110 protein-coding genes and 1 tRNA gene (1 of these 111 running past the window's edge) are annotated in these 115,343 nt (G+C 42.0%); 77 read left to right on the top strand and 34 right to left on the bottom strand.

From position 1 onward, the window contains the following. The 3 genes from ACYQ2C_RS10110 to ACYQ2C_RS10100 form a co-directional block, all read right to left on the bottom strand. A protein-coding gene (locus ACYQ2C_RS10110) for a PD-(D/E)XK nuclease family protein (RefSeq protein WP_460102080.1) crosses the window boundary here: on the bottom strand, positions 1–1,647 show its 5' portion. 1,137 nt of this gene lie to the left of the window's left edge; only the first 1,647 of its 2,784 coding nucleotides appear in the window; its start codon is at positions 1,645–1,647; the stop codon falls past the left edge of the window. A gap of 115 nt (positions 1,648–1,762) precedes the next feature. Next, a complete protein-coding gene (gene murI, locus ACYQ2C_RS10105; RefSeq protein ID WP_460102078.1) occupies positions 1,763–2,683 on the bottom strand; it encodes a glutamate racemase in 921 nt (306 codons plus the stop codon). Positions 2,684–2,700: 17 nt separating this feature from the next. Further along, entirely contained in the window at positions 2,701–3,132 is a 432-nt protein-coding gene (locus ACYQ2C_RS10100; RefSeq protein ID WP_460102076.1) for a tetratricopeptide repeat protein, read from the bottom strand. Between the two features lie 231 nt (positions 3,133–3,363). Here ACYQ2C_RS10100 and ACYQ2C_RS10095 point away from each other — a divergent pair, with 231 nt between their 5' ends. Next, positions 3,364–3,816: a DUF2489 domain-containing protein gene (locus ACYQ2C_RS10095; protein WP_460102073.1), complete on the top strand. Its 453-nt coding sequence runs from the start codon at positions 3,364–3,366 to the stop codon at positions 3,814–3,816. 185 nt (positions 3,817–4,001) lie between these two features. Here the strand turns inward: ACYQ2C_RS10095 and trmA are convergent, their stop codons facing one another. Continuing rightward, positions 4,002–5,126, bottom strand: a complete 1,125-nt coding sequence (gene trmA, locus ACYQ2C_RS10090) for a tRNA (uridine(54)-C5)-methyltransferase TrmA (protein ID WP_460102071.1) — start codon at positions 5,124–5,126, stop codon at positions 4,002–4,004. Between the two features lie 184 nt (positions 5,127–5,310). Continuing rightward, a complete protein-coding gene (locus tag ACYQ2C_RS10085; RefSeq protein WP_460102069.1) occupies positions 5,311–5,568 on the bottom strand; it encodes an HNH endonuclease in 258 nt (85 codons plus the stop codon). Between the two features lie 402 nt (positions 5,569–5,970). On the opposite strand from ACYQ2C_RS10085, the gene ACYQ2C_RS10080 reads away from it, so the two are divergent. From ACYQ2C_RS10080 to ACYQ2C_RS10035, 10 genes are all read left to right on the top strand, one after another. Next, the gene (locus ACYQ2C_RS10080) at positions 5,971–7,221 is read left to right on the top strand and encodes an OprO/OprP family phosphate-selective porin (RefSeq protein ID WP_460102067.1); all 1,251 of its coding nucleotides are present in this window, start codon (positions 5,971–5,973) and stop codon (positions 7,219–7,221) included. Between the two features lie 225 nt (positions 7,222–7,446). After that, positions 7,447–8,439 carry a Bug family tripartite tricarboxylate transporter substrate binding protein gene (locus ACYQ2C_RS10075; RefSeq protein ID WP_460102064.1) on the top strand — a complete coding sequence of 331 codons (993 nt, stop codon included), beginning with the start codon at positions 7,447–7,449 and terminating at the stop codon, positions 8,437–8,439. Then, positions 8,436–8,876 (top strand): tripartite tricarboxylate transporter TctB family protein, encoded by a 441-nt coding sequence (locus ACYQ2C_RS10070; RefSeq protein ID WP_460102062.1) that lies wholly within the window; start codon positions 8,436–8,438, stop codon positions 8,874–8,876. Before ACYQ2C_RS10075 ends, ACYQ2C_RS10070 begins: the two co-directional genes overlap by 4 nt. Before the next feature lie 2 nt (positions 8,877–8,878). Then, positions 8,879–10,408, top strand: a complete 1,530-nt coding sequence (locus ACYQ2C_RS10065) for a tripartite tricarboxylate transporter permease (protein ID WP_460047822.1) — start codon at positions 8,879–8,881, stop codon at positions 10,406–10,408. A gap of 139 nt (positions 10,409–10,547) precedes the next feature. Then, positions 10,548–11,033, top strand: a complete 486-nt coding sequence (locus ACYQ2C_RS10060) for an acyl-CoA thioesterase (protein ID WP_460047824.1) — start codon at positions 10,548–10,550, stop codon at positions 11,031–11,033. A gap of 510 nt (positions 11,034–11,543) precedes the next feature. Next, entirely contained in the window at positions 11,544–13,148 is a 1,605-nt protein-coding gene (locus ACYQ2C_RS10055; protein WP_460115676.1) for a sensor histidine kinase, read from the top strand. Continuing rightward, complete coding sequence (locus tag ACYQ2C_RS10050; protein ID WP_460102056.1) at positions 13,145–13,834, top strand: response regulator; 690 nt, start codon at positions 13,145–13,147, stop codon at positions 13,832–13,834. The genes ACYQ2C_RS10055 and ACYQ2C_RS10050 overlap by 4 nt, the downstream gene beginning before the upstream one ends. Positions 13,835–14,646: 812 nt before the next feature. Further along, on the top strand, positions 14,647–16,137 hold the full coding sequence (locus ACYQ2C_RS10045; protein WP_460102054.1) for a hypothetical protein: 1,491 nt from the start codon (positions 14,647–14,649) through the stop codon (positions 16,135–16,137). A gap of 24 nt (positions 16,138–16,161) precedes the next feature. Next, on the top strand, positions 16,162–16,923 hold the full coding sequence (locus tag ACYQ2C_RS10040) for a hypothetical protein (RefSeq protein ID WP_460102052.1): 762 nt from the start codon (positions 16,162–16,164) through the stop codon (positions 16,921–16,923). A 23-nt stretch (positions 16,924–16,946) separates the two neighbouring features. After that, positions 16,947–17,705 carry an SH3 domain-containing protein gene (locus ACYQ2C_RS10035; RefSeq protein ID WP_460102050.1) on the top strand — a complete coding sequence of 253 codons (759 nt, stop codon included), beginning with the start codon at positions 16,947–16,949 and terminating at the stop codon, positions 17,703–17,705. A gap of 51 nt (positions 17,706–17,756) precedes the next feature. On the opposite strand, the gene ACYQ2C_RS10030 is transcribed toward ACYQ2C_RS10035, so the two are convergent. Continuing rightward, a complete protein-coding gene (locus ACYQ2C_RS10030) occupies positions 17,757–18,323 on the bottom strand; it encodes a hypothetical protein (protein ID WP_460102048.1) in 567 nt (188 codons plus the stop codon). Between the two features lie 941 nt (positions 18,324–19,264). Continuing rightward, a complete protein-coding gene (locus tag ACYQ2C_RS10025) occupies positions 19,265–19,867 on the bottom strand; it encodes a HupE/UreJ family protein (RefSeq protein ID WP_460102094.1) in 603 nt (200 codons plus the stop codon). 360 nt (positions 19,868–20,227) lie between these two features. Here ACYQ2C_RS10025 and ACYQ2C_RS10020 point away from each other — a divergent pair, with 360 nt between their 5' ends. From ACYQ2C_RS10020 to ACYQ2C_RS09915, 22 genes are all read left to right on the top strand, one after another. Next, positions 20,228–21,592, top strand: coding sequence for a PAS domain-containing sensor histidine kinase (locus ACYQ2C_RS10020; RefSeq protein WP_460102046.1), 1,365 nt, complete (start codon positions 20,228–20,230; stop codon positions 21,590–21,592). Between the two features lie 91 nt (positions 21,593–21,683). Then, the gene (locus tag ACYQ2C_RS10015; protein ID WP_460102044.1) at positions 21,684–22,682 is read left to right on the top strand and encodes an NADH-quinone oxidoreductase subunit B family protein; all 999 of its coding nucleotides are present in this window, start codon (positions 21,684–21,686) and stop codon (positions 22,680–22,682) included. Next, on the top strand, positions 22,679–24,142 hold the full coding sequence (locus ACYQ2C_RS10010) for a nickel-dependent hydrogenase large subunit (RefSeq protein ID WP_460102042.1): 1,464 nt from the start codon (positions 22,679–22,681) through the stop codon (positions 24,140–24,142). Before ACYQ2C_RS10015 ends, ACYQ2C_RS10010 begins: the two co-directional genes overlap by 4 nt. Before the next feature lie 684 nt (positions 24,143–24,826). After that, positions 24,827–25,927, top strand: a complete 1,101-nt coding sequence (locus ACYQ2C_RS10005) for a hydrogenase small subunit (protein ID WP_460047840.1) — start codon at positions 24,827–24,829, stop codon at positions 25,925–25,927. Beyond that, positions 25,927–27,735, top strand: a complete 1,809-nt coding sequence (locus tag ACYQ2C_RS10000; RefSeq protein WP_460047841.1) for a nickel-dependent hydrogenase large subunit — start codon at positions 25,927–25,929, stop codon at positions 27,733–27,735. Before ACYQ2C_RS10005 ends, ACYQ2C_RS10000 begins: the two co-directional genes overlap by 1 nt. Before the next feature lie 54 nt (positions 27,736–27,789). Then, positions 27,790–28,551, top strand: a complete 762-nt coding sequence (gene cybH, locus ACYQ2C_RS09995; protein ID WP_460047842.1) for a Ni/Fe-hydrogenase, b-type cytochrome subunit — start codon at positions 27,790–27,792, stop codon at positions 28,549–28,551. A gap of 17 nt (positions 28,552–28,568) precedes the next feature. Further along, positions 28,569–28,955: a HigA family addiction module antitoxin gene (locus tag ACYQ2C_RS09990; protein WP_460102038.1), complete on the top strand. Its 387-nt coding sequence runs from the start codon at positions 28,569–28,571 to the stop codon at positions 28,953–28,955. A gap of 379 nt (positions 28,956–29,334) precedes the next feature. Next, on the top strand, positions 29,335–29,958 hold the full coding sequence (locus tag ACYQ2C_RS09985; protein WP_460102036.1) for a HyaD/HybD family hydrogenase maturation endopeptidase: 624 nt from the start codon (positions 29,335–29,337) through the stop codon (positions 29,956–29,958). Positions 29,959–29,960: 2 nt separating this feature from the next. Continuing rightward, complete coding sequence (locus tag ACYQ2C_RS09980; protein ID WP_460102034.1) at positions 29,961–30,287, top strand: HypC/HybG/HupF family hydrogenase formation chaperone; 327 nt, start codon at positions 29,961–29,963, stop codon at positions 30,285–30,287. 77 nt (positions 30,288–30,364) lie between these two features. Then, positions 30,365–30,745, top strand: coding sequence for a hypothetical protein (locus ACYQ2C_RS09975; protein WP_460047847.1), 381 nt, complete (start codon positions 30,365–30,367; stop codon positions 30,743–30,745). 35 nt (positions 30,746–30,780) lie between these two features. Continuing rightward, positions 30,781–31,707: a hydrogenase expression/formation protein gene (locus tag ACYQ2C_RS09970; protein ID WP_460102031.1), complete on the top strand. Its 927-nt coding sequence runs from the start codon at positions 30,781–30,783 to the stop codon at positions 31,705–31,707. A gap of 203 nt (positions 31,708–31,910) precedes the next feature. After that, positions 31,911–32,177: a rubredoxin gene (locus ACYQ2C_RS09965; protein ID WP_460047849.1), complete on the top strand. Its 267-nt coding sequence runs from the start codon at positions 31,911–31,913 to the stop codon at positions 32,175–32,177. 11 nt (positions 32,178–32,188) lie between these two features. Further along, entirely contained in the window at positions 32,189–32,809 is a 621-nt protein-coding gene (gene hybE, locus ACYQ2C_RS09960) for a [NiFe]-hydrogenase assembly chaperone HybE (protein ID WP_460102028.1), read from the top strand. Between the two features lie 54 nt (positions 32,810–32,863). After that, complete coding sequence (locus ACYQ2C_RS09955) at positions 32,864–34,168, top strand: hypothetical protein (RefSeq protein ID WP_460102026.1); 1,305 nt, start codon at positions 32,864–32,866, stop codon at positions 34,166–34,168. Further along, on the top strand, positions 34,161–34,502 hold the full coding sequence (gene hypA / locus ACYQ2C_RS09950) for a hydrogenase maturation nickel metallochaperone HypA (protein WP_460047854.1): 342 nt from the start codon (positions 34,161–34,163) through the stop codon (positions 34,500–34,502). The genes ACYQ2C_RS09955 and hypA overlap by 8 nt, the downstream gene beginning before the upstream one ends. Position 34,503: 1 nt before the next feature. After that, positions 34,504–35,481: a hydrogenase nickel incorporation protein HypB gene (gene hypB / locus ACYQ2C_RS09945; RefSeq protein WP_460102023.1), complete on the top strand. Its 978-nt coding sequence runs from the start codon at positions 34,504–34,506 to the stop codon at positions 35,479–35,481. A 128-nt stretch (positions 35,482–35,609) separates the two neighbouring features. Then, the gene (locus ACYQ2C_RS09940) at positions 35,610–37,112 is read left to right on the top strand and encodes a sigma-54-dependent transcriptional regulator (RefSeq protein WP_460102021.1); all 1,503 of its coding nucleotides are present in this window, start codon (positions 35,610–35,612) and stop codon (positions 37,110–37,112) included. Positions 37,113–37,115: 3 nt separating this feature from the next. After that, positions 37,116–39,776, top strand: coding sequence for a carbamoyltransferase HypF (locus ACYQ2C_RS09935; protein WP_460102019.1), 2,661 nt, complete (start codon positions 37,116–37,118; stop codon positions 39,774–39,776). A gap of 21 nt (positions 39,777–39,797) precedes the next feature. Beyond that, complete coding sequence (locus ACYQ2C_RS09930; RefSeq protein WP_460047860.1) at positions 39,798–40,013, top strand: HypC/HybG/HupF family hydrogenase formation chaperone; 216 nt, start codon at positions 39,798–39,800, stop codon at positions 40,011–40,013. 19 nt (positions 40,014–40,032) lie between these two features. Next, positions 40,033–41,211: a hydrogenase formation protein HypD gene (hypD, locus tag ACYQ2C_RS09925; RefSeq protein ID WP_460102016.1), complete on the top strand. Its 1,179-nt coding sequence runs from the start codon at positions 40,033–40,035 to the stop codon at positions 41,209–41,211. After that, positions 41,208–42,233, top strand: a complete 1,026-nt coding sequence (gene hypE, locus ACYQ2C_RS09920; RefSeq protein ID WP_460102014.1) for a hydrogenase expression/formation protein HypE — start codon at positions 41,208–41,210, stop codon at positions 42,231–42,233. Before hypD ends, hypE begins: the two co-directional genes overlap by 4 nt. A 33-nt stretch (positions 42,234–42,266) precedes the next feature. Further along, on the top strand, positions 42,267–42,698 hold the full coding sequence (locus ACYQ2C_RS09915) for a secondary thiamine-phosphate synthase enzyme YjbQ (protein ID WP_460047864.1): 432 nt from the start codon (positions 42,267–42,269) through the stop codon (positions 42,696–42,698). Positions 42,699–42,705: 7 nt separating this feature from the next. On the opposite strand, the gene ACYQ2C_RS09910 is transcribed toward ACYQ2C_RS09915, so the two are convergent. From ACYQ2C_RS09910 to ACYQ2C_RS09880, 7 genes are all read right to left on the bottom strand, one after another. Next, positions 42,706–43,044: a TusE/DsrC/DsvC family sulfur relay protein gene (locus ACYQ2C_RS09910; RefSeq protein WP_460047866.1), complete on the bottom strand. Its 339-nt coding sequence runs from the start codon at positions 43,042–43,044 to the stop codon at positions 42,706–42,708. Positions 43,045–43,067: 23 nt separating this feature from the next. Continuing rightward, entirely contained in the window at positions 43,068–43,346 is a 279-nt protein-coding gene (gene tusB / locus ACYQ2C_RS09905) for a sulfurtransferase complex subunit TusB (protein WP_460102011.1), read from the bottom strand. Between the two features lies 1 nt (position 43,347). After that, complete coding sequence (tusC, locus tag ACYQ2C_RS09900) at positions 43,348–43,710, bottom strand: sulfurtransferase complex subunit TusC (RefSeq protein WP_460102009.1); 363 nt, start codon at positions 43,708–43,710, stop codon at positions 43,348–43,350. A gap of 3 nt (positions 43,711–43,713) precedes the next feature. Next, the gene (tusD, locus tag ACYQ2C_RS09895; RefSeq protein WP_460102008.1) at positions 43,714–44,100 is read right to left on the bottom strand and encodes a sulfurtransferase complex subunit TusD; all 387 of its coding nucleotides are present in this window, start codon (positions 44,098–44,100) and stop codon (positions 43,714–43,716) included. A gap of 129 nt (positions 44,101–44,229) precedes the next feature. After that, positions 44,230–44,910: a Bax inhibitor-1/YccA family protein gene (locus tag ACYQ2C_RS09890; RefSeq protein ID WP_460047873.1), complete on the bottom strand. Its 681-nt coding sequence runs from the start codon at positions 44,908–44,910 to the stop codon at positions 44,230–44,232. Between the two features lie 478 nt (positions 44,911–45,388). Further along, positions 45,389–45,476: transfer RNA gene (locus ACYQ2C_RS09885), tRNA-Ser, on the bottom strand. A gap of 202 nt (positions 45,477–45,678) precedes the next feature. Next, complete coding sequence (locus ACYQ2C_RS09880; protein ID WP_460102005.1) at positions 45,679–48,432, bottom strand: Rne/Rng family ribonuclease; 2,754 nt, start codon at positions 48,430–48,432, stop codon at positions 45,679–45,681. A gap of 1,657 nt (positions 48,433–50,089) precedes the next feature. On the opposite strand from ACYQ2C_RS09880, the gene ACYQ2C_RS09875 reads away from it, so the two are divergent. The 3 genes from ACYQ2C_RS09875 to ACYQ2C_RS09865 all read left to right on the top strand — a co-directional run bounded on the left by ACYQ2C_RS09875 (position 50,090) and on the right by ACYQ2C_RS09865 (position 52,866). Continuing rightward, on the top strand, positions 50,090–51,061 hold the full coding sequence (locus tag ACYQ2C_RS09875; protein WP_460102003.1) for an RluA family pseudouridine synthase: 972 nt from the start codon (positions 50,090–50,092) through the stop codon (positions 51,059–51,061). Positions 51,062–51,100: 39 nt separating this feature from the next. Further along, a complete protein-coding gene (locus tag ACYQ2C_RS09870; protein ID WP_460102001.1) occupies positions 51,101–51,736 on the top strand; it encodes an HAD-IA family hydrolase in 636 nt (211 codons plus the stop codon). Between the two features lie 158 nt (positions 51,737–51,894). After that, positions 51,895–52,866: a S49 family peptidase gene (locus tag ACYQ2C_RS09865; protein ID WP_460101999.1), complete on the top strand. Its 972-nt coding sequence runs from the start codon at positions 51,895–51,897 to the stop codon at positions 52,864–52,866. Positions 52,867–52,968: 102 nt separating this feature from the next. On the opposite strand, the gene ACYQ2C_RS09860 is transcribed toward ACYQ2C_RS09865, so the two are convergent. Further along, positions 52,969–53,574 (bottom strand): Maf family protein, encoded by a 606-nt coding sequence (locus tag ACYQ2C_RS09860; RefSeq protein ID WP_460101997.1) that lies wholly within the window; start codon positions 53,572–53,574, stop codon positions 52,969–52,971. Positions 53,575–53,673: 99 nt separating this feature from the next. Between ACYQ2C_RS09860 and ACYQ2C_RS09855 the strand changes: the two genes are divergently transcribed. The 10 genes from ACYQ2C_RS09855 to ACYQ2C_RS09810 all read left to right on the top strand — a co-directional run bounded on the left by ACYQ2C_RS09855 (position 53,674) and on the right by ACYQ2C_RS09810 (position 61,303). Further along, positions 53,674–54,213 carry a YceD family protein gene (locus ACYQ2C_RS09855; RefSeq protein WP_460101995.1) on the top strand — a complete coding sequence of 180 codons (540 nt, stop codon included), beginning with the start codon at positions 53,674–53,676 and terminating at the stop codon, positions 54,211–54,213. A 53-nt stretch (positions 54,214–54,266) separates the two neighbouring features. Continuing rightward, on the top strand, positions 54,267–54,449 hold the full coding sequence (rpmF, locus tag ACYQ2C_RS09850) for a 50S ribosomal protein L32 (protein WP_460101993.1): 183 nt from the start codon (positions 54,267–54,269) through the stop codon (positions 54,447–54,449). Then, positions 54,450–55,439 (top strand): phosphate acyltransferase PlsX, encoded by a 990-nt coding sequence (plsX, locus tag ACYQ2C_RS09845; RefSeq protein WP_460101991.1) that lies wholly within the window; start codon positions 54,450–54,452, stop codon positions 55,437–55,439. Between the two features lie 74 nt (positions 55,440–55,513). Next, complete coding sequence (fabD, locus tag ACYQ2C_RS09840) at positions 55,514–56,458, top strand: ACP S-malonyltransferase (protein WP_460101989.1); 945 nt, start codon at positions 55,514–55,516, stop codon at positions 56,456–56,458. Between the two features lie 61 nt (positions 56,459–56,519). Continuing rightward, a complete protein-coding gene (fabG, locus tag ACYQ2C_RS09835) occupies positions 56,520–57,263 on the top strand; it encodes a 3-oxoacyl-ACP reductase FabG (RefSeq protein ID WP_460101987.1) in 744 nt (247 codons plus the stop codon). A gap of 181 nt (positions 57,264–57,444) precedes the next feature. Next, a complete protein-coding gene (gene acpP / locus ACYQ2C_RS09830) occupies positions 57,445–57,681 on the top strand; it encodes an acyl carrier protein (protein ID WP_233090530.1) in 237 nt (78 codons plus the stop codon). Positions 57,682–57,855: 174 nt separating this feature from the next. Next, entirely contained in the window at positions 57,856–59,097 is a 1,242-nt protein-coding gene (gene fabF / locus ACYQ2C_RS09825) for a beta-ketoacyl-ACP synthase II (protein WP_460101985.1), read from the top strand. A gap of 95 nt (positions 59,098–59,192) precedes the next feature. Continuing rightward, positions 59,193–60,227 (top strand): endolytic transglycosylase MltG, encoded by a 1,035-nt coding sequence (mltG, locus tag ACYQ2C_RS09820; RefSeq protein WP_460047890.1) that lies wholly within the window; start codon positions 59,193–59,195, stop codon positions 60,225–60,227. Positions 60,228–60,239: 12 nt separating this feature from the next. Next, entirely contained in the window at positions 60,240–60,911 is a 672-nt protein-coding gene (gene tmk / locus ACYQ2C_RS09815; RefSeq protein ID WP_460101983.1) for a dTMP kinase, read from the top strand. Positions 60,912–60,925: 14 nt separating this feature from the next. Continuing rightward, a complete protein-coding gene (locus ACYQ2C_RS09810; RefSeq protein WP_460101981.1) occupies positions 60,926–61,303 on the top strand; it encodes a VanZ family protein in 378 nt (125 codons plus the stop codon). A gap of 105 nt (positions 61,304–61,408) precedes the next feature. On the opposite strand, the gene ACYQ2C_RS09805 is transcribed toward ACYQ2C_RS09810, so the two are convergent. Continuing rightward, positions 61,409–62,038: a pseudouridine synthase gene (locus ACYQ2C_RS09805; RefSeq protein WP_460047894.1), complete on the bottom strand. Its 630-nt coding sequence runs from the start codon at positions 62,036–62,038 to the stop codon at positions 61,409–61,411. Here ACYQ2C_RS09805 and holB point away from each other — a divergent pair. The 3 genes from holB to ACYQ2C_RS09790 all read left to right on the top strand — a co-directional run bounded on the left by holB (position 62,012) and on the right by ACYQ2C_RS09790 (position 64,602). Next, positions 62,012–63,139 (top strand): DNA polymerase III subunit delta', encoded by a 1,128-nt coding sequence (gene holB, locus ACYQ2C_RS09800; protein WP_460115674.1) that lies wholly within the window; start codon positions 62,012–62,014, stop codon positions 63,137–63,139. The two genes, ACYQ2C_RS09805 and holB, sit on opposite strands and share 27 nt — an antisense overlap. Positions 63,140–63,318: 179 nt before the next feature. After that, the gene (locus tag ACYQ2C_RS09795; RefSeq protein ID WP_460047896.1) at positions 63,319–63,663 is read left to right on the top strand and encodes a PilZ domain-containing protein; all 345 of its coding nucleotides are present in this window, start codon (positions 63,319–63,321) and stop codon (positions 63,661–63,663) included. 162 nt (positions 63,664–63,825) lie between these two features. Next, positions 63,826–64,602 (top strand): TatD family hydrolase, encoded by a 777-nt coding sequence (locus ACYQ2C_RS09790; protein WP_460101976.1) that lies wholly within the window; start codon positions 63,826–63,828, stop codon positions 64,600–64,602. 61 nt (positions 64,603–64,663) lie between these two features. Here ACYQ2C_RS09790 and ACYQ2C_RS09785 read toward each other — a convergent pair whose 3' ends face one another. Both ACYQ2C_RS09785 and ACYQ2C_RS09780 read right to left on the bottom strand, forming a co-directional pair. Further along, positions 64,664–65,740, bottom strand: coding sequence for an MJ1255/VC2487 family glycosyltransferase (locus ACYQ2C_RS09785; protein WP_460101974.1), 1,077 nt, complete (start codon positions 65,738–65,740; stop codon positions 64,664–64,666). Positions 65,741–65,867: 127 nt separating this feature from the next. Continuing rightward, positions 65,868–66,380 (bottom strand): phosphatase PAP2 family protein, encoded by a 513-nt coding sequence (locus tag ACYQ2C_RS09780; RefSeq protein ID WP_460047899.1) that lies wholly within the window; start codon positions 66,378–66,380, stop codon positions 65,868–65,870. Positions 66,381–66,598: 218 nt separating this feature from the next. On the opposite strand from ACYQ2C_RS09780, the gene ACYQ2C_RS09775 reads away from it, so the two are divergent. From ACYQ2C_RS09775 to ACYQ2C_RS09750, 6 genes are all read left to right on the top strand, one after another. Continuing rightward, positions 66,599–67,237, top strand: coding sequence for a dUTP diphosphatase (locus ACYQ2C_RS09775; protein WP_460047901.1), 639 nt, complete (start codon positions 66,599–66,601; stop codon positions 67,235–67,237). Positions 67,238–67,432: 195 nt separating this feature from the next. Then, the gene (locus ACYQ2C_RS09770) at positions 67,433–68,413 is read left to right on the top strand and encodes a malate dehydrogenase (protein WP_460101971.1); all 981 of its coding nucleotides are present in this window, start codon (positions 67,433–67,435) and stop codon (positions 68,411–68,413) included. 102 nt (positions 68,414–68,515) lie between these two features. Beyond that, positions 68,516–68,989 carry a thioredoxin-dependent thiol peroxidase gene (gene bcp, locus ACYQ2C_RS09765; protein WP_460101969.1) on the top strand — a complete coding sequence of 158 codons (474 nt, stop codon included), beginning with the start codon at positions 68,516–68,518 and terminating at the stop codon, positions 68,987–68,989. Between the two features lie 691 nt (positions 68,990–69,680). Continuing rightward, positions 69,681–70,649 carry a helix-turn-helix domain-containing protein gene (locus tag ACYQ2C_RS09760; protein ID WP_460047905.1) on the top strand — a complete coding sequence of 323 codons (969 nt, stop codon included), beginning with the start codon at positions 69,681–69,683 and terminating at the stop codon, positions 70,647–70,649. A 193-nt stretch (positions 70,650–70,842) separates the two neighbouring features. After that, positions 70,843–71,181 carry a preprotein translocase subunit YajC gene (gene yajC, locus ACYQ2C_RS09755; RefSeq protein ID WP_460047907.1) on the top strand — a complete coding sequence of 113 codons (339 nt, stop codon included), beginning with the start codon at positions 70,843–70,845 and terminating at the stop codon, positions 71,179–71,181. A gap of 92 nt (positions 71,182–71,273) precedes the next feature. Further along, the gene (locus ACYQ2C_RS09750; protein WP_460047909.1) at positions 71,274–72,269 is read left to right on the top strand and encodes a D-cysteine desulfhydrase family protein; all 996 of its coding nucleotides are present in this window, start codon (positions 71,274–71,276) and stop codon (positions 72,267–72,269) included. 327 nt (positions 72,270–72,596) lie between these two features. On the opposite strand, the gene ACYQ2C_RS09745 is transcribed toward ACYQ2C_RS09750, so the two are convergent. Further along, positions 72,597–73,379 carry a sulfite exporter TauE/SafE family protein gene (locus tag ACYQ2C_RS09745; RefSeq protein WP_460047911.1) on the bottom strand — a complete coding sequence of 261 codons (783 nt, stop codon included), beginning with the start codon at positions 73,377–73,379 and terminating at the stop codon, positions 72,597–72,599. A gap of 155 nt (positions 73,380–73,534) precedes the next feature. Here ACYQ2C_RS09745 and cysB point away from each other — a divergent pair, with 155 nt between their 5' ends. After that, on the top strand, positions 73,535–74,509 hold the full coding sequence (cysB, locus tag ACYQ2C_RS09740; protein WP_460047912.1) for an HTH-type transcriptional regulator CysB: 975 nt from the start codon (positions 73,535–73,537) through the stop codon (positions 74,507–74,509). Positions 74,510–74,668: 159 nt separating this feature from the next. On the opposite strand, the gene ACYQ2C_RS09735 is transcribed toward cysB, so the two are convergent. Then, complete coding sequence (locus tag ACYQ2C_RS09735; protein ID WP_460101965.1) at positions 74,669–74,950, bottom strand: hypothetical protein; 282 nt, start codon at positions 74,948–74,950, stop codon at positions 74,669–74,671. A 40-nt stretch (positions 74,951–74,990) separates the two neighbouring features. Then, entirely contained in the window at positions 74,991–76,385 is a 1,395-nt protein-coding gene (locus ACYQ2C_RS09730; protein ID WP_460101963.1) for an anthranilate synthase component I family protein, read from the bottom strand. Between the two features lie 161 nt (positions 76,386–76,546). Between ACYQ2C_RS09730 and ACYQ2C_RS09725 the strand changes: the two genes are divergently transcribed. After that, a complete protein-coding gene (locus tag ACYQ2C_RS09725) occupies positions 76,547–76,861 on the top strand; it encodes a Rieske (2Fe-2S) protein (RefSeq protein ID WP_460047916.1) in 315 nt (104 codons plus the stop codon). A gap of 3 nt (positions 76,862–76,864) precedes the next feature. On the opposite strand, the gene ACYQ2C_RS09720 is transcribed toward ACYQ2C_RS09725, so the two are convergent. The 8 genes from ACYQ2C_RS09720 to cspD all read right to left on the bottom strand — a co-directional run bounded on the left by ACYQ2C_RS09720 (position 76,865) and on the right by cspD (position 84,156). Beyond that, a complete protein-coding gene (locus ACYQ2C_RS09720) occupies positions 76,865–77,854 on the bottom strand; it encodes a GNAT family N-acetyltransferase (RefSeq protein WP_460101960.1) in 990 nt (329 codons plus the stop codon). A 56-nt stretch (positions 77,855–77,910) separates the two neighbouring features. Further along, the gene (locus tag ACYQ2C_RS09715) at positions 77,911–79,125 is read right to left on the bottom strand and encodes a JmjC domain-containing protein (RefSeq protein ID WP_460101958.1); all 1,215 of its coding nucleotides are present in this window, start codon (positions 79,123–79,125) and stop codon (positions 77,911–77,913) included. Between the two features lie 33 nt (positions 79,126–79,158). After that, positions 79,159–80,523 (bottom strand): adenylosuccinate lyase, encoded by a 1,365-nt coding sequence (gene purB / locus ACYQ2C_RS09710; RefSeq protein ID WP_460101956.1) that lies wholly within the window; start codon positions 80,521–80,523, stop codon positions 79,159–79,161. Between the two features lie 127 nt (positions 80,524–80,650). Then, the gene (gene hflD / locus ACYQ2C_RS09705; RefSeq protein WP_460101954.1) at positions 80,651–81,283 is read right to left on the bottom strand and encodes a high frequency lysogenization protein HflD; all 633 of its coding nucleotides are present in this window, start codon (positions 81,281–81,283) and stop codon (positions 80,651–80,653) included. A 96-nt stretch (positions 81,284–81,379) separates the two neighbouring features. Next, the gene (gene mnmA / locus ACYQ2C_RS09700; RefSeq protein ID WP_460047923.1) at positions 81,380–82,516 is read right to left on the bottom strand and encodes a tRNA 2-thiouridine(34) synthase MnmA; all 1,137 of its coding nucleotides are present in this window, start codon (positions 82,514–82,516) and stop codon (positions 81,380–81,382) included. A 29-nt stretch (positions 82,517–82,545) separates the two neighbouring features. Next, positions 82,546–83,004 carry an NUDIX hydrolase gene (locus ACYQ2C_RS09695; protein ID WP_460101952.1) on the bottom strand — a complete coding sequence of 153 codons (459 nt, stop codon included), beginning with the start codon at positions 83,002–83,004 and terminating at the stop codon, positions 82,546–82,548. A 41-nt stretch (positions 83,005–83,045) separates the two neighbouring features. Further along, the gene (locus tag ACYQ2C_RS09690) at positions 83,046–83,600 is read right to left on the bottom strand and encodes a pseudouridine synthase (protein ID WP_460101950.1); all 555 of its coding nucleotides are present in this window, start codon (positions 83,598–83,600) and stop codon (positions 83,046–83,048) included. Between the two features lie 298 nt (positions 83,601–83,898). Continuing rightward, entirely contained in the window at positions 83,899–84,156 is a 258-nt protein-coding gene (gene cspD, locus ACYQ2C_RS09685; protein ID WP_460047928.1) for a cold shock domain-containing protein CspD, read from the bottom strand. A gap of 274 nt (positions 84,157–84,430) precedes the next feature. Between cspD and clpS the strand changes: the two genes are divergently transcribed. Then, complete coding sequence (gene clpS / locus ACYQ2C_RS09680; protein ID WP_460048119.1) at positions 84,431–84,796, top strand: ATP-dependent Clp protease adapter ClpS; 366 nt, start codon at positions 84,431–84,433, stop codon at positions 84,794–84,796. 30 nt (positions 84,797–84,826) lie between these two features. Then, entirely contained in the window at positions 84,827–87,100 is a 2,274-nt protein-coding gene (clpA, locus tag ACYQ2C_RS09675) for an ATP-dependent Clp protease ATP-binding subunit ClpA (protein ID WP_460047929.1), read from the top strand. A 129-nt stretch (positions 87,101–87,229) separates the two neighbouring features. Here the strand turns inward: clpA and infA are convergent, their stop codons facing one another. The 4 genes from infA to trxB form a co-directional block, all read right to left on the bottom strand. Next, positions 87,230–87,448: a translation initiation factor IF-1 gene (gene infA / locus ACYQ2C_RS09670; RefSeq protein ID WP_460047931.1), complete on the bottom strand. Its 219-nt coding sequence runs from the start codon at positions 87,446–87,448 to the stop codon at positions 87,230–87,232. Between the two features lie 341 nt (positions 87,449–87,789). Continuing rightward, positions 87,790–88,497, bottom strand: coding sequence for an arginyltransferase (locus ACYQ2C_RS09665; RefSeq protein WP_460047932.1), 708 nt, complete (start codon positions 88,495–88,497; stop codon positions 87,790–87,792). A 46-nt stretch (positions 88,498–88,543) separates the two neighbouring features. Beyond that, a complete protein-coding gene (aat, locus tag ACYQ2C_RS09660; RefSeq protein ID WP_460047933.1) occupies positions 88,544–89,233 on the bottom strand; it encodes a leucyl/phenylalanyl-tRNA--protein transferase in 690 nt (229 codons plus the stop codon). A 428-nt stretch (positions 89,234–89,661) separates the two neighbouring features. Further along, positions 89,662–90,609 carry a thioredoxin-disulfide reductase gene (gene trxB, locus ACYQ2C_RS09655; protein ID WP_460047935.1) on the bottom strand — a complete coding sequence of 316 codons (948 nt, stop codon included), beginning with the start codon at positions 90,607–90,609 and terminating at the stop codon, positions 89,662–89,664. 819 nt (positions 90,610–91,428) lie between these two features. Between trxB and ACYQ2C_RS09650 the strand changes: the two genes are divergently transcribed. The 13 genes from ACYQ2C_RS09650 to ACYQ2C_RS09590 all read left to right on the top strand — a co-directional run bounded on the left by ACYQ2C_RS09650 (position 91,429) and on the right by ACYQ2C_RS09590 (position 107,381). After that, positions 91,429–93,747 (top strand): DNA translocase FtsK, encoded by a 2,319-nt coding sequence (locus ACYQ2C_RS09650; protein ID WP_460101945.1) that lies wholly within the window; start codon positions 91,429–91,431, stop codon positions 93,745–93,747. A 92-nt stretch (positions 93,748–93,839) separates the two neighbouring features. Continuing rightward, complete coding sequence (gene lolA, locus ACYQ2C_RS09645) at positions 93,840–94,562, top strand: outer membrane lipoprotein chaperone LolA (protein ID WP_460101943.1); 723 nt, start codon at positions 93,840–93,842, stop codon at positions 94,560–94,562. 19 nt (positions 94,563–94,581) lie between these two features. After that, a complete protein-coding gene (locus tag ACYQ2C_RS09640; RefSeq protein ID WP_460101941.1) occupies positions 94,582–95,922 on the top strand; it encodes a replication-associated recombination protein A in 1,341 nt (446 codons plus the stop codon). A gap of 42 nt (positions 95,923–95,964) precedes the next feature. Beyond that, complete coding sequence (gene crcB, locus ACYQ2C_RS09635; protein WP_460047942.1) at positions 95,965–96,345, top strand: fluoride efflux transporter CrcB; 381 nt, start codon at positions 95,965–95,967, stop codon at positions 96,343–96,345. A 111-nt stretch (positions 96,346–96,456) separates the two neighbouring features. Then, on the top strand, positions 96,457–97,734 hold the full coding sequence (gene serS, locus ACYQ2C_RS09630) for a serine--tRNA ligase (RefSeq protein ID WP_460101939.1): 1,278 nt from the start codon (positions 96,457–96,459) through the stop codon (positions 97,732–97,734). A gap of 215 nt (positions 97,735–97,949) precedes the next feature. Further along, the gene (gene cobA, locus ACYQ2C_RS09625) at positions 97,950–98,759 is read left to right on the top strand and encodes a uroporphyrinogen-III C-methyltransferase (RefSeq protein ID WP_460101937.1); all 810 of its coding nucleotides are present in this window, start codon (positions 97,950–97,952) and stop codon (positions 98,757–98,759) included. Positions 98,760–99,008: 249 nt separating this feature from the next. Continuing rightward, positions 99,009–99,248, top strand: a complete 240-nt coding sequence (locus ACYQ2C_RS09620) for a hypothetical protein (protein ID WP_460047948.1) — start codon at positions 99,009–99,011, stop codon at positions 99,246–99,248. Positions 99,249–99,972: 724 nt separating this feature from the next. Beyond that, on the top strand, positions 99,973–101,004 hold the full coding sequence (locus ACYQ2C_RS09615; protein WP_460101935.1) for a glycosyltransferase family 2 protein: 1,032 nt from the start codon (positions 99,973–99,975) through the stop codon (positions 101,002–101,004). After that, positions 100,997–102,520, top strand: a complete 1,524-nt coding sequence (locus ACYQ2C_RS09610; protein WP_460101933.1) for an ArnT family glycosyltransferase — start codon at positions 100,997–100,999, stop codon at positions 102,518–102,520. The genes ACYQ2C_RS09615 and ACYQ2C_RS09610 overlap by 8 nt, the downstream gene beginning before the upstream one ends. Positions 102,521–102,523: 3 nt before the next feature. Further along, the gene (locus ACYQ2C_RS09605; protein ID WP_460047951.1) at positions 102,524–103,225 is read left to right on the top strand and encodes a response regulator transcription factor; all 702 of its coding nucleotides are present in this window, start codon (positions 102,524–102,526) and stop codon (positions 103,223–103,225) included. A gap of 2 nt (positions 103,226–103,227) precedes the next feature. Beyond that, the gene (locus ACYQ2C_RS09600) at positions 103,228–104,475 is read left to right on the top strand and encodes a sensor histidine kinase (RefSeq protein ID WP_460101930.1); all 1,248 of its coding nucleotides are present in this window, start codon (positions 103,228–103,230) and stop codon (positions 104,473–104,475) included. Positions 104,476–104,843: 368 nt separating this feature from the next. Continuing rightward, complete coding sequence (gene gorA, locus ACYQ2C_RS09595) at positions 104,844–106,211, top strand: glutathione-disulfide reductase (protein WP_460047953.1); 1,368 nt, start codon at positions 104,844–104,846, stop codon at positions 106,209–106,211. 270 nt (positions 106,212–106,481) lie between these two features. After that, positions 106,482–107,381 carry a sterol desaturase family protein gene (locus ACYQ2C_RS09590; protein ID WP_460101927.1) on the top strand — a complete coding sequence of 300 codons (900 nt, stop codon included), beginning with the start codon at positions 106,482–106,484 and terminating at the stop codon, positions 107,379–107,381. Between the two features lie 90 nt (positions 107,382–107,471). Here ACYQ2C_RS09590 and ACYQ2C_RS09585 read toward each other — a convergent pair whose 3' ends face one another. Continuing rightward, positions 107,472–108,548: a hypothetical protein gene (locus ACYQ2C_RS09585; RefSeq protein ID WP_460101925.1), complete on the bottom strand. Its 1,077-nt coding sequence runs from the start codon at positions 108,546–108,548 to the stop codon at positions 107,472–107,474. A gap of 122 nt (positions 108,549–108,670) precedes the next feature. On the opposite strand from ACYQ2C_RS09585, the gene ACYQ2C_RS09580 reads away from it, so the two are divergent. The 5 genes from ACYQ2C_RS09580 to ACYQ2C_RS09560 all read left to right on the top strand — a co-directional run bounded on the left by ACYQ2C_RS09580 (position 108,671) and on the right by ACYQ2C_RS09560 (position 115,014). Further along, positions 108,671–111,778 (top strand): choice-of-anchor I family protein, encoded by a 3,108-nt coding sequence (locus ACYQ2C_RS09580; protein ID WP_460101923.1) that lies wholly within the window; start codon positions 108,671–108,673, stop codon positions 111,776–111,778. Next, entirely contained in the window at positions 111,778–112,404 is a 627-nt protein-coding gene (locus ACYQ2C_RS09575; RefSeq protein ID WP_460102092.1) for an MBL fold metallo-hydrolase, read from the top strand. The genes ACYQ2C_RS09580 and ACYQ2C_RS09575 overlap by 1 nt, the downstream gene beginning before the upstream one ends. A 159-nt stretch (positions 112,405–112,563) precedes the next feature. Then, a complete protein-coding gene (locus tag ACYQ2C_RS09570; RefSeq protein WP_460101921.1) occupies positions 112,564–112,689 on the top strand; it encodes a hypothetical protein in 126 nt (41 codons plus the stop codon). 351 nt (positions 112,690–113,040) lie between these two features. Beyond that, positions 113,041–114,078, top strand: a complete 1,038-nt coding sequence (locus ACYQ2C_RS09565; RefSeq protein ID WP_460101919.1) for a hypothetical protein — start codon at positions 113,041–113,043, stop codon at positions 114,076–114,078. Positions 114,079–114,099: 21 nt separating this feature from the next. Next, positions 114,100–115,014 (top strand): hypothetical protein, encoded by a 915-nt coding sequence (locus ACYQ2C_RS09560; RefSeq protein ID WP_460115672.1) that lies wholly within the window; start codon positions 114,100–114,102, stop codon positions 115,012–115,014. The last annotated feature ends 329 nt before the right edge of the window (positions 115,015–115,343 follow it).

The following is a 115,343-nucleotide window of genomic DNA, read 5'->3' as shown; positions in this document are numbered from 1 at the left end:
TTCGCAGTCACCATCCCACTGGGCAGAGCTGATGACAACCGAGTTGGCACAGGCTAAATACCGATGGGTTAATGATTTTGCGTATGCGTGTTCCCGTTCAGCGGTAGCGTTCGGCAGTTGATACTGCCGTTGTAGATCCATCGGTAGCAGCGGATTGGGGTTGGGCGCTGCGGGCCAGGTTTGATCATCCAGTGATAATACCCAGCAATAATCAAAGTTGAGTCCGGCGGCTTCTAGGGCACCCAAAATTTGAATGGGTGTATCTTTGCCTTGAGCTTGGAAGGGCGTGGTTAATAACAGCTGCGATAATTGCGTTAAAAATTGCGAGAAGGTAAAGGTTTCTTCGAGCAAATCCCACTGACGACACGATTGCAGAACTTCCTGAAATTGATCGACCTGTTGATATTCCATGGAATCTAAACGACGTTCACCCGGCCAGCCTAATAAACTCAGTTGTTCAACAATAAATTCAACCCAGCGTTTGGCGGTGAGTTTATTGTCGGCGCGCCTAAATAATTGATCGGCATCGATTAATAATTGCGTAATTGAGTGCGTATCGTCTGAAAAATAATAACGTACATCGTTGGCCGATAATTCTGTTACACAGGCTTTATGAATTTTTTCTTGAGTTACTAAAGCGAGCCCCGGAAATTTGTTTATTTGCCAAAAAGGTGAATTTAAAAGATTTAACATATCGGCGGCGGGTTGTTTGCCGATATTCAAACGCAGCAATCGCAGAGCGTCGTAAATTGCCGGAGTCGAGCCTAATGGTGTTCCCGCTGAAAAGTTAAAGGGTAGAGCGTAGCGGGGTTCGGTAATGTTAAATGCGTGGCTTTCAAATACTTCGGTAAAAATACGTTCTACCTGAGTTTTGGTTTGCCCAAGCTTTGGTGAAATTATGCCAATTTTAGTATCAAGATTATTTTCTAGAAGGTTTTTTGCCCAAAGCGCCGCAGCAATAATTTCGTCTTCGCGGCTGTTAAATTCGTGGCGATTAATTATCCCGGTAGTATTGTTCGTGGGTTGATGATCAATAAGCTCTGCACAGGCGGATTGCAACATGCTTAGCGTTAAGGGTGCGATATCATCAAAACCAATTAAATGTATTTTTGCCGATGATTTAATTAAACCGTCTTTAAAGGCGCGACGAATGTGCTCTTGCAGGTTTTCGGCGCTTAACCAATTGTTTTCTTCAAGCGTTTTTTCAAACTCGTTAAACCAAGTCCAAAACGGAAACTGCTGAGCGTTGCGATTAAACTCTGGTAATTTTTCGTCGTCAATTTCCCACAATTTAAGGCTGCGGTAGGCAGAATCTGCCTGAGAACTTAAGTGTTCCGGCTTTGCCATTGGCATGGTATCAATGTGCTTAGCAATAATTTTTCGCCACAAGAGTTCGCGTTGCAGTTTTGAGATCACAATCTTTGTGGAGAAATTGTCGTCCAGCATTTGCAATTGTGAATGAGTACGATTGATCCACTGCGGCAAGCTAAAAATAGTCGCGCTGATGGCAACTTTTTGGCCGTTTTGGCGAAGTTCATCTGCATAGGCTTGGCGCATAGCTTCGCTGATACGAGCGTTTACGGTAATAAATACTTCTGCGTTTACAATTGCTTTTAAATAAGGTTGTATCTTAAAAAGATTCGCCAAAATGGATTCCGTCGCAGGTTAAAAATGAGTGAAATATTCCGTTAAAATGTTTGAATAATGGAAAACTCATCAATGAGTTTTAGGTGTTTTGTTAACCGCGGTATCATCAGGACGGTTATTGATTAACAACAGACCAGCTCTCGCCAAACCAATCGCTAAGGTAATTCAATAAGCTGGGTAAATTCTGCGGTTGAGCACTAAATAGGCTTCGATAATTGGGTTTGGTTTGTAATTCTGTAGGCGCTTGCAGGTTAAATTCGTGATGCAGTAAATACTCAACACGTCTTGCAATGGCCTTGGATGAATCTACCCAGTGTTTAACCTCGGGCAATAGTATTTGCAGTTCGGCTTTCACCAGCGGGAAGTGTGTACATGCCAGAACCACGGTATCCATCCCTGTATTTTGCGCGGTAATTAAGGGTTGCAACTCGTCAATCAGATGCGTTGGCAATTGGCTCATCGTTGTTGAGCCGTCGTCATTGGTAGAGGCCAAAAGCCCCTGTATTTTTTGCTCGGCGAACTCTACCAAACCTCGGCTGCCGCACTTGATTACCGTGCAGTCGTGGGCGAATTCCTGAATCAATGCGTCGGTATAGTCGCGGCTGATGGTGCCCGGTGTTGCTAAAAGGCCAATGGTTTTGCTGTGACTTAAGCTCGCTGCCGGTTTGATGGCGGGAACAACACCAACAATGGGTTGATGAAAACGTTGACGCACGCTCGGCAGCGCAATGGTGCTGGCGGTATTGCAAGCAACCACAATCAGATCCGCCGAACAAGCTTTTTGAAAGGCGTGCAAAATATAGTCAATGCGCTGTACTAATTCGCTTTCGGTTTTGGTTCCGTAGGGGAATTCCTGATTATCTGCGGCGTAGACAATATCAACGTAGGGTAAATGCTCCACCAAAGCCTGTGCGATGCTTAAACCACCTACGCCGGAGTCAAATACCAACACCGTGGGAGAGCGCGCCGGTGCTGGAGCTTTTCCCTCAGGGGATAGCTTTTTGCAAGAGGCATCAAATTCAAACGGAGTTTCCATAGACGTTCGCTACTTGGCTATCCAATCAAATCCCGAATCGATGCGAGGTATCTGCTGGGCTCCTTCTCAAACAGCTTGGTACCGCCGTGTTGATAGGCTTTAAGCAGCAGTTTACGGGCTTTGCTTAGTTGTTCGGTATCCAATAACGATTGGCCCAAGCGCAGGTAGATAAACGGATTGTCGTCAATGCCGCGGCAATGTAATGCCGATTCTAGGGCGTTGATGGCTTGTTCATGCTTGCCAGATTTAAAGTAGGCATCACCAATTGCCGTTAGCACCCAACCGGATTCGACGCGATCGGTTTGTGGGCTCGGCAGAGTGATCCACGCCTGATAGAACAGACGTAACGCATTGTCGAAATCGCCTTGGTCGAAATATTCGTAACCGTGGCCACAAAGTACTTTGACCTTGTCGGAAATTTCATCATTGCTGTGGAACTCGCCACTCATGGGATAATCCTGTCAGATGCTGAAGATTGTGCGTTGACCAATTCGATGCTTAAAGCACCAGTTTTTCACGCTGTTACAACGCTTGGGAATCTTAACAAAAGCCTTGCAACTGAGCTATTCATCCATGCGCTGTGTTATGCTTTGTGGGTCTATTCACTGTGACGAAAATCTCGCCAAACACAGCGGCTTTTGGTTTTTCGTTGAATATTTGAGTAATAAGGTTAGTTGTTTATGTTGTATTTGCTGATTTTGGGCATTGTCATTATCGCGGTTTTGGCGGGTGTTGCCGGTTATTACCTGTGGCAGCTAAAGAAACAAAAAGAATACCTCGCTCAGGTTGAGGCCGAACAGCAAAAAACCTACGAAGATCAGCGTAAACGCATGAACAATTCTATTCAGCGCATTGCTCAAGGTTTGCTCGCCGATCAACTCACTCTAACCGAGGCTGCTCTTAGAATTCGGGCCATGATGAATGGCCTGGGTGTTTCGGAAGAAGACAAAACCGAGTTTAAAGCCTTCTTTTTATTGGCAGAAAAAACCGAACACATCCCCATTTTAGAAGAATGGAAAGAACTCGAAAAAACCAAAAAGCGTGAATACGAAAAACAACGTTTGGCCCACGAAAAAGAGTTTGGCGATTTTGTGCGCGACGCCGCCGAAAAAATTATGGGTAAAAACTTCTAGGAACCTCTGATTAACTTATCCATGATTTAATCAGAGGACAGAAATTGAAAATGCGATTTCCAATTTCTTCACAATTTCAATCACTTACCGTTCTTGAAATTGGCGACACATCCTTGTGTCGCGAGGAACTTTAGGTTAATCAGAGTTTCCTCTAGGTTAATCAGAGGTTTTTTTGTTTATTCTGATTAATTAGAGTTTTCTTTCCGTTTTAGATAAACGCCCGACTCAATATGATCGGTGTAAGGGAATTGATCGAACAGCGCAAACTTTTCAATATTATGAGTTTGCGTGAGCGTTTTTAAATTTTCGCTCAGTGTTTCTGGGTTACATGAAATATACAAAATATGTTCGAACTGACTGCAAAATTGCTCGGTGGCTGAATCCAATCCTGCACGCGGTGGATCAACAAAAATACAGCCAAAATTATACTCGTTTAAATCAATTTCTCTTAAGCGTCTAAATTCTCTCTCGCCCGATAACGCTTGCACTAATTCTTCCGCCGATAATCTGGCAATGGTAATGTTGTTAACTTTATTGATCTCAATATTGTGATGGGCTGCCGCAACGGAAGTTTTGGCAATTTCGGTAGCCAAAACCTTGTTAAAGTTTTGCGCCAAGGGCAGGGTGAAATTACCGTTACCGCAATAAAGCTCTAATAAATCGCTATTACCCGTAAAATTCGCACTGGTTTTTACCGCCCAGGCGAGCATTTTTTCGCAAATTTTGGCGTTGGGTTGCGTAAAACCACCTTCTAGTTGTTGATAGCGATAGGATTTATCGTTGACGGTTAATTGTTCGTAGACAAAATCGCGATCTAAATTTAATTTTTGGCCACGGCTGCGACCAATAAAATCCAGTTTTTCGGTGACAAGCCCACGTAAGCGTTCGCGCAGAGCAAGTGCCTCTTGCTGCCAGTCGCTCTCTAAACGCTTGTGGTAAATTAATGTAATCAACAACTCATCGATTTGCGTTGATAAAAACTCCACCTGAAAGAGCCTTCTGCGCAGCATATCGTTATTATTAATTTCGGCTAATAAAAGCGGCATCGCTTTGTTGATCAAAGCGCTCGCAACCGGAAAATTGTCTATCGTGAAGGCAGAATTCTTTTCGCCGGGCTTGTGCATGGCGTAATAACTTTGGTCGCTTTCGTGCCAAATTTTGAACTCACAACGCATGCGGTAATGACTTTTTTCAGACTCAAATATCTGCGGCTCAGGCATGTCAAAATCGGTAAACAACGCTTGAGTTGTTTGAATTTTGGTATTGAGTAATGACTCATATTGATCAGGGAAAACGAATTCTGTTGTCATGTCTGGCCGAGGTCTGCTTGTCCAAATCAGCCATTTTAACAGAAGCGGCGTGTTTTGGGATCACATAAGAGGGCGATTAAGAATTCAACGATTTACATCATTGAGACGTTTAATCGTTTTGGCAGTTTGAGCCAGATTGAAAGTGCTTTCATTGTATTGCTAAGCCTCAAGGCTTGTTGCTCTGTTATTCTCGCGGGCACTTAAAATTGTTTCGATATCTGATCACTAGCTCTAATTTTTCTTTTGGCGATTTATCGCCAAAGTATTGATTAATGATTCGGCAACAAATGACGATATTTCCATCGCCGTCTTCACCGCCTTTTGATTTGGGGATTACGTGATCTTGAGTGGCATCTTCAATTTTTAAGGGTTTGTTGCAATAAAAACAAAGGCCGCCTTGTAAAAATAATCGGCGATGGATAGCCGAAGGTTTATTTGCCATAAAGGAAACTCTGTTTGACCTATAGTTTCTCGCGATACAAGGATGTGTCGCCAATTTCAAGAACGGTAAGTGATTGAAATTGTGAAGAAATTGGAAATCGCATTTTCAATTTCTGTACTCTGATTAAATCATGGATGAGTTAATCAGAGGTTCCTAAAGTATCTTTCCTTTGTTAAGAATAACGCTGAGGTTTGTTTGATAATTCAGAAACTTTTTTTGTTGCTATTGATCCCAAGGTTTTAGCGCCAGACTTGGAGTTTTGCTCATATTGTTCATGAACAGTATAGACAAAATTACCAAAAGGGCTTAAATGCACATTAGAGCCACAAAATAGTATTCAATTTCGATCATTTGTACTCTTGCTCTCACGATAAGAATAAACATAAAACCGAGAGTTATCCGATGAAAACATTTCATACCTGTTTGGGGATGTTGCTAGCATCTTCCGCTTCTATGACTTCTTTTGCGCAAGTTGATCTTTCAAATTTAGAGGCAAGAATCGAGCAGCTCGAAAAAGAGTTGTCTGCACAAAAAGAAACTAAGAAAAAAGAACAAGAACTGCTCACCATTGGTGGTCGATTACAGCTCGATTACAACCGTTTTGATGGCGCTTACAATGCTATTAACGACGGTGAATACGGTTCGGATATTTTTCCTCGTCGTGTGCGTTTGTCTGCCGAAGGCGAGCGTGACGATTTAGATTTCACCTTAATCATGGATTTTTCTGAGGGTGACGCCGAAATTCTATTAATGCGTTTTCGCTACAACGGATTCGAAAATGGGCCAAAAATTAAATTTGGTCGAATCCGTGAAGACATTTCTTTAGACGCACTAACCAGCAGTAAAGACCTTGCATTAATTGAACGCTCTGCCTACGCAAATACCCTGTCTCCGTATTTCCGTTACGGCGTTTCTGCCTATCAAAATTTTGATTCTGGCCTGCGTTACGCGGTAGGTGTTTATAAAAACGACGCCTTCGGCTCAGACGGTAAAGATGAAACCAGCGATTTAAGCTTAGCAATTAGCTCACGTTTGACGTGGTCGAATGTATACGGCGATGGCCACGTTTTGCATTTGGGTGGCTGGCACTCTCTTCGACAAATGGATGGCGATATCTTAGGTTCGTCCTTTGCCCGTGGTGAAGTTCGTGAAACCGAAGTGCGTTTATTAAATTACTCCGCCGGTGGTGAAACCGTCGCTGTAGATCAAATTAATCAGTACGGCGTTGAATTTGGCTGGCAACGTGACGCGTTATTAATTCAAGCCGAATACGGCGAGCGTGAAATCGAAACCTTAGATTCTAGTTCACCCTTAGATGGTGAAACCTACGAAGGTTATTACGTTCAAGCCAGCTATTTTTTAACGGGCGAATCCCGTAGGTTTTCAAAAGGCAGTGCTAAATGGGGTTCACCCAAGGGTGTAAGCAAAGCTTGGGAAGTTGCCGCTCGATTCACTTCGTTTGATGCCAGCAGCGATACCCAAGGTACCGAGCTAGGTACCTTTAGTCTAGGTGCTTCTTATTATCTTAATTCTGATGTTCGATTCATGCTGAACTACGTTCACAGTGAAGTCTCCGGGCCGGGAGCTTCAGCGTTAGTGGGTAGTGAAGACGAAGGCGATGCAATTACCGCTCGCATTCATTACGAATTTTAAACCTTGGCGACTTTTGATTAACTCAAATTTGAGTTAATCAGAAAACAGAAATTGAAAATACAATTTCCAATGCTTTCTTTTAAAGAGTCCTGGGTGCCTGTTAATCGTTTTTACATCCTTTAATTAAATCAGGCATCGTCCCGCTGATTGCAGTTTTTGAACTGCATAGGTTTATCGCAGCTATTAGCCATTAAAGCTGGCTAATAAGAAATATAAGGATAATAAATGATGAAGAAATTCACTCTTAAACGCGCATTACTTGCAGCGGTTATTTCCGGTTTGTGTTCGCAATCAGTTTTTGCTTTTGAACAAAGTCGTTCGGTGGATTGTATCGCACCGGCGGCGCCCGGTGGTGGTTGGGATTTTACCTGTCGTACCATTGGCAAAGTAATTACCGATTTAAAATTAATTGACGGTGCCGTACAAACTAACAACATGCCAGGTGCTGGGGGCGGTGTTGCTTTTGCCCATGTGGTTGGTAAGCGTAAAAAAGACGATGCCTTAATGGTGGCATCCAGTACGGCAACGGTTACACGTTTAGCGCAACGTCAATTTGCCGGTATGGACCCAGAACGTGTGCGTTGGGCCGGTGCCGTTGGTGCCGATTTTGGTGTCATTGCGGTGGGTAAAAATTCGCCGTTTAATACGCTTGAAGATTTAATTGCTGCCATGAAAGCCGACGCTAATTCTGTAAAATTTGCGGGTGGTAGTGCTGCTGGCGGTTGGGATCATTTAAAAGTATTGATGGCGGCAAAATCTGGCGGTGTTACCGATTTAAAACACATTTCTTATTTGGCATTTGCCGGCGGTGCTGAGGCGTTAACGCAAGTGGTTGGCGGTCATATCTCAGCGTTTACCGGTGATGTTTCCGAAGTAATCGGCTTTTTGGAATCCGGTGATTTAAAAGTGTTAGCCGTGTTATCGGACGAACGTCTGCCTGCGCCTTTAGATCATCTACCAACGGCAAAAGAACAAAATATTGCTGCGGTTGCACCTAATTGGCGTGGTTTTTATGTACCTAAAGATATTTCTGATGAGGCTTATCAATGGTGGGTAACCAGTCTTGATCAGGTATACGCCAGTGAACAATGGCGAGAAGTTATGCGCAAAAGCGGATTAATGCCGTTTCATAAAACCGGCGAAGAATTTAAAACCTTTGTTGGTGAACAAGTACAAGAAATTCGCGCGATTTCAACCGAAGTAGGATTAATTCGATGAAGGGCGATCGCATTCTTGGCGTAGTCTTATTGATTATTGCATTTGTGTACGGCTGGGAAGCCGTACATTTTCCCGAGCCTTTTGGCGGTGCCGAAACCGTTGGCCCGGAAACCTTTCCAATTATGTTATCGATTATTCTCGGCATTAGCAGTATTTATTTATTAATAAAACCCGATGCCGATAGCGACTGGCCGGGTGTTGCAATGTTGTTGCAATTGCTGTTCGTAATTATTGCCTTAGCAATATTTACCGCGTTGCTTGAACCGGTTGGTTTTATTCCAGCAACAATATTTGTGGTGAGTTTTTTGTGCTGGCGAATGGGTTCTAAACCCGTGCCTGCTTTAACAACCGGTGTTTGTTGCGCGTTATCGGTGTTTTTACTGTTTAACTTTGTGCTGGACTTACATCTGCCTGCAGGAATTTTGGAGTTTGGCTGATTATGGAAACACTCGATTTTTTACTTCAAGGTTTTGCCGTTGCCTTAACGTTTGAAAACCTCATGTTTGCCGCACTCGGTGCGCTGTTGGGCACACTGGTAGGAGCACTACCGGGCCTTGGCCCTGCTAACGGTGTAGCGATATTAATTCCCTTGGCCTTTGGTATGGGGCTTTCGGCAGAGGCTTCGTTAATTTTATTAACCTCTGTTTATGCCGGTGCAATGTACGGTGGTCGCATCTCCAGTATTTTATTAAATATTCCCGGTGACGAACCGGCCATGATGACCTGCTTAGATGGGCATCCTTTAGCGCTTAAAGGTAAGGCAGCAGAATCTCTAGCAATTTCAGCCATTGCTTCTTTTATAGGCAGTTTTTTGGCCACCATAGGTTTGGTAATTTTAGCACCGTGGTTAGCACGCTTTGCACTTAAATTTGGGCCAGCGGAATATTTCGCGTTATTTACTCTTGCCTTTGCAACCTTGGGCGGTATTACCGGTAAAAACCAATTCAAAACCGTTATTGCAGCGTGCATTGGTTTAATGATCGCCACTGTTGGTATCGATTTAAGTACGGGTAACCAACGTTATACCTACGATATTTTAGAATTGTACGAAGGAATCGATTTTATTATCGCTATTGTTGGTTTATTCGCTATTAGTGAACTGCTGGTGTTTATCGAGAAACACTCCAGTGAAGGTTTAAAACGAGTTGTTCTTAATAAGCTTAAATTAACCGCTGCCGATATTATTGGCATATTGCCCACCAGTATTCGTGGTTCGGTACTGGGATTTATTGCTGGTGTATTGCCGGGTGCTGGTGCGTCTTTGGGCAGCTTTATCAGCTACACTCTAGAAAAGCGAATTATTGGTGACAAAGGTCATTTTGGTGAGGGCGACCCACGCGGTATTGCTGCACCAGAAGCGGGTAATAACGCAGCTGCCAACGGTGCCTTGGTGCCTATGTTGACCTTGGGTGTGCCGGGTAGTGGTACCACTGCGGTTTTGTTAGCCATGTTAGTTTCATTGAACATACAACCCGGCCCAATGTTGTTTACCCAAAATGCCGATCTGGTGTGGGGTGTTATCGCTGCATTATTCGTTGGTAACTTAATTTTATTATTAATGAACATTCCAATGGTGGGTGTGTTTGTTAAGTTGTTGAGCGTACCACCAAAATATTTAATGCCGATTGTGACTCTTATTGCATCGGTAGGGATTTACGCAATCAGTAACAGCGCTGTAGATCTATTCTTTATGATTGGATTTGGTGTTTTAGGTTACATTTTGCGCAAGCTAGAGATCCCATTAGTACCCATTATTCTAGGAATGCTTCTGGGACCCGAAATGGAAAAAAGCCTTCGCCATGCGCTAACACTGTCTAACGGTGATTGGAGTGTGCTTTGGTCGAGCAGTCTTGCGGTTGGAATTTGGACACTGGCCGTGGTTGGTTTAATTACGCCTTATATTCTTGGGCCAATTCTACGTCGCAAAATGACAAAAGAAGCGGAAAAAGTACAAATTACCGAAAGCTAGAGTGCTTTTAAGTAGTATGTTTAGACAGGTTTTTAACAAAATTCTGAAAATATTCGTTTGGCTATTCAATTTTGGTACAACGATTGTAGGATTTGTCGTATAAGTTTTCATGACTGCGTGTTCAATTGGAGAAGTAGCTATGGCAGGAAAAGAAAGACAAGTCACCCTACGTTTTTTGGCCGAACCGACGGATGTGAATTTTGGCGGAAAAGTGCACGGTGGTGCAGTGATGAAATGGATCGACCTTGCGGCCTATGCTTGTGCTGCTGGTTGGAGCGGTCGTTATTGCATTACCGTATACGCTGGTGGTATTCGCTTTGTGCGTCCTATTATGGTGGGCAGCCTTGTGGAGGTAGACGCAAAAGTGATTTACACCGGTAGAACCTCTATGCACATTGCATTAGCGGTAAGCGCGGGTGATCCAACTACCGATAAAAAAAGCCTAACCACGCATTGTATTGTGATTATGGTAGCCGTTGATAAAAATGGCGATCCAACACCGGTACCTGAGTGGATTCCACAAACGGAAGACGATATTTTCTTACGCGATTCGGCAATTTCATTAATGGACATGCGTAAAAAAATCAGCGTAGAAATGGAAGCACACGTAGCTGTATTAAAATAACGCATACTAAAATTACTTAAAGGTAAAAGTCAGTTGAATAATCAATTTCAACCGAATTTGAAAATCAACTGGCTCTAACAAATAATTAAGGGAACTCTGATTAACCCCCAGGTTCCTCAAGTATTTTATTTCTCTAGAAATGGAATTCACAGAATTATCAGCTGCGTCTGTTGTATAATCGTCTAATAATAATGGTTACTCTTGCTGATTTTAATGAACAAGTTGTTGTTCTAAAGATGGTTATTTAAAAGGCTGTTAATCAAAAAATGGTTGTTAATCCAAAAGTCGGTCTATAAAGATCTTCCGGTTAAATTATCTAACGATTGACCAGAGAATTTTAAGAATAATAATAAACCAGTAAAAACTCATCAAAAGTTTCTAAGTTTTTAATAATTCAGTTTTAATGATCGTTTTCATTTATTTTTTGTCTCCAACAATTGTCTAGGCCTATGGTACATGCCTATTGTGGGGTTATTTTTAGCCCCTTTTTTTAGAATTTATATTCCTACTATGAAATTATTCAGACGCTTAGAAATTTGGTTGTTGATTTGTATTTCAACCATTTGTTTATTTCAGTTGATTATGTTCGCCTACACCAGCCAGCATTTGGTTTCGACTGTAATAGAACAGCGTACTGGTCGCCAAGCATTAGCCATTGCTCAAGCGGTTGCTTCTGAGCCTAGCGTCGTTTCTGCCATGGAAGTTGGCGAGTTCTCACCACAATTAATTGAACGTTTGGATACACTACAAACCGATGCCGATTTAAGCTTTATTGTTATTGGCGATACCAACCGCATTCGAATTTATCATCCAGACCGAACGCGTATCGGTTTACAAATGCAAGGTGGCGATAGTTTGCGTGCCTTGCAGGGTGAATCTTATATTTCTAAAGCTGTTGGTTCTTTAGGGCCTTCGATTCGCGGCAAGGTGCCTATCTACAGTGCCAATAACGAGGTTATTGGCTTAGTCTCCGTTGGTGTATTACAAGAATCCGTCGAGCTCGCTGCCGGTCGCGAAAAAATACTCATTTTTGCTACCGGTTTCTTTATTTTATTGTTGGCGGTTTTTGCCGCGCAATGGATCGCCATGCGGGTGCGACGCAAATTATTTGGCTTACAGCCTGATGAAATAGGCCGCTTATACGCTGAACAAGAAGCCATGTTAAATACGGTTCGTACCGGTATATTAGCCTTAGACATTGACGGCACGGTACGCAAAATAAACCAGCGTGGCCGAGAAATACTATGCGGCTCACCTAATCTAGAATTTACGCATTTAAAAGATTTGTTGCCGCAACACGCAGAATTTTTATTAACCGACACCAGCCGATTAATTATTGGTTTTGAATTGTTCGCCAACAATCAATGGATTGTCCTTTCGCGCTTGCCTTTGCAGGTACAAGGCCAAACCGATGGTATTTTAATTAGTATGCGACCCGCGGATGAAATTGAACATCTAAGCCAACAATTGGCCAAAGTACAAGCCTTTGTCGAATTGTTACGCGTACAAACTCACGACTATTCGAATAAGCTCAATACCCTAGGCGCGTTGATTCAAATGGAAAAATACGATAAAGCGCTAGAGTTAATTGGCAATGAAAGCCGTGGTTTTCAAGATAAAATTCACGCGTTATTGCAAAATATTGAGCCACCAGTATTGGCAGCCTTAGTGTTTGGTAAATATTTAAAAGCTCGCGAATTAAATATTAATTTAGACATCAACCCAGAAAGCGAACTGAGTAATATTGACGACAAACACAAACTTGAACGCTTGGTATCCATGTTGGGTAATTTAATTGATAACGCCATAGAAGCCGTACAACGATCTGAAAATCCAGAAGGTACTGTAAGACTGAGTTTAGAAGAAGTTGGCTCGAACCTTGTGTTTGAGGTAGAAGACAGCGGTGACGGAATTAAAAACGATCAAATCGAAAAAATATTTGTGCCCACCTTTAGCTCAAAAAGTGGCGCCCAACATGGCGTTGGTATGTATTTAGTCAAAACCTATTTAAATGCCTGTAACGGAAATCTAGAAATCGCTGACTCAGATTTAGGCGGCGCGCGATTTACCTTGTACATTCCCAAAGCGTCACAGGCATTACCGGAACTATCATGAACTACTCTTGCATAATTATTGAAGACCAACCCGAAGTGGCGCAATTTTTAGCGCATTATTTAATATCCAGTGGTCGCTACAGCATCATGGGAATGGCTCACGACATGCAAACGGGTAGGGCGTTACTTGCGAATGTGCAACCCGATTTAATTTTATTGGATGTGTATTTCCCCAACGGCAATGGCTTAGACTTATTGGCAGAACTGCGCACACAAAGTATCAAAAGCGAAATTATGCTATTAACCGCAGCTCGCGAAGTACATGTATTAGAGCGCGCCATGCAATTAGGGATTTGTGATTTTTTAGTCAAACCCATTTTAATACCACGGCTCGAACAAGCGTTGGCAGACTTTGAAGCCAGACAACAACAATTATCCGGCGTTTCTGAATTAACGCAATCGGTAGTAGATACCTTTTTAAAAGCAAAAAACACCAGCGGTACCGCAAAAACCTCCGCACGACTCCCCAAAGGCGTTGATCCGCTTACCCTACAAAAAATTCGCGCTGTATTCCAGGCCGACGCCACCCAAAGCTACACCGCCCAAAAAGTTGGCGACGTCGTCGGCGTCAGCCGATCGACTGCACGCCGATACTTAGAATACCTACTAGAAACCCAAGAACTCCGCGTAGACCACACCTACGGCACCATTGGCAGACCGGAAAGATGTTATCGGTTGGGAAGTTAAAAGCTACTTTAGATGCTATATTTTGAGTTAGGAAATTCTAACTAACTTAGAGCTTTCAGCGATATACTGATGTGTAGCCAATTTCAAGAACTTCAAGTCATTGAAAATTAGAAAATAAATTCTCATATTCTCTACTCTAATTAAATCATAGAAGACTTAATCAACCTCCTGTTATATTAAGATTCTGAAATTGTTAATTTTTTACGAACTCATATTTCAGAATCAATCAGTTACGGTTTTTGGTCTCCATGCGTACATTTTAATAGTTGTGTATTCAGAAACATGATTTTTTACAAAGTCAAAAATATATAGCACCTCAGCCAAGTCGTAGTCCTTATTAGGAAGGAAAAAAGTCTAAAGATAACATTTATAATGTAGCTATCTTGAAAATTCATGCCGCTGTAGTTGGCAGTCGAAATTCTAAAACCAGTATAATTTATCATAAATGAGGATGTGGGAATATCTGGTGGGTACTTTTATTTCTTATTGATATTAAATTTTTATTTGAGATGTTTTTTTTGACAGGTGCCTCTATGAAGATTTCTTGGTTTTCGAGTTGATAGGAAAACAATAGTAGGCACTGTTTAAACTTGAAAAAATCTTATTTATCAATGCTTAATTTATTTATTTGGATTTAGTTCTAGCTTGGTGTGAGCTAGGCCTTAATTTCTATAAAACATTTTGATATGAATGTTCTTTCTTTTTAAGTCTTTAAACACTTAGATATCTCTTCTCTATGTATTATTTCAAATGTAAGCTTACAAGACTTTGTTTTTATTAACACTATGTCGTGCTGGAATTAAGGGATTGTTATGAGTACAGAATTTTGGAAAGCCAAACAGCGAAAAGACGGTAGTTGGTATTGGGAATCGTTTGATATTTATAAATTTGATGAGGATTTAAGCGACGAAATTTCGAAACAAGCAGGTATTTTCGGTAGGAGCTATCTCTCAGTCACTGATGATAAAGAGCTCACAACTCCAGAGAAAAAATTTCTTTCAGACGTAACTGATTATGTTCAAAAGCTGAGAGATTTCTATCTTACCGGCATAAGTGCTATTAATAAGAGATTGACGAAGTTAAAAGATCGAGACACAGCGGAAGATGGTCTGAAAAATATAATTACAAAATTTCGTAGAGATTGTGACGAAAAATTTAATGACTACGATAAAAAACAAAGAAGTTTGTATAAAAAATTATTTGAATGTGAGTGGGATTTAAATTTTTTTAGAAAGGAGAATAAATTATTAAATAGAATAGCTAGCTACCCTGAAAGTATGGCTGTTCATTTGTATCTTATTTATCTTGCTTTAACGATTGAAGCGTTAGCTAATGCCTTTATATTTCAAAGTATTTCCGATAGAGGTTATGTGGGTGGTGTGCTTATTGCGGGTGCAATCTCGACAATCAATGTTTTAATGTCTGTCTTGGCGGGATATTTTGGGTTAAGATATTTATTTCACGTAAATAAATTATTTAAATTTTTAGGTGCTCTATTTGTAGCGGTATGCTTTATATCTCTATCTATGTTGCATCTTTTAACCGCTCATTATCGAGAGCTTATTGAACGTGACGCAAACGCTCAAGTAATTGAAACACTGAGCAGATTCACCTCTCATCCCTTTGAAATATATGCATTCGAATCGTTTTTGTTGATTTTGATAGGCTACATAGTGACCTTTTTGGGGTTTTATAAAGGATATTCTTTAGATGACCGATATCCTGGTTATGGTAAAAGATATAGAACATTCAGATTTTTTGAGAATGAGATTAATGATCATGAAATTGAATATAAATCTAAAATTAATGATTTGAGAAGAGTTGCTGAGGAACAGATTTATAAAGTTAATAAAAATTTTAATATAATGAAATCATCTCTGAATGATTTTGAAGCTGAGATTTTGGCTTTTTATGCTTGTTGTCAAATTTATTTTAATTCCGCTTCCTCAGTTGCTGAAAAAATAATTATTACTTTTAGGAAGTCTCTTCATGAAATATCTGGAGATGCAAGTAAATTTCCAATTACTGAAGGCTTGCAATTTTCTGCTGGAGGGATGGAGAGGTTGGATCCAGAAGAAGAAAAAGAAAAAATATTGAGTGCAGTAAAATTGATTCGTACCTCAATTGATGTAGATGTAGAAAATTTTTCAGAGATGCGCCGACATTACGAAAATGAATTACAAGAATTTTATGATAAGTATACGAGCGCGAAAACATTAAATTTACCTAAAGACAATAGAAGTCGGGGTTCTAGTTCTATCGAAAATTCTGAAGTTTTTGATTCTGATGAATTGCCTGTTTAAGCGTTCGTTGAGGGTTAAAAAATCATGATTAAATTGGGAAATAAAGTATTTTGGATGTATGTTGTAGGAACTATCCCGGTATTATTTATTGGAATCTTATTGTGGTTGGAGAATAGTGTAGTCCAATTGGATGAAAACTACTGTGCTGTTGATAATTCCTATAATCATATTAGTGTAATTGTAGATAAGAGTGATAAGTGGGGTGATTCAAATATTTCCAGTATCAGGAGGCTGCTTTCTGATATTTATACCGATGTTGAAACTGGAGATAGATTTACAATATCCTCAATAACAGGTTTCGAACGGCAAACCACTGTTGTGAATAAGTTATTCGATAAATGTAATCCTGGATCAAAAAAAGATTGCAATGGTTTAATTGAAAATTGTACATATGTTCAGCGTGATTATGAGCAGCTTTTTTCAAGCAAATTGGAGGAGATTATTGAAGAATTAAAACAACCGGGTACATCCTCTTACTCTCCTTTGATAGAGACGTTATCTGAATCGGTGTATGGAACGAAAAGTTCTAATTTAACAATTCATTTTATAAGCGATTTTTTAGAGAACGGAAAAGTTTTACATTTTTACGAAGAAATCCCCCTGTCTGAAAAAATTTCTGAATACTATCCTTTAGATCATCATGGTTCAGTGAATTTTCATGGTTATATCCTAGATAGATATAGACACGAGGCTCCTTTGAGGAAAGTAATAATTGATCGTTGGGGGGAGTATTTACACTCTCAAAATGTGCAATATAACTTCACGCATTTTATTTATAGTGATTAGGTATAAAAGGACGTTCAGGAATTATGAAAATTACTAAATTTATTTGTGTACCAGTGGCTTTACTGATGACAAGCTGTCAAAATTTTGATGCTAATAAACAGTCTGTTGGGACAGGAGCTGGTGCAGTAATTGGCGCATTAATCGGAAACAGAATTAGTGATTCTACTGAAGCTACCCTAATTGGCGCCGCAATAGGTGCATTTATTGGGAATCAAATAGGATCTAAACTTGATGAGCGTGATAGGCTGTCACTACAAAATAAAACTTTAGAGGTATTGAATAAAAATAATGTTAATGAATCTACTATCTGGAAAAGCGATCATTCAGTCTCGACTGCTGTAATCACTCCTGTTAAACAATCCATGCAGGAGAAAGAAATAGCTTTTAAAGTTAAACCCGTAAATTTTGATAAGTATGCCTCTACAGAGCTAAACGTTAGAAAAGGTCCTGGCATAAAGTATCCAGTTATAACGCAATTGAAAAAGGGAGAAATGGTCTCTGTCTCAGGTATTTCCGAAAATAATTGGTATCAAATAGGTACTGATTCTGAAAAGATTGGTTATGCTAGTTCGAAGTATCTGTTGGATGAAAAAAAATTAAATGTATCTGCTGACGAAGAATCCTTTCTGTATGAGACCCAAGAAAGTAGAGAAATTGTTATAAAAGATACAGTCATGGTTGTATGTAAGGATGTGCTAGTTCAAGTTAAAAATACTGATGGTACGACTTCAACCGACACTTTTCAAACATGTCAAGGACCCGATGGCATGTGGGGAGCATAGATGGTTGACGCTTTATTTTAATTCTTCAATTTATTACTTATTATTTCTATCTCAAATTTTGTTCAGATTACTACTATTTAACCATTTCCTAAATTTTAACCGATGATTTTCCCACGGTTGTTTTAGGGGCTGTCTTGGGTCTTCGCTAAGTTCGTAGGCCATGCCTTCTATTAGCCATGTGGGTGTTAATAAACATTTAATTATTCCCATATTTTGGGCTTGTAGTTGGTGAATAAGCTCATGACGTATGTAGTAGTCTTGCCAAGCTCTCGGGCTTATGGCGCTGCCAAAGGTGCCGAGTGTTATGGCCGATCTGTCGCCAAGTCCAAATTTTTTAGCGCATTGCCATGTTGAGCAATAAATAATATTAGGTGTTTTTGTAAAGCTGCTTACTTTTTCTGATAAAAACTGTTGTGCGTCCGCACGTAATTGTTGGGCGAGTTCTAGGTTAAAGTCTTCGGTTTCTGCATCTATGCAAATTTGGTTGTCGTAGCAGGTTAGGCCGACAAGTTCGGGTGCGATTATTCTCACGGGTTTGACAATAAACCAAGCCAATATTGGCGTAACCACCAGCAATAAAAACGTTAATCTTAAAATGGGTTTAATGATTGTTTTCATTTTTTATGTTGTTTTTTAGCCTAAGTATTTGCTGAGTTTTTGTATTTAATTTGGTGATCAAGCCCAATGTAAATTATGGGGTAGGTTGTAATTGCTAAATTCTAGGTGAATAACTCGGCGGTGTTTGGGCGTGGTTGATTTACTTGAGGTGTGAGCTCGAAGAAGTGATTTTTTATTTCGTATTTATTTCTTGTATCTTGCGAAGTGCGATGAGTATTATTTATTGGGAGCAGGATTTTATTTGCTAAGTATGCTCATGATTGTTTTTTGATGAGTTAATTTTCGATTTTTTTTACGGTATTAATTAGCTTGGTCGTTAGGGTTCTCATTTCAGTTAAGTTATGACTTATGCCTTTTTTCTCATAAACGTATCTACTTGATTCGAAATATTTGGAACATTTATTTAATAGGCTGTTTAGATCGTATTCGCAGTTTTCGCTAAAGTTTTTTTCGATTTTATCTTTTAATTCTGAAGGGAGTTGATTAAAAAGTTTATCTAATTGGTGTCCATGCTTCGAAGTAGTTGATGTAAGTCCCAGTATCCCATCTGGGCTCATCTTGGAGGGGGTTGTTTGCGACAGCATAGACTTGAGGGTTAGCTCGCAAGCGAATGCATAGTTCATAATAATTGGATACGCGAAGTTACTCCTCCCACTACCCCATAATACTTCTGCTGCTTGGAAAAATGTTGTAGCTGTAATATATATGTGATTGTTTACTAAGTTGTTCATTTCACGAATTAATCTTAGTTTCTAAATACATTGTTATACAATAAATTCATCTTTGGATTGTAATATTTAGTGTAAATTTACTCTATAAGTAGAGTCGATTCATATGGGAAAAGTTACAGTAGTGAGAATTGGCAGATTGTTGGAATAGATAAATCGCCAACACAAAAAAAGGGCAAGCCTTCGGGCCAGAGGGCTTGCCCACAAAGAATATCAACCTGTAATTATACTAGCTCCAACGATACCAAGACCTGCCAAAGAGACTATTGTCCCAAAGTATTTGTGGGCTGCAGGTAGGCGCACAAATAAAAATTTTCCAACGCTCAAACCTAATTGTTGCAGCACTACGCTTGCGGAGATAAGTCCGATGACAAAGTTGGCCGAAAATCCTGTTGTTACTTCGGTGTGGGCAATACCGTGGAATAACAAAAAGCTAACGGCAAATATAATTGCCAGACTCATCTGAATTAGATTTTTACCTTGGAATCTTAAGCGACTCGCAATTAAAACACCGGCCAATATTAATGAGGCCATAATCCCCATATCGGCCAGTGATACCACTGAATATTCAAACGCTGTGCCAACGATAAATCCAACTAACAAAATGGCTGGTACCAAAAGGCTAATCGTGCGTTGCAGGGGTTTTGTTAAACACGCTGCCCAAACGCCTAAAACCAACATAGAAAGCATGTGATCGAATCCGGTAAATACGTGCGCAAAGCCACCGGTTAGTGTCTGTGCGTGGTCGGGATGAGCAAATGCAAAGGGAGTGAAGAATACGCCAGCGGCCAGAGAGAGTAGGGTTTTACGAGACATCACTGAAAGGTTCCTGTTATTAATTTGAGTGAGCTTATGTAAGAAGTCCATGATTGTTTGTAGGATGGATTCAGCAATTAAAGTGCCACGCACAGGGTTACACGTATTGTTTTTAAGAGGTTTTATTTTTGGCCGCCAAGGCACGGGATGTGCGTTATATTTTTTTCTTTTTAGCTGAAAAGCGGTTTCGAAAATCGGCCGTTTGAGGTGGATCAAACTGATAACTAAGTTTTCACCTGTTATTTTTGCTGGCTGGGTTGTGCCCATTACTTGCTGATTGCAGGTTTAAAGCTTGATTACGCCGAGTGTTTTCAATTAGTTTAAACCTTCGACTATATTAGATTGACCGAGAATTCATTCATGATGGATAACGAGTCCGTTAATTTGCTGGGTGGACAAATGCTTGCCGATGAAGAGGCGTGGCTGAGTGTTATCCGCAAAATGGATGAAGCCTACGCGGATTTGGTGGATTACCAAGTTCAGGTAGAAGAGCAAAACACTAAGCTCGCCGAGGCGCAGAATTTTTTTGATAGCGTTTTATCGGCCATGAGCGATGTGCTGGTGGTGTGTGATCACGAAGGAAAAATTCAGCAGGTTAATCGAGCCTTTGAAGAATTTTGTGGCCGTGACTCTAAGGGGCTAATGGGCACGTGGTTGCCGGAATTGTGCCCCGGTGAACACTTTGCGGTAATGAAAGAATGCTTGCGCAAAGTAAGGCATACGCCGGTTCGCGATCTTGAAATTGTGATTAACGGCGCACGTGGTGAAGTACCTTTAGCGCTTAATTGCTCGCCGCGCTTTAATCCCAGAGGGCGCTTGATTGGCATTGTGGTTGCGGGTCGTCCGTTGGGTGATTTGCAAAAAGCGTTTAAAGAATTGAATCGAACTCATGCGGAACTCAACCAAACCCATGCAGAGTTAAAACTCGCACAAGAGCGGTTGGTGCAATCCGAAAAAATGGCGTCGCTGGGCCGCTTGGTGGCCGGTGTTGCTCACGAATTAAATAATCCCATCAGCTTTGTGTACGGCAATATGCACGCGCTTAAACGCTATACCACGCGTTTGGTTGAATATTTTGATGCTGTACAGGCCGGTACTTCGCGCGATGAACTTAAAAACCTGCGCGCTCAGCTGCGGTTAGATCGGGCGATTTCGGATTTAGATTCGTTAGTAGAAGGTACCCTTGAAGGTGCCGATCGAGTGCGCGAAATCGTTAATGATTTACGGCAATTTTCTTCTACCCAGCGTAGTGAAAAGCTGCCCTTCGATTTGGTTCATGTTGCGCAATCTGCCTTGCACTGGATTTTAAAAGAAAACCCCGAGGTCATCGTTGAGAAGGATTTACCCGAAAAGCTGGGCGGCCGTGGTCATTCCGGGCAAATTCACCAGGTGGTGGTAAATCTTATCCAAAATGCGGTCGATGCGATAAAAGAGTTACCACTTCCCAAGCTTATTATTCGTGCAGGTCAAGATGGAGTGGGTGCGAATGCTATGCTTTGGTTGGAAGTTCAAGATAACGGCCCGGGCATTGCTGTAGATGACCTTCCGAGATTATTCGATCCGTTTTTTACCACCAAACCGCCGGGCAAGGGTACGGGTTTGGGTCTGTCGATCAGTTACGGCATTGTTTCTGAACATGGCGGCGAGTTGTCGGTGGTTAATTTAGAAAAAGGCGGAGCTTTAGCGAGGCTCATGTTGCCTGTATCGCCAAAAAATGACGATTAAATCGAGGCGAAACTAAAACGGTTTGATAATCGCGTAACAGTGTTAACACGCTGTGTATTTTCAATAAATTTTCAATTAAGAAGAGGCGTTAATGGCAAATTTATTGTGGCTTCAATCTGGAGGCTGCGGTGGCTGTACTATGTCGTTGTTAAATGCCGAAAGTCCTGATCTGGTTTCTACCTTAGAAAACGCAGGAATCAATGTTTTGTGGCATCCGTCGTTAAGCGAGCAGACGGGAACAGAAGTCAAAACTCTATTAAATCAAATCTTAAATGATGAGATTGCGCTCGATATTTTTTGCATAGAAGGCGCTTTATTGCGTGGCCCTCACGGTACCGGTCGTTACCACATGTTGGGCGGCACCGGTATCGCCATGATTGAATGGGCAGAGAAGCTCGCTGCAAAAGCCAAATACACCTTGGCGATTGGTACCTGTGCAGCCTTTGGTGGTGTTTCTACAGCCGGAGATAACATTACCGATGCCACCGGTTTGCAGTTTGAAGGTGAATTGCGCGGTGGTTTGCTCGGCAGCGATTATGTTTCGCAAGAAAAGCTGCCGGTTATTAATGTCTCTGGTTGTCCCGTTCATCCCGGTTGGGTGACGGAGACTTTGCTCTCTTTGGTGATCGATAAACCAATCAAAGAAGATTTTGACGACTTTGCTCGGCCGCGTTTGTACACCGATCAGCTGGTGCATCACGGTTGCACTCGCAACGAATACTATGAATACAAAGCCAGTGCTGAGCTGCCCGGCGAACAGGGTTGCATGATGGAACACATGGGTTGCTTGGGTACCCAAGCTCATGCCGATTGCAATACGCGACTGTGGAACGGGCAGGGCAGTTGTACACGTGGCGGCTACGCCTGTATTAATTGTACGGCGCCTGAGTTTGAAGAGCCGCGTCACTCGTTTACCGAAACGCCAAAAATCGCCGGAATTCCCGTAGGACTGCCCACGGATATGCCTAAAGCTTGGTTTGTGGCTTTGGCATCGTTATCGAAAGCAGCAACACCGGAGCGTTTAAAGCATAATGCGCGCTCGGAGCAGTTAATTTATCCGCCGACGTTGCACAAGAAGAACAAGTCATGAGTCGTTTGTTAGTTGGGCCTTTTAACCGAGTCGAAGGCGACTTGGACATTGCCCTTGAAGTTGAAGCACACAAAGTAGTCTCTGCCCGCGTTAACTCCACGTTGTATCGTGGTTTTGAGCAGATTTTAGTGGGCAAGCCCACCTTAGATGCCTTGGTCTATACGCCGCGTATTTGCGGAATTTGTTCAGTAAGCCAATCGATTGCTTGCGCAAGGGCGATTGCCAATGCCAGTGGACTGAGCATGACGCTAAACGGTGAACGTTCGCAAAATTTATTGTTGGCCAACGAATCTTTAACCGATTTGTTAACGCATTTTTATCTGTTTTTTATGCCGGATTTTGCGCGAGATAGTTACGCCCATAAATCTTGGTTTAAACCTATGCGTGACCGTTTTAAGGCGGTTGAAGGTACAGCTGCCAAAGAAATTTTACCGGCGCGAGCTAAGTTTTTGCACGTTATGGGTGTTATGGCAGGCCACTGGCCGCACACCTTGTCGATTCAACCCGGCGGTACAAGTAAACCCGTAACACGCCCAGAGCGGTTACGCTTGTTGGCTATTTTGGCGGATTTCCGGCGATTTTTAGAAACCACTTTGTTTGGCGATAATTTGGATGTGGTTAACTCCTTGGCTTCGGTATCGGATTTAACCAATTGGGCCAATGAGCAGCCTTTTAACGACAGTGACTTTCGTGCCTTTTTGCATCTCGCTCAAGAACTAGACCTGTATTCGCTCGGCCAAAACGACAACCGCTTTTTAAGCTTCGGTAATTTTTCTGAGTCCGGCGATCTTCTTGTTAAGCAAGGCATGTGGACGACCGAGGGTGGATTACAAGATTTACCGCTTGATGCCATTGCCGAAGACATTAGCCATTCTTGGATGGACGGTATCGCCGAGCAGGCATTGCATCCTTCGCAGGGTTTAACCGATGTATCTTTGCAATCCAGCGAAAAGCCGGGCGCTTACAGTTGGTGTAAAGCGCCGCGCTTAAATGGGCAGGTGTTTGAAACCGGAGCCATTGCTCGTGGTGTGATTTCAGGGGTTCCACTGATTCAAGCGTTGGTAACGCAATCGGGCGCTAATGTGGCAACTCGGGTGATTGCTCGCATGTTGGAGCTGGCGCGAACCATTCCTCACATGCAGCGGTGGGTAACCGATCTCGATTCTGAACCCTATTGCCACAACGACGAAATTATCAAAAACGGTACCGGCGTTGGCTTAATGGAGGCCGCCCGAGGTTCGCTGGGGCACTGGATTGAGATTAAAAACCGTCGCATTCAGCGCTACCAAATTATCGCACCCACAACCTGGAATTTCTCACCACGAGACGTTCGTGATCAACCCGGCGCCCTCGAAAAAGCACTGGAAGGCGCACCGGTGATAGAGGGCGAAACCGATCCGGTTTCTGTCCAGCATATCGTTCGCAGTTTTGATCCCTGCATGGTGTGTACGGTGCACTAGCCGTTATTTCAAACTCTACCTATTGCTCGTTGCAGATAGCAGACTGTTATTTGGGTAACTTTTGTTCGGGCGATTGTTGCGCGAGTAATAGGTTCGATTCTCAATGGCTTTCAATAGCTAATCTTTTTAAACCCAGAGCTTTGCTTATGTTTGTCGGTCATTTTGTGCGCTTTGTTTTGGCCGTTGTTTTTGTCGTTAGGTGTGTTCTTGGCTTAATCTTTCTGATTGAAAATCAGTCCATTAAGACTGGGTTGCTTCTTTGAGTAAATTTCTACCATTATGTCGATAAATAAAGCGTGTTTATTCGGTTAATCTTTTTTGATTGAAATATGATCATTTTTCGATATTTGTATACGTGGTTGAATATTTAGGAAGCTTTCTTTACAGAAATGTGAATCGAGGCGACAGGGTGGAAGTTGTCTTTCCAATTTGACCGTTCAATAAACCTGCTGGTGTGAAGACATGCTCACCGGTTGATGGTAATCAAGTTTTCGCTTTTTGAGTTTAGTGGCTAATTGGTGTTGGTTTTAATCAAAAAAATCGTTCTAAGCTATTGATGTCTTTAGAATTTTTAATCTGGTTTGGTTTTTGCTGAACGGCTTATGCCTGATGAGGACCCATAACTACCGCCCAGAGTAGGAATCTCGCGCTGGTGCGGACAGACAGCCAGAGGATTGACCAAGCATGTCACAAATAGAAACCTTTTATGAGGTGATGCGGCGACAGGGGATTACCCGCCGTAGCTTCCTCAAGTATTGCAGCCTAACCGCCGCAGCTTTGGGTTTAGGCCCAACTTTTGTTCCGCAAATTGCCAACGCCATGGAGACGAAACCGCGTACGCCAGTTCTTTGGTTACACGGGTTGGAGTGTACCTGCTGCTCAGAATCATTTATCCGCTCAGCGCATCCACTGGTTAAAGATGTTGTTTTGTCGATGATCTCTTTGGATTACGACGATACCCTTATGGCGTCAGCCGGACATCAAGCCGAAGCTATTCTTGAAGAGACTATTCAGAAGTACAAGGGTGAGTACATTCTTGCGGTAGAGGGGAATCCCCCGCTAAACGAAGACGGTATGTTCTGTATCATTGGCGGTAAGCCGTTCTTGGATCAATTAAAGCACGCTGCCAAAGACGCTAAAGCGATTATTGCTTGGGGTTCTTGTGCGAGCTGGGGTTGTGTGCAAGCGGCGCGTCCAAACCCAACTCAAGCGGTGCCAATTCACAAGGTTATTAAAGACAAGCCAATTATTAAGGTGCCTGGTTGTCCGCCAATTGCCGAGGTTATGACCGGTGTTATTACCTACATGCTTACCTTTGGAAAAGTGCCTGAATTAGACCGCCAGGGTCGACCAAAGATGTTCTACGGACAGCGCATTCACGATAAATGTTATCGCCGCCCGCACTTTGACGCTGGTCAATTTGTTGAGCAATGGGATGACGAAGGTGCTCGCAAAGGTTACTGCTTGTACAAAGTAGGTTGTAAAGGTCCAACTTCATACAACGCCTGTTCAACCGTTCGTTGGAACGAAGGCGTTTCTTTCCCAATTCAAGCCGGTCACGGTTGTATCGGTTGTTCGGAAGACGGCTTCTGGGATAAAGGCTCGTTCTACGATCGCCTAACCAATATTCCACAATTTGGTATCGAGAAAAACGCCGATGAAATCGGTACGGCAGTTGCCGGTGGTGTGGGCGCTGCAATTGCGGCTCATGCTGCGGTAAGTGCGATTAAGCGTATGACAACTTCTGATGACAAGACAGAAGCGAAACAAGAGGAGCACTCGTAATGACCGTCCCGCTAAATGCAAGTGGTTTAGATAACAGCGGCCGTCGTATCGTAGTTGATCCGGTGACGCGCATTGAAGGACATATGCGCTGCGAAGTTAACGTAGACTCAAACAACATTATCCGTAATGCGGTTTCTACCGGAACCATGTGGCGCGGTTTGGAAGTTATTTTAAAAGGTCGTGATCCTCGCGATGCTTGGGCCTTCGTAGAGCGTATTTGCGGTGTATGTACCGGCTGTCACGCGTTGACCTCTGTGCGCGCCGTAGAAGATGCCTTAGGCATCGAAATTCCTTACAACGCGCATCTGATTCGTCATTTGATGGACAAAACGCTCAATATTCACGATCACATCGTGCATTTCTATCATTTGCACGCGCTTGATTGGGTGAACCCAGTTAATGCATTGAAGGCCGATCCAAAGGCAACCTCTGAGCTGCAACAGGCAGTATCGCCTGCGCATCCAAAGTCTAGCCCGGGTTACTTTCGCGATGTGCAAAACCGCTTGAAAAAGTTTGTGGAAAGCGGTCAGTTGGGTATTTTTGCCAACGGTTACTGGGATAACCCTGCGTACAAATTGCCACCAGAAGCCGACTTGATGGCGGTAGCGCATTACCTAGAAGCGTTGGATTTGCAAAAAGAAGTGGTGAAGATTCACACAATCTTTGGTGGTAAAAACCCGCATCCAAATTACTTGGTGGGCGGTGTTGCCTGCGCTATTAACTTGGACGACGTGGGTGCTGCCGGTGCTCCGGTTAATATGACCAGCCTAAACTTTGTGTTGGCGCGTATCCGCGAAGCGCAAGAGTTTACCAAAAACGTCTACATTCCAGACGTGCTCGCCATTGGCGGTATCTACAAAGATTGGTTGTACGGCGGCGGTTTGTCGGCGTCAAACGTATTATCTTACGGTACTCACACGGTAATTCCGGGTGATAAATCGACCGATCTTCTTCCTGCTGGGGCCATTATCAATGGTAACTGGAACGAAATTCTTCCGGTTGATGTTCGTGATCCTAACGAGGTTCAAGAGTTTGTTGATCACTCTTGGTACGAATACGCCGAAGGTAAAAAAGGTCTTCATCCTTGGGATGGCGATACCAGTCCTAAATTTGAGTTAGGCCCTAAAACTAAGGGTACCAAGACCAACATCAAAGAGCTCGACGAAGCGCATAAATACAGCTGGATTAAAGCACCGCGCTGGAAAGGTCATGCGATGGAAGTAGGCCCATTGGCTCGCTATATCATTGCGTACAACTCTGGTCGTGAGTATGTCATTGAGCAGGTTGATCGCTCTTTGTCGGCATTTAATCAAGCAACTGGCTTAGATTTAGGCGTTAAACCGTTCTTAACGTCTACCATTGGTCGAACCTTGGCGCGTGCGTTGGATTGCGAGCTTTGTGTTGATTCGATGGTTGATGACTGGAATGCCTTGATTAACAACATCAAAAACGGTGACAGCTCTACCGCTAACGTAGAGAAGTGGGATCCGAGCACTTGGCCGAAAGAGGCCAAAGGCGTGGGTACCAACGAAGCGCCACGTGGTGCTTTGGGTCACTGGATTAAGATTAAAGACGGCAAGATTGAAAACTACCAAGCGGTTGTACCTACCACTTGGAACGGTTCTCCACGCGATAGCGACGGTAATATCGGAGCGTTTGAAGCGTCGTTGTTGAACACGCCAATGGAGCGCCCAGAAGAGCCTGTAGAAATCTTGCGTACACTCCACAGCTTTGACCCATGTCTTGCGTGTTCAACTCACGTGATGTCAGAAGATGGTCAAGAAATGTCACGAGTGAAAATCCGTTGATTACCCAAATAGAGGTGGTGCTTGCCGCCTCTGTTTGCTCGGATGGAGAAAATCATGTCAGATCAAACTATCGAAACGAGCGCTGATCACGTTCCTGCCAGTGATGTCTCTGCATCTACTGAACATGGTCCTGAGAAGGTTCGACGTCAAACGGCGGTTTATGTCTATGAGGCGCCGTTGCGACTTTGGCACTGGGTAACGGTGCTTTGCATTATTGTGTTGAGCGTCACCGGTTATTTTATTGGTGCGCCATTACCAACGCAGCCGGGTGAGGCCATCGATAATTATTTGATGGGCTACATTCGCTTTGCGCATTTCGCCGCAGGTTACATTGTGGGTATTGCGTTTTTAGGCAGAATTTACTGGGCTATTGTGGGTAATCATCACTCTCGCGAGCTGTTCTTGGTTCCGATTTTCCGCGCATCTTGGTGGGCGGGTGTGATCCATGAATTGCGTTGGTATTTTTTCTTAGAGAAAACGCCGAAAAAATACATCGGCCATAACCCGTTGGGTCAGGCTGCCATGTTCTTCATGTTTGTGCTGGGAATGATCTTTATGATCATCACCGGATTTGCATTGTATGGAGAAGGGACGGGCGCTGGCAGTTGGGCCGATACCGTATTTGGTTGGGTGATTCCGCTCTTTGGTCAAAGCCAAGATGTTCACACTTGGCATCATTTAGGCATGTGGTTGATTATTGTATTTGTAATGACCCATGTATATGTGGCTGTTCGCGAAGACATTATGTCGCGTCAATCGTTGATCTCAACAATGGTTGGTGGCTGGCGAATGTTCAAGGATGACAAGCCCGACTAAATAGACCGTTTATACCTATGAGTGATACAAAACACTCCGCAGTACCAGTTTCGAGCTCTACTTCTAGCATGCTTCCTGCCCACCACGCCTGCTGTAGAGGTGGGGCTCGATTTTATCTTAAAAAGCCAGAACACCCTGGGGAGTTTCTCCAGCGGTGTTATCTGGCTCCGCTTAAAATTAGCCAAAGCGATTTGGCTCGACGCATGGGAATTTCTCGGCGTCGCGTCAACGAAATCGTCAATGGCTCTCGCGCAATCAGTCCCGATACTTCCATTAAGCTTGCCGAGCAGTTCGATACCACGCCAATGTTTTGGCTAGAAAAGCAGCTTTTGTGGGAGCTGTATCATGCGCTTAAAAGTGAAAAGAAACTTTCCACTAATCCTCAAGAAGTTAATTCAAAGTAAATCTTTCAGGTGAGTTTCCTTAACGGGAGGCCAGCCTATCTATCTGCTGATTTGATGCTTTTATTCTTGGTCATCGATAGGTAATGAGCGCTGTTATTTTTACGCTAATTTGCTTAAATTTAATGGTGGAAAGTTTCTTTCCTATTTTTTCGGTTTTTGTATCAAATCTTTATTGTTTTTCGGTTGTAGTTTATCGCGACATTGATGTAACCCTTGGTGTTACGAGCTTTTGGTACCTAATCACGAATTGGCATATCTCTTGTTTTGATCAGTGTCAAATACTCCTGACAGGTGCTTGGGTTGGTTTTTTAGGTTTCGAATCACCAAAGCATTAAGGAACAAGAACGCACGTTCAGTGGCAGACCACGGAAAACAGACAATGCAAAAAAGAGTTTTAATTTTAGGAATTGGCAATTTGCTTTGGGCCGACGAAGGATTTGGCGTGCGTTGCGTAGAGCATATCAATCAACGCTATTCATGGCCCGAAAGCGTTACCGTTTTAGACGGCGGCACCCAAGGTTTGTACTTGGTTCAGTTTGTTCAAGAGTGCGATGTGTTAGTGGTTTTTGATGCCATCGATTACGGCCTAGAACCCGGAACCGTGAAGGTTATTCTCGATGATGATGTTCCTAAATTTATGGGGGCGAAGAAAATGAGCCTGCATCAAACCGGGTTCCAAGAGGTGTTGTCTACGGCGGCGTTCACCGGAAGTTATCCGGCAGAGCTGATTTTGATTGGCTGCCAGCCAGAGGCTCTTGAAGATTTTGGTGGCAGCTTACGCGATGTGGTACGCGCACAAATCGAACCCTGTGTTGAAATTGCTAAAACCTACCTTGCCGAGCGTGATGTTTTCCTAGAGCCAAAATCGGCGGATTTAACGGTTGAAAGTTTGTCTCCAGATCAATTGTCTATGGAGATTTACGAGTCTGGTCGGCCAGCCGAGTCACAAGCCTATCGCTACGGTGATGCGCGCTTTATTCCGGTTGATAACAAGGACGCCTGAGTATGTGTATCGGCATTCCTATGCAGGTGGTTTCGGTCGATGGCAATCGAGTGATGTGCTTACGCTACGGCGAAACCGACGATTCCAGTAAAGAACAGTTGGTGGACGCTTCGTTGGTTGAGTCTCTGCATCCAGGACAGTGGTTGTTGGTATTTTTAAACGCTGCGCGCGAAATTATTTCTCCCGAGCGAGCAGATCAAGTGGGTAAAGCGTTATCGGCGTTAATGATGGTTGATCGTGGCGATAGCTCGGCATTTGATCATCTTTTTGAAGACTTAAACCGCGAACCCCAATTACCTGCGCATTTACAGGCGCTCTTAAAAAAATAACAGCATTTTAAATATCATAAATAACAAGGCAGCTGACTGTGCATTAAAAGTCGGTAGAGAAACTTCAAGGAAAATAAATGACTCATCCATTAATAGAAAGACTCACCAACGAGTTTTCTTATCCAATGCTTACCACCGACACGTTAGAGGCATTTTTGGCTGCCAATGAATACTCGGTGCTATTTTTCACCGAAGATGCCACCAAGCAAAAAGAAACCCCAGACGTTGCCGTAGTGTTACCCGAGCTGGTTGCAACCTTTCCAATGTTAAAAGCCGCCGTAATTAGCCGTGATAGTGAAAAAGAGCTGCAAGAGCGTTTTAATTTTTTACAGTGGCCTGCCTTGGTATTTTGTAAAGGAACCGGTTTTTTAGGCAGCATCGCCCGTATTCGCGATTGGGACGATTACATGGTTTCGGTACCAGAAATTTTATCCAGAACGCCAAAAGTACTTGCGTAAATAAATCAGCCGTGTGAATGAATAGGAGAAAATAAATGAAAGGTGATATTCCACTGGTTGATTTATCCAACCCACAAAGTGAAGCCGAATCCTTAGGTATTAATGTTGGTGGCGGAATTATTGGGCCGGGCTCAAGAGTTGAAGAGCAGGTTTTAAATTATCTAACCATGCCAAAAGAGATGGACTCTTTTGATATGCCAGTACTGCCTGAGCCGGAAGAGATGTCTGATCATCCGGCGGTGCTGGCGGTTTTAGAAAATCTGCAAAAAGCGTTGGATTTAAAGTCTCAACTTAAATTATTGGATGAGTCTTCTTATATTTCTTTAGAAGAATTAAATTCAAAAGAATTATCTCTGTTGTACCAAACCCTTGGTGATGGTGAAGTGGCTGCCATGCTTGCTGCGGATAAAGATCACGAAAAAATTCGCATTCAAGAAACCATTTTAGCGGGTGTTTGGTGGTTGCAAAAAGTTAACGCCAGCAACGAAATCGTCTGTCAATGGTTGGAGGTTGGTGCTATTCCTTCTGATGTACAGATACGTGCAGAAAAAGATCTTGGTGATTTAAATTTTAATTCCGACGAATTGCCTAAAGATACCTTAAATGCTGGCCCGGTTATTTTTGAACTGCTCGATAAAGCCGGTGAGCATCAACAAAATCCACGTTCGCAGCCACATGTTGTTAACTTGTCGTTATTGCCATTTTCGCCAGAAGATCATTTATTTTTATACGAGCGCTTGGGCCACGGTAAGGTCAGTATTTTATCGCGCGGTTACGGCAACTGCCGTATTACCAGCACGCTAGTGGCAGGTGTGTGGCGAGTACAATATTTTAACTCTACCGATCAACTGATTTTGGATACCTTAGAAGTGATTGGTGTGCCGCAAGTTGCCTGCGCGGCAATCGAAGATATTGAAGACTCCGCAGAACGTTTGCGAGAAATTCACGAAGCATTGATTTAACGCGTAGGCAGCTTTTTGGAGCCTCTGACTAACTCATCCATGATTTAACCAGAGGATAGAAATTGACAATGCGATTTCCAGCGTCTTCACAATTTCAATTACTTACTGTTCTTGAAATTGGCGACACATCCTTGTGTCGCAAGAAACTCTAGGTTAATCAGGGTTTCCTTTTATTAATTAGGGCCACAATTAAAGTAATGGTTATGAATAGCGACTCTGAAAATTTACCACCAGCAGATGACGCCGCAAATCCGAGTAAAGGTTTTGAAGGCAGTTATTTGGGCGATGCCAGCCAGTTAAGTGATGCCACCATTTTGGAATGCAAAATCTGTTGGTATCAGTACGATCCAGAATTAGGTGACGAAGTTGCTCAAGTTGCTGCCGGAACACCATTTTCAAAATTGCCTGCACATTGGTGCTGTCCTCAATGTGAAGGCGATAAAGATCAATTTATGATTGTTTCTCCCTAATGGTATTAACAATGACAAATTCTTCTGTAACGGTTTTGGATCACGTGTGTGTTCTAGACAATAACATTCGTAATTGCTACGCATCGGTTGCAGAAAGAATGTCTGATATGCCGTTATACAACGATCAATTATCGGTTGATGTAGTTGCCCTACAGCAAATCGATAGCCGTCATTTAAAGTCGGATCTTCAAACCGTACCGTTATTCATGGCAGTGTTAATTACACCTTGGTGTATGAATGTCGTTGTTATTCCTGTGGCAGAAAATGTGTCGAATTTTTTACCGGCCGTTGGTAGTACTTGGTTGATAGATATCGCAAGCAACGAGTTTGAATTTACGGTTGCGCCAGATATTGGCTTTGGCGCTTTTGCAAGTGCCTCGCTAATTTCTATGATGCATCAGTTTGAAACCATGATTCAAGCCCAAGACTTTGCCAAACAAAGTATAGAATTGCTGTTAACGCCAGAGGCAAACAACACCTCCGAGCAAATAAGTGACGCAAACGCAGTTATATCCAGTGATAAGACTGGAGCAATCGCCACGAATGAGCCGGTAAAGAGAGCCGATACTCTTCGATCGGATCAATTGTCGAGACGACAGTTTTTTAGAAAATTTATTCCGGCGGTTAAATAAATGAAATTACGTATTTTATTAAAGGCTGTATTTATAAACCTTAGGATTTTTTAATTGGACATTGGTAAGTTAAACGTAAGCATCTACGTAGAATCAAATCGAGTTACGGATGTTGTAACGTCTTTGTCTCGGCCTGTCGAGAAGCTTACCGCGCAATTAATTAAGCAAAATCCTAAAGAAGCTTGCTCCGTTTTGCCCATGTTATTTTCGATTTGCGGCAATGCGCACAGTGTGGCTGGAGTCTACGCGTCAAACCTAGACGATGACGAATTTTCACCAACACAAAAACAGGTATTTAGCGCGCGAATTGGATTAGAGAACTTTCGGGAATACGTTTTAAGGTTGCATCAAATTTGGTTGTTTCCTATTAAACAAACCCATTTGCAGAGTTTTTTAAAAAATATTACCGAATTATTGCTGTTGCTAGAAAAGTCAGAAAAAAAATTGCTGTCTGAAAGTGAAAATTCAACCGGCAATTTACACAATCTTAGTGAGAAAATAATTCTTTCGGCAAAAAAATTAGAGCAGTTGTGGTTGACAAAAATCTTAATGCATCCCTATTTGCACGCGGTCAATGATGACGGTCAAACAGAAGTTAATGGTCAAACAGAAGTAAATAGCGAAACAAGCTTGACAAACACCTGCAATTTTTTAGTGTGGCAAGCTAACTTAAAACAAACTTTAGAACAAACCTTTGGCGCAGTAAGCTTTAAACTTGATGAATGCTTAAAAACTCGGTTTTCGTCGCTGGATTATTTAATGTCTACACTGCCAGAAGATGACCTATTATCTAAATCGGCTTTAGAGTCAGGCGTTGTGGTTACTGGTGGTGCAGTTGCTTTAATAAATACTCTAGAACCTCTAGGTGCGCAGGTTTTGGTTAATATTGCGGTGGGTTTATTAGAAAAAAGTACTGCAATCGCAAGCGATTTATTCGAGCGGCTCATTAATAACGAAGCCTCAAAATCAACTGAAAACTACGCTTCTCGCGAGTTGAATAATTTAGTTATTAGCAGAGTTAATCACCCGCACAACGACGAATCTGATAAAACGTTTGTAACGGCTGTTCGTCAGGCTTGGGTATACACCTCTCGCGGATGGTTGTTGCATCAAATTGAGTTTGAAGAAAACAGCAATCCTTTAAATTGGAAAATATGCGCCCCAACAGATTTTAATTTCCCAAACGGTAGCGTTGGTTTATTAAATACCTTGCTAAAAAAGGTATCCTTAAACACAACACAAAACGAGCAAGATATAGATGACGAACGTCGTTATCAGAAAATTAAAGATCTAGCATCATGGTTAATTAAAGCCATTGATCCATGCCTAGGTTATGAAATTCAGGTGATGTATGCATGAAATGTCGGTAGCCGAAGGTGTTATCCAAGTTTTAGAAGAGCAAGCTAAAACGCAGGCATTTACCAAGGTAAAAGCACTTTGGTTAGAGATTGGTCCACTGGCAATGATAGAGAGCGAATCCTTACGATTTTGTTTTGATGCCGTATGCAAATCCACTTTAGCCGAAGGTGCACGCTTAGAAATTATCGAAACCCAAGGGCAGGGTTGGTGCCTTGGGTGCAATCAAACCGTAACGATTAAAGAACGATTTGATGCTTGCCCAAATTGCGGCAGCTATCAAATTCAAGTCACCGGTGGTGACGAACTACGAATAAAAGAACTTGAGGTCGAGTAACATGTGTACAGTTTGCGGATGCAGTGAAGGTGAAATTACCATTGAAAATCCTGTAGAAAATACAGCGCATTCTCACGATCACGACCATCATCACGCGCACAGTCATCACCATGATCACGGATACAATCATGACCATAGTCATAACCACAGCCACGATCATCATCATCATAACCAAGATGCTGAGCACGCATTTTCGCCAAGCGAAACTGCAACGGGTGATCTGCATTATGGTAAAGGGCCTGCGCACGCACATGCACCGGGTTTATCGCAAGCACGTATGGTTCAAATTGAGCAAGATATTTTGGGCAAAAATGATCGCTACGCCCATGTCAATCGTGAGCGTTTTGCTCGACAAAATCTCTTAGTGCTGAATTTAGTTTCAAGCCCAGGTTCTGGTAAAACCACATTATTAACCGAGACCATAAAGCTATTGGATTCAAACAATGTGGCTGTTATTGAAGGTGACCAACAAACCACTAACGACGCTGACAGAATTCGTGAAACCGGTGCCAAAGCTATTCAAGTTAATACCGGGAAAGGCTGTCATTTAGATGCACACATGGTTGGCCATGCTCTTGATCATTTAGGTAATCTTGAAGGCGGTATTTTATTTATTGAAAACGTTGGTAATTTGGTTTGCCCGGCAGCGTTTGATTTAGGCGAAGCGCATAAAGTTGCTATTCTCTCGGTTACAGAAGGCGAAGATAAACCGCTAAAATATCCCGATATGTTTTATGCCTCTGATTTAATGATTTTAAATAAAATTGATTTATTACCCTACTTAGATTTTGATGTTGCTGCTTGCATTGAATATGCTCGACGAGTTAATCCAAATATTGAAATTATTGAATGTTCGGCCAAGTCAAAAGAAGGTATGGCAGCGTGGTTGAATTGGCTAGAATCTAAGCGTAGCGCTGCAATTCAATCTAGAATTGATGCCTTAAAGGCGCAAGTAAACGCTTTAGAGTCGCTGCTTTAAATTAGTATTTCATGGTTATGCTTTTGATAAATTGTTCTTATTCCATTTCGTTCCTCGCAAAAGGTAGATCTAAAGCGGTTAACCTTTTGGCTGCGAGTCAACATATTAATAATTAAAGGTAAATTAAAATGACTCAGCTAGAGCGAATTTCTGCGAATACACTCAATCGCCGACCAACCATATTATGTGTGGACGACGAGCAGCGTTCATTAGAAGCACTTGAGCGAACACTGGACGAAGAGTTTGATGTAATTTGTGCAAGCAGCGCCTACGAAGCGCTCGAAATTTTAGAGCATCAACCTATTTCAGCCGTTGTTTGTGATCAACGTATGCCGGGTATGAGTGGTGTTGAACTTTTAATTCAAGTACGCAAACAATGGCCGCAAACTGCACGTCTTATTTTATCCGGTTATACCGATTCTGAAGATATTATTCGCGGCTTAAACGATGCCGGAATTTATCAATACATTACCAAGCCCTGGCACCCCGACCATTTAATTTTAGCGCTACGTAATTCATGCCGTTTGGTTGAGTTAGAAAACGAAAATGAATTGTTATCAACCGAAATTCGTTTAACTGCTGAACAAGCCGAATCTCGCATTAAAGAGAAAAAAGAAAAGCTCAAAAAGAAATTTGCTTTAAGCGAAATTGTACGTAACGAATTTAGCCCGTTAAATAAAGTGTGCGAGCAGGTACAAAGAATAGCACCTTACGATGTTTCTGTTTTAGTTACCGGCCCATCTGGAACCGGTAAAGAATTATTTGCACGAGCACTGCACTACAACAGTCTTCGAGCAGAGCAACCTTTTATTGTTGAAAACTGCGGTGCAATGCCCGATGACTTATTAGCGTCGGAATTATTTGGTCACCGCAAAGGTGCATTCACTGGCGCCATGAATGATCACGCAGGACTATTTGAACAAGCGAATGGCGGTACCTTATTTTTGGATGAAATTGGCGATATTTCACCAAGTTTTCAGGTTATGTTATTGCGGGTTTTACAAGAAAAAGAAGTTCGCCGAGTAGGAGATGACAAGCGTCGTCCCGTTAATGTTCGCGTAATCGCTGCGACAAACCGTGACCTTGAGTCCGAAGTTGCCGAAGGCCGTTTTCGCGAAGACTTGTATTATCGTTTAGCTGAAATGACCTTAACCTTACCGCCATTGGCGCAGCGAAAAGTCGATGTTCCTGTGTTGGCCGAGCATTTTTTAATTCAATCTAGCAAGAATTTTTCTAAATCGGCAACACGTTTTAGTGAAGAAGCTTTAGAAGCATTATCGGCTTATCATTGGCCCGGTAACGTACGTGAACTTCAAAACGAAGTTCGTAGAATGTTGGTTTTGGCCGATTCTGACGTGTTAGGGGCAGAATTAATGAGTGCTCGTTTGTTGCGAGTTCTACCTGACAATAACGAACCAGAACCGTTGTTGGAAGCGTTACTTCGTCGTCAACAAGGTTGGAGTGAAGGTTGTACGCTTAAAGACAAAACAGAAATGCTAGAGAAACAACTCTTGCGTGAAACCATGATCCGCCACAAATGGAATAAAAGCCGTGCGGCAGATGAATTGGGTTTATCGCGCGTTGGTCTTAGAGCAAAACTGGATCGTTACGGTCTTGAGCCAAAGGCATAAGTTATGTGCTCTGAACTTGTCACCTCTCAACGTGTAGAAAAATACGCGCGTATTATCGTCTGTGGTCAAGTTCAGGGTGTTGGTTTTCGGCCATTCGTTTATGGTTTGGCACAGCAGTTTAATATTCGTGGACGTGTTTTTAATCGTGGCACTGACGTTATTATTGAGATTGCTTGCGAAAGTAACTCGTTTTCTGATTTTATTGATCAGCTTAAAAATAGGGCGCCCAGTCTTTCCAGAATAGATTCGATTTCTATTACTGAAAATCTTGCCGGCAGCGATGCTCTTGCTATAACCGAATTGAAGAGTTTTGAGATAGCGGTTAGCGAGTCTTGTGAGAATTTATCGTTAAATATAGTTGCCGATGCAGCACCGTGTTCTGAGTGTTTAAAAGAATTATTGGATGCTAACAACCGCCGGTATTTATATCCGTTTATTAACTGCACTCAGTGTGGGCCACGTTTTACAATCATTAAAAAATTACCCTATGATCGACCTAATACCACGATGGCGAGTTTCCAGTTGTGCGAGCTTTGTCATCAGGAATATGTCGATCCTAATTCTCGACGTTTTCATGCACAACCGAATGCATGTTCACAGTGTGGACCCAAATTAGTAACGATTAAAAAAACAGAGGGTTTTGAACGTTTTAAAACTCAAGAATCCATTACCCGAGCTTTTAATTTATCAAATAACGTCGACGATTTATCTCAGTTAAAAACGATTGTGAAAAGTATTTTGGCGGGAGAAATTCTGGCCGTTAAATCTGTTGGTGGCTTTCATTTAATCTGTGACGCTAATAATCCAAAAGCCATTGAGACTCTGCGTTTACGAAAAAATCGTCCATCTAAACCCTTGGCGATTATGTGTTTGAACTCTGTATCAGCACGTTATTGGGTAGATGTTGACGCTTCGGATGAGCAGTTTTTAGCGGATAAATCTGCACCGATATTGGTTTTGCCTCTCAATAATACCGACCTTAAAACAGCATCTTTATTGTCTCCGGGCTTAAATCACTTGGGCATTATGTTGCCGCAATCACCGTTACACTGGTTGTTGTTCGCGACCTATTTGCGTTATTTTCAGGGCTTGGCTGAGATCGATAAAAATACCGACGATTATTATTCCGTTGAAAAACTTCAAGAAACAGTCTGTTCTTTAAGTTTGGTCATGACCAGCGCAAACTTAAGCGGTGAGCCTTTAATTACGGATAATCTTGAAGCCATTCAAAAATTAGATGCGATTGCCGATGTTTTTGTGTTGCACAATCGCGATATTCATACCCGTTGCGATGATTCGGTATTTGTCAAAAGAGACAATCAATTTATTCCTATTCGTCTCGCGAGAGGCTTTTCGCCACTTAAGCTCGATGTAAAAAACTCTCATTTATCTTCAAATAAAACAAAAAATACCGAAACAGTACTTGCTCTTGGCAGTTATCTAAAAAATACGGTAGCTATTAATCTCGGTAACGAAATTTGTGTATCTCAACACGTGGGCGATCTTGATCATCCCGATAATTGCAAAGCACTTGTCACGGCTTGCGATCGTTTATTGGACATTATGCAAATTACACCTTCGGTTATTGCTTGTGATTTGCATCCCGAAGGTTTTGGTCGCGCTTACGCCTTAGAATTAGCTCAAAAATATCAAGTGCCTGTTGTCGAGGTGCCGCATCATGTAGCTCATGTTCACGCGGTGTTTTCAGAATTTTCTGAAAACAACCCAGTATTGGGTTTAGCTTTGGATGGCTATGGATTTGGTTGGGACGAAACTTCACGCGGTGGTGAATTATTACTGATTGATGGCAACCATTTTTATCCGCAAGCCGAACTTGAGCGTATTGCCCAGCCGGGCGGCGATAAGGCATCTAAGGAACCTTGGCGAATGACGTTAGCATGGTGCTATCAAACTGGTTTAAGTATCGATACGGCTCATTCTCTGCTTCAAGCCTATGATGTTGGTCAGAGCCCACGACCAAGCGCTAGTGCTGTTGATTTAGTGTGGAAAATGCTTTCAGGCAATATTAATTGTGCACCTACTACCAGTGCCGGGCGTTGGTTTGACGCTGTTGCCGGATTATTAGGTTTGTGTAGCGCCCAATCTTACGAAGGCGAGGCTGCTATGCTGTTAGAGGCCCGAGCTTTGGATTATTTACGCAGAAATTCTTCTGGTGATGGAAATCTATCTTGCGTGAACAATCAGTTTAATGAGATCGTTTTAAACGCGATTAAATCGCTAAGAGATAAAAATACTAAGATCAACTCTGGTAACGTTATTTCTTTGAGTCATGTTCTAAGTGATTATGTGAACGATCTTTTGTCACTTCAAAAATCTAATAATCTTGAAAATTATCGCGATATTACCGGAAAAATCGCGCTCGATTTTCACATTCAATTATCGACGCGATTGTTTGAATCGATTGAAAATACATTAAGTCGTTTGAGTAAAACCTACTCAAATATAAGTAAGCGAGTTATTTTTAGCGGTGGTTGTGCTCAAAATCAACTGTTGTATTCGGTGTTAAAACAGCAATTAAATACTATTGATGTCGAATTGGTTTTATCGAATCGTATACCTGTAAATGACGCTGGTATTTCGGTAGGGCAGTTACACTATGCTCTATCGTTATCGAGTGCCGAGCAGGTGATGAATAATCAGTAAGTCTATCGTGGGTCAGCGATTATGTGTTTAGCTATTCCAGTACAAATTGAAGCAATTAAAGATGAGTCTACGGCCGTTGCTAGTATCGATGGCATAAAAAAAGAAATTAATGTTTCTTTGGTAGAAGACTTGGCCGTCGGTGATTTTGTGATTATGCATGTTGGTTTTGCTTTAAAAAAGCTGGATAAAGATGAAGCAGAAAAAACCTTAGCTATGTTCGCTGAAATTTCTTCTTGAGAGTGGTAGGTCTAAACCCATGAAATATGTTGATGAATTCCGAGATGGCGAGCTTGCAAAAAAATTAGCGCAAGACATAAAAAATGCGGCAAACCCAAATAGGCATTATCATTTAATGGAATTTTGCGGAGGCCATACTCACGCAATATTTCGTTACGGCTTACCCGGTTTACTACCGAGCAATGTCGAGTTAATTCACGGCCCCGGTTGCCCGGTTTGTGTTCTACCTATGGCGCGCCTAGATATGGCGATGGCGTTGGCTAAGTCTGAAAATGTTATTTTATGTACCTACGGTGATATGTTGCGCGTGCCCGGAAGCGGCCGTACTAGTTTGCTGAAGATAAAAGCACAAGGTTGTGATGTACGTATGCTGTATTCACCGGCAGATGCGCTATTAATTGCGCAACAAAATCCCGATAAGGAAGTCGTTTTCTTTGCTATTGGTTTTGAAACCACCACGCCGCCAACTGCGGTGGTGATTCAGCAAGCCCTAAAATTAGGTTTAAAGAAATTCTCGGTTTTTTGTAACCACGTATTAACGCCCGCTGCAATGCACGCAATTTTAGCAACTCGTGACGCAGAAGAGCCTCTAAAGCTGGATGGCTTTATTGGCCCTGCGCACGTAAGTACGTTGATTGGCTCTAAACCCTACGAGATTTTTCCTAAACAATATGGAACACCTGTTGTTATTGCTGGTTTCGAACCTTTGGATGTATTACAGGCGATTTTAATGCTAATTAAACAGCTTAATGCCGGTAAATCTGAGATTGAAAACGAATTTACGCGTGCGGTAACGGTGGAAGGTAATCAAAAAGCGAAATCGATAACCGATGATGTTTTTGAGCTGCGAGATACTTTTGAGTGGCGTGGCTTAGGTTTTGTTGAAAAAAGTGCGTTAAAAATTTGCGAAAAATACGCAGTGTTCGACGCTGAAAATAAATTTCAGGAAATATTCGTTACTTATACAGAAAGTATGAAATCTGTGCCCAAAGATAATAAAGCGTGTGAATGTCCGTCTATTTTGCGTGGCGTTAAAAAGCCCAATGATTGTAAATTGTTTGATAATCCTTGTACGCCGGATAATCCTCTCGGTTCTTGCATGGTTTCTTCTGAAGGCGCCTGTGCTGCATATTATCAATATGGTCGATTTTTAAATTCATCGGCAAATGTTATTGATGCCGTAGAGGTGAATGGGTGAAACGTTTAGATTTTAAATCCGGCACGGTGGAAATGGTTCACGGTGGTGGTGGTCGAGCCATGGCTCAATTAATTTCCGAGTTATTTGCGGCGGAATTTTCAAACGATTTTTTAAATCAAGGTAATGACGGCGCCATTTTACCTCCTGTTAAAGGGCGGTTGGTTATGGCAACCGACAGTCATGTTGTTTCGCCGTTGTTTTTCCCGGGTGGAGATATCGGTTCGTTGAGCGTTCACGGAACAATCAACGATGTTGCTATGAACGGAGCTAAGCCCCTTTACCTATCCGCCGGTTTTATATTGGAAGAGGGTTTTCCTCTCGCTGATTTACAGCGCATTGTGCGTTCCATGGCAAACGCCGCAAAAGAAGCTGGTGTTCCTATTGTTACTGGTGATACCAAGGTTGTTGAAAAAGGCAAAGGCGACGGTGTGTTTATTTCGACAACTGGTGTTGGTGTTGTTTTTGATGGCGTCGAGTGCTCTGGCAGCTCTGTTAAGCCCGGCGATAAGATTTTATTGTCCGGCAGTATTGGTGATCACGGAGTTGCCATTTTATCTCAGCGAGAGAGCCTAGGATTCGAATCTGAAATCGTCAGTGATACTCAAAGCCTTCATGATTTGGTTGAGGTGATGATTGAAACTGTACCCAGTATTCGCTGTTTGCGCGATCCAACTCGCGGCGGTGTTGCCAATACCTTGAATGAAATTGCGCAACAATCTGAGGTTGGGATTTGTCTTTATGAGAAAAACATAGCCATTAAATCACAAGTGGCTGCGGCCTGTGAATTTTTGGGACTTGATCCATTATATGTTGCTAACGAAGGTAAATTATTAGCCATTTGCCCCCCAGAGCAAGCTGATCTACTGTTAGAGGTAATGAGATCTCATTCTAAAGGACAAGATGCTGCTATTATTGGTGAGGTATTAGCCGATGAGCACCATTTTGTGCAAATGGTTACCCAGTTCGGTGGTCGTAGAATGGTTGACTGGTTGAATGGCGAGCAATTACCACGAATCTGCTAAATAAAAATGTATTTATTAATTCTGGGAAACTAAATGTGGACTCAAAAAGAAGTGACTATTGCTCCTAGGCCTAGGGGTTTTCATTTAGTTACCCGGGAAATACTTAAACAAGTACCAGAAGTTCATTCTTTTAGAATCGGCTTAATGCATGTTTTTATTAAGCACACATCCGCATCACTGACGATCAACGAAAACGCCGATCCCACGGTGCGATCGGATTTCGAAAATTTTTTTAACCATTTAGTTCCTGAAGATCAGGCATACTACGAACATACTTTAGAAGGCAGCGACGATTTGCCTGCTCATTTTAAAAGCAGTATTTTGGGCAATGCGGTGTCGGTTGCAATCACAAATGGGGAGTTAAATCTGGGAACCTGGCAGGGAATTTATTTATGCGAACACCGTAATCTGGGTGGGGTTCGTAATTTGGTTGTAACGATTCACGGCGAAGTTTGGGAAAAATAAATCTTGATTACAAGCAGTTGGTTGGTTTTGGTAAGCCAGCGATACGGCTTGCCCTGCGGGCCGGACTTTCTGGAAACAATTTCAGTAAATAAATGCTGTTGCCTTTGTCATTGCCTAACTGCTTTTTCACTTCTTTTACTAGTATCCGCATAGCGGGAGAAATTTCGTAGGCTTCATAAAAGTCACGTAAGACTTTAAGCACTTCCCAGTGTTCATCCGTCAGTTCTATACCTTCTAATTCTGCGAAAGCTTTGGCAATGTCGTGATTCCACTCATTTACGTTAGCCAAAAAGCCTATTTCGTCGAGAGATATTTTCTGGTCATTAACAATTAAATAATCTGCCATGCTGAGCTGCGTATCCGAGCGTTTTAAAACCAAGTTTTAGACAGTGGGTATTTAGCAACTAATTCTACCATTTGTGCGTAGTTTATGATTGTTGCACTGGAATTTGAGCCATTTAAACCACGTGCTTGTAGATCCATTTCTATTGCGTGAATTTTGAATGGTAGATTTTTTAAAAGGTCACCTTGTAATGCGTAGACTCCATCGTCCATAAATAATAGCGCGTCTTCAGGCGATATGACCTCTAGGCAGTTTTTTAAATGGTTGGTTGTAAACGGCGAGCGATTGATTATGTGTAAGATCATTTTAAAAGCTCAGGATTTGATCTTGTTGGGATAACAACGTTTGAATGCTTGCAGTGTTTAACCATTGTGCATCGACGGAAATATTGTCAGCACTGATTCCGCGTTCCAATGCAGATCTCTCGCAGACAAATAAGTCTTCGATTTCGTAAATTTCAAAGGCGGCCAGATTTTTTTCTACCGATTTTTGAGCAATAAGATTGGCTTGTTGATCTGACTTTAATTGCCAGATGCCTTCGTCCATAAACAGCACTTGGATATTTTGACCATAAGCAGAAGCGGCCAGAATGGCATCCAGTATTTCGCGCCCAGGAAATAATCCATAGGAGGAGTGACGAATAACAAAGAGGAGATTTTTAGGTTGCATGATTTAGCCGAAGGTTACTAATCGATCCGATTTTACAGATGCGTCCAGCAGTTGGCCAAGACCGACAATCTCAAAACCTTCCGCTAAATTGAAGGCGTTTAGGTTGTGTCTTGCTGCTTCAGATTTGTCTACCACGCCTCGACGAATTCCTGCGGCGACACAAACGCACAGCTCGGTGGATTTCTCGGCGTTTAGCTCTTTCCAAAGTTTTGCCATATTCAACTCATCCGTGGGCGGAGTCATTAACTGGTTTGCGTTGTAAACGCCATCTAAGTAAAAAAAGACGCGATACAACTGATGCTCGCTGTTCTGGATTGATTTTGCAAACTGCCAAGCACTGTAGGAAATGGTTGAGGAAGGTGAGCTATAAACGGCCAGAGAAAAAATCATGTGAATTTGTACTGAATTAATATGCAATCGATGACAAAGTCTATAGTGTTTTGAGTTTGATGTAATGTTGAGATCGCAAAAAAAATGCCCCAAAGTTGGGGCATTTTTTATTATCTAGCTTCGTTTTACTTAGTCGTCGTTTAACGCGCCGAGTAAGTGAAGTAGAGATGTAAATAGGTTGTAGATGTCTAGGTACAAGGCAACGGTTGCCATGATGTAGTTAGTCTCACCGCCGTGAATGATGCGGCTGGTATCGAACAAAATGAAACCTGACATCAATAGTACCACCATTCCGCTGATTGCAAGGCTAGCCATTGATACGTCAACACCGAACAAGCTTGCTACCAATACACCTAAGCTACCAACGATGGCGACAATCAAGCCAATCATCAAGAAGCCGCCCATAAAGCTGAAGTCTTTACGAGTAGTTAAAACGTAGGCAGACAAACCAAAGAATACAATCGCGGTTCCGCCTAAGGCTTGCATGATGATTGAGCCACCATTAGACAGAGCAAGATAACCGTTTAGGGTTGGTCCAAGACCTAAACCTAATAAACCGGTAAACGCAAACACTGTCCAAATACCTGCGCTAGAATTTGCTGTGCGCGGTAGTACAAACCAAACTAATGCAATTGCGCCCAAAGAGCAGATTAAGCCAATACCGCGACCAAAGCCTAAAGCCATGGAAATACCTGCGGTTACTGCGCTGAAAAGAAGAGTCATAGCCAGCAACGTATAGGTATTGCGCAATACCTTGCTGACCTGTTCTGCTTGCAAAACAGCAGATTGAGTTGCTGATATATCTCGCATTGAGTTTCTCCAATTAATCCAAGTAATTTTGTTGGTTAATAATAAGGGTGCTCTAGTCAAAATCAAGTACTTTGCACACCCATAAACGTTCGTTATAAATTTATTGAAGTAGAAAGTGAGGTGCTGTCGTACTTAAGTTTATAAGATTCATACGTTAAATTAAAGTTTCGTTTGAATACTATAATATATATTTGGTGCATTTGAAGATCAATGCTAAATGAAAGTATTTTGAATTCTTCTTGTCGGATAATTGGAGTTATGAACTTGCTGTGAGTTCATTACAAGCTATTAGATTCATAAATTCTAATGCATCAAAAATGATTTCATTCAAAACGAAATATAAGGACTTGTTGTTTAAAAGCTTATTGTTTGAAAAGACTAATTTGAACTTAGATTATTCGAGAGTTTTCTTAAAAGATTTGAAAGCCTATTAGAAGTTTAACGAAGTGATAAAAACTTTTAAAAGAGAAGGGGAAAATGGCGGTGGGGTAGGGATTCGAACCCTAGGACCTGTTACAGTCAACGGTTTTCAAGACCGCCGCTTTCGACCACTCAGCCACCCCACCGGAAGAGGCGCCATTATACATAGCGTATCTACTAACGCAATAGCCTAAGCCTTTATTTTTTATAGAAATTGTAATCTTGTAAATTATTTATCCAAGTTGCTGAAATAGTGAATTCTGTGGTGAATTTTTGACACGCTCGGAGTATAAAAAAGGCCTCCGATCGTGAGATGGGAGGCCTTATAAAGGTTCTATCTAAGACAAATTACGCTTCTCTTTGTCTTCTAGGATCATTAAGTGGTCTTGCAAGTGCCCGCGGATTACTGATGATCTGCGCAGGCTGTGCGGTATCTAGTGGTTGAGATAATTGCACTTCGCAGGTTAATGACTGAATACTGTCTGTACTTACCACTCTTGGATTAACTCTAGGGTCGTTACTGGCACGAGTGTATTCACGTACTTTTTCGTCGGCTTTCTTGTCAGTAGCTTCTAATGTATCTGTAGCCATTTCTTCAGAAGGTATTTCTGTAGAGATAGCATCAGTAGTTACCGCAGAGACTTCGTCTGGAGCGTCAACAACTTTTTCTGCGCTAGCACTGTCTTCTGCGCTAGCACTGTCTTCTGCACTAGCACGGTCCTGTTCAGAGGCCATCACTTCTTGTGGTTCAGTGATTTGTGTTTCCGGAGTCTCTACTTTTACAGAAGGTTCTGTGTTGTTCGCTTCTTCAGTCACCGCTTCTGGCTCTTGAGTCTCAATCTTCTCGATCTGTGCTGTTGTTTCGGTAACTTCAGGCTCTTTCGCTTCTGGAGCACTGTCAACTTCAACCTGAGTATCAGCTTTGGTTGTTGGCTTATCGATCTCTGATCGAGGAGCTTCAGCCGCAGGAGTCGTTTCGCTTGGAGCCTGTTTCATCATCACTTCTTGAGAATCAATCGCGTTGGAAACCTGTTGATTCAAAGACTCTTCAGTCGCGTTGTTGCTACTTTCTATCGCTGTTTGAACTTGATCATCGCCAATATTTTGCTCACGGCGGCCGCGGCGTCTTTGTTGAGGGCGTGGACGCTTGTTGGCAGGGCGCTTATTGGGACGATCATCTTGTACTGTATCGTTACTTCGATTCTTTGTTTCTTCCGCTATTGAGGTTTGGCGATTGGAAGAAACTTCTTCGTTATTACGATCCGTTTTTTTCGGGCGTCGAGTACTGTCAGTGTGGGTATCGCTTGGAGTTTTATTGTCGTCGCGATTACGATTATTTCTTCGCGGACGTGACTGACCATCTTCGCGGCGACGGCGATTATGTCTGCCCACTGACTTTTTGTGAGTCTCAGGTTTCTCGTCTTCACTAAAGAACTGTTTGATGAGTTTTAATAGTTTGCTAATCAGGCCGGGTTCTTTCGTCGGTGCTGGCGCCGGAGTTTGAGGAGCAACACGCTCGACGGCGGCTTTTTGAACCTCCGGAGTTACCTCGCCCAGAATAGATTGCGATTCTGATGGCTGCTCTTCATGAGTGACGGTTATTTTGTAGCTCGTTTCGAGAGTGCCTTCGTCATTTTCTCTCAATCGTTGAACTTCAAAATGCGGAGTAAACATTTCTTCATTTGGCACAATCACTATGCGAGTGTTATGGCGCTTTTCGATATCAGAAATGGATTTACGCTTTTCGTTTAATAGGTAGGTACCGACGCTTACCGGAGTGATGGCTCTAATTTCGGCGCTAAAGTCTTTCTGTGCTTCTTCTTCGATCAAGCGAAGAATAGACAATGACAATGGCTTGGTACTTAGAATGGTTCCTTGACCGCTGCAACGCGGACATACTTTAGATGTTGTTTCACCTAATGACGGACGCAAACGCTGGCGAGACATCTCTAGAAGACCAAAGCGCGAGATTCGTGAGGTTTGTACACGTGCACGATCCATCGATAGAGCATCGCGAAGTCGGTTTTCTACTTCACGCTGGTTTTTCGACGATTGCATGTCGATAAAGTCAATTACTTGAAGGCCGCCGATGTCTCTTAATCGCAATTGGCGAGCAATTTCATCAGCTGCTTCTAAGTTGGTTTGAAGAGCGGTTTCTTCAATATCGCCGCCTTTAGTCGCGCGCGCCGAGTTAATGTCGATAGAAACTAGAGCTTCGGTAACGTCAATTACAATTGATCCACCAGAAGGTAGTTTAACTTCACGTTGGAAGGCAGTTTGGATTTGGCTCTCGATTTGGAAGCGGCTGAATAACGCGGTACGCTCGTTATAGAGTTTAATCTTGTTTCGATAATTGGGCATGATTTGATCAACAAATCCGCAGGCCTTTTCGAAAGCTTCTTCGTTATCAATGATAACTTCTTTGATGTCAGGGCGTAGGTAGTCACGAATCGCACGAATAACTACATCGCTTTCTCTAAACAGAAGAGGGGATTGAGCGGTTTCAAAAGCTTCTTTAATTTTGGTCCAAAGGTGTACTAGAGCATCTAGATCCCACTGTAACTCTTCGGCGTTGCGGCCAACACCAGCGGTACGCACGATAATGCCCATACCCTGAGGTAAATCGATACCGCTTAAAGCTTCTTTTAATTCACTGCGATCATCGCCGTCTATGCGTCTTGATATGCCACCAGCACGCGGATTGTTTGGCATTAAAACCAAATAACGACCTGCAAGACTGACGAAGGTTGTAAGTGCAGCACCTTTATTACCGCGCTCTTCTTTATCAACCTGAACAATTAACTCCATGCCTTCTTTAACTACGTCTTTGATACGTAGACGACCTTCAATATCTTTAGGTTGTTTTATGAAGTATTCGCGAGAAATTTCTTTAAGAGGTAGGAAACCATGGCGCTCTGCGCCATAGTCAACGAACGCAGCTTCTAAGCTTGGTTCGATGCGGGTAATTTTGCCTTTGTAGATATTGGCTTTCTTTTGTTCGCGGGTGCGATTTTCGATATCTAAATCGTAAAGCCATTGACCGTCAACAAGTGCAACACGCAGCTCTTCGGGCTGAGTGGCATTGATTAACATTCTTTTCATAATTCACCTAGCTAATTCAAGTTACTAGGCGTGGCGCGTATCAAAAAAGCTCGATACAAGATTTATAAAGGTTCAAGACTGTAAGAGTTGCCGTTGTTTCGCTTGGGTTACCAAGCATTTCCGCCATTATGTACTTGTGCAAAAAAGACGAATTCGGTGACTCATAGTTCAGGTTTTCAAAAGCTCTGCTAATGCAGCCTAAACATAAATATCATAAGTTTTTGTTTTCGAAGAGATTATCTCGGGTTGAAAAGAGACTTTAACAAGTTGGAATTCGGTACATGTTTAATTTTAAGCGTCATATGGCTTGTTCTACTTGTTGCGTTGTGTGCTTCCCGTCCACAAATTTTTAATTTGAGGTGAGCTTGCAGTTTAGTAGTTACACAATGATTTTTAGCTGATGTATAAGGGTATAAATTATGTGCAGTTGCATTTTTGCTTAATATTTAATCAGTAATACAAGGACGATGGTAAATAAATTCTCATTTTAATCAGAGTCCTGAAAATTTTTAACAGCCTGTCTGTTAAATTTTTAGCACAAACCTTGCGGTTTTGGGACTAATTGACGCTGGTAATTGAAGCGCTAAATTTTGTTAATGTTGAGAATATATGTAAGCCATCTTTGACCCGAAGGCCGTCAATATCTACTTTGTTAGCAACTGCGCTCCCAAAACTGCTAGTTTTGGAGCTAATTAAAAAACTACCTAATCACTGTGTTCATTAATTCAGCGTAATTCTATCGAAATATCACTGAATTACTTTGTTATTGCCACGCCTATTTATTAAATAATTGTTCTAGTCTTTTCGTACTTCTTAATCTGTTCTAAATATGATTTCTATGTCAGTGCCGTGTTTACATTTTGATGAAAACATTACCTAAGAGTTTAGTTTTAATAGGCTTTGCAAATGAATGCTACCCAGACAAAACTCTTACAATCCTGAGTTTCCTCAATTAAATCATGTTGCCACGCTCAAAAATGTTGCTCACCAATTAAACTATTAACAGTTTTTAATATTAGCTGTGCAACACATTAATAATAGTCCAGCGATAATTGACCACTGGGTTTTTTCTGTACGATTTTTTACGGTTTAAATCCTTGTAATCAACGTTAGCTTTTGGCATTAATTCGCTGATTTTTATGGGTTTTTTCCTTTTTATAAAGAGCTACCAGAAATTAGTCTTAAATGGTACTGAGTATAGCAGTCCATTTTGTTGAATCTCTGGAGTGGGGTTAGATTAGTTTGCGCACGCAATCACTTTGGTAAGGTAGATAACTGTTACTTTTTTGATTCAAAAAAGCGCACAGAGAAATAGTTTCACTAAAGATCAGAAGCATTCAAAATTTTGTGCATTTGAAGAGCTTGCTGTCGTTTAGAGTCTCTGTCAGCTATATTGCTTTGCAAAGTTGAAGGACTTGGCGTTTGATGTAACCTAAATTGCCCAGAACTCTTTGAAAAACCCACAAATTAATTTATCAAGCATTCTCTCTGTTGGCAACTTAACATTTAAGTTATTCGATTATAAAGTCCAAAAAAATCCACTATTGCGACTAAACATTGAGCTGTTCATGTTGTGCAGCTGCGCTACGTTTGGGGGTTTCTGGTCAATCCATTACACTTCGTAAAATCTAACGCTCAATAACGGAGTCTACTCGCGTTGCAAACTCAGTATGAAAAAGTCCAGCTGATTACCATCGATGATGGAAATAGTGGTCAACGAATTGATAATTTCTTAATCTCCAAACTGAAAGGTGTTCCCAAGTCGCGTTTGTACAGAATTCTTAGGAAAGGTGAGGTAAGAGTTAATAAATCGCGAGTTAAACCAGAGTATAAGCTCGAATTAGGCGATGTTGTCCGCGTTCCTCCTATCAGAGTGGCGGCCGAGAAACCAAAGACGGCGATCAGCCAGGCTTTGTTTCAGTATCTTGAACAGGCAGTACTGTATGAAGATGCTTACTTTTTGGTTATCAATAAACCAGCCGGTATAGCAGTGCATGGTGATGACGCCGGATCACCTGGATTAATTGAAGCGTTGCGGGAGGTACGAAAAGATTGTCGCTTCTTAGAGTTGGTTCATCGTATCGATAAAGAGACTTCCGGTTGCCTAATGGTTGCTAAAAAGCGAAGTGCTCTTAAGTTTTTGCAAGAACATCTAAAAACAAAAACCGAATTTAAGAAAAGTTATCTTGCTTTGACCATGGGTGTCTGGAAAGAAAAATCCGTATTTTGTGATGCGCCTCTGGAGCGCGTCGGAAACAAATCGAACGGACAGTTTGTGCGAATTTCTGAAGAAGGTAAAAGTTCTCAAACCAATATTCAGGTCTTACAGCAATTTGTTTTATCTGGAGTTGGGCAGTTTTCGCTCATCGAGGCTGTTCCAATTACTGGCAGAACTCATCAGATTCGTGTTCATGCCCAGTATCTGGGACACGCGTTGGTAGGCGATGATAAGTATGGTAATGATGAAATTAACGCCTGTTTTCGTAAATTAGGTCTTAAAAGGCTGTTTTTGCATGCCCAAAAACTGGAAATACCCAACCCTGACTCTTCTTCAGAAAGTCGTAAATTCATATCAGTTGAAGCGCCTATTCCCGAAGATTTGCGCAAAACACTCGATCTAATAAGCTGATCGGATTTCTCTCTACTTGATGAATTTAGTGCTTCTTCTATGTTGTTTGTATTTGATTGGGATGGGACTCTGTGTGATTCCCTCGACAAGATTGTTCGTTGTGTCCACCTTGCGGCCCACCAAGTGGGCGAATCTTTGTGCAGTGATGAAGATGTAAAATCCATCATTGGTTTGTCGTTAACCAATGCAATTTCTACCCTGTATCCACGTGCTGATGACGATTTAGTTGAGCGCATGGCGGCGGCGTATTCGGCGGCGTTTTTAGCTGATGATTCGCCACTTACGTTATATTGTGGTGCTGAAGAAACCCTTTCTACTTTGGTAGATCGAGGGCACACACTTGCGATCGCAACCGGAAAAAGTCGCAAAGGTCTTGATCGTGTGCTTTCCGAGAGTGGTATTGAGCATTTTTTCAGCGCTTCTCGATGTGCTGATGAAACCGAATCAAAGCCACACCCTAAAATGCTTTTTGAATTGTTGGATGAACTTCGCTTCACACCAAAAGATGCTGTTATGGTCGGAGACACCTCTTTTGATATGGAAATGGCGCAATCGGCCAATATGCATCGCATTGCTGTGTCTTATGGTTCTCATTGCGTGCAAAATTTGCACAGATTCGATTTGAGTTACGTCGCAGACTCGTTGCCTGATTTGTTATATTGGCAATACTCCTAAAACTACACGCAATTCAGCGGGTTGAGCTTGGTAAATAGCACGCTGACCCAATTATTTCAAAATCGCAACCAATCACCTGTTTTGAGTGTCTATCGGGTTCAGCTCAACTTACCACGTATAAATTCACGCATTAACTCGGTCTTTATTTAGGAGATACAGTGTCAGATCATCCTTCGAATAACATGAGCTCAAAAGAATGGCAGATCATCGAAAAGATTTTGCTGGAGACTCATAAAGAGCAAAAACGTACACGTCGCTGGGGTATTTTTTTTAAAGTACTCGTATTTGTTTATATTTTTGCAGTGCTTTTTCTATTGCGTGCTGGTGGCCAATTTTCGGGTGCCATTGAGGTGCAGTCGGAGCATGTTGGTTTGGTGAGTGTAAATGGCGTAATTGCTGCTGACTCAGACGCCAATGCCAACACGGTTGTTACCGGGCTAAGAAAGGCCTTTGAATCTGATAAGTCAAAGGCAATTATTTTGGCGATCAACAGTCCGGGAGGTAGTCCGGTTCAGGCGGGTTATATAAATGATGAAATATACCGATTAAAAGGTCTTTATCCTGATAAGAAAGTTTACGCCGTGATTTCTGATCTCGGTGCTTCAGGTGCATATTACATCGCCGTAGCCGCCGATGAGATCTATGCCGATAAAGCGAGTTTGGTCGGTTCCATTGGTGTAGTTGCTTCAGGTTTTGGTTTTGTCGATCTAATGGAAAAATTAGGTGTTGAGCGGCGCCAATACACAGCCGGTGAACATAAGGCTTTTTTAGATCCTTTCTCACCAGAGAATGAATCAGAGGTTAACTTTTGGACCAGCGTGTTAAAGGATACACACGATCAGTTTATTTCTGTGGTTAAAAAAGGCCGCGGTGACAAAATTGATACTAATAACCCAGATTTGTTTTCCGGTTTAATTTGGAATGGTGAGCAAGCTAAAGATCTAGGGCTGGTGGATGGTTTAGGTAGCGCTGGAGCCGTGGCTCGAGATGTTGTTGGTGTTGAGAATATTGTTGATTACAGTGTCCAGAAAAACCCATTGGAACAGTTTGTCGAGAAATTTGGCATTTCTGTGGGAGAGGGCATTTCTTCTAAAGTATCTAGTGAATCGCACTTTCAATTGAACTACTAATCTTGACATGCGCTACAGAGTCATCGTTTGAATGGCTTTGTAGCACGTTCACTTGTTACTGTGATTTTTCAAGGTGTGTAGGGGGATTGTTAGGTGTTGTACCTAGATTACCTCGATTCCGTATTGGCTCAACAGCTTGCATAGGGCGATCAAAGGCAAGCCTACTAGTGTGTTTGGGTCGGCAATTTCGATTGATTCGAAAAGGGCTATTCCTAATCCTTCCGACTTAAAGCTCCCACAGCAATCGAATGGCTGTTCTTTGTTTAGATAATTCTCTATCTGTAAATCGGAAAGGTTTTTAAAATTGACCGTGCAGGCTTCGAGAATAGACTGTGTTTGCTGGTTCTCGGTTGAAAAAATCGACACGGCAGTTTCAAATTTGACAGATTTTCCGCTGGATGCCTTGAGTTGTTGAAAGGCAATATCAAAGCTTCCCGGTTTTCGCAAAATTGTTCCATCAATGTGTGCAACTTGATCAGATCCTATAATAAGTGCAGGTCTCTGATCTTCCGACAGCAGTAATTTTACCGAGGTGGCTTTCTCGGCGCTCAAGCGCAAAGCTCGTGAGCTTGGTGCTTCCAGTTCGATAAGACGTTCATCGATGTTCGATGCTGCTTGGATAAAATCTAATCCGAGTTTTGCCAAGATTTCAGCTCGATATTTTGAGGTAGAGGCAAGAACGAGTGTAGGTTTTGATTGGACTTTCACGGGGAATAGGTCTTTATATGTTCTTTAATATGGATTTGTGCCTAAAAAGCAAGAATTTCTTTTGACAGTCAACAGCAGTATACATAGAATTGCGCGCCTATGAATGAGCGCACCATCCGAAATTCAATACCACGCTTTATTGATGCTAGAAAACTGGCTCAAAAAGATGCTGTTATTGAAGGTAATGTGATTATCAACAGCCTAGATCGCTTATCTGAGCTGGCACATAATCAGTCAGATGTTATTACAGTAACATTTGCTTTTGATATTGATGATCACGGTTATATTGTGATTCAGGGTGAGATCAAGTCAGAAATTGCTCTGACTTGTCAACGTTGTTTAGAGCCAATGATATTTCCGATAGATACATCGGTAAATATTGCGGTAGTTCGCGATCAAGAAGCCGCTAAACAATTACCGAAATCACTAGATCCTTGGATTGTTGAAAGTGAAAGTGCTGATCTATATGAACTGATTGAAGAAGAAATTCTTCTTGAGGTACCAATAGCGCCTTTTCATGAACATCAGTGCATTCCAGAAAATTTGTTTTCTTCTGGTGAAAAACCGAAAGAAATCCCAAAAACTAATCCATTTAGCGTTTTGGAGCAATTAAAGGGCTCGTCGAGTAAGTCAGACTAATGTCTGTTCTAAAGGCGCCCCAGCTTCAATCGAAAATTTTAGGAGCTTAAAAAATGGCAGTTCAACAAAACAAAAAAACCCGTTCACGTCGTGGCATGCGTCGCTCTCATGATGCTTTAACTGGCCCAACTCTTTCAATCGACGGCACTTCTGGTGAAAAACACTTGCGTCACCATGTGAGCGCAGACGGTTTCTACCGTGGCAAGAAAGTAATTAGCACAGGTAACGAAGAGTAGTTGATATCGTCAATTACTATCGCTATTGATGCGATGGGTGGAGATCAAGGTCTCCACTCAACAATTCCAGCTTGTATAGATTATGCAAGTGAACATCCTTCCGATACATTATTGATTTTCTCGTCCGAGAATATTAATCATCAAAATCTTCCCAGCAATATCCAAGTTATCAAAGCTAACAGCTCTGTATTGATGACAGAAAGTGCCGCATATGCTTTGAGACATCGATCTGATTCAACGATGGCCGGGGCCTTAAACGCTGTTGCTGAGGGACGAGCCCAAATTTGTCTCAGTTCCGGTAATACTGCCGCATTAATGGCGCTTGGGTATCATATTCTGGGTACTTACGAAGGTCTTCGTAGGCCAGCGATATGTAAGCCGATTCCAACCTTAAATAAACACAGTTACATGCTCGATTTGGGCGCCAATGTGCGAGCCGATCCTCATCAGTTACTAGAGTTTGCTCGTCTTGGCAGCGGTTTGGCAAAACTGCTCGATGACAATGCTTCACCTAAGGTTGCGCTGCTGAATATTGGTACTGAAGAGCAAAAAGGGAATCAGTTAATTCATCAAGCGAATGAGCTGCTCTCTGAGTGTCCGGACATTAACTATGTTGGTTATATTGAAGGCGATTCCATATACAGCGGAACGGTTGACGTTATTGTTTGCGACGGATTTGTCGGCAACGTTGCCCTTAAGGTGAGTGAAGGTGTTGCCAAGCTGGCTTTGTCTCAATTGAAATCGTCGTTTAAATCTAGCTTCTATGGTCGTGCACTTGGCCAATTTGCCCGGCCATTGTTGCGAAAATGGCGTACACAATTCGACCCTGCTCGCTATAATGGCGCCTGTTTTCTGGGCCTCAACGGTGCGGTGATAAAAAGTCATGGGTCCGCAGACGCGCAGAGTTTTCGGTTTGCTATTGAAATGGCTTCGGATTTTGCCAAGAAGCAAACCACTAGCAGGCTTCAACGTTATTTTCAGGACAGTTAGTTCTTTGTGTATTTCATTAATTTGGCTGAGCTGAAAATAGATAAGTATCTATTTAATTATAAAAGAGAATTTTTATGACTATGCCGAACTTGGCATTTATTTTCCCCGGCCAAGGTGCTCAATCTGTGGGTATGATGGCTGAGCTTGCCAGTGAGTATCCCATCGTTAAAGAAACCTTCGCGCAGGCGTCGGCGGTATTAGGTTACGATCTATGGTCTCTTTCCCAAAATGACGAGACCGGGCAAATCAACATGACCGAAATTACTCAGCCGTTATTGTTAACGGCCAGTGTTGCCGCTTGGCGAGTATGGTCAAGCATCACTGAGGCGCGTCCGGCGTTTTTATCTGGACACAGTCTGGGCGAGTGGTCGGCTCTAGTTTGCTCTGGTGTGGTTAGTTTTGAAGACGCAGTTAATTTAGTAAGGCTGCGTGGCAAATACATGCAAGAAGCCGTACCTGCGGGTGTTGGCGCTATGGCAGCTGTTATAGCGCTTGATGATGAGTCGGTAATGAAGGCCTGTGAGACAGCTGCAGAAGATCAATTTGTTGCTCCGGTTAACTATAACGCTCCAGGTCAAGTTGTAATAGCTGGGCATAAAGAAGCGGTGGACCGAGCCATAGTGGCGTGTAAGGCATCTGGTGCTAAAAAAGCCATGCCGTTGGCCGTAAGCGCTCCTTTCCATACCATATTAATGAAGCCTGCTGCTACAAAGTTGGCTGAAGAGATAAAGCAAGTTACTTTCAATTCGCCAGAGATTCCAGTTATTCACAATGTCTCCGCTGCGCAAGAAAGTGATCCTGAGTCGATCAAAAATTTAATGATTCAGCAGATATATTTACCGGTTCGCTGGGTTGATTGTGTCAAAGCTTTATCGGCAAGTGGTGTTCAACAGGCCGTTGAGTGCGGTCCTGGTAAAGTGCTTAGCGGTATGATCAAACGCATTGACAAAAGCATACAGTGTTTCCAATCAGAGACTCCTGATGCAATTTCAGAAGCGGTTGAGGCCGTCAACGCTTAATTTTAAAAGCTGGGTGTATACCTGGTTTTGAAAGTTTACTCGCAATTAGGTTGAAGAATTTATGTCATTAGAAGGTAAGGTCGCGATAGTAACTGGCGCGTCGCGAGGTATCGGCGCGGCAATCGCAAAGAAGCTTGGTAAATCTGGGGCAACTGTTATTGGTACTGCAACCAGTGAAAATGGCGCCTCGGCTATCACAGACTACTTAAAAGCAGAAGGTATTTCTGGTCAGGGTTATGTGCTTGATGTAAGTGATGCCGAATCGGTACAGACGTTCTTAGAGTCTGTAAGCAAAGATTGGTCTGCGCCTTTAATATTGATCAACAACGCAGGTATTACCAAAGATAATTTGTTAATACGCATGAGCGATGATCAATGGTTTGATGTTATCAACACCAACTTGAATTCAATGTACCGACTTTCTAAGGGCGTTTTGCGTTCAATGATGAAAGCTCGCTGGGGACGCATTGTTAATGTTGCTTCGGTGGTTGGTTCGATGGGCAACGCTGGTCAGACTAACTATGCCGCTACAAAAGCGGGCGTAGCAGGTTTTGCGCGTTCTTTGGCAAAAGAAGTTGGCTCTCGTGGCATTACGGTGAATACTGTTGCCCCAGGATTTATTGATACTGATATGACACGGGCTTTGACCGACGAGCAAAAAGCCCCTATGTTGGCAGCTATTCCACTTGCCCGTTTGGGTGAGCCAGAAGAAATTGCCTCTGTGGTCGACTTTCTTGTAAGCGACGGCGCAGCATACGTTACCGGCGAAACTTTACATGTAAACGGCGGTATGTATATGGCGTAAGGACTTTATTAGTCTTTAGCGCTTAATAACGAGAATTTTTTCACATCTTGCATTCACAAATTTATTGTTATGCATGTACAATGCGGCCTCGTGTTTGGCCGCGACAATATAACAGGTCGTAACCGCAGGAAACGGACGGCGGCTCAACCGAATTTATACCGACTAGGAGTTAAAAAACCTTATGAGCAGCATTGAAGAACGCGTTAAGAAAATCGTTGCCGAGCAACTTGGTGTTAAAGAAGAAGAAGTAAAAACTGAAGCATCTTTCGTAGAAGACCTTGGTGCCGATTCTCTTGATACCGTTGAGCTGGTAATGGCTCTTGAAGAGGAATTCGAAACCGAAATTCCTGATGAAGAAGCCGAGAAAATCACCACCGTACAATTAGCAATCGACTACATTAACGCTAACTTGGCGTAATTTTTACTCGATTGTTACATCGTTGCTAAAGCCGTACTATCTACTTAGTGCGGCTTTTGTTTTATATGCGTTATAAATTTTTTCGGAATTGGTAAAGCTTTATTATTGCAATACATGTTTAAATCAATTCGGAATTTCTATGTTTGCTAGAGTTTTTGTTTTCGGGAGGCAATCGTGACCCGCAGAAGAGTTGTTGTGACCGGATTGGGCATGGTTAGTCCAGTCGGCAACACCGTCGCCGAGTCTTGGACGAACATTAAAAATGGTGTGAGTGGTGCGAGAACCATCGATACCTTCGATATCTCTCCATTTACCACCCAGTTTAGCTGTTCGGTCAAAAATCTTGACCTTGATCCATACTTGACACCCAAAGAAGCGAAAAAAATAGATGCTTTTGTTCAGTATGGAATGGCAGCTGGCATTCAAGCGATGTCAGACTCTGGTTTAGAAGTCTCTGAAGAACTTGCACCGAGAATGGGTGCTGTAATTGGTTCTGGCATTGGTGGCCTTCAAGACATTGAAAATGTCACATTAACCATCGAAAACAAAGGTCCTAAGCGAGTTAGTCCTTTTTTCGTTCCAGGTTCTATCACCAATATGATCTCGGGCAACCTATCGATTCGATACGGTTTTAAAGGTCCGAATTTGGCGGTAGTGACAGCTTGTACTACAGGAACTCACGCCATTGGTTTAGCTGCGCGTTCAATCATTCATGACGAATGTGATGTGATGTTGGCTGGTGGTGCTGAAATGGCAACGACTCGCGTGGGTTTAGCTGGTTTCAGTGCAGTTAGAGCCTTATCGACCCGCAACGACGCTCCAGAGCTTGCCAGCCGTCCTTGGGATATTAACCGTGATGGTTTTGTTTTGGGGGATGGTGCTGGGATTGTTGTACTGGAAGAATACGAACATGCTAAGGCGCGTGGCGCGACTATTTATGCCGAGCTTTTAGGCTTTGGTATGAGTGGTGATGCGTACCATATTACTTCTCCTCCAGAAGATGGTGCTGGCGGTGCCTTGGCAATGAAGAACGCTCTCCGAGATGCCAAAATTAATCCTGAGCAGGTTGATTACATCAATGCTCACGGTACTTCGACACCAATCGGTGATTTGGCGGAAATTCGTGGTGTGAAGTCCTTGTTTGGCGATCACCAAAGTAAGTTAGCTATAAGTTCTACCAAGTCGATGACGGGTCACCTTCTCGGTGCTGCTGGAGCTGTTGAAGCTATTTTTACCGTTTTGGCCTTAAAAGATCAGGTTCTTCCACCTACTATTAACTTGGACAATCCAGAGCCTGAAGTTCAAGGCCTAAATCTGGTTCCTCACGAAGCTCAATCTTCGGAAATCAGTGTAGCGTTATCAAACTCCTTTGGATTTGGTGGAACCAACGGTACTTTAGTATTTGGAAAAGTTTGAGATCCAGATGCTTGCGAGAATCTCTGATCGTTGTATCTTAGCCATGTTACGCAATTAATTTGCTTTGATTGGCAGAGATTCTGGATACCGTTTAGATGCTTAAAAAAATCGCACTCACTCTATTATTGATTTCGATCACTGGGGCAGGTGCGATTTTTTTTGCTTGGCAATCTCTTGTTACTTGGGCTCACAGCCCATTGTCTCTCTCGTTCGATGACTTTGTGATCGAACGTGGTCAGAACCTGACTCAAATTTCCAAAAGACTTCTTAGTGGTGAACCTCGTTGGAAGCAACGGGCGGCAGTGTTTTATGCCTCTCGACTGGGATTGACTCGTATTAAGTCAGGTGAGTACCAAATTTCGAATACAGAGACTTGGCACCAACTTCTTGAGAAGTGGGTTCTCGGCCAAGTTGTTGTGCGTCAGGTCACCTTGGTTGAAGGTTGGACGATTAACCAAGCACTTGAACAACTCCATAAGCAAGAAAGGCTCGTACAAACACTTTCATCGATAAAATCTGCCGAGCTGTTGGCTAAGCTGCCCAAAGACAATAACTTTCCAGAAGGGTGGTTTTTTGCCGATACCTATTCGTATCAATCCGGCGATAGCGATTTAGATATTTTAGAACGTGCCCATCTACGAATGATTCGCGAGCTGGATGATTCATGGCAAAAAAGAGCTGACAACCTTCCATTGGCTTCGCCATACGAAGGGCTTATTCTAGCCTCCATTGTTGAGAAAGAGACCGGTGTCAAAAGTGAGCGACCCAGAATTGCCGGTGTTTTTATCGAACGATTACGTCGCGGAATGAGATTGCAGACCGATCCTACCGTCATCTATGGTTTGGGTGAAAGTTATCAAGGTAATCTTACTCGCACTCATCTGCGCCAGGCCACCGACTACAATACCTATGTCATTAGCGGTTTACCGCCTACGCCGATCGCGTTGGTTGGTAAAGAGTCTTTAGACGCCGTTTTTCAGCCGCTTGAAGAAGATTATTTGTATTTCGTAGCGAAAGGCGACGGCAGTCATTATTTCTCTAAAACATTAGAAGAGCATAACGATGCCGTGCGCCGCTATCAAATTGAAAAACGTGCCCAGAATTATCAATCCAGTCCTTCATCACAGTGAGTATTTAAACTTGTGACTGAGTCATTTATTTCCGAACTCCAGCCAAAGCGCGGTAAATTCATCACTTTCGAAGGCGGTGAGGGTGGTGGTAAATCAACCAATATCCAATTTGCTAAAGACTATTTAGCGGAGCAAGGCATCGATTTACTACTAACTCGTGAGCCAGGTGGTACACCTTTAGCCGAAGAAATTCGGGGATTGCTCCTTGCTAATCGTGAAGAGTCTGTTGATGAAATGACCGAGCTGTTACTGGTTTTCGCCGCCAGAGCTCAACATCTCAACCGAGTAATTCTACCGGCACTGGAAAGAGGTCAATGGGTGTTGTGTGATCGCTTTACCGACGCTACCTACGCATATCAGGGGGCAGGTAGAGGGCTGTCTATTCATGGAATACAAACATTAGAATCACTCGTTCAGCGAGAGCTTCGGCCCGATTTAACTTTGTTGTTTGATTTGGATGTGAACATTGGCGCAGAAAGAGCTCGTGGAAGAGGCGCATTGGATCGTTTCGAAAATCAAGAGATGGCGTTCTTTGAGCGTGTGCGCGACATGTATTTGAAGCGCTCCGTCAGTGAATCGTATTATCGAATTATCGATGCAGGTCGATCGCTCCCAGAAGTTCAAGAATCGGTAAAAGCTTGCCTGCAAACTTGTCTTTTTGATAAAAAACCGTCAGTGATTTGAGGGTATAAATATTGTTGGCTGTTTTTCTAAGGTCTCAATTTTTCGTATTAATTGCATTCTACCTATACATGGGTGTGATTAACGTTGCAGGAACGTCTCTCGCCAGTATTAACGATCTATTCATGCATGCTGCTGGTTATTGTGTTTCGGTTTTTTCGGCATTTTTAGCGTATGGTTTGTTGCGCGAGTTTTGGAAGGTCGTCTGCTCAATTTGGATCTTCTCAATTGGTGTAGAGATCATTCAATTTGTCTTGCCGTGGCGGACTTTCGATTGGTTCGACATACTGGCAAACCTCGGCGGGCTCCTGGTTGGATTTACCATTATTCAATTAACCAAACCGCTCTTTTTACCCTATTTGGCAAGACTACACGCTAAAGCAAAAAGCTTTTAATGCTGCTTGGGTTTCTGTGAGTCATGTTAAATAAAACCGTTCGATAAAACAGAAGCGGCTTTTGAAGCGTTGTAAATTAATTCAAAAGGTACAGGGAGTCGAACTTTAAAACGGCGCACGGCAGGTAAGGGTAATCCAACCGGGATATACCGGATGTTTAAATTGAATGCGCTGTGCATGCAACAGCAATCTATCACTTTGCGCTCTACTGGATTCCGTTCCATAAAGACTGTCGCCTAAAATAGGATGGCCTAAAAATTCTGTGTGCACTCTCAATTGATGGGAGCGACCCGTTACTGGTTTTAGCAGCAGTCGGCTTTGGTTTTTGGTTTTATTTTGTTCTAATCGATGGTATTCGGTCAGGGCGTGTTTGCCGTCACTGTGAATCATTTGTTTGGGTCGGTTAGGCCAGTCGCAGATAAGCGGTTGCTCTACAAATCCATGCTCTAATTCGACACAACCTTCAACCACCGCAATGTATTCTTTGTGAATCTCTCGATCTTGAAACGATCTGGCCAGCTTGCTTAAGGACGTTTGATTTTGTGGCAATATAACTAGACCCGATGTTGCCATATCAAGTCGGTGAACAACTCGGCTGTTCGGGTGAGTTTTCAACATTCTATTGATCAAACAGTCTTGTTTTTCCGGTCCTTTTCCAGGTACTGTCAGCAAGTTTGCTGGTTTATTAACCACCAGTAAGTGTGGATCTTGGAAAACAATTTCTATTGGCGGCATGGGAGCAATCGTAAGTTTTTTGAAATTAATGACGCTATCGCGTTAAATGGCGGGCGAATACTGATAGGTTTTAACCGATCCGACAAGCATCCACGTGTATTTTTAAGTTTTTGTGTGAATATGAGTGCTCAATCTGAAACAGAATCATTGTTAACTTATCCCTACCCATGGCATCAAGCCGTCTGGCAAAAACTGGAAAAGAGCATGGCATCCGATAAGTTGGTTCACGCAATTCTGGTTGCAGGTCCAGCTGGTATTGGTAAACAAGCCTTGGTGACTGCATTGGCGCACCGCCTTTTGTGTACCAACTCTGAAAATGGAAGTGTGTGCGGTGTTTGCAAGGGTTGCCAGTTAAACGCGGCGCAGACTCACCCCGATTTAAAGTTTGTTATGCCTGAAGAAAAAGGTAAGGCAATAAAAATCGAGCAAGTACGGGAATTAAATGAATTCTTCTCTAAAACCGCTCAACAGCTTGGCAAGAAAATCGCCATACTTGGCCCGGTAGAAAATTTAAATTTAAACTCAGCCAATGCATTACTCAAAACATTAGAAGAACCAACATCTAACTCTCATTTATTGTTATTTAGTCATCAACTTAGTGGTGTTCTTGCAACTATTCGCAGTCGAACGCAATTATTGTCCATGCCTATGCCGACAGAGCAAGAAAGTGTTGGCTGGCTAGAAACAATGACTGATTTAAATGCTCTAGAGTTGCTCGAATTTTCCGGTGGCGCTCCTTTACGAGCGTTAGAATATTGTGATGTTACTATACTGGACGAACATAAAAAGATGGTCAGTTTGGTTTCACAGGTATATGACGGCGCAATTTCACCGCTCCTAGCCGCAGCACAATTACAAAAGCAAGATTTGCAATCGGTATTAACCTGTCTTCTTAATAATCTCGACTCTAAAGTCAGATCTGTTTTTTTGGGTGGGAATGAAGTTGATCCTCGTCTTACATGGTCGCTTCAAAAAATGTATGGCTTGAGGGACATTGTTATAGGTCTCGCTCACCAAATTACTAATGGGGCTAATCCTAATAAACAATTGGCGCTTGAAGAGATTTTTTATTCTTATGCTCAATGTGGTGTTAATCGATAAGTGGTCGAATGACGGAGTCAATTTCCTATCCGTTAGAAATTGATCTATAGTTGAGCAAAGCAATACCAGTTCAAAAGATTGACATTAGATTTTGATCATTTTAACAATATCTAATATTCTTAAGCGCTTGTTTACATTCAGTGCTTATCGATTCGAATTCAACAACTTGGCAGATATATATGGGTAGTGGTGCGCGTAACGGGATATTGTCTCTAACCATCAAAGATAAAGCAGTTCTTTACGCGGCGTACATGCCCTACGTACAAAATGGTGGCTTATTCATTCCAACACCAAAACCCTTTAATTTGGGTGATGAAGTGTTCATGTTATTGAATTTAATGGATGAACCCGAAAAAATACCCGTGGCCGGAAAAGTCATCTGGATTACGCCAAAAGGTGCACAAGGCAATCGTGCAGCAGGAATTGGTGTTCAGTTTAATGACCAAGACGACGCCGCTAACCGAAAAATAGAAACCTATTTAGCCGGCGCTTTAGAGTCTGATCGAATGACGCACACAATGTGATCTGTTTAGAGATCTGTTTGAGTTTGTTACTGCTGTTACTCCCTTCTTTTAATAAATTAATTTGTTTCAGATCTTGTTCTTTTAGATAATAAGGTCGTTGCTATTTTTTGAATAAGCAATCCCTTATTTTCAAACTTTTAATTATCCTCATAGTTTTAGTTCATGTTAATTGATTCCCACTGCCATCTTGATCGATTAAATCTAGCCCCTTACGGCGGCGATTTATCGAAAGCCATTGCCGCTGCCGTTGATCGCGGCATTACTGAAATGCTGTGCATTTCGATCAGCTTGCAAAACAGAGCAGATGTTTTAGCGATTGCAGAGCAATACGACAGTATTTGGGCGTCTACCGGTGTTCATCCATTAGACGTGCAGTCAGGTGTTGCTTCAGTAGAAGATTTGGTCCAGTGGACTCGTCATCCCAAGGTGGTCGCTGTTGGCGAAACGGGTTTAGATTACTACTACGACACAGAAACCAAAGCGCTACAACAGGAAAGCTTTGCTATTCACCTGCAAGCTGCTGGTCAAGAAAATATCCCTGTTGTTGTACACACGCGTTGCGCGCAAGAAGATACTCTTAACTTAATTAAAGCTCATGGTAATCTCGAAAGTGCTGGCGTATTGCATTGTTTTACAGAGACTTGGGATATGGCTTCAAAAGCCATTGATCTGAATTATTACATCTCGATTTCTGGGATTGTTACCTTCAAAAATGCCGACGATTTACGCGATGTCGTTAAAAAAATTCCCCTCGATCGATTGTTGGTTGAAACCGACTCTCCTTATCTAGCACCAATTCCATACCGTGGTAAAAAGAACGAGCCTAAGTATTTAAAAGAGGTGGCAGAATACATCGCTGAACTTAGAGGTGTTTCGTTTGAAGAGTTGTCTTCGATAACGTCTGAAAATTTTAAACGTCTTTTCTCAAAGACTGCTTAATCGAGACAACCTGAGCCAACAAATACGTATTAAGCAGATCTAATAAATAGTTGTATCGAATCTAAAATTGCAATGAATACCTAGTGGCAAAGTTCGTTAAATCCGGTGATTGAACACTCTCCCATAAAGATTTTACCAGAGCGGCTCTGGTTTCTACTGTCCATTCACCTTCAGAAATCCACTCAACGATTTTCGCCGCAACGTTTGGATATTTAATTTGTAAATTAGGCTGATTACTTAACCATTTACTGATCACATCGGTATTGAGCTTTTCCATAACACTTCCTAAGCCCAAAACTTTTAAGGCTTCTGCGTTAGAAAGCTGCTCCATTTGCCCGTGTAATGGTTTAACCAGTACTTTTTTACCGAGCTCAAGCGCTTCACTCACTAATTCAAATCCAGCATTACAAATTACGGCATTAGCTGACTTTAAATCGGACTTAAATCCCTCTCGGCTCAGTGGCCTTAAATGAAGGTTTCCATCATCAATTATGGAGTCAAATTCGCCGTAAAAATAAAACTCATAGTCAGAAATAGGCCTGAGAGTATCGATTACTTTTTGTTGATCTTCAAAACCTAGATATACCAAAACTTTATTCTCGGCGACGGGTGTATCTGAGTTTGGAATGTCTGCAATGGGGGGCAAAATCGGGTAACCAAAGTGATGCCAATGGAGGCCTAAACCAATTTTTGCGGGCGCAAAATTACGCATAATTCCCTTAGTGAAGAGGTTTTCGCCTTTTTTGGGAATATTAAAATCAAACGCATATTGATGGCCGACGCCAATAACGGGTTTGTTGTTACGCTTGCCTGACCATGCCGTTATAGGCTCAAAATCCGTTAGAATTAGATCATAGTCGTCAAGATTTATCGTTTTAATATCTCTTACTAACTGACGGATACGATTTTTTTTAACAGTGGCAATAGGGTCTATTTTTCCAGATTTATGAACAAATGTTAGACCATCCAAACATTGCCAATTATTGAAGGGTTGCATATCGAAATATTTATTTCGATCACGTCCGCTGAACAGATAATCTACTTCAATGTTTGGAAAACTCGAAAACGCTGCTGATAGCGCTCTGGCGCGGGTGATGTGCCCATTACCGGTGCCTTGCACACCGTAGAGAATCTTCATCAATAAACCTTATATTGTACTTAAGAGAACTTTATCGCTGTGGTTGTTTTCGATTCATTCTTTGAACGTTAATCGAGAACCAGCTGGCCAAAGAGTTTCCATTGATAAACTTTGGCGGAAATTTACATTAAAACGCGTTAAGAACAAGTAGCGAGCACGCACTTCCTAGTGATGCGCCAGCGACAATATCTGTTGGGAAATGCACACCGAGCATGACTCTTGATAATCCAACGGTACTGGCCCAGCAAAGTAGCAGATAATAAACAGCAGGAAAAAGGCTTCCTAAAAGAAGGGCCATCATAAAGGCTGCTGACGTGTGCCCCGAAGGAAAGCTAAATTGGTCTGACGGAATTACAAGGGATTGAAAGTTGGGTAGGGCTTGTGGTGGGCGATTACGTTTGAATCGATTCTTCAAAAAGTAGTAGGTCGAGCGTTCTATAGCAAAGGCTGCAAATACCTTTGGTAAAAAGTTGACATAACCATAGACTGCCATAAACATAGCCGCGATTGCATAAAGCTGGCCGTCGGCGGATTTAGAAACCCATCGACTTGCTTTAGAAATGCTTCGGTAATATTTAAAATTATGGCAACGTTCGAAGGTTGCTACATCAAAAGCATGAATGTTTTGCAATAGTTTCATCAGTTTCTTCCCTAAGCTGGAAATACTCTAAAACTGAGTTATTACATTTTAATGAGCAAATTGTGGAATTATGATGACATTATGATCAGTCCGATTTCATATTTAATTTGCTCTTAGGTTTATTAGTAAATCGTTAAGGAACCTCTGATTAACTCATGGATGAGTTAATCAGAGGTTCCTTAAGTTAAATTTTCTTTAATTATTAGGTCCTGCTGTTCATGAATAAAACCCAAGTGGCAGAAATGCTCAACTTACAAAATCAGATCAATACAAAAGTTCATGAGGATTGGCGTAACCAACGTTTTGAATGGTACCGTGCAGTTTGGGTGGAGTGTGCCGAATTGCTGGATCATTACGGGTGGAAATGGTGGAAAAAACAGACTCCAGATATCAAGCAGGTTCAGTTAGAGCTGATTGATATCTGGCACTTTGGTTTAAGCATGGTGCTTGAATCACATTCGGATACAAATTCCGCAGCAGATTATGTTGTGAATGAATTTCAGAACGCTTCTACTATCCAATCGATCGACTCTGATTTTAAGACTCTACTTGAGAAATTTACAGGGCAGGTTTTGGTTGAAAAAACGTTTAATTTTGGTTTATTTCTTCAATTACTGAATTTAGCAGAACTCGATTTTGCTGAACTCTATAGAACCTATGTCGGTAAGAACGTATTGAATCGTTTTCGCCAAGATAATGGATACCAAGATGGCAGTTACCAAAAAACTTGGAAAGGCCGTGAAGATAATGAATGGCTACAGGATATTTTGGAAGAATTAAAACAAGAAGAGTGCGTTAATGGCGTATTTTCGGAGGTTTTATACCAAAGATTGGTCGATACCTATTCTAGACTTTAGTAGCAATATAGTCCGAAACTATGTGATAAATTGCAGGAAAAGTATCGGTTTGGGTGAAATTTTGTTCAATTCTAACAAAATTGAATAAAGCCCAATCTTTTACAGGTGAAAATTACCGCCAAATACCTATAATTGGCGCACCTCTTCAACAGCCGCAAGCGGTTGTCAACTTCAAAACATGAATGGAGAAATACAGTGAAATCACCAGTACGTGTCGCCGTAACCGGCGCAGCGGGCCAAATTAGTTATTCACTTTTATTTAGAATTGCAGCTGGGGAAATGCTTGGTCCAGATCAACCTGTGATTTTACAAATGTTGGAAATTACTCCAGCGTTAGGCGCTCTTAAAGGCGTTGCAATGGAGCTTGATGACTGTGCATTCCCATTACTTGCCGGTATGGTATGCACTGACGATGCCAATGTTGCATTTAAAGATGCAGATTTTGCTTTGTTAGTAGGTGCTCGTCCTCGTGGTCCAGGTATGGAGCGTAAAGATCTTCTTGAAGCAAACGCTGCTATTTTCTCTGCTCAAGGCAAAGCGTTAAACGACAACGCTTCACGTGGCGTTAAAGTTCTTGTTGTTGGTAACCCAGCAAACACTAATGCTTTAATTGCTCAACGTAATGCGCCAGACCTTAACCCGCGTCAGTTCACCGCAATGACTCGCCTAGATCACAACCGTGCTCTAACTCAGCTTGCTCAAAAAACTGGCAAATCCATCAACGATGTTAAAAACTTGGTAATCTGGGGCAACCACTCTTCAACTCAGTACCCAGACATTCACCAAACCACCGTTGACGGCACCGATGCAATGTCTTTGATCGACCAAGCATGGTATGAAGCCGACTTTATCCCAACCGTACAAAAACGCGGTGCAGCAATTATTGATGCTCGTGGTGCTTCTTCTGCTGCATCTGCTGCAAACGCTGCAATTTTCCATATGCGCGATTGGGCTCTTGGTTCTGTAGAAGGCGATTGGGTTTCTATGGGCGTTTATAGCGATGGTAGCTATGGCATTGACGAAGGTTTGATCTACTCATTCCCTTGTGTATGTAAAGATGGCGATTGGACTATTGTTCAAGGTGTTGAACTTAATGAGTTCTCTGTCGCGAAAATGAAAGCGACTGAAGATGAACTTAAAGAAGAGCGTGATGCAGTAGCTCACTTACTTCCTTAATAGTTATCTTAATTAGCTTCTCAAAAAGGCTCAGCATTTGCTGGGCCTTTTTTGTTTGTTACGATTGAGTTATCGAATTGAAATTTGAACAAAGAGAATAAGATGACATATCCTAAAATCGGCAATTTGGCCCCAGTATTTAGCTTACAGAATCAACGAGGCGAAGAAGTTTCTTTAAAACAATTTCGTGGCGAAAAATGGGTTGTGGTTTATTTTTATCCAAAGGCATCAACGCCGGGATGTACCACCCAAGCTTGTGGACTTAGAGATATTCAAGTCGAACTTGCAGCGCGAGATGTTGTAGTGCTTGGTTTAAGCCCTGATCCTGTTTCGCGATTGGAAAAATTTGCCGATAAACAATCGTTAAATTTTGATTTGTTGGCCGATGAAGATCATCAGATTGCAGAAAAATATGGCGTATGGCAGCTCAAAAATTTTATGGGTAAAGAATTTATGGGTATTGTTCGTACAACGTTTATTATCGATAGTGAAGGTCGTTTGGTAAAAGTATTGGATAAATTCAAAACAAATAACCACCACGAAGTACTGTTAGAGGTGTTGTCTCAACTTCAATAGCTATTTATCTATTGTTGAAAGTCATTGAGGATGCTGGTTCTTATTTTTGAGTAAGTATCAGCATTAAATAGAATTTTTGTTCTCCCTTCCGCTGTTTTCTCCATTTTATTTTGTGAATTTTGTAGCAAATATAATTTTCTAAATTGGTATTACCCACTTTTAGTAATCTTTATAAATTCCTGTTCTTCCTGATTTTTTAATTAATAACGAAATAAATTTATATCCAAATACCGGGTATTATTTAGAGGTTTTATCCTCAATGTTATGCAATTTTTAAAATGCATTTGTCCTGCAAAAACATCAAAAACGGCTATGGTTAAATTATCTATTTCACAATAAAAAATGATCTTATGGGTTTTAGTTTTAAGCGTTGGCGCCTAATTTTGCATCAACTGTTTGAAGTTGCAGCTATTTGTAAAAATCTAATATTCATAAAATGAATTATAATAACACCCTGCTAATAACTATCTCTTTTTGATATATTCATCCTAATAAATTGACCTTAATTAGAATTGATATAATCATTAGCATGAATCTAATTAAGGTTGTGTCTAGCTTTTGGGTCAAATACAACAAAATTTATAGCGATTGCTCTTGCTCACATACTTTTCTAATAGAGAATAAATGTGTTTATTTTTCAGTCTATAATGCTTCAGTGCTTAGCAGTTAAACATGGTGGGAGAGGGTACCTTTGAAAAATACTGGTATCGAACTGAGTTCTCCAGATCTTCTTGTCGACTTAGATCGCTATAACTTTTCTAGTTTTGTAGACCGCTTGCGGTGCTTTGTTGAATTATTAACGCTTCCACCCTCAACGCTACGTTCATTACTGCGTTCGTATATTGAAGCCGGTGCAAGAATGTTTGAGTGTGAGAACGGTTTCATTGGTCAAAGAATCGGTGGGGTTGTCCGAATCATCGCCTGTGAATCTGACATCACCAATTTGTTCGAAGGGCAGTTAATGCAAGTTAACGACCCATTTATCTCTGCAGTTCTCGATTCAGAAGGTTCATGCCCCATTCAAAGTGATAGATTTGTCACAAATGCCGCTCACAAGGTGTCTTATAATGGAAGCAGTGTTCAAAAGTTAATTACCGAGAATCTTATTGTTCACGGTGAATTCTTTGGGATGATTTGTTTTTTCTCCACACAAAAATCCCGAAAATACAACATCGAAGATCTAGAATCCATTAGCTTGATGGCAAAAGGAGTAGCCAAAATGATTGAAGAACAAACTTCACTTCGTGAGCAAAAGTCTGAAGAAGACAGTTTTTCCACTCCCGGAGTTAAACATTTTGACGACTATCTTCTTGAAGCACGTTTACCTGAGGCCTACGGTGTTGCAGGTAAAGTAGTTGAAGTTCTGAAAACCCGAGTTGGTAAATCTCCTTTAGGGATTGGTGATGTTGCCGGAGAGCTTGGCCTTTCAAAACGGACTCTGCAACGTCGTCTCCAGCAGCAAGAAATAAGCTTTGCCGAGTTGCGAGACAAGGTTCGATTCCATTACTCAATCGATTTCCTAATTGAGCAGAATGCGAGTATTGACAGCATATCTACCGCATTAGATTTCTCTGATCGTACCAGTTTTACAAACGCGTTTAAGCGTTGGACTGGATTGTCTCCGAGTACATTTCGTAAGTTATTCAGAGATTATGCCTAGTTGCATATAAAACTTCTGATGTCTGGCAGCTTATCTTTTAGTGATTGTTAGAAGACGGGCTGTTTCAGAGCATGAGTTGTTCCCACTTCTATAGCCTATTTATTAACCATACCGTATTTCAATTTGCCTTGGTTTTCAGGAAAAGTTACATTACTGCTCCATTTTAATAATGTAGATTTAGTGAGTCGTTTTAATGAGCTTTTTCTTTCCTTCAGCCTTCGCGCAGTCACAAACCGCACCTGGTGAGCCGAATCAATTTATAACTTTGGCCATGTTTGGCGGAATGTTTTTGTTGATGTATTTATTCATCATCCGCCCTCAACGTAAACGTCAAAAAGAACATAAAGATCTTATCTCTTCTTTAAGTAAAGGTGATGAGGTTGTTATGGGTAGCGGCCTGTTAGCTAAAATTGTCAAGGTAGACGAGGAGTATATTACCGTCGAAGCCGCAGACAATGTTCAACTTCGCTTTCAAAGAGCCTTTGTTCACGCAGTATTGCCTAAGGGTACAATCAAGAAAGTTTCTGGTTAATTTCCTTAGTTTTTAGCGGATTCTCATGGAGTCCGCTCCCTTCTTTCTATCACGCTTATTACTCTTTCAAATCAGATAATGGATATCTTTCCATGTTCGATCAATTCCCAGAAAAAATAAATTTAGCCAATACACCAACTCCGTTGGTCTTTCTCGAAAAACTGAGCAAAAAAATCGGTGGTCCAAATATTTGGTTGAAAAGGGACGATTTTACGGGAAGTTTTTTAACTGGAAATAAAGTTAGGAAGCTCGAATACATCGTTGCTAGAGCGCTAAAGGAGGGATCTAGCGCGTTAATAACTTGTGGTGGTATTCAGTCTAACCATTGTCGAGCAACAGCTCTTGTTTGTGCTCAATTAGGCTTGGAAGCTCACTTGGTTTTAAGAAAAGAAAATTCCTTAGAGATTGATGGCAATTATTTTCTTGATAATTTGGCCGGAGCCAAGATTCACCTCTACAGCCCACAAGAGTACTTTTCAAATCTGGAGAATATTTTCGTAGAAATAAAAAATACGTTAAAAACTCAAGGAAAGCATTCTTATTCGATACCAACCGGAGCTAGTGATGGTGTCGGTATATGGGGTTATGTTGAGTGTGTTAAAGAGCTAAAAGCCGATTTCGAGCTTCACGGTATTAATCCTGAGTATATCGTCTGCGCTACAGGGTCAGGTGGTACCCAATCAGGTTTAAGTTTAGGCTCTCATTTACTTGGTGTAGAAGCGCAGACAATTGGATATGCCGTTTGTGATGACGCCAATTATTTTAATAAAAAAGCACGAAAAGATATCGAACAGTGCAATGCGCTTTATGATCTTGGTGTGTCAGTTAACACAGTTACAATCAAAACAATTGACGATTATATTGGTCCAGGTTACGCAAAAGGTTATCCCGAGCTTTATACATTTATTAAAGAAATCTGTCGGCTAGAGGGAATTGTTTTAGATCCGGTATATACGGGGAAAGCATTTTACGGTTTAGTAAATGATATTAATTCTGGACGTTATCAAGGCGTTAAAGATATTGTCTTTATTCATACCGGTGGCGTCTACGGATTGTTTCCTTTTAGGAATGATTTTCATTTTGTATAAATAGCAGCGTCATTTATCGAAATGTGGTTTCGTTGAAAAAGAAAAATATTCGCTTAATGCTTATGTTCGTACAATTTTATCGAGTAAATTTAAAAAATTTTACTGCTGGTAAAAATTACTGTTAAAGCGTATTTATTTACTGACTGAGCAGTTTAAATAACAAAACCCGTTGGCGAGACTGCTTTTAAAATTTCGGCCTGATCTAAAAAAATATTATTTTAAACATAAAGTCCAAAACTAATTGAAATTAGGAGGGTAATAAATAAAATCCCTCCTAACTTAGTTTTGTTGCTGAAATGACTTTAGTATTAAGTTTTTATTTAGAGGCTAGAAAAAGGCGAACTTAATACCAAGCCCCAGTAAAATAGACGCTAATACAGGTTGGAGAATTTTGTTGGGAAGCTTCGCACCGATTTTAGTACCCAAGTGTATGGCTGGGATTGATCCGATCAATAAGCAACCCAAAAGATAAAAATCTACGTTGCCCAGAAATACCAGATGTCCTAGGCCTGCAATAAAAGTTAGAGGTACAGCATGCGCAATATCAGTTCCGACAACTTTAACAGCACTGAGACGTGGGTACAGCACAAGTAATAATGCGGCACAAAAAGCCCCAGCACCTACTGATGATAAGGTTACAAATACTCCGAGTAGGAATCCGGCAATTACTGTAACTGTTGTGGAGTGTTTGGTGGTCCAGCGTTGATACTCTGTATTGGTTTGAGCTTGGTTTGTGAGTTTTCCTTTAAATAGAAGTACCGCTGAAGTCAGTATCAGCATAATTCCTAAGCTAGTTGTTAAAAGATGCTCGTATTCAGATGCGTTAGAGAATATGGTATCAAGCAAGAAAGTTGTTGCGATTGAGGCAGGAATACTGCCCGATGCCAATAAGAACACCAATTTCCAATTAACAGTGCCTTGGCGTTTGTGTGCCCAAGCTCCACTGGCTTTTGTTATCGACGCGTATAAAAGGTCTGTACCGATTGCAACATTGAATGGAAATCCAAAAAGCAACAATAATGGTGTCATAATAGAGCCACCACCAACGCCGGTTATGCCTATCGCTAATCCGACCGCTGCGCCGGCTAATATGAATTGAAATATTTCCATTTTTTGAGCTAATTAGAAGGAATGTGAAGTATTTGTGTAAAAATTCTGTCAGGGGTGGCAAATATATAGGTTAATAACTATTCTGGAAAAGAATATTTGTTTATATTTTTATAATCATAACTTTACGCAGATCAATCCGCCATTTGGGAGGGCTTATGAAACTGCAGCAGTTAAGATATATCTGGGAGGTCGCTCATCATGATCTCAATGTATCTGCAACGGCGCAAAGCTTGTATACATCTCAACCTGGAATTAGTAAGCAAATCAGGTTGTTAGAGGATGAGTTGGGCGTCGAAGTCTTTTCTCGTAGCGGTAAACATTTAACTCGCATAACTCCTGCCGGTGAAGCTATTTTAAAAACGGCTGGGGAAATCCTCCGAAAAGTTGAGGGGATTAAGCAAGTTGCACAAGAGTTTAGTAACGAAAGGAAAGGAAGTCTTTCTATAGCAACAACTCACACTCAGGCGCGTTATGCTCTACCTAAGGTTATTGGTAACTTTATTCATCAATATCCTGAGGTCTCTCTGCATATGCATCAGGGTACGCCCATGCAAATTTCAGAGATGGCCGCTGATGGCACCGTTGATTTTGCCATCGCGACTGAAGCATTAGAGCTGTTTAGTGATTTGGTCATGATGCCTTGTTATCAATGGAACCGTGGCATTGTAGTACCTAAAGATCATCCACTGACTCAAGTTTCTAATTTAACGCTTGAAGATGTGGCGAAACATCCAATTGTTACCTACGTGTTCGGTTTCACCGGTCGTTCTAAGTTGGATGAAGCGTTTATTGATCGCGGATTAGCACCGAAAGTTGTATTCACCGCTGCTGATGCAGACGTTATCAAAACTTATGTCCGTTTAGGTCTTGGTATCGGTATCATCGCTTCGATGGCTTATGATCCAGAATTAGATTCAGACTTGGTTTGCATTGATGCTCGACACCTCTTTCAGCCAAGTACTACCAAGCTTGGATTCCGTCGTGGAACCTTCTTGCGTGGATTTATGTTTGAATTTATCGAGTTATTTGCGCCACATTTGACTAAAAATATAGTTGAAGAGGCGTTTAATCGTCAGTCAAAAGCTGAGCTTGATGAATTGTTTGAGCATATAGAGCTTCCGTACATTTAATGTATCGAGAAGTTTTTATAAGCAACTAGCCTTTCTAAAAAAGAGTGAAACGGACTTCACTCCTTGTCAGTTTTAGCGATTACTTCTTAATTTTCCAATAATTGTCTAAGTCCCCGAGCGCTGATTGTTTCTCAGCAACTTCATTTCTAAATTAATAGTTTAAGACTTCATTGGCTCCAATACTTCTTTTGCAAATTTAATATAAATTGTATGCACTTCCGGCTCACTGCCGTCTTTATAAACCACAAAAAAAGGCGCTCTTGCGACATCCAGTTCTTTAGCGAGCTGCATTCCCGCGCTTTCTGGATCGCGCTCATCGGCTACAATTATTTCATCAATTAAATGAGTTAATTCACTTTTTTCGAGCTTTTCCAAAACCTCACCGCATTTTTTACAAGGTGAGCCGTCAGCTAAGATCTTCTTTACCATGACTATTTTCATATCAAACCTATTTAATATCGTTAAGCCGTTTATGTTCTCTTTAAGATTTATTGGTATTGTGCATAAAGTCGTTTAATCCATCAATTAAACGCTGAATTTTCGTAAGCGACTCCGAATATTCCGCACCTGGCGTGGAATCGGCGACAATTCCGCCGCCTCCAGCGATAGACATTGTCTGGTTAAAACCGGTAATGGTTCGAATTGCAATATTGGTATCAAAATCACCGGAAGCGCTTAAGTAGCCAATTGAGCCACAATAAAGCTCTCTGGGTGCTGCTTCTAATTCGGCAATTATTTCACAGGCCCTTTTCTTGGGTGCTCCGGTGATTGATCCACCAGGGAAGCAATCTTTGAAAACTTCTAGCCCGTGTGCATTGGTAATATGGGCGCTGATAAGACTTTCTAAATGGTGAACATTGGCGTAACTTTTTAGCGAATAGAGTTCATTCACGATCACAGAATTGCGAATAGCATTCTTTGAAAGATCGTTGCGCAGTAAGTCTACAATCATTAAGTTTTCAGCTTGATCTTTGGCGCTCGATTTTAATTCTTGAGCATTTTGAAGGTCGATATCCGGGTCGGTGCTCCGAGGTCTTGTGCCTTTAATGGGTTTAGTCAGATAAAAATCACCGGTTTTTTTTAGAAATGTCTCTGGAGAAAAGCTTAAAATTTCTACGCCTGCAAACTTGCCGTAGCAGCTGTAAGGCGCGGGCATTATTTCTCGTAATTTGCGATAAGCCCAATAAGAATTTCCTCTAAACTTAGATGCAAAAGTTTGTGTGAGGTTTGCTTGGTATATATCTCCGTCGGTAATATGATTTTTTACTTGCGTAAACGCGTTGAGATATTGGTCGTAATTCCAGAGGGCTTCAAAACCGTCTAATTCAAAGGGACAGTCTTCATAGTGCAAGTCAGTTGAACTAATCTTTTCATCGACCTTATTGGCCAGTTTCTGGGTATATTGTGAGATGCATTTTCGTATGGAATCTTCTATACCCGCATCTAGCGAATCCAATTTCGAAAAAAATGCCTTCTTTTCGTAGTGATCGAAGACAAACGAGTAATTAAAATAAGCCCAAAAGTATTTAGGAATTCCTAAAACCGAAGGTTTATGGTTTGTTACGGAGAGTTGTTCAATTCCTGCTTCGTAACTGAAATAACCCATAAAGCCGTGGGTAAATGGCAATTGGGTGTCTTCACAAGATATGGTTGATATCTTCAAAAACTCTTGGCGCAAATGTTCGAAAGGGGACTTCTCCTGGTTGTTGTTATCTGGCGAGACGGAGAACACCGGTGTCGCTGAGAGAATGTCGTAGCGCTCGTTTGAAAAATGCGGCCAGCCACTGTCAAGCCAAACTGCCCCTGGAAGTGTTTGAATTTGGTCAAATAGAAGCTCTACGGAAGGGCTATATGGTATTTCTACAGTCGTTAGCAACTTTGACTCGCTCGAAATAAAAAGCTGGCATTATAGTTAGGCTCAGGCTAATGACAATGTTTGCTAGTATTTAGTATTGGGCGTTTTTCACCCTTCGAATCATTCAGCGAGCGATTCTAGCGTGTTCAGCCATTTTGTGGTCAGTCTTTCGGAGCGTACTTGTGTTTAAACCATTAGAAAAGCTGCATCGCTTATACGATGGCTACATGGCCGCACATAAAATTGATAATCTTGATGTTTTACTGATTCAGTATGATGGCAAGATCTACGGATTCAAAAATAACTGCCCGCATCAAAACGTACCTTTAACCTATGGAACTCTAGAAAACGGCAACATTCGATGCCCATTGCATGGTTTTGAGTTTCGGCTGCGGGACGGACGACCTGTAATGGGGGCTTGCGCTGCGTTAGAGTCGGTAGATCTCGTTTATAATGGCAATGTAGTTGGTGTCGATTATCAAGTGGATGATCGTTAATTGTTAGAGGTTCAACTCTTTAAAGTCTGGATGAGCGAACGATCGCGCATCCCAAATGCGATAGAATTCTTCTCTTAGCAGCTCTTTTTTAGCATTACTCAATCGAGTTTGAATGCCGGTGAGCTGTTCACCATCCAAATGAATTTCCACCGAATTCTGCGCATTTGTAATGATGAGCGCCGAGAAATCGTTTTGATCGGTATTTAAGCATTTGAGCTTCAACTTGCTTGGTAGTCGTCGCGAAAGATCAATAAGGCTTCGTATCAGTGTAGCTCCTGAATCGTAAGAACCGATTACGATTTTTACTTCTGAATCGGTGTTAGTAAGCAGTTTTGTTTTCAACGCTTCAAGAAATTGGTGTGACGACACAAGGCGTAATAAGGCTGTAGAGCAGGTGATCATGAGCTCTGCGCGGGATTGCTCAAGACAATTTAACAGGGCGGCTTCGCTGTCTTGGGTTGACTTTAGCGCGCGTCTTAGTGGTTGAGGTTCTGGAGAGTAATTTGTCTCAGAGGATTCATTGGTGTTTGCTTGAGTGACAAAGAAGCTCGCTAACGCAAATTTCATGTGTTTATGGGGAATATTTGCATCCATAAACACTTCGCCTTCACAGGCGTATCCCAATGATTCGTAAAAGCCAATTGCGCTTGTTTGTGCATCGAGTTTGGGTGTTTGACCCTTTTCCAAAACTGCTTGGGTGCAAAACTCCATGAGTTTTTGGCCGACGCCTAATCCACGGAAGTTTTTGACAATGGCAACGCGACCAATTTTTCCCTCTGGGGAAATCCGAGCGCAACCAATGGCTTCAATGTGGTTCTTTGAGCGAACAATCACCTGGGTGTATAGATGATCTTTGCCATCAAGTTCATCTTGCTCAGATACACCTTGCTCTTCGATAAAAACTTCACGCCGAATCGCGCACAATTCAGATTCAGATTTTTCCCAATTCGTGATTTCTACAGAAATATCATTCTTCGAAAGAAAGCTGTTCATAGTTATGTTGGCAATTTGGTGTAAGTTAACCGTAGATCGTAATTAGAACAGTACGATTACGACTGTACGAGAAGTAACTCTTTTTCGATCAGCAGCTCAAGTAAGGCATAGGTATTAATTTGCTGTTGAGTATCTCCCATTTCGGCTATTTTTTGCAGTGAGCCGGATGAGAATTGCAAATTACTTGAAAGCGCCTTTGCAAGTTCAATATGACAAAGAAATTCTCTGCCATCAATGAATAAAAGGGCGGTTTCTTGGGATTTCGGGAAGTAAGCTGTTCGAATTCCGGGGCAAAATTCAAAGGCTTTTTCTTTTACTAGCCTCTTAACGGTATTTGCGTTCAGTTCGCACGACGGCGTGGACTGGGACCAAGGGCATAAGTCTTCGTACTTGCTTTCAGTCATGTATCGTCCAAACCAAGATGCCAGCGCCTCCGGGTTGGAGATAATCGATACGAGTTGCTGTTGTATATTTTCAATTGTCGCAACAGAAATCTCGCCGCAATTATTCAGTTGCTCGGTATTTTTCCGAGAGTCGGAATAACGATAATTGCTGGGTAGTGTGTTGCAGAGTTCGCCACTGAAGTGGGAAAGAATTTCGCTATAGCTCGGTGCTCGAAACCCTACAGATATTGTCGTGCATTCGCCTTGGGCAATTCCCCAATGGGCTTTACCGGCGGGAATATAGAGGAGGTCACCGGGGTTTGCTAAAAATTCAGCTTCGGTCTTAAAGTGTCTAATTTGATTGAGAGGTGAGCCTTCCACTTTCTCTGTACTGTCGTCGCATTGTTGTCCAATTCGCCACAGTCTTTCTCCTTCTAATTGAATGAGAAAAACGTCGTAGTAATCGAAATGCGGACCTACACCACCTTGGTCTGTGGCGTAGCTGATCATAATGTCGTCAATTCGCCAATTGGGTAAAAAGCGAAAGCGCGATAAAAATTCTGTGTATTCAGGAGCCCAAAAGTCTACGGCTTGAACAAGCAGTGTCCAATGTGATTCAGGTAGAGTTGTAAAGTCTGATTCTAAAAATGGGCCGTGTTTTAAGGTCCATTGGTTTTCGGGATTGGAGTCTTGTTTTGATTCGATAATCAAACGAGATTCGACGTCTTCCTCAAGGGACAATCCGGCTAGTTCGTCCGCAGGAAATTCCGGCAGAGAGTCTTTAAAGCATTCAGAGACAAATAAGTATTTTCTCTGCCAGTGATGTTTTAGGAACTCATCAATACTAAGCTCGCCCAGGTTCTTCAAAATTTCGTTACTCGAAGTCATAGCGAGCTTAGCTTCCTAGGTTGATGTAAGTTGTTAAATGTTTTTGGCTTGTTCGGCTGCACTACCAACGTAAGTTTGTGGTGTTAGTGCTTTAAGCTCGGTTTTCGCTTGGTCTGGTATTTCAAGGGTATCAATGAAAGCTCTGATGCTGTCTTTGCTGATATCTTGGCCGCGAGTCAATTCTTTAAGTTTTTCGTAGGCGTTTTCGACTTGATAACGACGCATCACCGTTTGAATTGGTTCGGCGAGTACTTCCCAGCTGGATTCGAGATCTTGATCCAATCGCGCGCGATTGATTTCGAGTTTTCCTAAACCTTTCAAAACGGATTCGTAGGCAATAAAGCTATAGCCAAAACCGACGCCCATATTTCGTAATACGGTGGAGTCGGTCAAATCTCTCTGCCAGCGTGAAATCGGCAATTTGCTGCCTAGATGAGCAAATAAGGCATTGGCGATGCCAAGGTTTCCTTCTGAATTTTCGAAATCAATCGGATTAACCTTATGCGGCATGGTTGACGAGCCAATCTCGCCGGCAATGGTCTTTTGTTTGAAGTAGCCTAGTGAAATGTAGCCCCAAATATCGCGATTGAAATCAATCAAAATGGTGTTAAATCGGCTGATTGCATCAAATAACTCAGCAATATAATCGTGAGGTTCGATCTGAGTTGTGTATGGATTCCAAGTAAGTCCTAAATCGGTAATGAAGCTTGAGGCATTGTCTGCCCAATCGATATCCGGATAAGCACTAAGATGCGCATTATAGTTACCTACCGCGCCGTTGATTTTGCCTAAAAGTTCAACACTTTCTATCTGCTTCACCTGACGATTGAGTCGGTAAACAACATTGGCGATTTCTTTACCTACCGTAGTAGGCGAAGCCGTTTGCCCATGAGTGCGAGAAAGCATTGGGTCGTTGGCAAATTCAATGGCAAGAGACTTGAGGGTAGTAATGATTTTAGCCGTGTAGCTCATTAAAGCTTCACGACCTTGCTTGAGCATCAAACCGTGTGAAAGGTTGTTGATGTCTTCAGAGGTACAAGCAAAGTGAACAAATTCGCTGATAGCTTCTAATTCAGCATTACCCTTGAACTGGTTCTTTATAAAGTATTCAACAGCTTTTACATCGTGATTGGTGGTGCGCTCGATGGTTTTGATTTCTTGCGCGTCTTGTTCGCTAAAGTTTGCAACTATATTGTTAAGTAGCGCTTGAGTGTTCTCTGAGAACTCCGGCACCTCAGTAATTTGTGGGTGCCCAGCGAGCTTTTGCAGCCAGCGAATTTCTACTTCAACTCTACATTTGATCAGCCCATATTCACTGAAAACGTCTCGTAAAGATTGAGTCTTCGAACCGTAACGTCCGTCGATAGGGGTAACTGCTGTGAGTTGAGAAAGCTCCATAGTTTAAACCGTTGCTGTGGATGTAAAAGTGAACCGATTAATGACTGATATTCCTCAAATATTAGCCATAACCACCGAAAAAGCGCGCGATAATACCCGAAATTTTAGTATTTGTGGGAAACTTTGGTCACTTTTCGTTTCGCACAGATTGGTGCAGTAGATCGGCCGCAGTGATAATTTTGCTTCGGTTGAGTATCAGATTTATACGGGAGCCGCCAACTTGTCGCCAGAGCGTTACTGATCTGACGCCTGCCAGTAGCAGGGCACGGATGTGGTTTGCAATACGAGCCTGTTGAAGATAATCGTAAGAACCTCGAATTTGAATTCGAAATGTAAAAGTACTGAGTGTATCTGCATAGATATCGGCTAGATTGGCTAGGATATTGTCATGCATAACATCAAAATGTTCTAGCTGGGCTCTACAGCGCTCGATTCTCTGGGCGATAACGCTGAGCATGGCATTATTCCCGGCCAGTTTTTTCTGCAAATGGAGCAAACTCAACGTATAGCGCATGCTATCGGAATAGTTGGGGGTGTTCAGTTTTTCGAGCATTTGCACCAACATGTTTAGACCGAGCTCTAAATCTTGAACCTGGTTATACACATCGATTGTGCTTTTAGGGGAGGTTTTGAATATGCTGTTTATTAAAACGCGCGCATTGCCTGCTGTGGTTGTGCCGTGTTTTGCCAGCTGTTCTACCATCGCGACAGATTGAAGGGTCGCGGCTAAAGCAATAGTTTGTGATTCGATATCTGCCATTGACTCTTCGATAAATAATTACACCAACCCCACAGTCGCTGCAGAATTTTTGCAACATGTGAAGCGTGTTTTAGGTGACTGCAATTCGATTAACATTTAACGGTTATAACCGGCTTCAATTACGGCTCCGCCCAGACAAATTTCCCCATGATAAAAAACCACCGATTGGCCTGGAGTGATCGCTCTTTGGGGTTCGTCAAAATGTATTGTTAACGTTTCGTTACCGTCGTTGTTAGATGCATTGATTGTAACGGTTGCCATTTGATCGGGTTGGCGATATCGAGTCTTAACCTGGGCTCGAAACTCCTTGGTTTCAGGGAAGTTCTTGTTTATCCAACAAATTTGCGAAGCTTTAAGAGAGTCTTTAAACAACAGTGGGTGATTTTTACCCTGCACAACGACCAACTGATTGTTGTTGAGATCTTTTTCGGCAACATACCAAGGTTGTTCCGGAGCACCTTTAACTCCGCCGATTCCTAAGCCTTGTCGCTGTCCTAGCGTGTGATACATCAGACCTGCATGCTCGCCAAGAATATTGCCATGATCGTCAATAATTTCTCCTGGCTGAGCGGGCAAATATTGTTCTAAGAAATCCTTGAAACGGCGTTCGCCAATAAAGCAGATGCCGGTGCTGTCTTTTTTGTTGTGGGTAACCAAATCGTGCTTTTCAGCAAGGGCGCGAACATCGGGCTTTTCCATTTCGCCTATGGGAAACAAGCTGGTGGCGAACTCGTCTTCACCTACCGCGTGAACGAAATAACTTTGGTCTTTATTGTTATCCAGTCCTTTTAACAGGTAAGTATGGCCATCAATGTCTTTGCGGCGAACGTAATGACCGGTCGCGATTAGTGAAGCGCCTAGCGCTTGTGCGTATTCTAAAAAGACTTTGAATTTAATTTCGCGGTTACAAAGAATGTCGGGATTAGGTGTGCGGCCTGCTTGGTATTCGGCCAAAAAATGCTCAAAAACATTATCCCAATATTCGGCGGCAAAATTTGCCGTATGTAAAGGAATACCTAGCTTGTCGCAGACTTTTTCGGCATCGGCCAAATCCGCCTTTGCAGTACAATACTCGGTACCGTCGTCCTCATCCCAATTCTTCATAAACAAACCTTCAACCTGGTAGCCCTGTTGTTGAAGAAGTAACGCCGCTACGGAGGAGTCTACACCGCCAGACATGCCGACGATTACTTTGTTTGCTTGGGAGTTAGATGCGGTTGTAAGGGTATCCATTGAGCCAAATATGATAGTTGTTTGGTGAATTAAACAGCGCTTAGATAAGTCACGAGTGTTGCCGGGAATATGTTGCCTTTAAGGTAGTTTTCAATAGATTTTATAATCATTGGGCTACGCAACATTTCCTGTTTTTGTTGGATTTCGTTCAGTGTCATCCAGTGTGCGGCGATGATACCTGTATCCAATGTAAAAGGCTCGCGTTTGTGAATTGGCGTTGCGCAAAAAGTGTTTCTAACGTAGGTCACACCGTTACTGGCTTTAAATATGCAAACACCCAAAAAGCCGGTTATGTCAACCTCCCAGCCAGTTTCTTCGAGCGTCTCGCGCTTGGCTGCGGCAATCAGGCTCTCATTGGCTTCTAAATGTCCGGCGGGTTGGTTAAATCGGGTTTCGCCGTTAATCTGTTCTTCAACAATCAGAAATTGATTTTGCTGCGAGACAACGGTGGCGACCGTGACGTGAGGGTTAAATTCTCTGGAGTTCATAACGGATATTTATGGATAAATGCAGTAGAGTTGAAGATTAATTATGCCCGAGGCAAAAACACATTTTCTTTGCGAATTTGACCAACCGCGATGTCATTGAGCGCCCAAGTGCCAATTCGAGCACGAATTAAACGTAACGTTGGATGGCCTACGGCAGCGGTCATTCGGCGAACTTGCCGATTTCGGCCTTCTGTAATGGTGAGTTCAATCCAAGAGGTTGTGTCGTTATTTCTTTGGCGAATGGGAGGGTCTCTTGGCCATACGTTTTCGGGCTCATAGAGCCGAGCTTTTGCCGGTTTTGTTTTTCCGTCATTGAGCGTTACCCCTCGTCTTAATTTAGTCAATGCAATCTCATCAGGAATGCCTTCAACCTGCACCCAATAGGTTTTTGGCAGTTTAAATTTGGGGTTGGCAATTTGATTCTGTAACGCGCCATCGTTGGTCAACAGAAGTAAACCTTCAGAGTCAAAATCGAGACGACCGGCCGGATAAAAATCTTTTTCTGAAATGTAGTTACTTAACGTAGGGCGGTTTTCTTTGTCGGTAAACTGACTCAAAACCCCATAGGGTTTATTAAACAAAATTATATTGGGCATTCGCTGGCCTAGAGCTAAGACATTTATAGTGGCATTGTAACTGCTACATTGTATCTGCTAAGAGGCTTTTTCTCAGGTTTGGCGGTAAAAAAATGGCAGGTATTACTATGACCGAGAAATGTAAAAATTTGTGTGATATGAGTTTTTTACAATTTGAAGAGTAGGTAATTTGAAAGTTTAATGAGCGGTACTACTTGATCCACTCATTAAATTTTTGTGACGCAATAGCGCTTTGAGAACGTGTCGCTCACAGTTGTAGACAAGTTGAATGGTTTTGTCAGTTGTTGGTGAATGGTGTTTAGTTTAATAAAGCCATAGGGGGACTTTCAGACTCGTTAGAACTAATTTTAAACGATTTGGGTTCAATACCGACGGCATGCATACCTTTATCGCCTTTAACAACATCAAAGTTGACTTGTTGGCCGGCTTTTAAGGTTTTATAACCATCCATTGTAATTGCAGAATAGTGAGCGAATAGTTCGTCACCACCGTTGTCTGGAAGGATAAATCCATAACCTTTGGCATTATTGAACCACTTGACGGTACCTGATTGCATAGCAGATTTCCTATTTTATGGGTATAAGCCATGAGCTGATGCATGAACTTAAAATTGTTATTTTTTTATTAGGCCCAATATTTTTATTATAAAAATGCTTTGTGCGGAGATATTGGATAATGCGCTTTTGATAATAAAGCGCATGGATATACTCATATGAAATTTAATAAATTGTCAAGTCCAATTGGTTGATCCTAATTGAGACTTCACTTATCTTGTAGTTAGAATCGGGGAGCAGAACTCTTTGAATCCGTGCAAAAAGGTTTGGGGTAATATGGATTATCATCGACTAACATTAAACAGTAGTGACAGCGATGATGTAGCAGGAGGCCGAGATGAAGGCTTGGCCGTTGCGGAACAAAAGCCGCAACTTAAGCGTCCTTCTATGTATAAAGTAATCATGCTTAACGATGATTACACTCCCATGGAGTTCGTCGTAGAAGTGTTAGAGACATTTTTTTCAATGCATCGTGAGCAAGCGACACAAATCATGCTCAAGGTTCATACGAACGGAAGCGCAGTATGTGGTGTCTTTACAAAAGATATTGCCGAAACGAAAGCTGCGCAGGTAAACCAGTACGCTCGGGAAAACCAACATCCGTTATTGTGTGAGATTGCTGCCGCTGAAGACGATGAATAATTTTTAGGTGTATCAGTTGAGGTCGAAAAAATGTTAAGCAAGGACTTAGAAGTTACACTGAATCAAGCTTTCAAAGGTGCTCGAACAAAACGTCATGAATTCATGACTGTTGAGCATTTATTGTTAGCGTTGATTGATAACGAGGCCGCAGCTTCCGTACTGAAAGCTTGTGGTGCAGATCTCAACAATTTACGCAAGGAGTTAATCGAGTTTGTCGATTCTACAACACCCCTTATCCCTGAAGATGATACCGAGCGTGAAACACAGCCAACGTTAGGTTTTCAACGTGTTCTGCAGCGTGCCGTTTTTCATGTTCAATCTTCAGGCCGCAAAGAGGTTACTGGAGCCAATGTTCTTGTCGCTATATTCAGCGAACAAGAAAGCCAAGCCGTTTATTATCTAAAACAGCAAAATATCGCCCGTATTGACGTGGTCAACTTTATCACTCATGGCATCTCTAAAGTGGGTGGCCAAAGCGAGCACAATCTCGATAGCAACCAAGAATCCATAGATGAAGAGTCTATAGCGTCTGGGGAATCCTCGGCGAGCAGTCCTCTCGATTCCTACGCAACAAATCTAAACGAAGAAGCGCTTCAAGGGCGTATCGATCCATTGGTTGGTCGTGATGATGAAGTTGAGCGTGTAGCGCAAGTTCTCGTTCGTCGTCGCAAAAATAACCCATTGTTGGTGGGTGAATCCGGCGTGGGTAAAACCGCCATCGCCGAAGGCTTAGCAAAACGTATTGTTGATGGCGATGTTCCCGACGTATTGCTTGAGAGCGTTGTTTATTCCCTAGATATGGGATCTTTACTCGCGGGTACAAAATATCGCGGCGATTTCGAAAAGCGTTTCAAGGGTTTGCTTGCTCAACTTAAAAAGAAAGAGAAAGCAATTCTGTTCATTGACGAGATTCACACCATCATTGGCGCTGGGGCAGCATCGGGCGGTGTTATGGACGCTTCGAACCTACTCAAGCCTTTGTTAACGTCGGGTGACATTCGCTGCATCGGTTCGACAACGTTCCAAGAATATCGCGGCATTTTTGATAAAGATCGTGCTTTATCAAGACGCTTCCAAAAAATTGATGTTAACGAACCAAGTGTCGAAGATACCTATCAAATTTTGAAAGGTCTCAAAACGCGATTCGAAGAACATCACAGCCTTAAATATACCGATGCCGCGCTCAGAGCTGCCTCTGAGCTCGCGTCTAAATACATCACCGATCGCTTTATGCCCGATAAAGCCATTGATGTTATTGATGAGGCTGGTGCTTATCAGCAATTGCAACCGCTCAACAAAAGACGTCGTCAGATTGGTACCGCCGATATTGAAAAAATCGTTGCTAAAATTGCTCGAATTCCACCCAAAAGTGTTTCATCGAGCGACAAAGAACTTCTTCAAAAACTGGATGAGCAACTCAAGCTTACCGTGTTTGGGCAAAATGATGCTATTGAAGCTTTATCGACCGCTATCAAGTTGTCACGTGCGGGTTTGAACTCACCGGATAAGCCAGTAGGTTCTTTCCTATTTGCTGGTCCAACGGGGGTTGGTAAAACGGAGCTATGTCGTCAATTAGCGTCTGCAATGGGTATTGAGCTGCTTCGATTCGATATGTCTGAGTATATGGAACGACACACCGTTTCGCGTTTAATTGGTGCTCCTCCAGGTTATGTGGGTTTCGACCAAGGTGGTTTGTTAACCGAAGCGGTTACCAAGCATCCACATTGTGTTGTTCTTCTTGATGAGATTGAGAAGGCGCATCCAGAAGTATTCAATTTACTGCTTCAGGTAATGGATCACGGTACTTTAACGGATAACAATGGCCGTAAAGCTGATTTCCGTAATGTTGTGTTGATCATGACAACCAATGCTGGCGCAGAAGATATGAGCCGTGCTTCTATTGGATTCTCAAAACAAGATCACTCAACCGACGGTATGGAAGCAATCAAGAAGCTGTTTACTCCTGAGTTCCGTAACCGATTAGATGCCATTATTCAATTTGGCGCGCTTACTCTTGAGGTTATCAAAACGGTGGTTGATAAGTTTTTGGTTGAGCTCCAAGCGCAGCTTGATGAAAAGCATGTGGTTCTTAACGTAGACGAAGATGCTCGTGAATGGCTGGCAGTTCACGGTTATGACGAAAAATTAGGTGCAAGACCTATGGCTCGTTTGATCAAAGAAAAGCTGAAAAAACCATTGGCCGAAATGGTTTTATTTGGCGATTTGTCTACCGGCGGTTCGGTGGATATATCAATCGAAAACGACGACATTCATATTGCGGTGGAAGCACCAGAGTTGGTTTAACACCAACTCTGTACGTGCAGTTCAACATTATAAAGTATTAGCTTTTTTGATGTTGAGCTGCACATTGTATGTGCGACTTCTTGATAGTATGTGAATACGAGGGTATTTACAGAAGAGAAGGGCAGCTGATTATCTGGCTCGGTAGGTGATTCTTGCTTTGCTCAGATCGTATGGAGTCAATTCTACTTTTACTTTATCGCCAGTAAGGATACGAATGTAGTTTTTGCGCATTTTTCCCGAAATGTGTGCAATCACCATATGGCCATTTTCCAACTTGACTCGAAAGGTAGTGTTTGGGAGCGTGTCTACTACTTCACCTTCCATTTCAATGTTGTCTTCTTTCGCCATTAAAACTATTCCTCATTGTATATACAGAATGACGCAAACCGCTCTCGTAGCAGCCGGTCGTTAAATAGGCGTGAATTGTGCCTTATTCCTAGGTTAAGTCAAATCTTTATCCATAAAAACCAACAATTGATGTAAAAATATATTTTTACATCAATAAAATTTTATCGAATTCCTCGCAGCGCAATGCCGTTATATAAATTCTAGGTAATAAATAATTTGGTTTGATTGTTTTGTAACCATGATAGAAGGGTGACATTAATGGCTCGCTCAGATAAAACTGCATTTACTGAATGTTAAATAACAGCAAATTACTGAGTTAATTGGGTGTGTAATTTTTAATCTCAGTAATCGCGAATCCAGCGGCCATCAATGTAAGATTCCAACGGCTTAAACTTAGATTTATAGGTCATTTTGGTACAATTTTTAATCCAATAACCTAAATACACTGCATGTAGCCCAAGCTCTTCAGCAAGTTGAATTTGAGTCAATATTGCGAAGGTTCCTAAGCTTCTTGACTGTAACTCCGGATCAAAAAAGGTATAGACCGCAGAAATTCCAGTCTCTAATTCATCAATAACAGCAACCGCTATTAGTGTGCTTTCTAGATAAAACTCTATAAATCGAGTTAATCCCCATTCCGAGGTGAGAAACGTGCTGTATTGTGCTCGACTTGGAGGATACATATCTCCATCGGCATGACGTTCGTTGATGTATTTCTCGTAAAGTTGGTAATGCTTTTTAGCATCAATCGAATTGACTACTTTAAAGGTGATATCGGAGTTTAATTTAAGGCAGCGCTTTTGTTGGCGATTTGGTGTGAATTCTTTGACGGGTATACGAACCGGTATACACGCAGAACAAAACGCACATTGTGGTCGATATAGGTGTTGGCCGCTGCGTCTAAATCCAATTTCCGAGAGCCGACTGTATATTTCTCGGTTAATTTCCGCATCTGGATCAACAAATACGGTCGTTGCTATTTCATCTTGTAAATAGCTGCACTTATGAGGATGTGTAGTGAACAGTTTTAAGTTAGCCAGATTCGTCACCCAATAAGATACGTTACTTAATAATACCCAACCTAACGTTTATACATTAGTTTAGACTACCGGGTTTTGGTGGTTGAGAAAAGTCATGATTCGCATTAAGTATGCTCTCGAATTCCGCTCTTCTTATCTCGGTTGCGCCTAGTGAAAGCAGGTGATTTGAACGAACCTGGCAATCGATAAGTTGGTAATCTAACTCGGCTAATCGCTTGGCAAGAGTTATAAAACCGAGCTTAGAAGTATTTGGCTCCAAACTGAACATAGACTCGCCATAAAATACTTTATTAATAGCTAGCCCATAAAGCCCTCCAACCAGTTTATTGTCACGCCAAACTTCTACACTTTTGCCAAAACCAAGCCTGTGAAGTGCGCAATACGCCTCTCTTAATTCGTCGGTAATCCAAGTTCCTTCAAACTGCCTGCGAGTTTCTCCACACAGGTAAATAACCTCGTCAAAATTTTGGTTGAAAGATACGTGATAATCACCTTTGCGAGCTAATTTCTTCATGCTCTTGGATTCATGCACCTGTTTTGGAAATACCACACAACGTGGATCAGGGCTCCACCAGAGCACCGGCTCGTCTTCACTAAACCATGGAAAAATTCCTCGGCAATAAGCTTCTAAAACTTTTTCCGCCGATAATTCCCCGCCAGCGGCTAATAACCCATTAGGGTTTCTTAACGCTTTGGATGTATTTGGAAACGGGGAATCTTCATCGAGCCAAGGAATATTGATCATTTAACGTAAGCAAACCAAAAAGAATAAAAGACATACTGTAAGCTAAAACAATTATTACAGGACTATTTTCTTTATAGATTAAGTTCTTATTCGTGGATTTTCAGTATGTTTAGTACCGAAAAGAACAATTTTTAAGATGAGAGGCTATTGAACCAAGGTAGGAGAGAGAGAATTGTTCGGTACAAAGCTTAAGCAGGGCGAGATTTAAACCTCGTCTTGCTTGAGTTCGGTAGTGTGGAACTACTTTAGGAACCTCTGATTAACTCATCCATGATTTAATCAGAGGGAAGACATTGAAAATGTGATTTCCAATGTCTTCACAATTTCAATCACTTACCGTTCTTGAAATTGGCGACACATCCTTGTGTCGCGAGAAACTCTAGGTTAATCAGAGTTTCCTTTAGTATAAAACTACATAATTTTAAGAGTTAAAGATCGTCTAGGTATTTCTCAACGTCTAGCGCGGCCTGACAGCCGGCGCCAGCAGAGGTAATAGCTTGACGATAAACTTGGTCAGCAACGTCACCGGCGGCAAATACACCAGGAATGCTGGTGCTGGTTGCAAATCCTTCGGTGCCGCTCTTAACGTTAAGGTAGCCGTTGGTCATTTCAAGTTGGCCGCGGAAAATATCGGTATTTGGTTTGTGGCCAATGGCGATGAATACACCAGATACTTCGATATCTTTAGTAGATGAGCCGGTAGTGCTCTTTAGACGCAAACCAGTAACGCCTTTCTCATCACCAAGCACTTCTTCTAAAGTTGAGTTCCACTCAAACTTAATATTGCCAGACTTAGCTTTTGCGTAAATTTTGTCTTGCAAAATTTTCTCTGAACGAAGTGAGTCACGACGGTGAATCAAAGTAACTTCTTTACAGATGTTTGATAGATACAAGGCTTCTTCCACAGCTGTGTTACCACCGCCGATCACCGCAACTTTTTGATCACGATAGAAGAATCCGTCACAGGTTGCGCAGGCACTAACGCCACGGCCAGCAAAAGCCTCTTCGGAAGGAAGACCGAGATACTGAGCAGATGCACCAGTACAGATGATTAATGCATCACAGGTGTATGTATCTGAGCCTTTTAACACAAATGGGCGAACCATTAGGTTTGCTTCTTCAATATGATCAAAGATCATTTCTGTATTGAATCGCTCGGCGTGGGCTTGCATTTCCATCATTAAATCTGGACCTTGCAAGTCGTGGCGACCACCTGGCCAGTTTTCAACTTCGGTGGTGGTGGTTAACTGTCCGCCTTGCTGCATACCAGTAATCACCACGGGATTAAGGTTTGCTCGAGCAGCGTAAATGGCTGCGGTATAACCAGCAGGACCGGAACCTAAAATAATCAGCTTGTGGTGTTTTACTTCGCTCATAATCTATCCTAGTTCAGCAAATTTAGTAGCTTTGGCACCCTGAAATGAGTGCCGAATTTAAATCAGTCAGAGGTCTTAGTTAGACAACAACTGACGTTTCAACGATCTGTTTTCAGGTTAAGCAAATATTTTTTGCTTAAAAATTAATCGTAATCAGAAAAAGTTAGACTGAGTTTCGATTGTTAAACGTTGATTATCTAAAAATCTATACAATGAGATATAATATATAGATCAACAAGTTATTCGGTTTATCAAGAAATTAGTTTAAATACAGATATCAATATTAAAACCTAAAAAAAGCCAATTTATGGGCACTGTATATACTCTAAAAGCAATTTGTTTGTTCAATCAAAAATGCGACTTTCTTAATAAATCCAAACTATAGCAACTGTCAGAAAGTAGGTTGAGTTATTTCAAAAACACAAGAAAAACCGTCTGGTCAATATATTCTACCCGTCTTTATAGCTTTTACTATCAAACACGGTCAGTTGATTGACAAAATAATAAGTTAATCGAGATTAATCAGCAAAATAATCTTGCTTAATAAATGACATAAGTGTTAACAATCAAACTTTCTTGCTTAATTGTTTTTGATTAACTTTGACCACCATGAGTCGCCCAAACTGTGATTTACCAACGTTATTTACCGATGAACTCTGTGCTTTCAAGAGACTCTCTTTAAGCGTGAAAAACAAGGTTCCTATCGCCAGTCTTGACCAGCAACTTAAGAATACTCATCTGGCAAATCACATTTCATGCCGATTTTTATTGATTTAACAGGGAATTAGGATATTGAGTTCCGAAACAGACGCACAGCCAATGACAGCATCCAAATCTGGAGAGGTTCTCTCGCGGTTGATAAAAGAGGGAATTTTGATCGCATGCGTGGCTTTAAGCCTCTTTTTGTTGCTTGCCTTGGCGACCTACAAGAATACTGATCCAGGATGGTCCAGCACGGGTGCGGGCGGTGCCGTGGCTAATGCCGCCGGTGCCATCGGGGCTTGGGTTGCTGATGTGCTGTTCTCAATTTTTGGTTATACCGCATTTCTTTTCCCAATTCTTATTGCGTTAAGGGCCGTTAAAGTCTTCATTACTCGCAATACCGACGGTTTAAACTTTGATGGATTGTTATTTGCGCTGAGATTTATTGGCTTTGTGCTGGTAATGATTTCGGGTACGGCTTTGGTATCTCTGAAGTTTGGTCTAGAAGCCAGCAATTTGCCTTTCTCAAACGGTGGTATTTTAGGCGCTGCTGTAGCCGAATCCATCGAAAGTGCTTTCAGTTTCACCGGTGGTATGGTGATTTTGTTAGCGCTATTTTTATTTGGTATCACCATTTTTACCGATCTTTCATGGATTCGTCTTATGGATAGAATCGGTGCGGGCGTGTTGTCTTTGATTCAATCGATCAAAACACGGCGTGATAGAAAGAAGAAAGATAAACAAGAGTTGGTTATAGCCCGTGAGGCTGCTTTTGAACGTTTGCAAAGCCGTAAACAAAAAGAACTGCTCTTGCAAAAAAGTGAACCCGTTGAGATTTCTATGCCAACAAAGCCGGTTAAACGGAGCGAGCGTGTAGAAAAAGAAAAACAAACCAAACTCTTTGACGCACCAGTGGAAGGCGAACTGCCACCTATAAACTTGCTTGATCCCGCCAACGAAAAGGACAGACGTGGCTTCTCTCAGGAATCCCTAGAGGCCATGAGTCGTATGCTTGAGCTTAAACTGCAAGATTTCGGTATCTCAGCCGAAGTTGTAGCGGTTATGCCCGGGCCGGTGGTTACTCGATTTGAATTGCAACCGGCTGCTGGAGTTAAAGCAAGCCGAATTACCAACTTAGCGAAAGATCTTGCGCGCTCGTTGGCGGTAATCAGCGTTCGTGTAGTTGAAGTCATTCCCGGAAAATCCGTAGTTGGTATCGAAATTCCTAATGAGCATCGTCAAATGGTGCGCTTGAGCGAAGTTCTTGCTTCAGAAGAATACGACAAATCCAAATCGGCTCTTACCCTGGCGTTGGGTCACGATATCGCGGGCGAACCGGTGATTGCCGATCTCGCTAAAATGCCGCATCTGTTGGTTGCGGGTACGACAGGTTCTGGTAAGTCGGTGGGTGTGAATGCAATGCTGCTGAGCTTGCTGTTCAAATCAACTCCCGAGCAGGTTCGGCTTATTTTGGTCGATCCTAAAATGCTGGAGCTGTCGGTTTACGAAGGTATTCCTCATCTATTAACTCCCGTAATTACCGATATGAACGATGCCGCAAACGGTTTGCGTTGGTGCGTTGGTGAAATGGAACGCCGTTATAAGTTGATGGCAACCATGGGGGTGCGCAACCTCGCTGGTTTTAACCGCAAGATTGAAGATGCCATCAAAGCCGGTGAGCCTATCAAAGACCCTTTGTTTGTTCCTGAAGAGAATTACGAAGCGGGTGCCGAGCAAGCAACAGCCCCAGATCTAGAAACCTTGCCGTTTATTGTTGTTGTGATCGACGAATTTGCCGACATGATGATGATCGTCGGTAAAAAAGTGGAGCAGTTGATCGCGCGAATCGCTCAAAAAGCTCGTGCAGCGGGAATTCATTTGATTCTGGCAACGCAACGGCCATCGGTGGACGTTATCACAGGTTTGATTAAGGCCAACGTTCCAACACGAATGGCCTTCCAAGTATCTTCTAAAATCGACTCTCGAACCATTCTTGATCAGGGTGGGGCAGAGCAGTTATTAGGTCATGGTGACATGCTGTATTTGCCGCCGGGCAGTGGTGTTCCTGTGCGTGTCCACGGTGCCTTCGTTGATGATCACGAAGTTCATAATGTGGTAGAAGATTGGAAGCGCCGTGGTGAGCCTAACTATCTCGATGAAATTGTTGATGAAAGCACTAACTCAATTCCAGTGCCGGGGCTGCCTACCGAAGGCGAAGATGGCGCTGCCGATGAGTCTGACCCTCTGTACGATGAAGCGCTGGAGTTTGTTACCCAAACGAGAAAAGCTTCTATCTCTTCCGTTCAACGTAAGCTGCGCATCGGCTACAATCGTGCCGCTCGTCTTATTGAGACCATGGAGGCCTCTGGTGTTGTCAGTGAGCCGGAAACCAATGGCAGTCGACGGGTTTTAGCGCCTCCACCACCCAGACAATAGAGCTTTATTACTTCAATAAAAGTAATTTCGCCAAATGCACGGTCTATGGATAACGTAACCACGCACCGTTATCTATTTAGGTAAGATAATTAATGAAACACACACAAACATGGCTTGTTGCGACGTTTACGTTGTTAACAAGTGGCGCAATGGTTGTGGCCCAAGAGTCGCAAGTTGCTCAAAATCCTCAAGTAGCTCAAAATTTAACGATCGTACAAGAAGCGAACGTTGCAGCTGTTGATGTTGACCAAAACCTCATCAGCAGCTTGAAAGCTCTATTGACGCCTCTTGCGAATTCAAAGGGAAAATTCGAGCAATCGTTGTATGATCAAACCGGTCAGCTCATTCAAGACTCTTCAGGTAACTATGCGTTAAAGCAACCGGGTAAGTTTCGCTGGGACACGTTAGAGCCATTCCCGCAGGTTTTGGTAAGCAATGGTGAAACCATTTGGTTGTACGATCCTGATCTAGACCAGGTAACCATTAAGCCTTTTTCAGCACAGGCCGATCAGTTACCGATTCGTATTATTAGCGGCGACTATTCTGTGTTAGAAAACGAATTTGACGTTCGCTTAAATACCAAGCCTTCCTCAAATGGTGAGCAAACGTTTGTGTTAACGCCGAAAACTTCCGGGCAAATTTTGAGAGTCGAGTTAAGATTTGGCGCTAATAACATCGAGTCAATGTCGGTTGTTGAATCGGGAAATACACGCACCGAGTTTGTATTCAAAAACACGCAGCCATTAAGTGGGAAAGAGCCGACCAGTTTTGAGTTTATTGTGCCCGAAAATGCCGATGTGTTTTACGATAACTAACGTATTGTCGCGTTAATGTATGAATAATTCACTGTTCCCCGAAAGCACATCTCATCAACCTTTGGCAGCACGTATGCGGCCAAGAAATTTTGATGAATATGTTGGGCAGCAACATTTATTGGCTAAAGGGCGGCCTCTAAGACAAGCTATCGAGTCTGATCGGCTGCACTCCATGATATTTTGGGGCCCGCCGGGTGTTGGCAAAACCTCCTTGGCACGCACGATTGCGGAGTTAACCAAGGCTCGATTTGAGACAATTTCCGCGGTTCTCGCAGGCGTTAAAGAAATTCGAGCCAGTGTGGATATTGCCAAGCAGCATCTCGCTCAAACCGGTCGTCGTACCGTGGTTTTTGTTGACGAAGTGCATCGTTTTAATAAATCTCAGCAAGATGCCTTTTTACCTCATGTAGAAGACGGCACCATTTGCTTTATAGGCGCTACCACCGAAAACCCTTCGTTTGAAATCAATAATGCACTCTTGTCACGATGCCGGGTTTATAAACTAAAACAGTTAGAAGAGACTGATCTGCTCTCATTGGTAAAGGCAGCGCTAACCGATTCCGAACGTGGCCTGGGTGAGTTACATCTCACGATTAGTGATGAAGCCCTAGCGTTATTGCTTTATACGGCCTCCGGCGATGCAAGAAAATCTCTTAATTTACTAGAGATGAGCGTCGATTTATTAGCGCAAGATACCTCTACCATTGACGTAGATGTTATGGCCGAAGTGGTAAGCAGCGATGTTCGTCATTTCGACAAGGGCGGTGATCTCTTTTATGAACAAATTTCCGCGTTGCATAAATCGGTTCGAGGCAGTTCTCCCGATGCCGCTTTGTATTGGTGCCTAAGAATGCTCGACGGTGGTTGCGATCCGCTGTATATCGCGCGCAGAGTTGTGCGCATGGCAACGGAAGATGTTGGCAACGCTGACCCGCGTGCGTTGGAAATCGCGTTAAACGCTTGGATGACGCAAGAGCGACTTGGCAGCCCAGAAGGCGAGTTAGCCATTGCGCAATCGGTGGTTTACATGGCTTGCGCACCAAAAAGTAATGCAGTTTACAAAGCCTTTAATGAATGTCGAGCCGCGATTGCCTCCCAGCCCAGCTATGATGTGCCCATCCATTTACGAAACGCACCGACCAAATTAATGAAAAATCTGGGTTACGGCGAAGAGTATCGCTACGCCCACGATGAGCCCGGCGCATACGCTGCCGGTGAGAATTATTTCCCCGAAGAACTTGCCGATTCTGAGTTTTATCATCCAACCGACCGTGGTCTTGAACAAAAAATCAGCGAAAAACTCAAGTTTTTACGCACGCAAGACGCAGCAAGTTCCCGCAAACGCTATAGAAACAGGTAAACTAGCGCCCTTGTAATTAAACGATAAGTTACCGAGATTGTTATGTGGCAGTGGTTTGCAGTGGCCTTAGGTGGTGCTTTGGGGGCGAGTGTGCGATTTGGTGTCTCTACCTATTTGTTACCCGTTCAACCCGATAAATTTCCTTGGGCTACCTTTGCCGTAAACATTGTCGGCTGCTTTTTGATTGGTGTGCTTTACACCCTGATCGTTGAAAAACAACTTTGGTCTCATCAGTGGCGGATTATTCTCATCACTGGTTTTTTGGGCGCTTTAACGACTTTTTCGACCTTCTCAATCGAATCGGTGCAATTGTACTTGCGAGGCTACACACTCTTGGCGATCGCTAATACGGTCTTTACAATGCTCGGCTGTTTAACAGCGGCAGCGTGTGGCTTGCATGTTTCTAGTCGTTGGTTGGGATGATCGATCCGTTAATCGTAACGCCGAAACCTATTTAATTGCTCATGCTCTGGTTTAAACCAACGTTTATTACCAGAGATACAACATTCAATTTATAAGTCGAACACAACTTTTATGCTTGATGCAAAATACGTAAGAACCAACCCCGAAGAGGTTGCGGAAAAACTAAAAAAACGCAATTTTAACCTTGATGTTGAATTGGTTAAAAAGCTCGAAGCCGAACGTCGCGAAATTCAGGTTAAAACGGAATCGCTCCAGCAAGAACGTAACGCCAGAGCGAAATCAATCGGCAAGGCAAAAGCTGCCGGTGAAGATATAGCGCCATTACTTGCAGCCGTTGATCAGCTAAAGGCAGACCATGCTGCGGCAGAGCTAGAGCTTAACGATATTCAAGCTAAACTCGACGAAATTCTATTTTCCATTCCCAACATTCCTGATGCAGAAGTACCAGAAGGCAAGAGCGAAGACGACAACGTTGAAATTCGTCGTTGGGGTGTGCCTAAAACATTCGACTTTGAACCAAAAGATCATCTCGATTTAGGTACATCGTTAGGTCAGATGGATATGGAATGTGCGGCCAAGCTCACGGGTTCTCGTTTTGCTGTAATGAAAGGCGACATTGCACGTCTGCATCGCGCTTTAATTCAATTTATGATTAACACTCATATTGAAGAACATGGTTACCAAGAAGCATACGTACCATTTATGGTCAATCGTGACTCATTATTTGGCACGGGTCAGCTGCCCAAATTTGAAGAAGATCTATTTAAACTTACCGATGAGCGTGAGTTTTATATGATTCCAACCGCGGAAGTACCATTAACCAACATGGTCCGCGATGAAATCGTTGATGAAGCTAGCTTACCGTTAAAGTTTGTCTGTCACTCACCCTGTTTTCGCAGTGAAGCGGGCGCCTACGGTCGTGATACTCGCGGCATGATCCGTCAGCATCAGTTTGAAAAAGTCGAAATGGTTAAAATCGTTAAACCTGAAGATTCAGAACAAGAGCTCGAATCATTAGTGGCAAACGCAGAAACCATCTTGCAAAAATTGGAATTACCCTACCGTACGGTAATCTTGTGTGGTGGCGATATCGGTTTCTCGGCGGCGCGTACCTACGACATTGAAGTGTGGTTGCCTTCACAACAAAAATATCGCGAAATTTCTTCTTGCAGCAATGTAAGAGATTTCCAAGCGCGCCGCATGAAAGCTCGATACAGAAACAAAGAAACCGGCAAACCGGAGTTTCTGCATACACTTAATGGTTCTGGTTTGGCGGCAGGCCGTGCATTAATTGCGGTAATGGAAAACTACCAAACTGAAACCGGTGCGATTGAAATTCCAAAAGTACTGCAACCCTACATGGGCGGCAAAACCATTATTGAAGCCTAGTATTTGAAACCTAACATTCGAAACCTAGCATTTAATGATAAAAAACTCTGATTAATCCGAGTTTTCTGCGACACAAGGATGTGTTGCCGATGTAACAATATTAAGCGATTGAAATTGTGAAAAATTAAAAATCGTAATTTCAATTTTTTGCCCTCTGATTAAATTCTGGAAGAGTTGATCAGAGGTTCTTACCGTTGGCTTGTCGGTATTCATTAATGCCAATGCTTAACGTATCTAAGATTAAAATTCGAGACCTTCGTTTGAACGATCTACTGAATCATCCGCTGAATAAATCCACCCAAGTATTTTTAGTGGGCGCTGGTCCCGGTGATCCTGAATTACTCACATTAAAAACTTACAAAGTAATTCGTGCCGCGGAAGTTGTTCTTTATGATCGTCTCGTTTCACCAGAAATTCTCGCGCTAATTCCAGATAAGGCCGAAAAAGTTTATGTTGGTAAGGCTCGCGCCAATCATGCTGTGGCCCAAGACACCATAAGCCAACTACTCGTTGATTACGCAAACGCGGGTAAAATCACGGTACGTTTAAAGGGCGGTGATCCATTTATTTTTGGCCGTGGTGGTGAAGAATTAGAATTATTAGCCAAGAATAATATTCAGTTTGAGGTGGTTCCGGGAATTACCGCGGCATCCGGTTGTGCCGCCTATTCTGGTATTCCGCTGACACATCGCGATTATTCCCAGTCGGTACGATTTATTACCGGACATTTAAAAAGTGGCCAAGTTAACCTGAATTGGAAAGAATTAGCACTTGATCAGCAAACCTTGGTTTTTTACATGGGTTTGGTTGGTTTGGATGAAATTTCAAATCAGCTGATTAAATTTGGCCGCAATGCAAGTACGCCCATAGCCATTGTTGAAAAGGGCACAACACCGGATCAAAAAGTTCATATTTCAACCTTGGGTGAAGTTAATAATCTACTTGCGTCTACAGATATTCACCCTCCAACGTTAATTATTATTGGCGAAGTTGTTTGTCTGCACGATAAGCTCGCTTGGAAATAATATTTATACTTCTGAACTTTTAGGTAACTTGTCTAATCAGTTGGCCAGATTTTATTTCTCTAATATTAATAAATTCTTATATTTGCTCGGTGTCGGTATTTATTTCTTTACTATGAGAGCATAAATTTTAAGTTTTTGTGATCAGAATATTCCTTACCTGTAATGATCTGATATTCCAAGATCTGTTCTTATTTTGGTAGAATTTCTCAATCAGTTTAAATCTGTCAAAATTTTGAATGAGATAGTGATATGGAAATCCGCAGACAAGCTCCCTCGGTTCGTGAAATCATCCGCATAGATGAGACTGGAAAAATTCGTCCGGTCGATACCAAATCTTCCGAACTTATTTCTGTACATTTATCTGAAGAGCGTGTTCGTTTAGAGCGCCGAAGCGGTAGAGACCGCCGGAAAGATCAGGGTGATAGCGTCTTCTGTACTCGAAGTGGTTCCGATCGCCGACGCAGCGGGCGAGTGCAGATCAGTGTTTAATACGTCCAGTTATTTATTAATAGCGTCTAATATTAGTGACGACTATACTTCACCTATCTAATCTAAAAGACAGCGATTAATTCAAGGTATCAGCAAGGCAAGAATGTGCAAAATAAAAAATGCGTGCACATTTCAAAAAATGTAAGTAATTAAAATTGTGATAAAGTTGAAGAGCGCATTTTTGATTTCTGATTAACTCACAGATCAGTCAACCAGAGCCGGAGGTTGCTATAGTTAATTTTATTAATTAACTAGAATAATTGTTTCGTGATTAATCGTTCTTGCTGCTAAATTATTACAATAATAAATCTCTCAATATTGTGTTGAAGGATTTTCTTCATAAAGCTCTTTCATAAGAGTTCCTTCATACGAGCTCCTTCATAAGAATTTCTCGTGAAATCAAAATTGATCGTCAATTTTTGTTTCGACAGTTAAAATGATTGAAGTTATTAAATAATTTATCAACGTTTTTTCAGTCTTTGACTACCGTCTAAATTGGTACTGTTCATTCTTTATCCCCATTATCGACAACTTAAAATTAAATTAGTGCCACTGCTCCGGTTTAAATTCGAGTGCATTAATTTCGATATTTGAGGTTTTCTTGAGGTTCGTAAGACCCTAGTTTGAGGTTCTTTTTTTTACACTGTTCATCATGGTTTCGTATGGCTGTTCCGCTTGACTGCGGATCTGTTGTTTTTAGAGCTTTATGTGTAATGGATACCGTATGAATAGTTTCTTCGCTCCTCATTTACCCAGTTCGAATCGAAAAAAATCGCAATTAATATCAATCATTATTCCCTTTTATAACGAATCTCCTGTTTTGGAACTGTGTCTTTCTCGCCTCGTTAATGTATTAGAAACAACTCAATATCAATACGAGTTAATTTTTGTCGATGACGGAAGCGAAGACGGCGGTGCGCATTTTTTAGAGCGAAAAGCCCGATACATTCCTCAGTTAAAAATTCTGCGTTTAAGTCGAAATTTCGGTAAAGAAGCGGCAATGACGGCAGGTCTGGATCATGTTAAAGGCGATGCCACAATTATTATTGATGCCGATTTACAAGACCCGCCAGAAAAAATTCCAGAAATGTTGGCTGTGTGGGAGAAGGGTGCCAATGTTGTATTAATGAAAAGGCGTACAAGAGACGGCGAAACCTGGTTAAAAAAATTAACTTCCTCTTTGTATTATCGATTTTTAAATAAATTAAGTCATTGCACCATACCAGAAGATGTTGGTGACTTTCGGTTATTGGATCAAAAAGCTGTTGAAGCGCTTAAAACTTTACCTGAGCGTAATCGCTACATGAAAGGGCTCTATGCTTGGATCGGATTAAAAACAGAAATACTGCTTTATGATCGCGATCCTCGTGCGCAAGGTGTTACCAAGTGGGATTATTTGAAATTATTTCGTTTAGCCATTGAAGGCATAACGTCTTTTTCAACATCACCTCTACATTGGGCCTCATTTATTGGTTTTTCTGCTGCGTTGCTGGGCGCGGTTTACGGTGTATGGATCGTTTTAAAAGCCTTGATGTTAGGTGATTCTGTTCAGGGCTTTCCTTCTATTATTGCGGTGATTACTTTTCTTGGTGGCATCCAACTGTTAACCATAGGAATATTGGGCGAATATGTGGGTAAGACTTATATTGAAAGTAAACAACGTCCCAATTATTTAATTCAAAAAATAACGGCGGGTGAAGACTACATTCAATCCGGTGTGCAATTTACATCGATGAAGGTAGCGCAGAATGACTAAATCTACTCACTATATTTTTGCTCTTCTAGGTCTTGCGCTACTTTCTCGTCTTTTAGCCATTTATTCTCTGCCGTTAATAGAAACTACCGAACCTCGCTACGCCGAAATAGCCAGAATAATGGCAGAAACCGGTGATTGGATCACGCCATGGTTTAATTACGACGTGCCTTTTTGGGGAAAACCGCCGTTGTCGTTTTGGTGTCAGGCGCTTTCGATAAATCTTTTTGGTGAAAATGAATTTGCCGTGAGATTTCCCTCCTTATTAGTTACGTTAATTGTGCTGGTACTGATTTATCGTGTTAGTAAGCGATTAAGCAATCAACAAACCGGTTTATGGAGTGTGTTGATTTACGGTACCTGTGCCTTAAGTTACGTCTTGGCGGGCGCTGTTTTAACCGATCCGTTTTTAACTTTGGCAACCACGCTGGCATTGGCGTCGGTTATTGAAGTTTCTTCACGCAATAAATCAATATCGCAAACACTGTGGAGTTATGGCTTATTCTTAGCTATTGTTATTGGATTACTTGCCAAGGGTCCAATCGCAGTAATACTGCTGGGTGCACCTATTTTTGTGTGGTTAGTGTTTGATTTTAAAAACAGAATAAAGCTCTTTCCTTGGCTGAGCGGAACGCTGTTAACACTGGTGCTGACACTGCCGTGGTATATTGCCGCTGAGCTAAAAACTCCAGGATTTATTCAATATTTTATTGTTGGTGAGCACTTTTTACGGTTTTTAGACCCAGGTTGGGGTGGCGATTTGTACGGTAGTGCTCATCGTTATCCTCATGGAACCATTTGGTTTTTCGCCGTATGGGCGAGTTTTCCTTGGGGTTTGGTGGCTATGATTCTGCTAGTCGCCAACCTAAAAAAAGAAGGTTTAACGTCGTTAAAATTATCTTTCAATGATAACAACGGCGGTTTATTGATAATGTGGATGTTATGGCCCTTGGTCTTTTTTACCATGGCCGGAAATATCCTCTGGACCTACGTACAACCCGCATTGCCTGCGTTTGCCATTCTTCTTGCGTTATCTATTACTAAGTGGATTGAGGTAAACAAAAAATATACACAGTGGGGATTCGTATTTGCTAGTTTATTACCCATAGTGGGTGTTGCGGCCACAATCATCTCTCAGGATAATGATTGGGTGAATCGGCAAAAAACGGAGAAAAATCTGATAAGTTATGTCTCAGCCATGCAAGAGAGCAATGATAGCGACGCTGTTTTGTATTATGTTGGGGAGCTGCCGTTTTCTGCGCGTTTTTATACGGCAGGAAAGGTCAAGTCAATTAACGAGAATCAGATTGATGCTTTATTTTATCAAACACAAGACCAAAATGTATTTTTAGCGGCGCCTAAAAAATGGGTAAAACGAGAGAAGCTAACCGAAAGATGGCAATTGTCACCCATTTTTACCGATAGAAGATATTCTTTGTTCGATCTATCGCAAAGCTCGCGGCTAGCAATTAATGTTTCTGCGAACAGTAATAAAAATGATCTGTATAACGGTGAATAAGATTTGAGTCAGAAAAGCCACAATATTCGACTATTAATTGTTGAAGACAATATCGCCCTTGCAGAAAATTTATATGAATTTTTTGGCAATAAGAATTACACGCTCGATTTTGCACGAGATGGTTTGACAGGTTTGCATTTGGCGGTAACTCATCAGTACGATGTCATTGTTTTGGATGTTATGTTGCCCGGAATCGACGGATTTGAAATTTGTCGCCGTTTAAGAAATGATTTAAACAGCCAAACCCCGATTATTTTTTTAACCGCAAAAGATGCCATTGAAGATAAAGAAATTGGTTTTGAAAGTGGGGTTGATGATTATTTAACAAAACCCTTTAATATGCGCGAATTAGATTTAAGGCTACAAGCCTTAACGCGCCGTAAATTTGCAGATAATAACAACTTAACAGCAGGTGATGTTACGTTTGACCCAGGTACCTTAAGAGTCAGCTGTGCCGATGGTCGATCTGTGGTATTAACCGGTATTGGTGCTAATTTATTTGAGATATTAATTAGAGCTTATCCAAACTATGTATCTCATCAGACAATTATCGAGACTATATGGGGCGATGATTTTGTCGATCCTCACACCTTACGCAGTCACGTATCGGCATTACGAAAAGTATTAAAGGTCAGTATTGGCACGAGCCTTGTGCAATCAATGCATGGAAAAGGCTATTTATTAAATCCAGAATTAGAAAGCTAACGATGAACGGATCGCTTGGAAAGCGAATTTTTCGCACCTTCTTTATTAATAGTTTGATCTCATTATTTACCGTTGTGGTATTTACGTGGTTTGTCTTTGAAGACATGGAAGATCAGATTGTGCAAGGCGATTCGCAAGAATTGTTGGAGATTTTTGAAAATGGCGACTTTTTGCAAAAAAATCGTTTTTGGCAAACAGAATCTTTAACGGCTTTTTACCAAGACCGATACGATCCTTTATCGGTACCGGTATTGTTTCAAGATTTGCCCATTCCTTTTAATGGCGAAAAAGACTGGGAAGGTAAGGTTTATAATATCAATGTATACCTTGTAAAAGATGGAATTTATTATATTGCCAAAGACGTAAGCTACTATGAGCAGCGTGAGTTTTTATTTTTAATTATGCTGTGCGTTTTGTGTGGTTTTGCGTTGGTTCTGAATTTCATTTTGGCGGTCCTAGCGAATCGTCGATTGGTCGATCCATTGCGTAAGCTCACCTTACAAATTCGCCGCTCCATGCCTGAAGATAGTTTGGTGCCCATCGATACCGACTTCTCAGACGATGAACTTCAAGAAATCGCCCACGCATTTAACTGGTTTATTTTAGAAATTGCGTCGTTAATTTCCAGAGAAAGAACCATGATCAGCATGGCCGGCCACGAGCTTAAAACCCCCATTGCCGTGATTTCTGGCGCGCTACAGGTAATAGAACAACGCGACGATTTGGGCTCGGCCGATAAAAAAACCTTTAATCGCATACGCCAAGCCACAGGAGAAATGCAAGAAAATGTTGAGACTCTGCTGACGTTATCGCGCAGAACCAGAGCGTCTACGCCGGCGACAACGGTCATTTTAGACGCCTTTATCGAAGGTATAATCGACGAAATAGGCTATGTTAATGCCGAGGATGGTCGTCGAATCAACACGCAATTTCGGGTCAATCAGTTCTCGTTTGCTACCGACGCCGTCTTGGCAAAACTGCTAATCCGCAACTTATTACGCAATGCTTTAAGCCATACCGAGGGTGAAATTTTGGTCGTGGTCACTAAATCTTATCTAGAAATATTGGATCAGGGCCCCGGCATGCCAGCCGAATTGGCCAAGTGGATCGAGTCTCAATCCGAAGCATTACCCAAAACCGATGGCTTGGGCTTTTATCTGGTCACGCTTGCCTGTGAGCAGCTCTCTTGGAAACTAAGTTCTACGCAGTTATCCGGTTGGAGCCACGGCTTCAGACTGACCTTTCCTTAAGTTCTCTTTTGTAAGCCCAGGCGCTGCTTGGGTTTATTCTTTTCTTTGGATGTACGTCAATTTCTGGTAATTCCTATCTTGCAGACTAATCTACCATTTGGTAGTTTCGGCTTTTCTTAAATACTTGTTGCATGAACTGGGTTAATCACCTTCAAATCCTGTCCAAATTGAATCTATTATGACAATGGAAATATATTTTTTGTCTCAGTCAGTTTCCCGTGTTCAACTGAGTCGTTAAGCAGCGTTTAAAGATGGAAAATATTTGGAATGATATTTCTGGCTGTTGTCATAGACCTTACTCGGCAGTAACGTGGGCCGGTAAATGTCTTTTATTCTGATTTTGATTTAATTTTGTTCAGGAGAAACCTATGAGCACCTATGATTTTGATCTTTTTGTAATCGGCGCAGGCTCCGGTGGTGTGCGTGCCGGTAGAATGGCCGCAGCCAAGGGGGTTAAGGTCGCGGTTGCTGAAGATATGTTTCTGGGTGGCACCTGCGTTAACGTAGGTTGTGTTCCTAAAAAATTGTTCGTTTACGGCTCACACTTCAGTGAAGACTTTCACGTTGGCAATTCTTTTGGTTGGAGCGTTGAAAATCCCACCTTTGATTGGCCAACTCTTCGCGACAATAAAACCAAAGAAATCCTGCGTCTAAACGGCATTTATAAAACCATGCTAGAGAAAGCGGGCGTTGAGCTTGTCAACGGTCGTGCAACCATCGTAGACCCACACACGGTGGCTGTGGGTGATCAACAATACACGGCAGAGCGAATTTTAGTCGCCGTAGGTGGTTGGCCGTTTGTCCCAGAATTTCCGGGTTCTGAATTAGCCATCAGCTCTAACGAAGCCTTTTATTTAGAAGAATTTCCTAAACGCGTCATTGTTGTGGGCGGTGGTTATATCGCCATTGAATTTGCCGGAATATTCAACGGTTTAGGTGCAAAAACAGATCTTGTCTATCGCGGCCCATTATTTTTACGCGGTTTTGATAGCGAAGTTCGCGAGTTCTTAGCCGAACAAGTAAAAGTTAAGGGTATGAACTTACGCTTTAACTCCGATATCGCCAAACTCGAAAAACAAGATAACGGTGAGCTGTTGGTTACCTTTGCCGACGGTTCAACCACTACCACCGATTTGGTGATGTACGCCACTGGTAGAAAACCCAAGACTGCTAATTTAGGCCTTGAAAACACTCAAATTCAATTGGCTGATAACGGCGCAATCATTGTTAATGACGATTTCCAAACCCACGAACCGTCAATTTATGCGTTAGGTGATGTGATTGACCGTGTTGCATTAACACCGGTTGCGTTGGGTGAGGCCATGGTGTTGGTGGATGCCTTGTACGGTAACGGCAAGCGTCAAATCAGTTACGACGATATTCCAACCGCTGTGTTCTCTCAGCCAAACGTTGGTACCGTGGGTTTAACCCAAGAACAAGCCGCTGAAAAATACGACGAAATTGCAGTGTACCGTTCTACCTTCAAACCCATGAAGTTATCACTGGGTGAAACCAAAGAACGTATTTTAATGAAATTATTGGTGGATACTAAAACCGATAAAATTGTTGGCGCACACATGGTTGGCCCAGAGGCTGGTGAAATGGTGCAGCTTATTGGCGTTGCCATTAAAGCTGGCGCAACCAAAGCGCATTTTGACAGTACCATTGGTGTTCATCCAACGGCCGCTGAAGAGTGGGTGACTATGCGTGACGTGAGCGAAATTATTAAAAAATAGGGGCATCTCTGATTAACCTATAGATTCCAGCGACACACGGATGTGTCTCCGATTTCACGAAGGGTAAGCGATAGAAATAATAAAGAAATTGCAAATATTATGGTCAATTTCTGCTCTCCAATTAAATTACGGATGAGTTAATCAGAGATGCCTAGATAAGGTTTTGAGTGTTCAAAACCCAGTAGCGATATTCAATACCCAGTAGCGATATTCAAAACCCAGTAACAACGTTCAAAACAGTCACAATGTTAAAAATATTCCGAGGAATTTATGGCTTGGTCCGAATTTATTATGAATCACGAATCGACAATTCGGCTGAGTTTTTTTCTTGGAATATTAACCATTATGGGTTTATGGGAATGGTTTAAACCCGCCCGAAAACCTTCTGTTGCCAAACCTGTACGTTGGTTTAACAATTTAGGAATTGTATTTTTAGATACCTTTTTATTAAGAATATTATTTCCCGCCGCAGCGGTTGGTCTTGCCGCCTTGGCAGATCAACAAAATGCGGGCTTATTAAATCACTTTGAGCTGCCACTGCTTTGGTCTGTGCTCTTAGCGGTTGTTTTGCTGGATTTAGTCATTTATTTACAGCACGTTATGTTCCATGCGGTACCGTTATTGTGGCGCTTGCACCAAGTGCATCACGCCGATCTCGATTACGACGTTACCACCGGTACACGTTTTCACCCTATAGAAATTATTATTTCTATGGGTATTAAAGCTGGTGCAATTTTCTTAATTGGCCCGCCCGTGGTTGCCGTGGTTATTTTTGAAATTGTATTAAACGCTTGTGCTATGTTTAATCATGGCAATGTTCGCTTACCTTTAGGTGTTGATAAAATCATTCGCGCAATATTGGTAACGCCCGATATGCACCGTGTTCACCATTCAACTATTATTAACGAAGCCAACAGTAACTTTGGCTTTAGCCTTTCGGTTTGGGATCGAATTTTTGGTACCTACAAAGCGCAACCCCAATTAGGCCATTTAGATATGGAAATAGGGGTAAGCTATGCTCGCGATGCCAAGCAAGTGGCTTGGTTACCGGGAATGTTATGGATGCCGTTTAAAAAGAATAAAGGTCGTTACGACGTTAGTCATCGTGCTCCGGATAAATCCGCTCCGGCCCAAACCACCGCCACCAAAACCGCAAGTACCGTCGAATAGCGGTTTAATAGATGGATTAACGTTCTGATTAATTATAAGAACCTCTGAATAAATCATCGATGAGTTAATCAAAGGTTTTTATAGTAAACATCACTCAGAACTTTCTAAATCTTCTACATAGGGTTTATAGCGGTAAAGCTGCAAAGCATGAATGATCGGATGATCTTCAATTTTCTTATCGCTTCTTTCTAAACGATGGCTGGGCAAATTATCTTTCGGCCATTTTAATCTGGGTAATCGTGTATCTTGGCACAGCAAAATTGACGATGTTACGATGGTTTTCCGTTTAACGGATGGTTTGTGCTTTTTCTTATCGTGTTCATTTTTATCTTCTAGCGCTTCATTTTGTTGTTCTTCTCGCCACGCAATATTTGCTCTTAATTGTGGTTTTATCGGTTTAATGTAAGCCAAAGGCTTACTAGAGTCCTCTTTATACAATTGGCTTAAAACCGCATCACGGGTGTAGTCGTCTTCTAGCTTTAATGCCATTTTTATAGCGTCGTCTAAGTGAACGCGAGTAATTTCACGGTGCTGCGTCATCCACGTCCAACTTAAAGAATTTAACTGTTTGGGTAATATCTGAATTTTTCGATAACAGGCGATTAAATCTAAGTGCGGTGATAAAAAATCTGCTAAACGCTCACCAATTTTTTCTTTCGATAAATCGTTACTCACCAATACTTGCGAAATTATTCGCCCAACCTTGGTTTTTTTTAATCCCGAAAGGGTTTTCACAACATTAATACTTTCTCTAAACGCATCTTTTGCGGTATTAAAATGGTTTGCGGCTAAAATTGTCTCTGGGTTGACGCAAATAATACCCGCCGGAGTATTGTTAAACTCAAACTCGTTTGTATCTTTGCCATCACCAACAGTTACTGTGTTTTTTTGAGGTAATATTCCAGAATTATTTCTGCATTTTATAATTCGCCCGATAAGATCGGCGTAATTTTGGTTTTCTAAACTTGTTAAAAACTGGGCAATTAAAGGCTTTTCTTGCGCATGAATATTTTCACCGGTAATGGGTAGCCAATGGGGTAGGGTTTTATTGGCGTCACTTAAAAAAATCGATAAAAACGCCGATTTAGCCGATTTTAATTGTTCATAATGTTCGGCAACTTGGTGCAGCGCGTCGATTAAATTAACAGAATCTGTCGGTGTGGTCATATTTGTATTCAGTTGTCACTAATATTACGCATAATTGTAACAATTATGTCACCGCTGAGTCATATCCCGTGATCATTATGTAGCCCGAACTTGGTGTATAAAATGATTCGGTAGGATTCAAAATGACCTTTAGCAAAAAATTTTTAGCCTTTACCGTTGCAACAGCAACCCTAACACTCGCCGCCTGTGATGGCGACGACGGTAATAATGGTGACAACGGGCGAAACAGCCTGATAAGTCAAACACAATTATTACCCGGCGATGTTAATTGCAGTTTTGGCGGTGTGCAAATTGACAGTGGCTTAGATGCTAACGCGAATGGCGAATTAGACGACTCAGAAATCACCGACACTTCTTTTGTGTGTAACCCAGCCGATAGCGAAGAAACCACGACTTTATTGGCAAGCTTACGCGCACCCGGCGCCACATTAGTGGATATTCCACAAGGCGCTTTAGGTACTGCTATGTTTTCTTCGGCCAGAGTTGCCGATGTAGCAGCTTTAGAATTAACTACGGGTTTTGGTAGCGGTGCATTCCATATGCGTGGCGAATCTGCGGCGGTGTTTTACACCATTACCGATCGCGGCCCAAACATTGGCTGTGACGACGCCGAAGACATTTTAGGCATTGCAGAATTTTGTGGAATTGATAACGACAGCGACAAGATTTTCCCGCAACCCAATTACACGCCTAAAATCACCCAGTGGCGTTTAGTCAACGGTGAAAGTGGCGTTAGTGCCGAAATCATTCACGAAATTGAATTACGCGATCAAGACGGCAATGTAATTTCGGGTATCACCAATAATTTACAAGCCGCCACAACCGAATTAAGTTTTGACAACGATGCTAATCAAATTACCTTCGACAATAACGGTCTTGATCCAGAATCATTAATAAAATTATCGGATGGCACTTTTTGGATTTCTGACGAGTACGGGCCATCATTGGTTCACGTTGCCAGCGACGGAACCATTCTAGAACGCGTTGTGCCACAAAGCGTTGCCGCCGATTTGGCCAGTGCAAATTATCCTGTTACTGGCGGATTACCCGATGTGTATCGCTTTCGTCAATTAAATCGTGGTATCGAATCCATTGCTGTATCGCCCAACGAAGACTTTTTGTATTTTATTATGCAAAGCCCGTTGGCAAATACCACGGCAGATATTTATCGTAACTCTCGCCACGTACGTTTAATGAAATACGCATTAAACGGCGATGGCACCTTGGGTGCCGCTGTAGGTGAATACGTTTACGTGCTCGATCGCCCACAAACGTTTGGTAACGCGCAGTTAGGTGGCGACATCACCAATAATTTTACCGCGGTGCGTATTTCTGAAATGACCGCGCTAGATACCGATCAATTATTGGTTCTAGAACGCGGCACTGCCACAACCAAACTGTACGAAATTAATCTTGCGACCGCCGAAAATATTTTAGGCACCGATTTAAGCAGTGCAACGGTTACCGCTAATGAGTCTGCTGATCCGCGTGTGTTAGAAAACGTTTTTGATTTGGTAAGCTTTAACGCAACACCGGTAGCAAAAGCCTTAGCGTTTAACACCTTAACGGACCTACCAGAAAACCTAACCGCACCTACAAAATTAGAAGGCATCGCATTGCTGGATGAAGATACCATTTTATTAATTAACGATAACGATTTTGGTATTACCGGCGAACAAACTCAATTGCTGGTTATGTCGCGCGATGCCATGAATGCCGATTCTGTGGTTTCGCAAACCGTGCGCATGGAAGCCATCGCAACCTTTACGACCGTAGAAGCCGACCCAGACGGCGCCGCAGAAATTGTTACCTTTGACTCTGCTGGTGAGCGAGTTTTTGTGGTTAATGCCGTAGCGCAAAGTGTTGATGTCTTAGATGCTTCTGGCCTTAATAACGGCGAATTAACGCTTATTGAAACCCTCGATTTGGTTGGCGACCTAGCACCAGCTGCTATAGGCAATGCCAACAGTGTGTCTGTGTTTGGTAATTTATTGGCCGTAGCCATTGAGGCCGACAACACTCAAGACTCAGGTTTTATTGCTTTTTACGATGTTTCCGGTGAGTCGGTAAGCTTTATAAACGCGGTGCAAGTGGGCGCATTACCCGACATGGTGACCTTTACACCCGACGGCAGCAAAGTACTCTCTGCCGGTGAAGGTGAACCTAGCGACGATTACAGCAACGATCCCATCGGCACCGTTGCCATTATTAATATCACCAACGGCGTACCTGCAACTTCGGCGACGTTGCTAGATTTCACCGCATTTAATGAAGGCGGCGCACGCAGAGCAGAATTCGACGAAAATATTCGCATCTTTGGCCCGAATGCCTCGGTAGCACAAGATCTAGAACCCGAGTACATCGCCGTAGCCAGTGATTCGCAAACTGCCTATGTTGGTTTACAAGAAAACAACGCCATTGCCGTTATTGATCTTGCTGACAACAGCATTGCCAGCATTCATTCGCTAGGCACCAAAGATTTCTCTATTCGCGGAAATCAATTAGACGCTAGCGATCGCGACGATGCCGTTAATTTCCAAAACTACAATATTGTTGGTATTTATCAGCCAGACGCCATTGCTGCGTATTCCTCAAACGGTTTTGATTTTGTCGTTACCGCCAACGAAGGTGATGCGCGCGATTACGATACTTTCTCAGAAGAAATTCGTGTTGAAGATCTAGTGGACGGCCAAGACCTAGAGCTAGATCCAAATCATCCCGAATTTGAAAATGCGGGCGACCGAGCATTACTTGGCCGACTAGAAATCACCAACCAAGATGGCGACGACGACGGTGACGGCGATATCGATACCATTCATACCTTTGGCGCGCGTTCATTCTCAATTTGGAACCCAGAGCTAGGCATTGTATTCGATAGCGGCGACGACCTAGGCAAACTAGCCGCCGGTAGAAACGGCTTAGGCTTTAATAACAATGACAGCCGAAGCGACTCCAAAGGTGCCGAACCAGAAGCCGTAGACATTGGTGTAATTAACGGCAGAACCTACGCATTTATCGGCGCAGAGCGCTCTAGCGATATTTATCTATACGACATTACCAGCGCATTTGCCCCGCAATTTATTCAGTTGATTAACAACCCCGGTGACGAACGCCCAGAAGGCATGGAATTTGTTCCCGCCGACAGAAGCCCAACCGGAGAAGCTCTACTCGTGGTTGGTCACGAACTTAGCGGCACAACAACCGTCTACGAAATTACCGTACGTAATTAATTAACAATAATTATAAAGTTTTAAAAACTAAACCCAGCCATGCTGGGTTTTTTTATGTTTACCCGAATGCAGTAACTGATCATATATCCGGTGACGAGCAATTTGCTTCCGACTCACGTTTTCACGTAATTACCCCAAACAACGAAGAATTCAAAAACTACTTTAATTTATCGAACTGGCCTAACGACACCTCAACCTTCAATTTAGGCAATCGCGAACTCACAATAATACCAACACCCGGTCACCATAAAGAATCCATCGCCATTTACGATAAAAGTACCCAATGGCTTTTAACCGGCGATACACTCTATCCCGGAAAAATATACATAAAAGATTGGCAAGCATACAGCAACAGCATTCAACGGTTAGCCAACTTCACCCAACAAAACCCTACATCGTTACTTTTGGGCTCGCACATAGAAATATCTAAAAACGGTAAAATATATAAACTGGGCAACCACCATCAACCCAACGAAGCCAGCCTAGTATTAACCACTGAAGACCTAAAAAAATTAAATAAAAAACTCAAACAAACAAACGGCAAACCTAAAAAACTTGAACTCGAAAAATTTACCGTGGCCCCAATAAGTGTCTTGCAAAGATTGCTAAGTAACATTCTAAGCTAAATTTTTAAAAGCACCGATCAACTCAAATTATAGGAAACTCTGATTAACCTAGAGTTTCTAGCGACACAAGGATGTGTCGCCAATTTCAAGAACGGCAAGTGATTGAAATTGTGAAGAAATTGGAAATCGCATTTTCAATTTCTGTCCTCTGATTAAATCATGGATAAGTTAATCAGAGGTACCTATACTGCTGCACAAGGAAGTGCTGCTGATATAAATAAAAGCCGTTTATTTTTGCGTAAAAAGCTTTTTATTAAACGACTTATTTTGCATCTAGATGCGTAAAATCTATTTTTAGGATTTTAAAAGATAATAAACAAAAAATACTCTCTTCCTAAAAATCAAAGCCCCTTCAAAGACAAAAAATCACCATATAAATAAAGCTAAGAGTCCGAAGATTCTTGCGGTTAAAACTTCAGTTCAAAGCTTGCTGTTTAAGGCGTGTTTGCTAACAACCAAAATAATAAAAATGAATTTTATGCCAAACTAACTAAAATATTGACGGAATAAGGCTTTCAAGATAGCTTCCAAATCTTTCATCTGGAATATACGTCGAAGAAGCAGTATGTTTGTGGATATAAGTTACAGAAGTCCTTATTAATTTGTTATAACGGTTACTGCTCGGAGGAGATATTCTTGAAGGACGGCTGTCTAAAAAATGAGCAGAGATCAAAATGGGAATATAAAGAAGGTGATTTATCGCTTGATGATTCTAAGATCTCGAAAATTCTAGGCCGAGAAGATGACTTTATTGTCTTTATCAGTGATGACAACTGTATAGTATGGGAACACCGAGAAATACCTGAATGGGCGTATGTTGGAATTGATGAATACGAAAAAATAAATAGTAAGATACCAACATTTTTGGGCCAGATTCATAAAGAAGAAATCAAGGCGTTGATGGCTGCTTGTCTTCTATCCGTATTTCGCTCGAAAAAACATGATGAAATAGATATTAAAAACTGCTTTGATTCAGCGTGGTCTTTTATAAAAGAAATTGACAAAAGAAAAATAATCCATGCTGGTACTGACTACTATCTATATGAAAATAATGAAAGGCTGCTTTCAATTTGTAGCAAACAAAAAAATATAAATCTAGATAAAGCGTATCTAGAAGCTTTGTACCTATCCCAGCAAGCCAAGTATTCCCTAAAATTTGAGCAGTTAAGTTGTGCTAATGATCTGATTAGTAGGGACTTAGCTCGGTTTGATGCATCTGAAAGCGACATATCATTTAACAAAAGTCGATCCTATATAGAAAAACAAATTCAAGAGAGTGCGAGAGTTAGATATTTAATAATATCGATGGCAAGCGCCCTCGTAATATGTATTATTACTATCCTTGCTTATTACAACATATCAAACATTAGCGAAATGGTAAGGCAAATGTTGCTTTGTTCCATAGCAGGCATCACCGGGGCAGTGGTTTCTATTTTGCAGCGTAACGAGGAAATCAGGCCTGAACCATTCTCATCGAATTTATTATTTGTTTTTCAAGGAATCACAAGAATTTTATTGGGTGTAATATTCGGTTCAATGGTCGCAATATGTGCTAAAGCCAATATTGCTTTAGGTTTGGCTAGCGATAACATTTATGCAATTTTCGTAATAGCTTTTTTAGCAGGTATAAATGAGAGATTTATACCTGATTTGATTAGAAAAAACATAAACTAGTCGTGATAGTGTAACAAGAGCATGTCGTCGGTCTGGTTTTTCGCTGCGCCAGCCGTAAATACCGGTGTTAGATTCGGAGAGCTGGGATATTTTAATATGATTACTGGAAAAGACGTAGCCGAAGCAGTTTTCTCGGATTTAGAATCCTGTTTTTATTACTCTGCTAAGTTTAGAGTTAATTATGAATATAGCGACGCCGCCAGACAGCATGCATCTTTTATTGGGTCAGGAAAGAACTCTAAAATTAGAATGTCTGGGGAGTTTCGTGATTTTACAGTCAATAATATTTCAGATGTTTTTTTTATTGCCATAATAGTGTGTCATGAGTGTGCACATTATTTGAATAAACATAATGATTACAAAGATACAGAAAGTATGGACTTTACTGCGATTGAAGCGTGGGCAGACTATTTTGGAGGTAGAATTTTCGGAGTTATAATAACATTTGGAAAAAAGACTCAATCAATTATTAAAAAATTTCAATCGAAACTCACCCAAGAGGCTCTGTTTGATTTAATAGGTTTGGCGATAAAGGATATTTACGAAAAAATTTATAATGGAAACACTGATAAACGTTACTGCAGTCCCGAGGACAGGTTTTTTGTTTTTAATGCTGGATTTATGTCATTTTTTTATCAAATTCACAACGAATTAAAGCCAGATTTTATTTTAAGGTTATTTCCTAGAATACTCAGAAATTTTTTCCTGCTAAAGAAAACGAGTGCAATAGAAATTAATCAGGCGGAACATGATGAAATAACTAAAAAAATTAGTGAAATACATAAAAATATTCAACAGAATAGAGTGTCGATCATGCTGGGAGTAAAAGATAAGTATTTATCCTTGCTGAGTACTAATTATATTCTATCTGACACGTATAGAGAGAAAAAGAAAACTAAACTAACAGAACAGGCAGAACGTTTGGGTGTAAAATAGACTGAGATCATTTACATATATAGACAAATAAAATGGCTTGGTCCTAAAAGCTTTATGGTTTCAGTTTAGTATTTCTTTGGTATAAGCCGACATCACTGTACTCTCGGTTATTACGGAGTTAATATTTAAGCGTTATCATGAATTACTTCGCATATGGATTAAACATGCATTTTATTTTCTTAAGAGAAATAGTACTTAATGCAGAAGCTACGGATAGCTTTAAATTTAATGTTGATGATTTTTTGGTTAAAATATAGGAACCTCTGATTAACCTAAAAATATTTAGATTATTATTTGAGAATACCGTTTATCAATGAATAATCTAATAT

The organism is Sessilibacter sp. MAH3, assembly GCF_054658275.1.
The sequence above is the reverse complement of the archived record's forward strand: the minus strand, read 5'-3'. Positions and strand labels throughout refer to the sequence as shown.

What these genes read in the sequence shown, in the direction of transcription:
- murI (WP_460102078.1), bottom strand. Translation starts at nt 2,683, where the DNA reads ATGGAAACTCCGTTTGAATTTGATGCCTCTTGCAAAAAGCTATCCCCT.
- ACYQ2C_RS10100 (WP_460102076.1), bottom strand. Translation starts at nt 3,132, where the DNA reads ATGAGTGGCGAGTTCCACAGCAATGATGAAATTTCCGACAAGGTCAAA.
- ACYQ2C_RS10095 (WP_460102073.1), top strand. Translation starts at nt 3,364, where the DNA reads ATGTTGTATTTGCTGATTTTGGGCATTGTCATTATCGCGGTTTTGGCG.
- trmA (WP_460102071.1), bottom strand. Translation starts at nt 5,126, where the DNA reads ATGACAACAGAATTCGTTTTCCCTGATCAATATGAGTCATTACTCAAT.
- ACYQ2C_RS10085 (WP_460102069.1), bottom strand. Translation starts at nt 5,568, where the DNA reads ATGGCAAATAAACCTTCGGCTATCCATCGCCGATTATTTTTACAAGGC.
- ACYQ2C_RS10080 (WP_460102067.1), top strand. Translation starts at nt 5,971, where the DNA reads ATGAAAACATTTCATACCTGTTTGGGGATGTTGCTAGCATCTTCCGCT.
- ACYQ2C_RS10075 (WP_460102064.1), top strand. Translation starts at nt 7,447, where the DNA reads ATGATGAAGAAATTCACTCTTAAACGCGCATTACTTGCAGCGGTTATT.
- ACYQ2C_RS10070 (WP_460102062.1), top strand. Translation starts at nt 8,436, where the DNA reads ATGAAGGGCGATCGCATTCTTGGCGTAGTCTTATTGATTATTGCATTT.
- ACYQ2C_RS10065 (WP_460047822.1), top strand. Translation starts at nt 8,879, where the DNA reads ATGGAAACACTCGATTTTTTACTTCAAGGTTTTGCCGTTGCCTTAACG.
- ACYQ2C_RS10060 (WP_460047824.1), top strand. Translation starts at nt 10,548, where the DNA reads ATGGCAGGAAAAGAAAGACAAGTCACCCTACGTTTTTTGGCCGAACCG.
- ACYQ2C_RS10055 (WP_460115676.1), top strand. Translation starts at nt 11,544, where the DNA reads ATGAAATTATTCAGACGCTTAGAAATTTGGTTGTTGATTTGTATTTCA.
- ACYQ2C_RS10050 (WP_460102056.1), top strand. Translation starts at nt 13,145, where the DNA reads ATGAACTACTCTTGCATAATTATTGAAGACCAACCCGAAGTGGCGCAA.
- ACYQ2C_RS10045 (WP_460102054.1), top strand. Translation starts at nt 14,647, where the DNA reads ATGAGTACAGAATTTTGGAAAGCCAAACAGCGAAAAGACGGTAGTTGG.
- ACYQ2C_RS10040 (WP_460102052.1), top strand. Translation starts at nt 16,162, where the DNA reads ATGATTAAATTGGGAAATAAAGTATTTTGGATGTATGTTGTAGGAACT.
- ACYQ2C_RS10035 (WP_460102050.1), top strand. Translation starts at nt 16,947, where the DNA reads ATGAAAATTACTAAATTTATTTGTGTACCAGTGGCTTTACTGATGACA.
- ACYQ2C_RS10030 (WP_460102048.1), bottom strand. Translation starts at nt 18,323, where the DNA reads ATGAAAACAATCATTAAACCCATTTTAAGATTAACGTTTTTATTGCTG.
- ACYQ2C_RS10025 (WP_460102094.1), bottom strand. Translation starts at nt 19,867, where the DNA reads ATGTCTCGTAAAACCCTACTCTCTCTGGCCGCTGGCGTATTCTTCACT.
- ACYQ2C_RS10020 (WP_460102046.1), top strand. Translation starts at nt 20,228, where the DNA reads ATGATGGATAACGAGTCCGTTAATTTGCTGGGTGGACAAATGCTTGCC.
- ACYQ2C_RS10015 (WP_460102044.1), top strand. Translation starts at nt 21,684, where the DNA reads ATGGCAAATTTATTGTGGCTTCAATCTGGAGGCTGCGGTGGCTGTACT.
- ACYQ2C_RS10010 (WP_460102042.1), top strand. Translation starts at nt 22,679, where the DNA reads ATGAGTCGTTTGTTAGTTGGGCCTTTTAACCGAGTCGAAGGCGACTTG.
- ACYQ2C_RS10005 (WP_460047840.1), top strand. Translation starts at nt 24,827, where the DNA reads ATGTCACAAATAGAAACCTTTTATGAGGTGATGCGGCGACAGGGGATT.
- ACYQ2C_RS10000 (WP_460047841.1), top strand. Translation starts at nt 25,927, where the DNA reads ATGACCGTCCCGCTAAATGCAAGTGGTTTAGATAACAGCGGCCGTCGT.
- cybH (WP_460047842.1), top strand. Translation starts at nt 27,790, where the DNA reads ATGTCAGATCAAACTATCGAAACGAGCGCTGATCACGTTCCTGCCAGT.
- ACYQ2C_RS09990 (WP_460102038.1), top strand. Translation starts at nt 28,569, where the DNA reads ATGAGTGATACAAAACACTCCGCAGTACCAGTTTCGAGCTCTACTTCT.
- ACYQ2C_RS09985 (WP_460102036.1), top strand. Translation starts at nt 29,335, where the DNA reads ATGCAAAAAAGAGTTTTAATTTTAGGAATTGGCAATTTGCTTTGGGCC.
- ACYQ2C_RS09980 (WP_460102034.1), top strand. Translation starts at nt 29,961, where the DNA reads ATGTGTATCGGCATTCCTATGCAGGTGGTTTCGGTCGATGGCAATCGA.
- ACYQ2C_RS09975 (WP_460047847.1), top strand. Translation starts at nt 30,365, where the DNA reads ATGACTCATCCATTAATAGAAAGACTCACCAACGAGTTTTCTTATCCA.
- ACYQ2C_RS09970 (WP_460102031.1), top strand. Translation starts at nt 30,781, where the DNA reads ATGAAAGGTGATATTCCACTGGTTGATTTATCCAACCCACAAAGTGAA.
- ACYQ2C_RS09965 (WP_460047849.1), top strand. Translation starts at nt 31,911, where the DNA reads ATGAATAGCGACTCTGAAAATTTACCACCAGCAGATGACGCCGCAAAT.
- hybE (WP_460102028.1), top strand. Translation starts at nt 32,189, where the DNA reads ATGACAAATTCTTCTGTAACGGTTTTGGATCACGTGTGTGTTCTAGAC.
- hypA (WP_460047854.1), top strand. Translation starts at nt 34,161, where the DNA reads ATGCATGAAATGTCGGTAGCCGAAGGTGTTATCCAAGTTTTAGAAGAG.
- hypB (WP_460102023.1), top strand. Translation starts at nt 34,504, where the DNA reads ATGTGTACAGTTTGCGGATGCAGTGAAGGTGAAATTACCATTGAAAAT.
- ACYQ2C_RS09940 (WP_460102021.1), top strand. Translation starts at nt 35,610, where the DNA reads ATGACTCAGCTAGAGCGAATTTCTGCGAATACACTCAATCGCCGACCA.
- ACYQ2C_RS09935 (WP_460102019.1), top strand. Translation starts at nt 37,116, where the DNA reads ATGTGCTCTGAACTTGTCACCTCTCAACGTGTAGAAAAATACGCGCGT.
- ACYQ2C_RS09930 (WP_460047860.1), top strand. Translation starts at nt 39,798, where the DNA reads ATGTGTTTAGCTATTCCAGTACAAATTGAAGCAATTAAAGATGAGTCT.
- hypD (WP_460102016.1), top strand. Translation starts at nt 40,033, where the DNA reads ATGAAATATGTTGATGAATTCCGAGATGGCGAGCTTGCAAAAAAATTA.
- ACYQ2C_RS09915 (WP_460047864.1), top strand. Translation starts at nt 42,267, where the DNA reads ATGTGGACTCAAAAAGAAGTGACTATTGCTCCTAGGCCTAGGGGTTTT.
- ACYQ2C_RS09910 (WP_460047866.1), bottom strand. Translation starts at nt 43,044, where the DNA reads ATGGCAGATTATTTAATTGTTAATGACCAGAAAATATCTCTCGACGAA.
- tusB (WP_460102011.1), bottom strand. Translation starts at nt 43,346, where the DNA reads ATGATCTTACACATAATCAATCGCTCGCCGTTTACAACCAACCATTTA.
- tusC (WP_460102009.1), bottom strand. Translation starts at nt 43,710, where the DNA reads ATGCAACCTAAAAATCTCCTCTTTGTTATTCGTCACTCCTCCTATGGA.
- tusD (WP_460102008.1), bottom strand. Translation starts at nt 44,100, where the DNA reads ATGATTTTTTCTCTGGCCGTTTATAGCTCACCTTCCTCAACCATTTCC.
- ACYQ2C_RS09890 (WP_460047873.1), bottom strand. Translation starts at nt 44,910, where the DNA reads ATGCGAGATATATCAGCAACTCAATCTGCTGTTTTGCAAGCAGAACAG.
- ACYQ2C_RS09880 (WP_460102005.1), bottom strand. Translation starts at nt 48,432, where the DNA reads ATGAAAAGAATGTTAATCAATGCCACTCAGCCCGAAGAGCTGCGTGTT.
- ACYQ2C_RS09870 (WP_460102001.1), top strand. Translation starts at nt 51,101, where the DNA reads ATGTTGTTTGTATTTGATTGGGATGGGACTCTGTGTGATTCCCTCGAC.
- ACYQ2C_RS09855 (WP_460101995.1), top strand. Translation starts at nt 53,674, where the DNA reads ATGAATGAGCGCACCATCCGAAATTCAATACCACGCTTTATTGATGCT.
- rpmF (WP_460101993.1), top strand. Translation starts at nt 54,267, where the DNA reads ATGGCAGTTCAACAAAACAAAAAAACCCGTTCACGTCGTGGCATGCGT.
- fabD (WP_460101989.1), top strand. Translation starts at nt 55,514, where the DNA reads ATGACTATGCCGAACTTGGCATTTATTTTCCCCGGCCAAGGTGCTCAA.
- fabG (WP_460101987.1), top strand. Translation starts at nt 56,520, where the DNA reads ATGTCATTAGAAGGTAAGGTCGCGATAGTAACTGGCGCGTCGCGAGGT.
- acpP (WP_233090530.1), top strand. Translation starts at nt 57,445, where the DNA reads ATGAGCAGCATTGAAGAACGCGTTAAGAAAATCGTTGCCGAGCAACTT.
- mltG (WP_460047890.1), top strand. Translation starts at nt 59,193, where the DNA reads ATGCTTAAAAAAATCGCACTCACTCTATTATTGATTTCGATCACTGGG.
- ACYQ2C_RS09805 (WP_460047894.1), bottom strand. Translation starts at nt 62,038, where the DNA reads ATGCCGCCAATAGAAATTGTTTTCCAAGATCCACACTTACTGGTGGTT.
- ACYQ2C_RS09795 (WP_460047896.1), top strand. Translation starts at nt 63,319, where the DNA reads ATGGGTAGTGGTGCGCGTAACGGGATATTGTCTCTAACCATCAAAGAT.
- ACYQ2C_RS09790 (WP_460101976.1), top strand. Translation starts at nt 63,826, where the DNA reads ATGTTAATTGATTCCCACTGCCATCTTGATCGATTAAATCTAGCCCCT.
- ACYQ2C_RS09785 (WP_460101974.1), bottom strand. Translation starts at nt 65,740, where the DNA reads ATGAAGATTCTCTACGGTGTGCAAGGCACCGGTAATGGGCACATCACC.
- ACYQ2C_RS09780 (WP_460047899.1), bottom strand. Translation starts at nt 66,380, where the DNA reads ATGAAACTATTGCAAAACATTCATGCTTTTGATGTAGCAACCTTCGAA.
- ACYQ2C_RS09775 (WP_460047901.1), top strand. Translation starts at nt 66,599, where the DNA reads ATGAATAAAACCCAAGTGGCAGAAATGCTCAACTTACAAAATCAGATC.
- bcp (WP_460101969.1), top strand. Translation starts at nt 68,516, where the DNA reads ATGACATATCCTAAAATCGGCAATTTGGCCCCAGTATTTAGCTTACAG.
- yajC (WP_460047907.1), top strand. Translation starts at nt 70,843, where the DNA reads ATGAGCTTTTTCTTTCCTTCAGCCTTCGCGCAGTCACAAACCGCACCT.
- ACYQ2C_RS09750 (WP_460047909.1), top strand. Translation starts at nt 71,274, where the DNA reads ATGTTCGATCAATTCCCAGAAAAAATAAATTTAGCCAATACACCAACT.
- ACYQ2C_RS09745 (WP_460047911.1), bottom strand. Translation starts at nt 73,379, where the DNA reads ATGGAAATATTTCAATTCATATTAGCCGGCGCAGCGGTCGGATTAGCG.
- cysB (WP_460047912.1), top strand. Translation starts at nt 73,535, where the DNA reads ATGAAACTGCAGCAGTTAAGATATATCTGGGAGGTCGCTCATCATGAT.
- ACYQ2C_RS09735 (WP_460101965.1), bottom strand. Translation starts at nt 74,950, where the DNA reads ATGAAAATAGTCATGGTAAAGAAGATCTTAGCTGACGGCTCACCTTGT.
- ACYQ2C_RS09720 (WP_460101960.1), bottom strand. Translation starts at nt 77,854, where the DNA reads ATGAACAGCTTTCTTTCGAAGAATGATATTTCTGTAGAAATCACGAAT.
- ACYQ2C_RS09715 (WP_460101958.1), bottom strand. Translation starts at nt 79,125, where the DNA reads ATGACTTCGAGTAACGAAATTTTGAAGAACCTGGGCGAGCTTAGTATT.
- purB (WP_460101956.1), bottom strand. Translation starts at nt 80,523, where the DNA reads ATGGAGCTTTCTCAACTCACAGCAGTTACCCCTATCGACGGACGTTAC.
- hflD (WP_460101954.1), bottom strand. Translation starts at nt 81,283, where the DNA reads ATGGCAGATATCGAATCACAAACTATTGCTTTAGCCGCGACCCTTCAA.
- mnmA (WP_460047923.1), bottom strand. Translation starts at nt 82,516, where the DNA reads ATGGATACCCTTACAACCGCATCTAACTCCCAAGCAAACAAAGTAATC.
- ACYQ2C_RS09695 (WP_460101952.1), bottom strand. Translation starts at nt 83,004, where the DNA reads ATGAACTCCAGAGAATTTAACCCTCACGTCACGGTCGCCACCGTTGTC.
- ACYQ2C_RS09690 (WP_460101950.1), bottom strand. Translation starts at nt 83,600, where the DNA reads ATGCCCAATATAATTTTGTTTAATAAACCCTATGGGGTTTTGAGTCAG.
- cspD (WP_460047928.1), bottom strand. Translation starts at nt 84,156, where the DNA reads ATGCAATCAGGTACCGTCAAGTGGTTCAATAATGCCAAAGGTTATGGA.
- clpS (WP_460048119.1), top strand. Translation starts at nt 84,431, where the DNA reads ATGGATTATCATCGACTAACATTAAACAGTAGTGACAGCGATGATGTA.
- clpA (WP_460047929.1), top strand. Translation starts at nt 84,827, where the DNA reads ATGTTAAGCAAGGACTTAGAAGTTACACTGAATCAAGCTTTCAAAGGT.
- infA (WP_460047931.1), bottom strand. Translation starts at nt 87,448, where the DNA reads ATGGCGAAAGAAGACAACATTGAAATGGAAGGTGAAGTAGTAGACACG.
- aat (WP_460047933.1), bottom strand. Translation starts at nt 89,233, where the DNA reads ATGATCAATATTCCTTGGCTCGATGAAGATTCCCCGTTTCCAAATACA.
- trxB (WP_460047935.1), bottom strand. Translation starts at nt 90,609, where the DNA reads ATGAGCGAAGTAAAACACCACAAGCTGATTATTTTAGGTTCCGGTCCT.
- ACYQ2C_RS09650 (WP_460101945.1), top strand. Translation starts at nt 91,429, where the DNA reads ATGACAGCATCCAAATCTGGAGAGGTTCTCTCGCGGTTGATAAAAGAG.
- lolA (WP_460101943.1), top strand. Translation starts at nt 93,840, where the DNA reads ATGAAACACACACAAACATGGCTTGTTGCGACGTTTACGTTGTTAACA.
- ACYQ2C_RS09640 (WP_460101941.1), top strand. Translation starts at nt 94,582, where the DNA reads ATGAATAATTCACTGTTCCCCGAAAGCACATCTCATCAACCTTTGGCA.
- crcB (WP_460047942.1), top strand. Translation starts at nt 95,965, where the DNA reads ATGTGGCAGTGGTTTGCAGTGGCCTTAGGTGGTGCTTTGGGGGCGAGT.
- serS (WP_460101939.1), top strand. Translation starts at nt 96,457, where the DNA reads ATGCTTGATGCAAAATACGTAAGAACCAACCCCGAAGAGGTTGCGGAA.
- cobA (WP_460101937.1), top strand. Translation starts at nt 97,950, where the DNA reads ATGCCAATGCTTAACGTATCTAAGATTAAAATTCGAGACCTTCGTTTG.
- ACYQ2C_RS09620 (WP_460047948.1), top strand. Translation starts at nt 99,009, where the DNA reads ATGGAAATCCGCAGACAAGCTCCCTCGGTTCGTGAAATCATCCGCATA.
- ACYQ2C_RS09615 (WP_460101935.1), top strand. Translation starts at nt 99,973, where the DNA reads ATGAATAGTTTCTTCGCTCCTCATTTACCCAGTTCGAATCGAAAAAAA.
- ACYQ2C_RS09610 (WP_460101933.1), top strand. Translation starts at nt 100,997, where the DNA reads ATGACTAAATCTACTCACTATATTTTTGCTCTTCTAGGTCTTGCGCTA.
- ACYQ2C_RS09600 (WP_460101930.1), top strand. Translation starts at nt 103,228, where the DNA reads ATGAACGGATCGCTTGGAAAGCGAATTTTTCGCACCTTCTTTATTAAT.
- gorA (WP_460047953.1), top strand. Translation starts at nt 104,844, where the DNA reads ATGAGCACCTATGATTTTGATCTTTTTGTAATCGGCGCAGGCTCCGGT.
- ACYQ2C_RS09590 (WP_460101927.1), top strand. Translation starts at nt 106,482, where the DNA reads ATGGCTTGGTCCGAATTTATTATGAATCACGAATCGACAATTCGGCTG.
- ACYQ2C_RS09585 (WP_460101925.1), bottom strand. Translation starts at nt 108,548, where the DNA reads ATGACCACACCGACAGATTCTGTTAATTTAATCGACGCGCTGCACCAA.
- ACYQ2C_RS09580 (WP_460101923.1), top strand. Translation starts at nt 108,671, where the DNA reads ATGACCTTTAGCAAAAAATTTTTAGCCTTTACCGTTGCAACAGCAACC.
- ACYQ2C_RS09570 (WP_460101921.1), top strand. Translation starts at nt 112,564, where the DNA reads ATGGATAAGTTAATCAGAGGTACCTATACTGCTGCACAAGGAAGTGCT.
- ACYQ2C_RS09560 (WP_460115672.1), top strand. Translation starts at nt 114,100, where the DNA reads ATGTCGTCGGTCTGGTTTTTCGCTGCGCCAGCCGTAAATACCGGTGTT.